109 protein-coding genes, 7 tRNA genes and 1 riboswitch (1 of these 117 running past the window's edge) are annotated in these 115,343 nt (G+C 38.3%); of the genes, 77 read left to right on the top strand and 39 right to left on the bottom strand.

Annotated features, from left to right (window positions below):
- Window positions 1–43, bottom strand: partial view of a hypothetical protein gene (locus KKC17_02100; GenBank protein MBU1039005.1) — the start only. 479 nt of this gene lie to the left of the window's left edge; the window shows 43 of its 522 coding nt (coding positions 1–43); the start codon lies at window positions 41–43; its stop codon lies off the left edge, out of view.
- A gap of 96 nt (window positions 44–139) precedes the next feature.
- Window positions 140–1,897, bottom strand: a complete 1,758-nt coding sequence (gene uvrC, locus KKC17_02095; GenBank protein MBU1039004.1) for an excinuclease ABC subunit UvrC — start codon at window positions 1,895–1,897, stop codon at window positions 140–142.
- Between the two features lie 167 nt (window positions 1,898–2,064).
- Between uvrC and uvrA the strand changes: the two genes are divergently transcribed.
- From uvrA to KKC17_02025, 14 genes are all read left to right on the top strand, one after another.
- Window positions 2,065–5,007 (top strand): excinuclease ABC subunit UvrA, encoded by a 2,943-nt coding sequence (uvrA, locus tag KKC17_02090; GenBank protein ID MBU1039003.1) that lies wholly within the window; start codon window positions 2,065–2,067, stop codon window positions 5,005–5,007.
- Between the two features lie 156 nt (window positions 5,008–5,163).
- Complete coding sequence (locus KKC17_02085; protein ID MBU1039002.1) at window positions 5,164–5,838, top strand: hypothetical protein; 675 nt, start codon at window positions 5,164–5,166, stop codon at window positions 5,836–5,838.
- 312 nt (window positions 5,839–6,150) lie between these two features.
- Window positions 6,151–7,479 carry an O-antigen ligase family protein gene (locus KKC17_02080; protein MBU1039001.1) on the top strand — a complete coding sequence of 443 codons (1,329 nt, stop codon included), beginning with the start codon at window positions 6,151–6,153 and terminating at the stop codon, window positions 7,477–7,479.
- A 120-nt stretch (window positions 7,480–7,599) separates the two neighbouring features.
- Entirely contained in the window at window positions 7,600–7,890 is a 291-nt protein-coding gene (locus tag KKC17_02075; protein MBU1039000.1) for a co-chaperone GroES, read from the top strand.
- A gap of 41 nt (window positions 7,891–7,931) precedes the next feature.
- Complete coding sequence (groL, locus tag KKC17_02070; protein MBU1038999.1) at window positions 7,932–9,560, top strand: chaperonin GroEL; 1,629 nt, start codon at window positions 7,932–7,934, stop codon at window positions 9,558–9,560.
- Window positions 9,561–9,683: 123 nt separating this feature from the next.
- Window positions 9,684–10,148, top strand: coding sequence for a hypothetical protein (locus tag KKC17_02065; GenBank protein ID MBU1038998.1), 465 nt, complete (start codon window positions 9,684–9,686; stop codon window positions 10,146–10,148).
- A gap of 20 nt (window positions 10,149–10,168) precedes the next feature.
- A complete protein-coding gene (ppsA, locus tag KKC17_02060; GenBank protein MBU1038997.1) occupies window positions 10,169–12,565 on the top strand; it encodes a phosphoenolpyruvate synthase in 2,397 nt (798 codons plus the stop codon).
- 391 nt (window positions 12,566–12,956) lie between these two features.
- Window positions 12,957–13,178, top strand: a complete 222-nt coding sequence (locus tag KKC17_02055; protein MBU1038996.1) for a hypothetical protein — start codon at window positions 12,957–12,959, stop codon at window positions 13,176–13,178.
- 217 nt (window positions 13,179–13,395) lie between these two features.
- A tRNA-Ser gene (locus tag KKC17_02050) sits at window positions 13,396–13,480 on the top strand.
- A gap of 37 nt (window positions 13,481–13,517) precedes the next feature.
- Complete coding sequence (locus KKC17_02045; GenBank protein ID MBU1038995.1) at window positions 13,518–13,757, top strand: GIY-YIG nuclease family protein; 240 nt, start codon at window positions 13,518–13,520, stop codon at window positions 13,755–13,757.
- A gap of 250 nt (window positions 13,758–14,007) precedes the next feature.
- Window positions 14,008–14,526: an asparaginase gene (locus KKC17_02040; GenBank protein MBU1038994.1), complete on the top strand. Its 519-nt coding sequence runs from the start codon at window positions 14,008–14,010 to the stop codon at window positions 14,524–14,526.
- Between the two features lie 26 nt (window positions 14,527–14,552).
- Window positions 14,553–16,373, top strand: coding sequence for a DNA primase (dnaG, locus tag KKC17_02035; GenBank protein ID MBU1038993.1), 1,821 nt, complete (start codon window positions 14,553–14,555; stop codon window positions 16,371–16,373).
- Window positions 16,374–16,378: 5 nt separating this feature from the next.
- Window positions 16,379–17,677 carry a sigma-70 family RNA polymerase sigma factor gene (locus KKC17_02030; GenBank protein ID MBU1038992.1) on the top strand — a complete coding sequence of 433 codons (1,299 nt, stop codon included), beginning with the start codon at window positions 16,379–16,381 and terminating at the stop codon, window positions 17,675–17,677.
- A gap of 31 nt (window positions 17,678–17,708) precedes the next feature.
- A complete protein-coding gene (locus tag KKC17_02025; protein ID MBU1038991.1) occupies window positions 17,709–18,743 on the top strand; it encodes a deoxyhypusine synthase in 1,035 nt (344 codons plus the stop codon).
- 45 nt (window positions 18,744–18,788) lie between these two features.
- Here the strand turns inward: KKC17_02025 and KKC17_02020 are convergent, their stop codons facing one another.
- Window positions 18,789–19,139: an S-adenosylmethionine decarboxylase gene (locus KKC17_02020; protein ID MBU1038990.1), complete on the bottom strand. Its 351-nt coding sequence runs from the start codon at window positions 19,137–19,139 to the stop codon at window positions 18,789–18,791.
- 146 nt (window positions 19,140–19,285) lie between these two features.
- Between KKC17_02020 and KKC17_02015 the strand changes: the two genes are divergently transcribed.
- Both KKC17_02015 and KKC17_02010 read left to right on the top strand, forming a co-directional pair.
- Window positions 19,286–20,125 (top strand): hypothetical protein, encoded by an 840-nt coding sequence (locus tag KKC17_02015; protein ID MBU1038989.1) that lies wholly within the window; start codon window positions 19,286–19,288, stop codon window positions 20,123–20,125.
- Between the two features lie 128 nt (window positions 20,126–20,253).
- Window positions 20,254–21,495 carry a DEAD/DEAH box helicase gene (locus tag KKC17_02010; protein ID MBU1038988.1) on the top strand — a complete coding sequence of 414 codons (1,242 nt, stop codon included), beginning with the start codon at window positions 20,254–20,256 and terminating at the stop codon, window positions 21,493–21,495.
- 79 nt (window positions 21,496–21,574) lie between these two features.
- Here KKC17_02010 and KKC17_02005 read toward each other — a convergent pair whose 3' ends face one another.
- Window positions 21,575–21,760, bottom strand: coding sequence for a hypothetical protein (locus tag KKC17_02005; protein MBU1038987.1), 186 nt, complete (start codon window positions 21,758–21,760; stop codon window positions 21,575–21,577).
- 103 nt (window positions 21,761–21,863) lie between these two features.
- On the opposite strand from KKC17_02005, the gene KKC17_02000 reads away from it, so the two are divergent.
- The gene (locus tag KKC17_02000; protein ID MBU1038986.1) at window positions 21,864–23,117 is read left to right on the top strand and encodes an NAD(P)/FAD-dependent oxidoreductase; all 1,254 of its coding nucleotides are present in this window, start codon (window positions 21,864–21,866) and stop codon (window positions 23,115–23,117) included.
- 6 nt (window positions 23,118–23,123) lie between these two features.
- Here KKC17_02000 and KKC17_01995 read toward each other — a convergent pair whose 3' ends face one another.
- From KKC17_01995 to KKC17_01940, 12 genes are all read right to left on the bottom strand, one after another.
- Complete coding sequence (locus KKC17_01995) at window positions 23,124–24,590, bottom strand: ATP-binding cassette domain-containing protein (GenBank protein ID MBU1038985.1); 1,467 nt, start codon at window positions 24,588–24,590, stop codon at window positions 23,124–23,126.
- A 196-nt stretch (window positions 24,591–24,786) separates the two neighbouring features.
- Entirely contained in the window at window positions 24,787–25,452 is a 666-nt protein-coding gene (locus KKC17_01990; protein ID MBU1038984.1) for an NAD(P)H-dependent oxidoreductase, read from the bottom strand.
- Between the two features lie 79 nt (window positions 25,453–25,531).
- Window positions 25,532–25,873, bottom strand: coding sequence for a hypothetical protein (locus KKC17_01985; GenBank protein MBU1038983.1), 342 nt, complete (start codon window positions 25,871–25,873; stop codon window positions 25,532–25,534).
- Window positions 25,874–26,212: 339 nt separating this feature from the next.
- Window positions 26,213–26,680 carry a hypothetical protein gene (locus tag KKC17_01980; GenBank protein ID MBU1038982.1) on the bottom strand — a complete coding sequence of 156 codons (468 nt, stop codon included), beginning with the start codon at window positions 26,678–26,680 and terminating at the stop codon, window positions 26,213–26,215.
- A 181-nt stretch (window positions 26,681–26,861) separates the two neighbouring features.
- Window positions 26,862–27,872 carry a tryptophan-rich sensory protein gene (locus KKC17_01975; GenBank protein ID MBU1038981.1) on the bottom strand — a complete coding sequence of 337 codons (1,011 nt, stop codon included), beginning with the start codon at window positions 27,870–27,872 and terminating at the stop codon, window positions 26,862–26,864.
- Window positions 27,873–27,874: 2 nt separating this feature from the next.
- Window positions 27,875–28,183, bottom strand: a complete 309-nt coding sequence (locus KKC17_01970; GenBank protein MBU1038980.1) for a hypothetical protein — start codon at window positions 28,181–28,183, stop codon at window positions 27,875–27,877.
- A gap of 37 nt (window positions 28,184–28,220) precedes the next feature.
- Complete coding sequence (locus tag KKC17_01965) at window positions 28,221–30,290, bottom strand: hypothetical protein (protein MBU1038979.1); 2,070 nt, start codon at window positions 30,288–30,290, stop codon at window positions 28,221–28,223.
- Between the two features lie 193 nt (window positions 30,291–30,483).
- Window positions 30,484–33,135 (bottom strand): DEAD/DEAH box helicase family protein, encoded by a 2,652-nt coding sequence (locus tag KKC17_01960; protein MBU1038978.1) that lies wholly within the window; start codon window positions 33,133–33,135, stop codon window positions 30,484–30,486.
- Between the two features lies 1 nt (window position 33,136).
- Complete coding sequence (locus KKC17_01955; protein MBU1038977.1) at window positions 33,137–34,723, bottom strand: site-specific DNA-methyltransferase; 1,587 nt, start codon at window positions 34,721–34,723, stop codon at window positions 33,137–33,139.
- Between the two features lies 1 nt (window position 34,724).
- Window positions 34,725–35,564, bottom strand: coding sequence for a hypothetical protein (locus KKC17_01950; GenBank protein MBU1038976.1), 840 nt, complete (start codon window positions 35,562–35,564; stop codon window positions 34,725–34,727).
- A gap of 58 nt (window positions 35,565–35,622) precedes the next feature.
- Window positions 35,623–38,571 (bottom strand): DEAD/DEAH box helicase, encoded by a 2,949-nt coding sequence (locus tag KKC17_01945; GenBank protein MBU1038975.1) that lies wholly within the window; start codon window positions 38,569–38,571, stop codon window positions 35,623–35,625.
- A 31-nt stretch (window positions 38,572–38,602) separates the two neighbouring features.
- A complete protein-coding gene (locus KKC17_01940) occupies window positions 38,603–39,199 on the bottom strand; it encodes a hypothetical protein (GenBank protein MBU1038974.1) in 597 nt (198 codons plus the stop codon).
- 192 nt (window positions 39,200–39,391) lie between these two features.
- Here KKC17_01940 and KKC17_01935 point away from each other — a divergent pair, with 192 nt between their 5' ends.
- From KKC17_01935 to KKC17_01910, 6 genes are all read left to right on the top strand, one after another.
- A complete protein-coding gene (locus KKC17_01935; protein MBU1038973.1) occupies window positions 39,392–40,066 on the top strand; it encodes a hypothetical protein in 675 nt (224 codons plus the stop codon).
- 163 nt (window positions 40,067–40,229) lie between these two features.
- Window positions 40,230–40,472: a hypothetical protein gene (locus KKC17_01930; GenBank protein MBU1038972.1), complete on the top strand. Its 243-nt coding sequence runs from the start codon at window positions 40,230–40,232 to the stop codon at window positions 40,470–40,472.
- 183 nt (window positions 40,473–40,655) lie between these two features.
- Window positions 40,656–41,243 carry a hypothetical protein gene (locus KKC17_01925; GenBank protein ID MBU1038971.1) on the top strand — a complete coding sequence of 196 codons (588 nt, stop codon included), beginning with the start codon at window positions 40,656–40,658 and terminating at the stop codon, window positions 41,241–41,243.
- 11 nt (window positions 41,244–41,254) lie between these two features.
- Window positions 41,255–41,446 carry a hypothetical protein gene (locus KKC17_01920; protein ID MBU1038970.1) on the top strand — a complete coding sequence of 64 codons (192 nt, stop codon included), beginning with the start codon at window positions 41,255–41,257 and terminating at the stop codon, window positions 41,444–41,446.
- Window positions 41,447–41,469: 23 nt separating this feature from the next.
- The gene (locus KKC17_01915) at window positions 41,470–42,006 is read left to right on the top strand and encodes a hypothetical protein (protein ID MBU1038969.1); all 537 of its coding nucleotides are present in this window, start codon (window positions 41,470–41,472) and stop codon (window positions 42,004–42,006) included.
- 496 nt (window positions 42,007–42,502) lie between these two features.
- Complete coding sequence (locus KKC17_01910) at window positions 42,503–43,747, top strand: recombinase family protein (GenBank protein MBU1038968.1); 1,245 nt, start codon at window positions 42,503–42,505, stop codon at window positions 43,745–43,747.
- Here the strand turns inward: KKC17_01910 and KKC17_01905 are convergent.
- Window positions 43,706–43,780: transfer RNA gene (locus tag KKC17_01905), tRNA-Asn, on the bottom strand. The two genes, KKC17_01910 and KKC17_01905, sit on opposite strands and share 42 nt — an antisense overlap.
- 200 nt (window positions 43,781–43,980) lie before the next feature.
- Between KKC17_01905 and KKC17_01900 the strand changes: the two genes are divergently transcribed.
- The 4 genes from KKC17_01900 to KKC17_01885 all read left to right on the top strand — a co-directional run bounded on the left by KKC17_01900 (window position 43,981) and on the right by KKC17_01885 (window position 45,924).
- Window positions 43,981–44,274 (top strand): DUF977 family protein, encoded by a 294-nt coding sequence (locus KKC17_01900; protein ID MBU1038967.1) that lies wholly within the window; start codon window positions 43,981–43,983, stop codon window positions 44,272–44,274.
- A gap of 110 nt (window positions 44,275–44,384) precedes the next feature.
- The gene (locus KKC17_01895; protein ID MBU1038966.1) at window positions 44,385–44,699 is read left to right on the top strand and encodes a metalloregulator ArsR/SmtB family transcription factor; all 315 of its coding nucleotides are present in this window, start codon (window positions 44,385–44,387) and stop codon (window positions 44,697–44,699) included.
- Complete coding sequence (locus KKC17_01890) at window positions 44,692–44,943, top strand: thioredoxin family protein (protein ID MBU1038965.1); 252 nt, start codon at window positions 44,692–44,694, stop codon at window positions 44,941–44,943. The genes KKC17_01895 and KKC17_01890 overlap by 8 nt, the downstream gene beginning before the upstream one ends.
- 3 nt (window positions 44,944–44,946) lie before the next feature.
- On the top strand, window positions 44,947–45,924 hold the full coding sequence (locus KKC17_01885; GenBank protein ID MBU1038964.1) for a permease: 978 nt from the start codon (window positions 44,947–44,949) through the stop codon (window positions 45,922–45,924).
- 117 nt (window positions 45,925–46,041) lie between these two features.
- Here the strand turns inward: KKC17_01885 and KKC17_01880 are convergent, their stop codons facing one another.
- Window positions 46,042–46,395 (bottom strand): hypothetical protein, encoded by a 354-nt coding sequence (locus KKC17_01880; GenBank protein ID MBU1038963.1) that lies wholly within the window; start codon window positions 46,393–46,395, stop codon window positions 46,042–46,044.
- A 161-nt stretch (window positions 46,396–46,556) separates the two neighbouring features.
- On the opposite strand from KKC17_01880, the gene KKC17_01875 reads away from it, so the two are divergent.
- Complete coding sequence (locus KKC17_01875) at window positions 46,557–47,321, top strand: inositol monophosphatase family protein (protein ID MBU1038962.1); 765 nt, start codon at window positions 46,557–46,559, stop codon at window positions 47,319–47,321.
- 2 nt (window positions 47,322–47,323) lie between these two features.
- Here KKC17_01875 and lexA read toward each other — a convergent pair whose 3' ends face one another.
- Complete coding sequence (lexA, locus tag KKC17_01870; GenBank protein MBU1038961.1) at window positions 47,324–47,899, bottom strand: transcriptional repressor LexA; 576 nt, start codon at window positions 47,897–47,899, stop codon at window positions 47,324–47,326.
- Window positions 47,900–48,263: 364 nt separating this feature from the next.
- On the opposite strand from lexA, the gene KKC17_01865 reads away from it, so the two are divergent.
- The 4 genes from KKC17_01865 (at window position 48,264) to KKC17_01850 (ending at window position 50,620) form a co-directional block, all read left to right on the top strand.
- Entirely contained in the window at window positions 48,264–48,443 is a 180-nt protein-coding gene (locus tag KKC17_01865; protein MBU1038960.1) for a hypothetical protein, read from the top strand.
- A 68-nt stretch (window positions 48,444–48,511) separates the two neighbouring features.
- Complete coding sequence (locus KKC17_01860; protein ID MBU1038959.1) at window positions 48,512–48,982, top strand: tryptophan-rich sensory protein; 471 nt, start codon at window positions 48,512–48,514, stop codon at window positions 48,980–48,982.
- 5 nt (window positions 48,983–48,987) lie between these two features.
- Window positions 48,988–50,100 carry a metallophosphoesterase gene (locus KKC17_01855; protein ID MBU1038958.1) on the top strand — a complete coding sequence of 371 codons (1,113 nt, stop codon included), beginning with the start codon at window positions 48,988–48,990 and terminating at the stop codon, window positions 50,098–50,100.
- A 1-nt stretch (window position 50,101) separates the two neighbouring features.
- Window positions 50,102–50,620: a hypothetical protein gene (locus tag KKC17_01850; protein ID MBU1038957.1), complete on the top strand. Its 519-nt coding sequence runs from the start codon at window positions 50,102–50,104 to the stop codon at window positions 50,618–50,620.
- Window positions 50,621–50,630: 10 nt separating this feature from the next.
- Here the strand turns inward: KKC17_01850 and KKC17_01845 are convergent, their stop codons facing one another.
- From KKC17_01845 to KKC17_01835, 3 genes are read right to left on the bottom strand one after another with little or no spacing between them, the layout of a single operon-like run.
- Window positions 50,631–51,176 carry an ATP-binding protein gene (locus tag KKC17_01845; protein MBU1038956.1) on the bottom strand — a complete coding sequence of 182 codons (546 nt, stop codon included), beginning with the start codon at window positions 51,174–51,176 and terminating at the stop codon, window positions 50,631–50,633.
- Window positions 51,169–51,852: an SdpI family protein gene (locus KKC17_01840; GenBank protein MBU1038955.1), complete on the bottom strand. Its 684-nt coding sequence runs from the start codon at window positions 51,850–51,852 to the stop codon at window positions 51,169–51,171. Before KKC17_01840 ends, KKC17_01845 begins: the two co-directional genes overlap by 8 nt.
- Before the next feature lie 12 nt (window positions 51,853–51,864).
- The gene (locus KKC17_01835; GenBank protein MBU1038954.1) at window positions 51,865–52,137 is read right to left on the bottom strand and encodes a metalloregulator ArsR/SmtB family transcription factor; all 273 of its coding nucleotides are present in this window, start codon (window positions 52,135–52,137) and stop codon (window positions 51,865–51,867) included.
- Window positions 52,138–52,251: 114 nt separating this feature from the next.
- On the opposite strand from KKC17_01835, the gene KKC17_01830 reads away from it, so the two are divergent.
- Together KKC17_01830 and KKC17_01825 are read left to right on the top strand one after the other, a co-directional pair.
- Window positions 52,252–52,716, top strand: coding sequence for an NUDIX domain-containing protein (locus tag KKC17_01830; protein ID MBU1038953.1), 465 nt, complete (start codon window positions 52,252–52,254; stop codon window positions 52,714–52,716).
- Entirely contained in the window at window positions 52,713–53,480 is a 768-nt protein-coding gene (locus KKC17_01825; GenBank protein MBU1038952.1) for a hypothetical protein, read from the top strand. The genes KKC17_01830 and KKC17_01825 overlap by 4 nt, the downstream gene beginning before the upstream one ends.
- Before the next feature lie 96 nt (window positions 53,481–53,576).
- Here the strand turns inward: KKC17_01825 and KKC17_01820 are convergent, their stop codons facing one another.
- Window positions 53,577–54,497 (bottom strand): serine hydrolase, encoded by a 921-nt coding sequence (locus KKC17_01820; protein MBU1038951.1) that lies wholly within the window; start codon window positions 54,495–54,497, stop codon window positions 53,577–53,579.
- 132 nt (window positions 54,498–54,629) lie between these two features.
- On the opposite strand from KKC17_01820, the gene KKC17_01815 reads away from it, so the two are divergent.
- Entirely contained in the window at window positions 54,630–56,534 is a 1,905-nt protein-coding gene (locus KKC17_01815) for a hypothetical protein (GenBank protein ID MBU1038950.1), read from the top strand.
- Window positions 56,535–56,928: 394 nt separating this feature from the next.
- Here KKC17_01815 and KKC17_01810 read toward each other — a convergent pair whose 3' ends face one another.
- On the bottom strand, window positions 56,929–57,816 hold the full coding sequence (locus KKC17_01810) for a hypothetical protein (protein ID MBU1038949.1): 888 nt from the start codon (window positions 57,814–57,816) through the stop codon (window positions 56,929–56,931).
- Window positions 57,817–57,900: 84 nt separating this feature from the next.
- On the opposite strand from KKC17_01810, the gene KKC17_01805 reads away from it, so the two are divergent.
- The gene (locus KKC17_01805; protein ID MBU1038948.1) at window positions 57,901–59,169 is read left to right on the top strand and encodes an NAD(P)/FAD-dependent oxidoreductase; all 1,269 of its coding nucleotides are present in this window, start codon (window positions 57,901–57,903) and stop codon (window positions 59,167–59,169) included.
- Between the two features lie 10 nt (window positions 59,170–59,179).
- Here the strand turns inward: KKC17_01805 and KKC17_01800 are convergent, their stop codons facing one another.
- From KKC17_01800 to KKC17_01780, 5 genes are all read right to left on the bottom strand, one after another.
- The gene (locus KKC17_01800) at window positions 59,180–59,641 is read right to left on the bottom strand and encodes a hypothetical protein (protein MBU1038947.1); all 462 of its coding nucleotides are present in this window, start codon (window positions 59,639–59,641) and stop codon (window positions 59,180–59,182) included.
- Window positions 59,642–59,783: 142 nt separating this feature from the next.
- Window positions 59,784–59,860, bottom strand: a tRNA-Met gene (locus tag KKC17_01795).
- A complete protein-coding gene (locus KKC17_01790; protein ID MBU1038946.1) occupies window positions 59,838–60,122 on the bottom strand; it encodes a GIY-YIG nuclease family protein in 285 nt (94 codons plus the stop codon). Before KKC17_01790 ends, KKC17_01795 begins: the two co-directional genes overlap by 23 nt.
- Window positions 60,123–60,256: 134 nt before the next feature.
- A tRNA-Met gene (locus KKC17_01785) sits at window positions 60,257–60,331 on the bottom strand.
- A gap of 97 nt (window positions 60,332–60,428) precedes the next feature.
- Window positions 60,429–60,513 (bottom strand) — tRNA-Leu (locus tag KKC17_01780).
- A 100-nt stretch (window positions 60,514–60,613) separates the two neighbouring features.
- On the opposite strand from KKC17_01780, the gene KKC17_01775 reads away from it, so the two are divergent.
- Both KKC17_01775 and KKC17_01770 read left to right on the top strand, forming a co-directional pair.
- The gene (locus KKC17_01775) at window positions 60,614–61,405 is read left to right on the top strand and encodes an AAA family ATPase (GenBank protein ID MBU1038945.1); all 792 of its coding nucleotides are present in this window, start codon (window positions 60,614–60,616) and stop codon (window positions 61,403–61,405) included.
- Complete coding sequence (locus tag KKC17_01770) at window positions 61,389–62,300, top strand: ParB/RepB/Spo0J family partition protein (GenBank protein MBU1038944.1); 912 nt, start codon at window positions 61,389–61,391, stop codon at window positions 62,298–62,300. The genes KKC17_01775 and KKC17_01770 overlap by 17 nt, the downstream gene beginning before the upstream one ends.
- A gap of 98 nt (window positions 62,301–62,398) precedes the next feature.
- Here the strand turns inward: KKC17_01770 and KKC17_01765 are convergent, their stop codons facing one another.
- The 9 genes from KKC17_01765 to KKC17_01725 all read right to left on the bottom strand — a co-directional run bounded on the left by KKC17_01765 (window position 62,399) and on the right by KKC17_01725 (window position 76,422).
- The gene (locus KKC17_01765) at window positions 62,399–63,874 is read right to left on the bottom strand and encodes a RelA/SpoT family protein (protein ID MBU1038943.1); all 1,476 of its coding nucleotides are present in this window, start codon (window positions 63,872–63,874) and stop codon (window positions 62,399–62,401) included.
- Window positions 63,875–64,080: 206 nt separating this feature from the next.
- Window positions 64,081–64,803: a hypothetical protein gene (locus KKC17_01760; protein ID MBU1038942.1), complete on the bottom strand. Its 723-nt coding sequence runs from the start codon at window positions 64,801–64,803 to the stop codon at window positions 64,081–64,083.
- A gap of 19 nt (window positions 64,804–64,822) precedes the next feature.
- Window positions 64,823–65,422: a hypothetical protein gene (locus KKC17_01755; GenBank protein MBU1038941.1), complete on the bottom strand. Its 600-nt coding sequence runs from the start codon at window positions 65,420–65,422 to the stop codon at window positions 64,823–64,825.
- 674 nt (window positions 65,423–66,096) lie between these two features.
- Window positions 66,097–68,649: a type I DNA topoisomerase gene (topA, locus tag KKC17_01750; GenBank protein MBU1038940.1), complete on the bottom strand. Its 2,553-nt coding sequence runs from the start codon at window positions 68,647–68,649 to the stop codon at window positions 66,097–66,099.
- 84 nt (window positions 68,650–68,733) lie between these two features.
- Entirely contained in the window at window positions 68,734–69,819 is a 1,086-nt protein-coding gene (gene dprA, locus KKC17_01745; protein ID MBU1038939.1) for a DNA-processing protein DprA, read from the bottom strand.
- A gap of 74 nt (window positions 69,820–69,893) precedes the next feature.
- Window positions 69,894–72,881 carry a DEAD/DEAH box helicase gene (locus tag KKC17_01740; protein ID MBU1038938.1) on the bottom strand — a complete coding sequence of 996 codons (2,988 nt, stop codon included), beginning with the start codon at window positions 72,879–72,881 and terminating at the stop codon, window positions 69,894–69,896.
- Between the two features lie 289 nt (window positions 72,882–73,170).
- A complete protein-coding gene (pth, locus tag KKC17_01735; GenBank protein ID MBU1038937.1) occupies window positions 73,171–73,761 on the bottom strand; it encodes an aminoacyl-tRNA hydrolase in 591 nt (196 codons plus the stop codon).
- Window positions 73,762–73,764: 3 nt separating this feature from the next.
- Window positions 73,765–75,060, bottom strand: coding sequence for a ribosome biogenesis GTPase Der (gene der / locus KKC17_01730; protein ID MBU1038936.1), 1,296 nt, complete (start codon window positions 75,058–75,060; stop codon window positions 73,765–73,767).
- A 6-nt stretch (window positions 75,061–75,066) separates the two neighbouring features.
- A complete protein-coding gene (locus KKC17_01725) occupies window positions 75,067–76,422 on the bottom strand; it encodes an LCP family protein (protein ID MBU1038935.1) in 1,356 nt (451 codons plus the stop codon).
- 87 nt (window positions 76,423–76,509) lie between these two features.
- On the opposite strand from KKC17_01725, the gene KKC17_01720 reads away from it, so the two are divergent.
- From KKC17_01720 to KKC17_01610, 23 genes are all read left to right on the top strand, one after another.
- Window positions 76,510–76,586 (top strand) — tRNA-Val (locus KKC17_01720).
- Window positions 76,587–76,676: 90 nt separating this feature from the next.
- On the top strand, window positions 76,677–77,237 hold the full coding sequence (gene lepB / locus KKC17_01715) for a signal peptidase I (protein MBU1038934.1): 561 nt from the start codon (window positions 76,677–76,679) through the stop codon (window positions 77,235–77,237).
- Between the two features lie 6 nt (window positions 77,238–77,243).
- The gene (hisS, locus tag KKC17_01710; GenBank protein ID MBU1038933.1) at window positions 77,244–78,650 is read left to right on the top strand and encodes a histidine--tRNA ligase; all 1,407 of its coding nucleotides are present in this window, start codon (window positions 77,244–77,246) and stop codon (window positions 78,648–78,650) included.
- A gap of 163 nt (window positions 78,651–78,813) precedes the next feature.
- On the top strand, window positions 78,814–79,080 hold the full coding sequence (locus KKC17_01705; protein ID MBU1038932.1) for a 30S ribosomal protein S21: 267 nt from the start codon (window positions 78,814–78,816) through the stop codon (window positions 79,078–79,080).
- A gap of 5 nt (window positions 79,081–79,085) precedes the next feature.
- Entirely contained in the window at window positions 79,086–79,547 is a 462-nt protein-coding gene (locus KKC17_01700; protein ID MBU1038931.1) for a GatB/YqeY domain-containing protein, read from the top strand.
- Window positions 79,548–79,627: 80 nt separating this feature from the next.
- Window positions 79,628–84,115 carry an Ig-like domain-containing protein gene (locus tag KKC17_01695; GenBank protein MBU1038930.1) on the top strand — a complete coding sequence of 1,496 codons (4,488 nt, stop codon included), beginning with the start codon at window positions 79,628–79,630 and terminating at the stop codon, window positions 84,113–84,115.
- 62 nt (window positions 84,116–84,177) lie between these two features.
- Complete coding sequence (locus KKC17_01690) at window positions 84,178–84,768, top strand: hypothetical protein (GenBank protein MBU1038929.1); 591 nt, start codon at window positions 84,178–84,180, stop codon at window positions 84,766–84,768.
- A gap of 18 nt (window positions 84,769–84,786) precedes the next feature.
- Window positions 84,787–86,100 (top strand): thrombospondin type 3 repeat-containing protein, encoded by a 1,314-nt coding sequence (locus KKC17_01685; protein MBU1038928.1) that lies wholly within the window; start codon window positions 84,787–84,789, stop codon window positions 86,098–86,100.
- Between the two features lie 10 nt (window positions 86,101–86,110).
- A complete protein-coding gene (gene ybeY / locus KKC17_01680; GenBank protein ID MBU1038927.1) occupies window positions 86,111–86,533 on the top strand; it encodes an rRNA maturation RNase YbeY in 423 nt (140 codons plus the stop codon).
- A 2-nt stretch (window positions 86,534–86,535) separates the two neighbouring features.
- The gene (locus KKC17_01675) at window positions 86,536–86,895 is read left to right on the top strand and encodes a diacylglycerol kinase (GenBank protein MBU1038926.1); all 360 of its coding nucleotides are present in this window, start codon (window positions 86,536–86,538) and stop codon (window positions 86,893–86,895) included.
- Window positions 86,896–86,991: 96 nt separating this feature from the next.
- Window positions 86,992–88,233: a cell division protein FtsA gene (gene ftsA, locus KKC17_01670; protein ID MBU1038925.1), complete on the top strand. Its 1,242-nt coding sequence runs from the start codon at window positions 86,992–86,994 to the stop codon at window positions 88,231–88,233.
- A 24-nt stretch (window positions 88,234–88,257) separates the two neighbouring features.
- On the top strand, window positions 88,258–89,445 hold the full coding sequence (gene ftsZ / locus KKC17_01665; GenBank protein ID MBU1038924.1) for a cell division protein FtsZ: 1,188 nt from the start codon (window positions 88,258–88,260) through the stop codon (window positions 89,443–89,445).
- A gap of 210 nt (window positions 89,446–89,655) precedes the next feature.
- The gene (gene nrdR, locus KKC17_01660) at window positions 89,656–90,138 is read left to right on the top strand and encodes a transcriptional regulator NrdR (GenBank protein ID MBU1038923.1); all 483 of its coding nucleotides are present in this window, start codon (window positions 89,656–89,658) and stop codon (window positions 90,136–90,138) included.
- A gap of 39 nt (window positions 90,139–90,177) precedes the next feature.
- Window positions 90,178–92,475, top strand: a complete 2,298-nt coding sequence (locus KKC17_01655; GenBank protein ID MBU1038922.1) for a ribonucleoside-triphosphate reductase — start codon at window positions 90,178–90,180, stop codon at window positions 92,473–92,475.
- A 14-nt stretch (window positions 92,476–92,489) separates the two neighbouring features.
- Window positions 92,490–93,041, top strand: coding sequence for a cob(I)yrinic acid a,c-diamide adenosyltransferase (locus tag KKC17_01650; GenBank protein ID MBU1038921.1), 552 nt, complete (start codon window positions 92,490–92,492; stop codon window positions 93,039–93,041).
- Window positions 93,042–93,052: 11 nt separating this feature from the next.
- Window positions 93,053–93,502: a DUF4430 domain-containing protein gene (locus tag KKC17_01645; GenBank protein MBU1038920.1), complete on the top strand. Its 450-nt coding sequence runs from the start codon at window positions 93,053–93,055 to the stop codon at window positions 93,500–93,502.
- 86 nt (window positions 93,503–93,588) lie between these two features.
- Complete coding sequence (locus KKC17_01640) at window positions 93,589–94,137, top strand: hypothetical protein (GenBank protein ID MBU1038919.1); 549 nt, start codon at window positions 93,589–93,591, stop codon at window positions 94,135–94,137.
- Window positions 94,106–94,244, top strand: a riboswitch (cobalamin riboswitch). (Overlaps the previous gene by 32 nt.)
- 221 nt (window positions 94,245–94,465) lie before the next feature.
- Window positions 94,466–94,816: a hypothetical protein gene (locus KKC17_01635; GenBank protein MBU1038918.1), complete on the top strand. Its 351-nt coding sequence runs from the start codon at window positions 94,466–94,468 to the stop codon at window positions 94,814–94,816.
- A gap of 88 nt (window positions 94,817–94,904) precedes the next feature.
- Window positions 94,905–97,013 (top strand): DUF4430 domain-containing protein, encoded by a 2,109-nt coding sequence (locus KKC17_01630; GenBank protein MBU1038917.1) that lies wholly within the window; start codon window positions 94,905–94,907, stop codon window positions 97,011–97,013.
- Window position 97,014: 1 nt separating this feature from the next.
- A complete protein-coding gene (locus KKC17_01625) occupies window positions 97,015–97,551 on the top strand; it encodes a hypothetical protein (protein ID MBU1038916.1) in 537 nt (178 codons plus the stop codon).
- A 53-nt stretch (window positions 97,552–97,604) separates the two neighbouring features.
- Window positions 97,605–97,961 (top strand): hypothetical protein, encoded by a 357-nt coding sequence (locus KKC17_01620; GenBank protein ID MBU1038915.1) that lies wholly within the window; start codon window positions 97,605–97,607, stop codon window positions 97,959–97,961.
- Between the two features lie 8 nt (window positions 97,962–97,969).
- Complete coding sequence (locus tag KKC17_01615) at window positions 97,970–99,304, top strand: trypsin-like peptidase domain-containing protein (GenBank protein MBU1038914.1); 1,335 nt, start codon at window positions 97,970–97,972, stop codon at window positions 99,302–99,304.
- Window positions 99,305–99,425: 121 nt separating this feature from the next.
- Window positions 99,426–99,794 carry a hypothetical protein gene (locus KKC17_01610; protein MBU1038913.1) on the top strand — a complete coding sequence of 123 codons (369 nt, stop codon included), beginning with the start codon at window positions 99,426–99,428 and terminating at the stop codon, window positions 99,792–99,794.
- Here the strand turns inward: KKC17_01610 and KKC17_01605 are convergent.
- The gene (locus KKC17_01605; GenBank protein ID MBU1038912.1) at window positions 99,750–100,496 is read right to left on the bottom strand and encodes a L,D-transpeptidase family protein; all 747 of its coding nucleotides are present in this window, start codon (window positions 100,494–100,496) and stop codon (window positions 99,750–99,752) included. The genes KKC17_01610 and KKC17_01605 overlap by 45 nt on opposite strands.
- A gap of 63 nt (window positions 100,497–100,559) precedes the next feature.
- On the opposite strand from KKC17_01605, the gene KKC17_01600 reads away from it, so the two are divergent.
- From KKC17_01600 to KKC17_01525, 16 genes are all read left to right on the top strand, one after another.
- Entirely contained in the window at window positions 100,560–101,156 is a 597-nt protein-coding gene (locus KKC17_01600) for a hypothetical protein (protein ID MBU1038911.1), read from the top strand.
- A 5-nt stretch (window positions 101,157–101,161) separates the two neighbouring features.
- Window positions 101,162–101,734, top strand: coding sequence for an MBL fold metallo-hydrolase (locus KKC17_01595; protein MBU1038910.1), 573 nt, complete (start codon window positions 101,162–101,164; stop codon window positions 101,732–101,734).
- Between the two features lie 2 nt (window positions 101,735–101,736).
- A complete protein-coding gene (locus tag KKC17_01590) occupies window positions 101,737–103,440 on the top strand; it encodes a tetratricopeptide repeat protein (GenBank protein ID MBU1038909.1) in 1,704 nt (567 codons plus the stop codon).
- Window positions 103,441–103,502: 62 nt separating this feature from the next.
- Entirely contained in the window at window positions 103,503–104,579 is a 1,077-nt protein-coding gene (prfB, locus tag KKC17_01585; GenBank protein MBU1038908.1) for a peptide chain release factor 2, read from the top strand.
- 12 nt (window positions 104,580–104,591) lie between these two features.
- Entirely contained in the window at window positions 104,592–106,034 is a 1,443-nt protein-coding gene (locus tag KKC17_01580; protein MBU1038907.1) for a ComEC family competence protein, read from the top strand.
- Window positions 106,031–106,861: an MBL fold metallo-hydrolase gene (locus tag KKC17_01575; GenBank protein ID MBU1038906.1), complete on the top strand. Its 831-nt coding sequence runs from the start codon at window positions 106,031–106,033 to the stop codon at window positions 106,859–106,861. The genes KKC17_01580 and KKC17_01575 overlap by 4 nt, the downstream gene beginning before the upstream one ends.
- A gap of 68 nt (window positions 106,862–106,929) precedes the next feature.
- On the top strand, window positions 106,930–107,523 hold the full coding sequence (locus KKC17_01570; GenBank protein ID MBU1038905.1) for a nucleoside-diphosphate kinase: 594 nt from the start codon (window positions 106,930–106,932) through the stop codon (window positions 107,521–107,523).
- 478 nt (window positions 107,524–108,001) lie between these two features.
- Complete coding sequence (locus tag KKC17_01565) at window positions 108,002–108,199, top strand: hypothetical protein (protein ID MBU1038904.1); 198 nt, start codon at window positions 108,002–108,004, stop codon at window positions 108,197–108,199.
- Between the two features lie 38 nt (window positions 108,200–108,237).
- Window positions 108,238–108,597, top strand: a complete 360-nt coding sequence (locus KKC17_01560) for a hypothetical protein (protein ID MBU1038903.1) — start codon at window positions 108,238–108,240, stop codon at window positions 108,595–108,597.
- Between the two features lie 432 nt (window positions 108,598–109,029).
- Window positions 109,030–109,560, top strand: coding sequence for a hypothetical protein (locus tag KKC17_01555; protein ID MBU1038902.1), 531 nt, complete (start codon window positions 109,030–109,032; stop codon window positions 109,558–109,560).
- 10 nt (window positions 109,561–109,570) lie between these two features.
- Window positions 109,571–109,759: a hypothetical protein gene (locus tag KKC17_01550; protein ID MBU1038901.1), complete on the top strand. Its 189-nt coding sequence runs from the start codon at window positions 109,571–109,573 to the stop codon at window positions 109,757–109,759.
- 496 nt (window positions 109,760–110,255) lie between these two features.
- A tRNA-Pro gene (locus KKC17_01545) sits at window positions 110,256–110,330 on the top strand.
- A 132-nt stretch (window positions 110,331–110,462) separates the two neighbouring features.
- Window positions 110,463–110,927, top strand: coding sequence for a hypothetical protein (locus tag KKC17_01540; protein ID MBU1038900.1), 465 nt, complete (start codon window positions 110,463–110,465; stop codon window positions 110,925–110,927).
- Window positions 110,928–111,183: 256 nt separating this feature from the next.
- Window positions 111,184–113,844, top strand: a complete 2,661-nt coding sequence (locus KKC17_01535) for a hypothetical protein (GenBank protein ID MBU1038899.1) — start codon at window positions 111,184–111,186, stop codon at window positions 113,842–113,844.
- Between the two features lie 5 nt (window positions 113,845–113,849).
- Window positions 113,850–114,395 (top strand): hypothetical protein, encoded by a 546-nt coding sequence (locus KKC17_01530; GenBank protein ID MBU1038898.1) that lies wholly within the window; start codon window positions 113,850–113,852, stop codon window positions 114,393–114,395.
- A gap of 3 nt (window positions 114,396–114,398) precedes the next feature.
- On the top strand, window positions 114,399–115,343 hold a 945-nt coding region (locus KKC17_01525; protein ID MBU1038897.1), incomplete at its 3' end, for a hypothetical protein.

Raw genomic sequence — 115,343 nt, 5'->3', positions numbered from 1 at the left:
AATGAGCTATCAACAAGGAACCTTTTAAAGTTCTTTTTTTCATTTTTGCCTCCAGGTTGATGGTTTTATTTGTTGCTACCTTAATATTTACCAAAAGTTTTGTCAATAAATTTATTTGGTTATTATCTCGCACTGTAAATTAATAATTATCTTCTAAATAGGTTTTTAGTTTTTTGGCCCTGTTTTGTCCAATAATTTTTATTAAGAGGCTTATATCAGATTGTTTAATTTCCATCACTGAAGCAAAAGATTGTTTTAATTTCTTTTTTAATTTAGGTCCAATATTAGGTAGTTCGTCCCATTGGGAAATTATTTGCGCTTTGGAGCGCTGTTGTCTGTGTAAATTTAAACCAAAACGATGAGCTTCGTCACGTAGATTAATTAATAATTTTAAACCAGGATTATCTAGGGGCAAGTTTAAGGGTTTTTTATGATTAGGTAGATACAGCTCTTCGTTTTGTTTGGCTAAAGCGATTAAGGGTATATTAATTTTTTGGGCTAATAGTATTTTTTTCACGGCCGATAATTGTCCGGCTCCACCATCTAGCATTATTAAATCCGGCCGGGGCCAATTTTTATTACGGCTTAGGCGCCTAGCTAAAACCTGGGCTAGCATGGCGTAGTCGTTTGGTCTGTTTATGTTTTCAATAGTGAATCTACGGTATAACTTAGGTTCGGGTAAGCCGTTTTGTAAAACAGTCATGGCGCCAACCGCTTGCTTGCCTTGTAGGTTAGAAATATCATAACCTTCAATCCTTAGGGGTATTTTTTTTAAATTAAGAATTCTTTGTAATTGTTGTAGACCTAGTTGGGCTTGTTCATTTTTTTTCTGCCAACTTACTAGATTTTGTTTAAGATAGTTTTCGGCTGTATCGGCCGCTTGTTTTAGTAATTGTTTTTTGTAACCTTTTTGTGGAACAATTAAACGGATTTCTGGATAATTATTTTCTAGCTGGACAGGTGTTATTATTTGTTTGGCAAAATCATTACCAGGTTTAAGGTATTGATTTAAAAATCCCTCTAGTAATTCGGCGCTAGTTAGTTGAGCTTGGCTGGAAATTAAAAAGTTTTTAGCATCTAGCAAAATACCTTGGCGAACAGGCAATAAACAAACAGCTATTTGGTTTTGGTTCTGGGCTAGGTTGATGATTTCTAAATTTTCTGGTCGCCCGGAAACAATATTTTGCTTTTGGCTTATTTTTTCTAAAGCGATAAGTTGATTTCTAAGCTTGCCGGCTTTTTCATATTGTTGCTGTTGGCCGGCTTTAAGCATATTTTGTTGGGTATTTTTTATTAAATTATTAGTCTGCCCTTTTAGGATTGCTTCTAGCTTTTTTAATTGTTCTAGATAGAATTTTTTTCCGCTTGGCGAATCATCATGCCCCAGACAACGGTTTAGTTTGGCAGCAAAACAGGGTTTATCTGGTGGATTAGTGCAAGTTTTAAGGCCAAGCATTTTTTTAAGCAGATTAAGAGTGTTTTTAATGGAACCAGCTGATGGATAAGGACCAAAATATTTTATGCCCGGCTGATTGGTTTGTCTGGTTAAGGATACAGTGGGTAATTTTTCTTTATAGTTTATGGCTAAGTAAAGCCAGCTTTTATCGTCTTTTAGAACTACATTATAAGCTGGTTGGTGTTGTTTAATAAGATTAGCTTCCAGCAGCAGGGCCTCTAGTTCATTTTTAACTGGAGAAATTCTTATTTTAATTATTTGTTCTACCATAATTTTTTTGGCTGGGCTTAGGTTTGTTTGTGATTGAAAATAGGAACGTACTCGAGTTTGTAAGTTTTTAGCTTTGCCAACATATAGGGGTTTATTTTGAGAACTATAAAAAATATAAACACCCGGTTTTTTTGGTAGAGTATTAATTTGTCTAAGTAAGCTTTGCTTCATGTTTTAAGTATAGTACGTACTGAGTTTTTTTAATATAAATTGGTTTTTTCTTATTTGTTAACAAAGATAAAAATAAAGAGTTAATTTAGAGTAAGTTAGTTGCTTTTATCTATTGACCTAACTTGTTAAAAATAGTACACTTATTCCTACTTTGTGAAAGATTTTTTATGTTAAAAAAAACTTCTAGCAACAAGAACAAGACAGCTAAAGTAAAAGGGCGGTCCAGTAGACAAAAAACAAATTTAGTTTCTTTGGTTAGACCGGCTGACAGTATAGTTATTCGCGGTGCTCGTGTTCACAATTTAAAGAACATTTCTTTGTCTATACCTCGGGACCGGTTAGTGGTTATAACCGGTTTATCTGGTTCTGGTAAATCTTCTTTGGCTTTTGATACTATTTACGCCGAGGGTCAACGACGTTACATTGAATCTTTGTCGGCTTATGCTAGGCAATTTTTGGGCATGATGGATAAACCCGATGTGGACCAGATAGAAGGTTTGTCGCCGGCTATTTCTATAGATCAAAAATCCACCTCTCATAATCCTCGCTCAACCGTTGGTACTGTTACCGAGGTTTATGATTATTTAAGATTGTTGTTCGCTCGAGTTGGTCAACCCCATTGTCCTAAATGCGGTCGGGAAGTTAGTAAGCAATCCATTGATCAAATTATTGGTCGTTTGAATAAATTATCCAACGGTACCCCAATTGCCTTATTGGCACCAGTTATTCGTGATCAAAAAGGTGAACATAAATCAATCGTTGCTAATTTAAAAAAATCCGGTTATGTTCGGCTTCGTTTTGATGGAGATATAATTTCTATAGAAGAAGCCGAGGATAAACAGGTGGAAAAGCAAAAAAAACATACCATTGAAGTGGTGATTGATCGATTATCTATTTCCAGTGATCCAGAAGATTTAAGTCGTTTGGCTGATTCTTTGGAAACCGCTTTAGATTTGGGGGATGGTGTTATTACGGTTTTAAATACGGAAACCAACGAAGAAATGTTGTTCAGTCAGCATTTTTCTTGTCCCAAGTGCCACGTTGATTTACCTAATATTGAACCAAGAAGTTTTTCTTTTAATTCACCCCATGGTGCTTGCCCCGATTGTACTGGTTTAGGTACGAAGTTAGAAATTGATCCGGATTTGGTTATACCCAACAGGCGTTTATCTTTAGCCCAAGGTGCTATTCGTCCCTGGTCTAGAACTTCGGCTAATCAAACTTGGTATTATCGAATTTTACAAGCAGTGGCTCGGGAGCATAAATTTTCTTTGGATGTACCCGTTAATAAATTAAACAAAGACCAATTAAAAATAGTTCTATACGGTACGGGTAGCCGAACTTATAATGTTAACGCTGAGGCTGGACAAACTGGTAAGGTTAGAGAATTTTATACCTCTTTTGAGGGTGTAATACCTAATTTGGAAAGACGCTATAAAGAAACTGAATCTGATTATATTCGTAGTGAAATTGAACGTTATATGCGAGTTTGGCCCTGCCCGACCTGTCAAAGCAAACGGTTAAAGCAGGAAATTTTGGCCGTGACGATTAACAAAAATAATATTTCAGATTTAACCTCCTTATCAATACTTAAAGTGAGTGAGTTTTTTGAGGACTTGGATAAGAGTAAAATTTTATCAGCTAGGGATTTAAAAATCGCTCATCAAATAATAAAAGAGATAAGGGCTCGTTTAGTTTTTTTAACCGATGTTGGTTTGGATTATTTAACATTGGATAGGCCGGCCGCGACTTTATCGGGTGGCGAGGCCCAACGTATTCGTTTGGCTACTCAAATTGGTTCTTCTTTGGTGGGAGTTATTTACATATTAGACGAGCCATCGATTGGTTTGCATCAACGCGATAATAGTAAGTTAATAGTTACTTTAAAAAGATTAAGGGATTTAGGTAATACCGTTATAGTGGTAGAACATGATTACGAAACAATGATGGCGGCCGATCAGCTTATTGATATTGGTCCAGGTGCTGGTAAGCATGGTGGGGAAGTAGTGGCTCAAGGTACACCAGAAGAAGTGGCCAAAGTAAAAAATTCTTTAACTGGTCGCTATTTAGCCGGTTCTTTAAGTATTCCTTTACCCACAAAATATCGTTCAGGTAATGGCAAAAAAATAACTGTTAAGGGGGCCACTGAATTTAATCTTAAAAATATCACAGTAGATATACCTTTAGCTAAATTAGTTTGTATTACAGGTGTTTCTGGTTCAGGTAAATCCACTTTAATGACTGATATTTTATCTAAAGCTTTGGCTCAACATTTTTATAATGCCAAAGATTTACCCGGCCGGCATAAAGTCATTACTGGTTTAGAAAACGTTGATAAGGTTATTACTATTGACCAATCACCCATTGGTCGTACACCCCGGTCTAATCCGGCTACTTATACTGGTATTTTTACTTATATTAGAGATTTATTTTCCCAATTACCCGAGGCCAAAATTCGCGGTTATAATCCCGGGCGTTTTTCTTTTAATGTTAAAGGTGGTCGCTGTGAAGCTTGCGAAGGGGATGGTTTGGTGCGTATAGAAATGCATTTTTTACCAGATGTTTATGTGGAGTGTGAAGAATGTCATGGCCAGCGTTATAACCAGCAGGCTTTGGAGGTTCATTATAAAGGCAAAAATATTGCCAATGTTTTAGCTATGACAGCTGAAGAGGCTATGAATTTTTTTAGCAATATTCCGACTATTTACGACAAGCTCAAAGTTTTGTGCGATGTTGGTTTGGGTTATATACATTTGGGCCAAAGCGCTACCACCTTGTCTGGTGGTGAGGCTCAGCGTATTAAATTATCTACCGAGTTATCCCGTCGTTCTACTGGTCGCACGCTTTATATTTTAGACGAGCCAACCACTGGACTTCATTTTGACGATGTTAAACGTTTGTTGCAGGTTTTGAACGAATTGGTGGATAGGGGTAATACAGTTTTGATTATAGAACATAATTTAGATATTATGAAATCAGCCGACTGGATTTTAGATTTAGGTCCAGAAGGTGGCGACCAAGGCGGTCAGTTAGTGGCCCAGGGTACACCTAAAGAAGTGGCTAAGGTTAAAAATAGTTATACTGGCCAGTGGCTTAAAAAAGTTTTATAAACTTTGATAGTTATTTTAATACCCTCCTTACCTTTTCGTGCGAAAAGGTAAGGAGGGTATTAAGGTTGACTTATGGGTGGTATTTTGTTAAGGTAGTTTGATTCAAAAATAATCAAAATAAAACAAAAAACATTCATTAAAAAAGTGGAGGTAAAGATGCTACAGTCATCTTATTACAGTCAGTCGGAATTTATTTTTTTGGCTGGCATAGTATTGCTGGTAATTTCTGTTTTATTCTATTTTCTTTTTAAATTTATATTTAAAAAGAAAATAAGTTCTAATGTGTTATTAAGTGTTTTGGCAACACTAAGTGCTGGGGTAATTCTTTCGGTTATTTACTCTCTTAATCATAGGAGTATTGATGCCTCTTCAAATAGCAAAGTATTGTTATATCATGATTCAACAGTAGTTTCCCTGGTGGATTACCCAGTAATAAGCGGTTTAAGTTCTTTAAGGTTTACCTATGGTCCGAAAGTTACTGAGTATGTCATTAATGTTCCCAAGGATTTTGGTAAGTATTTAAGTTATTCATCCGCTGTGGTGGAAGTTATATATGATTATAATAACGAAAATCTATTGATTAAAGAATGCCAAAGGATGCTAATTAACAATCCTGGTAAAGTTGGCGATTATAATTTGGATACTTTATTTACTAGGGTCATTTCTTCAGTGCGAGATTGGCAAACTTACGAGCAGCCAAAAATTTATTCAGTAGAATATTATTATAAAAATTATTTAAACAATTATTTGGCAAATATCGGCATAAAGGTTAAGGGTGTTAATGTGTTATATTTTGACCCTCCCTTAGCACGTGGACCACATCAAAATTAAACAAATAAAACAGCAGTCAAGACTTAATAATAAAAGTTTTGACTGCTTATTTTTTAGTAATATTTTTGGTTTATTCTCAGAGCTATTATGAAGGGCGAAGTTATTATAATTAAAACTATTGTAAAATTAATTGATATGATAGTTAGAAGAATAATTAACAGAATAAACCATAACGATTTAATAGAAGCATTTATAGCTTCTAAATAATTTTTTAATTTGTTCATTTTTCCTCCAGTTGGTTTATTTTATGTCCTGAACTTAATCCTGTGGGGTTAGTTTGTCAAGTAAATAAATATCAAGGATAATAAGTATATGGGATTAACTTTTATTAAAATAAAGGAATATTTGTTTTATAGTTTAGTTTTTTTACTGCCTTGGCAAACCAGATGGATTGTTCGGGACGCTTTTATTAAAGATGAGGTTTGGGAATACGGTCGATTAAGTCTTTATGCTTGGGATATTTTATTAGTATTTTTGTTTTTATTAGTTATTCCCGAAGCTGTAAAAATTATTAAAAATTTTTGGCATAATTTTAAATTTAAAAATACCCAATTACCACAACCAGCTACAGCAGTTAATTTTGTTAGTAAGTCTCGGGAGCTTATTTTTGTTAGTTATTTAAGTTTATTGTTACTATCTTTTTTTACTATTATTTGGGCGCCAGATAAATTATTAGCTGCGATTTGGTCAATTAGGTTTTTGGAAATAGGTTTATTATGGTTGCTTGTTTTAATTATTAAAACAAACTTAATAAAATTTGGCCTAAGTTTTATAGGGGCTGGTTTTATTCAAGCGCTGTGGGCGATTGGCCAGTTTGCCTGGCAGGGCACCTTTGCCAGTAAATGGTTAGGTGTGGCCGACCATCCTTTGTTTCAACCGGGCAGTTCAGTAATCTTGGCTACTAGCGGCCGGTGGCTTAGGGCTTATGCCGGGCAAGTGCATCCTAATGTTTTAGGTGGTTTGTTGGTAATAGGCCTATTGTTTACAGTTTATTTGTTAATTGATTGTTTTTATAAAAAAGAATACAGCCAGTGCCGGGTTTGGTTGTTAATGGTTTATGTTGTTCAGTTGGCCGGGTTATTTTTTACTTTTTCTCGGGGTGCTTGGTTGGCTTTGTTTATAACTTTGTTTGTTTGGTGGTGGTTTAAAAAAGATAATCGATTAAGCCTAACTAAATTTAGTGTAGTAGCTATTGTAAGTTTTATTATTTTAGGTTTGGCGGCTTGGCCGCCGGTTAGCGGACGCCTATTAGGTGGCAGCCGTTTGGAACAGCAATCAGTAGAAGAACGGGTTGGGAGTGTTGAGGAAAGCCGCACTATGTTGGTGGATTATTGGTGGCAAGGTGTTGGTTTGGGTAACTACACTAAAAAATTACAAATTTATCAACCAACTTTGAAAGCTTATAAATATCAACCGGTTCATAATTTATGGTTGTTAATTTTAACAGAAATAGGCACTGTTGGTTTGATATTATTTTTATTTATCTGGTATTTATTTTGGCGGTTTAGCTCATCATTTTTTAGTAAATTGTTATTTTTACCCATTATTATAACTGGTTTAGTCGACCATTATTGGTGGACTATACCATCCATGTTTTTATTAGGCTGGCTTATTATTAGTTTGAATTTTATAGAAGAGTAGTAACACAAAGTAATAAAAAAGAACTTGACACAGTTAAAAACCTTGCTAAAATGCTATTAGCACTCTATAATGTAGAGTGCTAATTAAGTCTAAAAAGTATTAATAATTAAAGAAAAATCTATGAAATTACAGCCTTTAGGCGACCATTTGGTCGTTAAAATTACCAAGGAGGACAAAACCACTAAATCGGGTATTATTTTGCCAGATACGGTTGATAAAGAAAAACAAGAAACCGGTGAGGTTATAGCTGTGGGGCCGGGTAAATTATTGGACAACGGTAGTCGTTCTCCTATGGAGGTTAAAGTCGGTGATAAAATTTTATTTAAAAAGTACGCCTTGGATGAATTTAAAATAGAGGAAGAAGAGTTTGGTACTTTGCAATTATCCGACGTAATTGCCATTGTTGAATAATTTTATTGATTTGTAATTCTTAATTCATAATTTTTTATTTTATGGCTAAACAAATTCTTTTTAACGAGCAAGCCCGCGCTGCTTTGAAGCGGGGTGTAGATAAATTAGCTAACGCTGTTAAAGTTTCTTTGGGTCCCAGAGGACGTAATGTTATTTTGGATAAAGGTTTTGGTTCACCAATTGTTACTAATGACGGTGTAACCATTGCTAAAGAGATTGAACTGGAAGATAAGTTTGAGAATATCGGTGCCCAATTATTACAAGAAGTGGCTTCTAAAACTAATGATGTGGCTGGCGATGGTACCACCACGGCTACGGTTTTAGCTCAGGCTTTAATTCACGAGGGTTTTAAAAATTTGGCCGCCGGCGCTAACCCGCAGGCTTTACGCCATGGTATAGAAAAAGGTGTTTTGGCTGTGGTAGCGGATTTAAAAAAGCAATCTAAACTAGTTAATAGTAAAGAAGAAATTGCCCAAGTGGCGGCTATTTCGGCTAACGATAAAGAAGTTGGTAAGGTAATTGCTGAAGCTATGGATCAGGTTGGTAAAGATGGTGTTATTACTGTGGAAGAATCCCAGGGCTTAACTATTGAAAAGGAAGTGGTGGAAGGTATGCAGTTGGATAAAGGTTACGTCTCGCCTTATATGGTTACCAATGCCGATCGTATGGAAGCGGTTTATGAAGATCCTTATATTCTAGTGACAGATAAAAAAATCGCTGCCGTGCAGGAAATTTTGCCATTGTTAGAAAAAATTGCTCAAACCGGTAAAAAAGAATTGGTAATTATTGCTGAAGAGGTAGAAGGCGAGGCTTTGGCTACTTTTGTAGTAAATAATTTGCGTAAGACTTTTAATACTTTAGCCATTAAAGCGCCAGGTTTTGGCGATAGGCGTAAAGAACAATTGCAGGATATAGCTGCTTTAACTGGCGCTACTTTAGTCAGTGAAGAAGTTGGTTTAAAGTTTGATGCGGTGGGTTTGGAAGTTTTGGGTGGCGCCCGTAAAGTTATTGCCACTAAAGAACATACGACGATTGTGGATGGCAAGGGCGACCAAGCCAAAATAAAAGACAGAATCAGCCAGATTAAAAAAGAAATTGAACTAAGCGATTCAGATTTTGATAAAGAAAAACTACAAGAAAGATTAGCCAAGTTATCCGGTGGTGTAGCGGTTATTAAAGTGGGGGCGGCTACAGAAACGGAAATGAAAGAAAGAAAGTATAAGGTAGAAGATGCTTTGAATGCTACCAAGGCGGCCGTAGAGGAAGGTATTGTAGTGGGCGGTGGTGTAGCTTTGTTACGAGCGGCTGAATCTTTGTTAAAGTTGGAAGTTTCGGTTGAAGAAAAAGTCGGGCTTAATATTTTACTTAAGGCCTTGGCTGAACCTTTAAAGCAGATTGCTGAAAATGCCGGTAAGGACGGCGCTGTGGTGGTAGATAATGTCCAAAAGAATAAAGGTAATTATGGTTATAATGGAGCAACTGATAGTTATGAAGATTTAGTTAAGGCTGGCGTGGTAGATCCAGCTAAGGTAACCAGATCGGCTGTTCAAAATGCCGCTTCTATAGCTATTATGTTCTTAACTACTGAAGCAGTTGTAACAGATTTGCCAGAAAAAAAGGATGATAAGGCCGGCTCTGGTATGCCGCCAGGTATGGATATGGGCTATTAAAAAATAACTTGTAAAGCATAGTTTATAGCCAACGGCTCAACAATTCTAAATTGTTGAGCCGTTTAGGTTTTAAGGGGCTTTTTAAGTAGTTTTTTGTTAAAAAATAGGCTATACTATAATAGTATGGCGCAAACTGGACTAAATATAGAACTGTTTCAAAAACCAATGCGCTGGTACTTAGATGTCGCTGAGTTGCCTTTTGTTTTTTTATCTTTAATAATTATTTTAACTTACACGGGAAGTTTTTGGTTGGATTGGTCTTATGTCCGAATGGTTTTTCCGTTAGTATTAATTTATCAGTTGGTGGCGGCGGTAGTTAATGCTTATTTAAGTTTAGTTCAGCCGGCTAACTTAAAACAAACAGCGGTTATTTGTTTATTAACGGCTGTAGGTGGGGCTTTGGTTTCAGCTGTTGCTGCTTTAATAAGGTTTTGGTACCCTTGGTTATTTTTTAATTTAATAGCTGAACCTATTTGGAGTGGTTTATTGGCCATAATAGTTGGTGTGTTAGCTTTTGGTTTTTTTCATTTGCCCAAGTTTGCTCGAACCAAAGAATTACCTGACAATGATGATCAATCACAAATTTAATAATTATTTATTTTTTTAACATGACAAATAGAACAAATCAATTCATTTTGCCTTTTTCGCAAATAACCATCAAGGATATACCTTTGGTGGGTGGTAAGAATGCTTCTTTGGGTGAAATGTACCAAAAGTTATTAAAACGAGGTGTTAGGGTACCAGATGGTTTTGCTGTAACAGCTTATGCTTACCGTTATTTTTTAAAGCAGGCCGGTTTGGATAAAAAAATAAGGACCCTTTTAAAGGGTTTGAATACTCATAATCTTAAAGATTTAGCCGCTCGTGGTAAGGCAGTGCGCCAAGTTATTTTACAGGCAGAATTTCCCGAGGATTTAAAAGAAGCTATTGCCAAAGCCTATCAAACTTTAAGTAAAGAATTTAAAACTGTTAATTTAGGTGTCGCCGTGCGCTCTTCAGCTACCGCGGAAGATTTACCCGACGCTTCTTTTGCTGGTCAACAAGAATCTTACCTTAACATAAAAGGGGTGGAGGCTTTACTTAAGGCTTCCAAAGAATGTGTGGCTTCGTTGTTTACTGATCGGGCGATTTCTTATCGGGTAGATAAAAAGTTTGATCATTTTGCTATTGCTTTGTCGATTGCTGTGCAAAAAATGGTTCGTTCCGATAAATCCGTATCCGGTGTTATGTTTAGTATTGATACGGAATCTGGTTTTCGTGAAACAGTTATTATTAACGCCACTTATGGTTTAGGCGAGTATATAGTTAAAGGTTATGTTAATCCCGACGAATATGTTGTTTTTAAACCGACTTTTAAAAAAGGTTATCCGGCAATTATTTCTAAAAAATTAGGTTCCAAAAAAGTTAAATTGGTTTATGGTCAGGGTAATAGGCCTACGGCTAAGAAAAATGTTACTTTAGCTGACCAGCAAAAATTTACTTTAACCGATAAAGAAATTTTGCAATTAGCTACTTGGGCTATTCAGGTGGAGGATCATTACAAAAAACCTATGGATATGGAATGGGCTAAAGATGGTTTAACTAATAAGTTGTATATGGTTCAAGCTCGTCCAGAAACAGTGGAGGCTAATAAATCTAGGCAAATGCTAGAAAAGTATCAACTTAATAAAAAAGGTAAAGTGTTAATAACTGGTACAGCTGTGGGAGCTAAAATTGGTCAAGGTAAGGTTAATATTATTAAACAGGTTGGCCAGATTAGCCATTTTAAGCCCGGGAGCGTGCTGGTAACCGAAATGACCGATCCGGATTGGGAACCGGTTATGAAGCAAGCCTCGGCCATTGTAACCAATTCTGGTGGCCGGACCTGCCATGCGGCTATAGTTTCCAGAGAGTTGGGTATTCCTTGTATAGTCGGTACTATTCACGGCACAACAACTCTTAAAGAGGGTAAGCCGATTACTGTTTCTTGCGCTGAAGGAGAAGTCGGTCAAGTTTATGAAGGTTTGTTGCCTTTTGAGATTAAGAAAACTGATTTAGGAAAACTACCCGAAACCAAAACAATGATTATGATGAATATAGGTGAACCACAGCAGGCTTTTGCTTTGTCTAGTTTGCCCAGCGACGGCGTAGGTTTAGCTCGTCAGGAATTGATTATTAATGATTTTATAAAAATTCATCCATTAGCTTTGTTGAATTATGGTAAGTTAAAGGATAAATCAGCTAAGAAAAAAATTGATCAGCTAACTTATGGTTATAAAAATAAAAGCCAATATTATATAGACAAATTAGCTGAAGGAGTGGCTGTCTTAGCAGCGGCTTTTTATCCCAAAGATGTTATTATTCGTTTGTCTGATTTTAGAAGTAATGAGTATGCCAATTTAATTGGTGGCAAAGCTTTTGAGCCCGAAGAAAGAAACCCAATGATTGGTTGGCGCGGAGCTTCTCGGTATTACGATCCAACTTATGAGCCGGCTTTTCGTTTGGAATGTAAGGCTTTAAAAAAAGTTAGACAAGAATTTGGTTTAACTAACCTTAAAATTATGGTGCCTTTTTGCCGCACTGTACTAGAGGGCCAAAAAGTTCTTAAGATTATGGCCGAGGAAGGGTTAAAACGCGGTCAGAATGGTTTGGAAGTTTATGTGATGTGTGAAATACCTTCCAATGTTATTTTGGCTCAGGAGTTTGCCAAGATTTTTGACGGCTTTTCTATTGGCTCCAATGATTTAACCCAGTTAACCTTAGGGGTGGATAGGGATTCGGCTTTAGTGGCCCATGTTTATGACGAACGTAATCAAGCAGTTAAGAGTTTAATTAGCCAGGTAATTAAAGCGGCTAAGGCTTCTAAAACTAAGATTGGTATTTGTGGGCAAGCGCCCTCGGACTTCCCGGATTTTGCTGAGTTTTTGGTAAGGGAGGGTATAGATTCTATTTCTTTAAATCCGGATACGGTTTTAGAAACTAAATTAAGAATCGCCAAATTAGAAAAGAAGTTAAAGCGTAAATAAGTGAAGTATTAGCACTTAAACACCCATTGTTACTTAATTAACAATGGGTGTTTTTAATCAAAGGTTAATAAGATTTTTTAGATTTTATCTAATTATTACCCTTGACGTTACTTTAATTTAATGCTATTTTAGTTTACTATTAAAATTATCAAAATAAAATTTATCAAAAAATATAGGAGGCCAATGGTTACATAAAAAATAAAAGCTCTTTAAAATTTTTCTCCACTTTTCCACTCGGACTCATCTGTCGAGTGAGAACTAATTGCTTGCTATAAATTAACAAGCAGGCAAAAAATAACTAATTTTAAAATAAAATTATGGAGTAAAAATGAGTAGCCAACCTTTTAATTCAGCAAACTGGCCGACGGTTTGTAAACAGATTAATTCGGATATGGAAATTTTGTTTGGCGGACATAATTATGTTTTTCGTCCCGATGGTGATGAAATAATATTTATGGCCTCAGAACAAAGATTGCCTCATACTGTTGTTGAAAAGATTAAGTTACCCGATAATGTTACTTTATTAAAAACTTCAACCGGTGCCACTAAGTTAAAATCTCAAAATCCGTTTGATATATTTACGGTTGTTGCGGCCAGCGTTCAGCTTATTTAGTTGGTTAGTCATGTTTTCCCCTTGGGTAAATTTTTAATAATAAGTCCTTTACCCAAGGGCTTTATTTTTTTAAAGAAAAGTGTTACAGTAGCAAAGCTAAAATAGGGTTTAGTCTTTTTGGCGGAGAGGTCGCATACCACCGCCAAGGGCGGGATATAATCCCGGTAACTTGGTATCTTAAAAAGTTTGTAAGTTTAAAATGTTTAATTTCCTGGGCGGAGAGGTCGCATAGTGGTCTAGTGCGCCTGCTTGGAGAGCAGGTATACCGCAAGGTATCGGGGGTTCGAATCCCCCTCTCTCCGCTTAGGAAATTAGATATATTCTTTGGGGGGAAAGAATATGTATTATGTTTATGTTTTAAAAAGTCAGAAGACGGACAGGTATTACATAGGATCAACTGGTAATCTGGAAGATAGATTGATTAGGCATAATTCTAGTAGAAGTAAATTAACTAAAAAAGAAGCGCCGTGGAAATTGGTATATAGTGAATTATATAGTAGTAGAAAAGAGGCGGTAAAAAGAGAAAAACAAATAAAAAGTTATCATGGTGGTAACGAATTTAAAAGATTGTTTAAATAGGTTATTATTTTAATAGTAGCTTAATGCGTCCCGCCAGGGCGGGATATACCGCAAGGTATCGGGTAGGGCAGTTTGCCCCGCTGTCGGCGGGGAATCCCCCCTCTCCGCCAAAAAGATTAATAAAATAGGCTAAATAGTTTTTTTTAAGGGTAATAAAATAAATAGCATTCTGGTGCCCTTTGGGGAGGACGGGGTATACTTTATAAGATGTAGGAAATTTATTTTTTAATAGTTAGTGTATAAATAGCCTATGTTAAAAAATCATATTCATATTCTAAAAATGGGTGGTACGGTGGAATTTAACGACCCGGCTTATGAAAATATCAACAAAGAATTAATGAAAATTGATTCTACTATTGATAGTTATTTTAAAAATCTTATCAAGCCGCATTTTACATTCAGCGTTGAAACCGTTTGTAATAAAGATAGTCGTAGTATAACAAGGGAAGATTTGGAAAAATTAGTTAAGGAAATAAAAATAACTAGCCACAGTAATATATTAATAACCCACGGTACTTTTACCATGAAGGACACAGCAAAATTTTTGGAAGAAAATTTAATAACTGATGGTCCAATAAATAAAAAAATTATTATTACCGGTTCTATGATTCCGATTATGGGTTTTGCTGTTTCCGACGCTGCTTTTAATTTAGGTTATAGTATAGCTTCTTTTAATAGCGTGGCTGAGGGTGTGTATTTGTGTATGAACGGTGGTTTATTTAAATATAGTGAAGTGGAAAAGAATATTAATTTACTGAGGTTTGAGTAGAATATTTAAAAGTTGTTTTTTATAACATGGCAACCAACAACGACAACGTACAACAAATAAAGTCGCGACTGGATGTAGTGGATGTGTTGTCCGAATACATGCAACTAAAACCGGCTGGTCAGAATTATAAAGGCTTGTGTCCGTTTCACAATGAAAAAAGCCCCTCTTTTATGGTGAGCAAAGAACGGCAGATGTGGCATTGTTTTGGTTGCAACCTTGGTGGCGATATTTTTGAGTTTGTCCAAAAAATGGAAGGTTTGGAATTTCCCGAAGCTTTGGAAATTTTAGCTCGTAAAGCCGGTGTTACCTTACAACAGTATCAGGCCAAGCCCGGGGAATATAATCAGCGTTTGCGGGTGTTTGCGGTTTTGGAAGCTACGCAAAAATTTTATACTGACTATTTGTTAGGTTCTTTTGGTGTGGTGCCTCGTCAATATTTAAATAAACGCCAAGTGAACCAGGATAGTTTAACAGTTTTTGGTTTAGGCTATGCTCCTAAAGATTGGGACAAGTTAAGTATTTATTTAACTAATCAAGGTTTTAGCTTATCGGAAATAGTGGCGGCTGGAGTAGGTGTTAAAAGTGATCGGGGCCCCGGACTTTATGACAGATTTCGTGACCGGTTAATGTTTCCGATAAATGATTTGCAGGGCCGTATAGTTGGTTTTGGTGGTCGGACCTTACAAGTTGAACCCAAAGAAGCTAAATATATAAATTCTCCGCAAGGTTTGGTTTATAATAAAAGTTTGTTGGTTTACAATTTAGATCGAGCCAAACAGTTTATTAGAGAGTTAGGTTATGCCGTTTTAGTGGAGGGTTATATGGATGTGTTGGCTTGTTGGCAAGTTGGTATAAAAAATGTGGTGGCTACTTCGGGTACGGCTTTAACCTTAGAACAGATCAAATTAATTAAACGTTATACTAGTGAAGTTAGATTAGCTTTTGATGCGGATTTAGCTGGTCAAAGCGCGGCCGAACGGGGTATTGATATAGCCTTGCAGGCTGGTTTAGAAGTTAGGGTTATAACTTTGCCTCAAGGCAAGGATCCAGATGATTGTGCTAGGCAGGACCAGGCAGGTTTGCTAAAAGCCGTGGAGCAAGCTTTGCCTATAGTGGATAGTGCCTTTCAGACAGTTTTAAAAAATATTGATATAACCAGTCGACAAGGCCAAAGTCAGGCGGCTGATAAATTATTAACAGTTATTGGTAAATTACCCGATCCAATTGAGCAAGATTTTTATCTTAAACAATTAAGCAGGGAACTTAAAGTTAACGAATCAGCTATTAGGCAAAAATTTTCTTTATTAATGACTAAACAAAAATCACCAGTTCTTAAATATTCTGTAGATAAGAAATCAGCCGAGGAGCCAGTTGTGGCGATTAATCCAGCTACTCGCCCGGAAGTATTATTTCAGCGTTTATTGGCTTTGATTATTAAGGAGCCTTCTTATTTTGCTAGAGTTATGGATAATTTTAAAACTGAAGTTGTACCGCCTGGTCTCTTGCAAGAACTTTACAATCAGCTGCGTCTTTACTATAATTTAGATCAGACTAACGAAATTAGCAGTCTTTTACAGGAGCTTTCAGCTGAAGCCTCATTGAGCCAGCTGATCGGTATACTCCAGCTCCAAGCTGAACATGATTTCGTTGACATGGAGTCTTTTGAACTGGAAGCGGAATTAGCTTCCTTACTTAAGCAACTCAATGTTTTATATTTAAGCGCTGAACTTAAACGTTTAAGCGTTTTAATTCGCCAAACTGAACAGTCCGGCGACCATAACGAGCTGGAAGAAGTCCTGGCCCGTTTTGCCGCTATTAGTCAAGAATTGGCTAGGGTTCAGCAATAATTAATATGACAAAAAAATCTACTCTTAAGTCAGCTGGCAAAAAAACCAGTCGGTCGGTTAAAAAATCAACCAAAGCTAAAGCCGTAAAAAAATCGGTTACAGCTAAGAAAAAGTTGGTTAAAAAATCAACCAAAGCTAAAGCCGTAAAAAAAACAGTTAAACGTTTAGCTGTTAAATCTGTTAAGAAATCAACTAAAGCTAAAAAGCTAGTTGTTTTAGAAATAAATCAGGATGATTTAGGAAAATTAATTCGCAAAGGACGCAGTCGCGGTTTTATCACCGAAGATGAGGCTTTGACTGTTTTTCCCGAGGTGGAAGAATATGCCCAGAAATATGATGATTTTTTGGATGATTTGGATAAGCAGGGCATTCAGGTTTTGGAAACCGATGGTGGCATTTTGGATATGGGTGAAAAACGAGAAGAAATTTTTAAAAAAGCCGGTTTGATTAATGAAAAAAAACCTTATGACCTTTCGGAAATTTCTACTGATTCTATCCAAATGTATTTAAGGGAAATTGGTAAGGTGCCTTTGTTAACTTCGGAAGAAGAAGTGGTGTTAGCCAAGCGCAAGGAACGAGGCGAACAAGAGGCTAAAAAAAGATTAATAGAAGCTAATTTGCGGTTGGTTGTATCGATTGCCAAAAAATTTACTGGTAAGTCTTTGTCACTGTTAGATTTAATTCAGGAAGGTAATATTGGTATGTTCCGGGCTGTAGAAAAATTTGATTATCGCAAGGGTTATAAATTTTCTACTTATGCCACCTGGTGGATTCGCCAAGCTATTACCCGAGCTTTAGCTGATCAGTCACGAACTATTCGTATACCGGTTCATATGGTCGAAACTATTAATCGTTTTCAGCAAGTGGAGCGCCAGTTAATTCAAGATTTAGGCCGGGAACCTTTGCCCGAAGAAATTGCTGCTGAAATGGGCGAGCCTTTGGAAAAGATTTTGCATATTATTAAAATTTCTCAGGAAACCATTAGTTTGGAAACTTCGGTCGGCGAAGATGATGAAGATTCTACTTTGGGTGATTTTATTGAAGATATAAAAACTGTTAGTCCGGATAGAGTGGCGGCTTTGCAACTTTTGCGTGATCATGTTAAAGAAATAGTGGGCGAGCTTACACCACGTGAACAAAAAATATTGGAAATGCGTTTTGGTTTGCAAGATGGTGTTTCTCATACTTTAGAAGAGGTTGGCCAGGAGTTTGGTGTGACTAGAGAGCGTATTCGTCAAATAGAAGCCAAGGCTTTGGAACGTATTCAGTTGCATGTAGATATGAGAAAGTTAAGAGATTATTAAATTTAAAATTAGAAATTAATAATTATTAATTATGTCTAAATTAAGTAAAGCGGATTTATTAAAAGAGACGATTGAGCATATTGATTTTACTAAGATTGATGCTTCGTATTTAGTGCCAGCTATGTCCAAAATGTCTTTTTCGTCGCGTGATTTAGCGCGGGCGGCTGACATTTACAAAATGATGCTAGCCAAAAAAGATTGCACGGTTATTTTAACTTTGGCTGGTTCCACCAGTGCTGGCGGTTGTATGCAGGTGTATGTTGATTTAATAAAAAATAATATGGTGGATGCTATTGTAGCCACCGGTGCTTCCATTGTCGACATGGATTTTTTTGAAGCTTTAGGTTATAAGCATTATAAAGGTACACCTTTTATAGACGATAACGAACTTAGAGATCTTTCTATTGACCGTATTTACGATACTTTTATTAATGAAGAAGAACTAAAAGATTGTGATGCTATTATTGGTAAAATTGCTGATTCTTTGGAAGCCAAGCCTTATTCTTCGCGGGAGTTTATTAAGGTCATGGGCCAGTTCTTAAAAGAGGGTGGCGCTAAAAAGCAGGATTCTTTAGTCCAAGTAGCTTACGAAAAAGGTGTGCCAATTTTTTGTCCGGCTTTTTCCGATTCTTCAGCCGGTTTTGGTTTGGTTTATCATCAATACCATAATCCGGAAAAACATTTATCAATTGATTCGGTAAAAGATTTTTTGGAGTTAACCAAAATTAAAATGGCCGCTCCGACCAGTGGTTTATTGATGATTGGCGGCGGTGTGCCTAAGAATTTTGCCCAAGACACGGTGGTAGCGGCTGAAGTATTGGGTAAGGAAGTTCCTATGCATCAGTACGCTATTCAATTAACTGTGGCCGATGTTAGGGATGGCGCTTGTTCCAGCTCTACCCTTAAAGAAGCCAGTTCTTGGGGCAAAGTAGAAACCAATTACGAGCAAATGGTTTATGCTGAAGCTACTTTAACCCTGCCGTTAATAGCGGCTTACGCTTATCAGAGTGGCGTTTGGAAAGACAGGGAAGTTAAGCGCTGGGCTGATTTTTTAGATAAGAAATAAATTAATTTTAAATAAAAAGGCGAATTAATCATTCGCCTTTTAGGTTTATATTTCCTGCCAAACAATTTTTAAGGTTTGGAAATATTTAGCTGTAAATTTTACAGCCTCGGCAACATCAAACGGCTTACAAGTGTAGCAATCCACTGTTACCAGAGGGGGAGAGCAAGGATAACTATAGATGGTTGCTCCTGAGGTACGCCAGTGTACCCAACCACCAAAGCCTAATTCGTGAGCGGAATAAGCTTGTGGTCCGTTGATTATTTCCATATTTACAACTTCAGCCAGTTTTTTAAAGTAGTCCACCATTTGTTCCGGAGTTACTAAATTTTCTGTAAGTGCTTCAATTATTAAACGTTGCCGTAGAATACTAGGCGCCAAGTTTTTAAATGGTGCCATTTGAACCTCCTTTGTTGGTTAGTGTTTTTTTGTTTTAACTAGCTAAGTTAGCAGATATGTTAGAGCTGTCCATAAAAGAAGGGTTTTATTATAAAAAGTAAACAAGTTATTTACTTTTTTATTAAATTGTATTAAGTTATAAGCATATGATGCGGAATAAAAAGTTGGCCGAATATATATTAGATATACTTAAATACGGTCCTAAAAATGTGGTGGAATTGATTGAACAAATTAAAAAAGAGCGCCCTGGTACCACCAAACAGGGGGTTTATGCTTCTTTACGCAAACTTAAGAAACAGGAAGAAGTGGTGATACACCACAAACAAACTTCTTTAAATTTGAAATGGTTGAATGAAATGTCTATCTATTTTTCTACAGCTCGTAGTAATTATATAAAGCAGGTTGATTTTGGGGACGCCACTTCTTTAGACCAGAAAGAAAAAATAGAATATTATTTTAGCAATCCGGCTGTAACAGATGCTTTTTGGGGCCATCTTCTTTATATGTTAATAGAGCGGCAAGACTTAAAGGGTCCAATATTTTTGTACAATCCACATTGTTGGTTTTTTGTGGTACGTAGTGATAGTGAAAAGGCTTTACGTGATTTTATGGTTGAACGAGGAGCTAAGTATTTTTTAACTGTTCATGGTAGAACTCCATTGGATCAATATATTACAAAAGAATTCAGAAACGATAATAGTCAATATCACATGAGCGATAAAGTTCCTTTTCCTCGCTTGAATTATTATCTTAATTTGGTGGGAGAGTTTATAATTGAAGTTTGGATAAATCCCAGGATAGCTAGAGATATTGAAAATTTGTATCATAATACCAAAGTAGTTGATCAAACAGCTATAAATAAGTTAAATTCATTGATAAATAGCCGGGGCCGCAGCCGTTTAGTTGTTTCCCGTAATAAGTTGAGGGCTGATAAATTAGCTAAAATGTTTAGTAAGAATTTTTATATACAGAAAAGTGATCGTTAAGAAGATGTCTATTTTTTATTTATCAACAAAATAGCAAATTAATTAATAAAAGTATAACCAAATAAAGTAATTAATTTTTTATGTAGTCTTTGACAGTTGGCTGATTTAATGCGATAATGCCTTGTTCTATGACAGAAGCTAAAAATATTATCCAAGGTTTTTTTGGTTTAGGCCTTGCGCCACGGCTGTTAGAAACTTTGGATCGACTTAAACTTGTTACTCCGACACCTATTCAACAGGCGGCTATTTTGCCAGCTATTGAAGGTAAAGATTTAATCGGCGTAGCGCAAACAGGTACAGGCAAAACCTTGGCTTTTGCTTTGCCAGCTATACAACGTTTAGCTGGTTCAAAAAACCAAGCTTTGGTTATTTTACCAACTCGGGAATTGGCCTTACAGGTAGATGAGGTTTTTCGTAAAATTGGTGGGTCTTTTGGTTTACGTACAGTTGTCTTGATTGGCGGGCAGGATATTAGAAAGCAATTAACAGCCCTGTCTAAGCGCCCGCATATTATTATTGCCACACCTGGTCGATTAATAGATCATTTGGAACAAAAAACTATTCAACTTAATCAGGTAAGTATTTTGGTTTTAGACGAGGCCGACCGTATGCTGGATATGGGTTTTTTGCCTCAAATAAACCGTATTTTAAAAGCTGTTCCCACCAATCGTCAAACTATGTTATTTTCGGCCACTATGCCCGAAGGTATTGTGCGGATTGCTGCTACTTATATGAAGTTACCCGTACGAGTGGAAATAGATCGGCCTGGCACAGCGGCTGATAAAGTTACTCAAGAATTATTTGTGGTCGCGCGAGAATCTAAAAGTTTATTGCTTAAAAAATTACTGGCTGATTATCGTGGTTCGACTTTAGTGTTTTGTCGTACTAAATTTAATGCTAAAAAAGTTACTCGAGCGGTGCAAGCTATGGGTCATCAGGCCGCCGAAATACATTCCAACCGTTCTTTAAACCAAAGGCGGGAAGCTTTGGATGGTTTTAAATCCGGACGTTACCGTGTTTTGGTAGCTACCGATATTGCTGCTCGCGGTATTGATGTTACAGGAATTGAATTGGTTATTAATTATGATTTGCCAGACAACCCTGGCGATTATGTGCATCGAATCGGCCGAACTGGCCGGGCTGGTCAAAGTGGTTTAGCAATTTCTTTTGCTACCCCGGATCAACGTAAAGAGGTACGGGAAATAGAAAAACTGGTACGTATTATGTTGTCGCCTTCTAAATTGCCAGTTTTGCCAACTTTAGATAAAACATCCGTTACTCCTAGGTCAACTAGGTCGTCTGGATCAGCTAAGTCTCGGCGGGGTTATGGCGGGGGCAAACAGTATCCAGCCCGTCGTCAATATAGATAACTAATTCTAATATTTTAAAACAGGACTAAAGAGTCCTGTTTTAAAATATTAGAATTAATAGTAATTAATCAAAGTTTTTTTATTTTTTAAACCAGGCTATTATTACGTACAGCCAAAATACAGCAAATAATAACCACACTAACCACAGCCAATTAACTAAAAAGGCGCCAAAATAAGTACCTAAGGCCAAGCCGAGCATTAGTCCGCCCCAGGCAATAAATTTTAGTTCCCACCATCGCCAAGTAGAATCTTTGAATAAATTCATACTTTTATTGTTAGTTGATTAAGTCTAAAGTAATTATACACCTCTTAGAGAAATTAGAGGAGTTAAAGAATATTTTTAACTAGCTAGAAATAGCCGGCTAGTTATGGTACAAGTACTGCATATGAAAATAGTTATTATTGGTGGTGGCGCCGCCGGCTTAATGGCCATGGCCACGATATTAGAACAAAACTCCGACGTTCAAGTAACTTTAGTGGAGCGCAATGATAGTTTGGGTAAAAAAGTTATTATTTCCGGTGGCGGTCGTTGTAATGTGACTACCGGTTTGGAAGATGTAAAAAGTTTGCTGACTAAATATCCTCGGGGTGGCAAGTTTTTATTGTCAGCTATGCATCAGTGGCCGCCTCAGGCTACTAAGGATTGGTTTATTAAGCGGGGTGTGCCTTTAAAAACAGAAGCAGATTTAAGAGTTTTCCCCGTATCCGATAACGGCCAAGATATAGTAAAAGTTTTTGAACAATTATTTACACAACGTCAGGCTACAGTACTGCTTAAAGCTAGTGTGATTAAAGTAGTTAAACAAGATAAACGATTTGCTGTTTATCTTAAAGGTCAAATTGAACCCTTGTTGGCTGATAAATTAATTATTACTACTGGTGGGCAGGCTTATCGCCAAACTGGTTCGACTGGTGATGGTTATGCTTTTGCTTTAGCTTTGGGGCATACCATTAGTCAATTAGCCCCCAGTTTAAACGCTTTTCAGACCCAGGAAACTTGGCCAGCTACTTTGGCTGGTTTATCTTTTAAATCAGTTAAACTAACAGTCCAGACAAAAAAGGTTTTAAGTTTTACCGGACCATTTTTATTTACCCATCAAGGTCTTAGCGGGCCGGCAGTTTTTGCCTTGTCCTCTTTGACTGCTTGGGAAAATTATAATGCGCAAGCGCCGCTTAATATTAAAATTGATTTTTTTCCCGAACAAACAAGAGAAGAGTTAATAAGCAAAATTAAAACCGCTAATTTAGCTGGCGCGAAAAAGAATTTTTATAATATTTTAAGTTTGTTGGTGTCAAAATCTTTAATTGAGGTTATGGCCAGTCAATTTAATTGGCCACCTAACAAACATGCTGGGGAAATAAGCAAAAAAGAATTAGTTGTAGTAGCCACTTGGTTAAAAGGTTTACCACTTAAAGTAATTCGGCGGGGCGCTGGGGACGAATTTGTAACAGCCGGCGGAGTTAACCTTAAAGAAGTTAATCCCAGCACTATGGAATCACGTTTATGTCCGGGGCTGTATTTTGCTGGGGAAATTTTGGATGTGGACGGGTTTACCGGCGGCTTTAACTTACAGGCTTCTTGGGCTACTGGGCGGCTGGCTGGTACAGCCAGCAGTGCCTAAAGTTAACTACAAACTACCCAAGTCTAAAGTTTCATCTATACGGATTTGGCTAACAAATTCCGGAATATGGCTTACTAAAATAAGAGCCCCTTGGTATTTATCCAAAGCTTGGGCAATAATTGGTAAATGTCTAAAATTTATGTGATTGGTTGGTTCGTCCAAAAGTAATAAGCCCGGCCTAATTAAAACTAATCTGGCTAAGGATAATAAACCTTTTTGACCTTCGGATAAATTTTTAATTTGATTATTTAATATTTTGCCATCTAATAAAAAACCGGCGGCGGTAGAACGTAAGGTATGTTCATCTGGTTTGGCCATAGCTGTTAGCAAGCTGTCGTAGGCAGTTTGTTCAAAATCAAGAGTAGAAAAATCTTGACGATAATAACCTAAACGAGTGTCTTTATTTAGGGTGGTACCCGGTGCCGTACCTAAGGCTAGTTTTTGTAAAAAAGAAGTTTTGCCAATACCATTGGGGCCGGCGATTAATAGGTGAGAATCACGTCTTAAAACTAAATTAGTTTCGTGGTGTTCGGTTTCTCCAGCTTTAATTAGGCTAATCTGGTTAAGTTCGAGAATTTTACCATTAAAATCCGAAGGAAAACTTTGTACTGGTATTATAAAAGGCCGGATGGTTTTATCTTCTTGACGTACTTCCACCATGTTTTCTTTGGCTTCGGCCGCGGCCAGACGCATTTTTTTAGCCACTAATCTTAGTTTGCCACCTTTGTGGGCAAAAACTTCAGCTTGGGCGACTTGTTTTTTTATTTCCGCTTCGGCCCGGGCATTTTGCCGGCGTTCACGTTCTAAACGTAGGCCAATTTCTTGCACTACATCTAGGTAAGTACCGGCGTATTGTTCTACTTTATGGGTGTTAACATCCAAATAAAGTACATTATCGGTAAAGGAGTTTAAAAAGTCGGCATCATGCGAAATTACTATAACAGTTTTTTGGTAAGTCATTAAAAAACCTGTCAGATGATCAATGCCCGCCTGATCTAAATTATTCGTTGGCTCATCCAACAGCAAAATATCTGGATCTTGCAGTAGGGAATAGGCTAATAATAATCTGGCTTGTTGGCCACCAGAATGGTGGCGTAATTTTTTTTCTAAATCAGTTTTAAGTTGTACGGCGTCCAAAACCTTAGCAATATGCTTGTTAAGGTTATAAGGTACGTCTACAAAAGTGGTGGCGTAATATTCTCGTACGGTTAAATCTAAAAGTTCGGGGGCGATTACTTGTTTGGCTATACCCACGGAAATATCTTTAGGTGTTAAAAAAATTCCACCGCTAGTAGGTTGGGCCTGTTTTAAAATAAGGTTAAATAAAGAGGTTTTACCCGCACCGTTTTGGCCCATTAGGGCGACTCTGGAGCCATTACGCACGGTAAAACTGGCCTCATTTAAAACGATTTTGGTTTCGTTATAAGCAAAGCTTACTTCGTCAAATCTAAGGATTACATTGTTATTGGACATAGTTGTCACAGTTTACACGACATTGTTGTTTCTGAAAAGGGTAGCGACTAGTTAAGAGGCCTTTAACCCTTTATTTGAGCAGTTTAATTTTTTGTCGGGTATTTTTTAAGTTCTTTATTTAAACAATAATAATAAATAAAACGCCTTAAATAAGGCGCTGGGTGTTTATTGAACAAGTTAAATGTTAAATTATTTTTTAATTAAACCAATCAGTAATTTTATCCAAAGATCGTCTGGTTCTTGGTTTTTTAGGTGGTTCGGCCCGGTAACCAAAAGCTACCAAGCAAGTCACGCCAAAATGTTGTTTGTCTAGTATTTTTTCATCAACCAGTATTTGTTCTAATTTCTCCCGATTAAAGCCTTCTATGGGACAGGAATCAATTTTTAGTAGGGCGGCCGCCGTCATCATATTGCTAAGCGCTATGTAAGCCTGTTTACTAGCCCAATCAAACAGAGAAGTTTCATTGTTCAAATTAAAATCTGTTTGTTGAAATTTTTTAAGTCGGTTAATTCTGGTCTCAATTATTTCGGGCGGACTTTTTTGCACTTCAGCCATAGTAGATTTTATATAATCAGAATCATAGGACATGTCGGCGCCGGTTCTGGCTAGAATTATAACAAAATGGCTGGCCGTAGGTAGCTGTTTTTGCGCGCCCCAGCAGACTGGCCTTATTTTTTCCCTTAAGTCTGGATTTTGCAGTATTAGGAATTTCCAAGGCTCAAAACCAAAAGAGCTGGGCGATAATCGGGCCGCTTCTAAAATAACATTAAAATCTGGCTTAGAAATTTTTTTATGGGGATTAAATTCCTTGCAGGCGTGCCGAAAATTAAAAGCTGATAGAATTTGTTCTGGAGTGTTCATATCTTAATTATAACACAGACTAATTATAAAACTCCTTAGCTAAACTAAGGAGTTTTATAAAGTAAGAAATTTTGATTGGTTATCTGGTAAGAGTGTTAAAGATCACCAGTAATAAACCAATAGCAAAAATAGTGCCAAAGATTATTTTATTATATTTAGCCATTATCAGCGGTAAGTAAATGTCAAAATTATCCTGTCTATCGGTGGTGTATTTCATAGCCACAGGCGTAAGCGGGCAGGTCCAGCGGTTAATTAATAAAACAATAGATTCCATAACTAAAAGTCCGATTGATATCCACAACCAGATATTAAAAGTTTTAGTCAGTCCGGCATATAAAATGTATATTGTTGCCACAGCCATAATCAGCCAGATAATAGTGTGCAGGGATTTTATAAAAGTTAAAGACTGTTCGGTTTTCATAATATTGATTAGGTTTAAATTAAACCCCTAAGAACATATCATATTTATAGACTAATAACAAAAAACACCACACAAGGTGATGTCTTTTGTTATGGCTCGCCCTGCTCAACGATTTTCGAACTTTTGACTGGGCGGAGGAGTACAAATATCCTACCGTGGTTTTAGACCAGATGAAAGGATTGCTGGCCAAGTACGAGAACCTGTAACCCCTGATTCCCCAGCTGGTTGCCCTTGTGGCGAGCTTTGTGACAAAGGTAAGAGCTTTGCACCAATTGCAACACTGACGAGCCGTAAGACGAAATTTGAGAGCGTAGGACGATTTGCTTAACTTTTCAAAAATTAAGCAAATATGACTCGCTTGATTGCGGTCTCAAGTTTTTCCGGTTCATCCGTTCCGATGCGATAGATTTTTCCGTTCTTCATTCGAATTTCAACTGCATCAAAACCGGAAACATTATAAATCCACATTTTCGGACAGAACCACAATCGGATACCCCAGCCGTAATACCAATGGTTTTTTACCTGCGAGACTGAAGCAATCTCACTTGCCGAGAATTTTTTGCGAAAAATGCCCCAGCCAAACTTGACCGCCACGCGCTGTTCGTCAACGCTCACGGTAAGCGAGCCGAAAGATGCAAGAATGAATAAGATCAGCACCATGATAGCGGTAATGGCAAAATTTGTACCGGAGTCGACTGAGGGAGGTTCAGCTCTGGCCGTAATCTGAAGCCAGGAGAAAAAAACCAGTACGACCAGCGTGACAACCAACATCAAGTAGCCAATTTGAGTGTGCTTGTATGTGTTCATTATTTTTTTGATTTCAAGTTTTTCTTTTAGAATCAGCCCAAAGTGATAATACGCCCAAGGCTAAAAATAAAATCACCTCTATCCAATTTTGTTTTTGGAATGCCTCGAAAAGTGCTGTTCCAAAAAAGATTATGAATACCGTTAGATTAACAAATTTATATTTTCCCATATTTATTCTATTTTATCGAAATTTTATGCTTCTCGCCATCCGATCAACAGTGCTATCCAAATCAAACGCTGATCGCTCATTTTCGCAGGCGGTCTTTTGCGGATCGTCGTAATTTGCACACTGCACGGCTCGCAAGCTGAATGTGAAAATGATTGTCTTGTCAGTGCTCGGAAAAGCATACGCGTAGTTAGTGTAAACACTGCCAGCCGCACCTTCGCTTTCTTTGGTCACGCAATATGTCCTGTCATCCACCATTCGCTTCATGGTCTGTCCTGCCCGAGCAGTTTCTTCTCCTGCTTCGGTGCAAGTAAACGGCTCATTCAAAACCTGAACCTGCGGAGGCCAGTCCTGCGTGTTGATGTATGTAGTGAGCAAAGTCTCCGGATACTGGAACGTTATGCCATTGCTAGTTGCAGTCTTCCAAAGATCATTATTTCCTCCCGGACACGCGGCGAATTCGCACTTGGGTCCGGTACGGCCGACATACGATCCATCCGGACAAAGCTTGGCCTCTTGAGTACATGCAACTTGTCCCGAATCTGCGGGAGAATTAAGTTGCCAGATTGAGAAATTAAGATATCCGGCGAAGCTTACCCAAAGAATGTAGGGCACAAGGAGCCATGCGGCCGGACGGGAGATTTTATAAAACGCAACGATCGTGGCGAGAATGGCGAGCCAGAGGAATACGATCTCGATAAGCGCACCACCGGGACTATGCAGACCGAAAAAGATAATTGACCAAATGGTATTGAGCACCAGCTGGCCGAGGAATATGCCAAGAGCGATTTTTACATCTCTGCGATCCAGCCCTTTCTTCCAGACGAGAAAGGCCGCGATGCCCATAAGCGCAAAGAGTGTCGTCCAGACCGGTCCGAACACCCACGCTGGAGGATTAAGAGCCGGTTTGACGATCCCAGCATACCAACCGGCAATGGATGGAGTGGTGAACACCGAGCCGATAATACCGGCGAGCTCGGATACGACAATGGCGATGATGAGTTTGAATGTGTTGTTGATTTTCATAATTATTTTTTAGTTTTATTGTGATGCTCTAATAATTTCTCGGTTGGGGAGATACCGCCGAGGACTTTGTGTGGAAAATAATTCCAAGCGTCGGTTACCAGCTCGAGCACATTTTCAAGTTCGGTGGCATCTCCGCCTCGATCAAACATAGCCACGACTTTCATCATGTCGTCGTTATCCTCCTCGTGAAAAATAGCGTCCCGGACATGATCCAAAGTAAAATCACTCTCGGTCTCCTTGAGCATCTCCACGAGATCCTGCTCGATCTCTTTCCGCCGTTCAAGAATTTGATGTTTTGATTCGATTTCCATATTTTATAATTAACTTTTAGTACATTGTCCACGCAAGTTAAAAACCACTTGTAGTGGTATATTTTATTCCTTCGCAATATTTAATCTGCGCAATGAAACGATCCCAAATATCTTTGGTTATTTCTTGCCTTAACAAGTGTTTGATACCCATTGCCATCCCACTGTTGTAGGAAAATAGATCGTTTTCTAGGTCGTGTATTTCTTTACATAGTTGGTACTCGTCGGGCCCCATCAAGTTTGGAGTCTTCGATTTTAAGTCGAAATATTCCTTATTTAATTCAAGATATTTTTTGTTCAGATCATCAATCAGTTTTACGAGTTCTGTAGTATCTAAATCGTATTTCGTTAGAATCAGCCCGAGATGAATGAATTTTTCAATGACTCGTGGATGATTGTATCCGTAGCCCACCGACACTTTCTCAAAGTGTTGTTGAACAAGCCGAATGTATAAATCAATAACCTGTGTGCTATCAATCTTTTCACTCAAATTACCGTTTATCTCATTGAGTAGAAGTTCATGCACCTGTTCAAGATTAAAAAGGAAACTCTCATCCACTTTATCTGTCTTATGAAAATACCAACTAAGCGTATTGAATTGGGTTCGGTACAGCTTGTCCAGTTTCAGTTCAAATTTTCCTTGTATGCCATAAATGATTCTTAGATTATTTTCTACAGACTGGATAACAGGTAATCCAATCTGCTTATTTTCTAAGCCAAAGTCGCGAGCAATATCTAGCAGAAAATCACTCCATCTTTCGAGTAAATCAATGTATGCATCTCGAAGTTTTACTTGCCCATCTTTGTCCTCTAATTTAAATATTGAGTTTATTACTTCTGCCAACCACGCCTGAAAATTTATATACAATTCACTTACTGACAAATTAATTCCAGGAGCCAGAGCAAGAGCCAAGGTGTTTTTCTTCAAGGTCTTGAATAGATCTTTCCAAAAGATTTCATTATTTTGGTATTTATTCCAACCAATTTTTATTTGATTGAAAGATACATTTACTACCTCTTTGAGAAAAGCTTCTTGACTTTCATTCGATGAAAGACAGCTTATAGTAATTTCATCCAAAGCTTGATTGATTTGATTATGGTTAAAGTGATTATATTCAGAACTTAAAAGACTGTTTGAGACTTTGGAGATTGATTTAATTGCCTCCCATATCCAATCTCTTTCTTTAGTTTGGACTAGCTTACTAATAAGTCCCAAGTAATAACCTAAAACTAGACTTAGGATCGGATTTTCACCTCGTGATCCTATATTGTTATCGGCATACTTAAAAACAAGGAGATTGGCTATGATATTCTCGTAAACATTCAGCAAGAAATATATATTTTCCTTCCGCTTATCTTGAATTATTCGGTTGCCTATAGACTCAAAATATTCAAGAATATTTGCAGTAAAACCCTCGTCTTCGAATGTATATGCCCCCCAGAAACTCGCCGGAACTCTAATGATATGACCATTTCGTAAACCGAGATGCTTTAGATAAACGTCATGAATGTACCTCAGTGTTAAATTGAAAGAGTTGATTTCATTTTTTGAGAGAAGCCTAAGACCTATTTCATATAGATATTTTACATTTTCAAGTGGCAAAACATTCCAGTTTGGATTTGATTTGTACTGAATTGCTAAGGAGAGATTTTTGCTTTCTTTTTCGTATTCGAATATTTTATCCTGAATATACGCATGCTTCTTGAGTTCCTTATTTACTTTACTTAAACGTTTTACCGCATCATTTCTGATCTTCGTTAGAGTTGCATCCGGGCTGATTCTTGTTCTTAATTCTTTATATAGAGAGTAGATCAAATAAAACGCAATAAATAAAATAGTGAGCAATATTTCAAGGACAGAAAATTTAAGAAATACTGGTGTTAAAAAAGATAATACTGTTAACGCTACCAATATCCAAAAGAAATACTTCTCCTTTTTATCTTGGATAAACTTATGTAAATATTGCGTAGAAAAAAGATCAGCTGTGCTTTGTAAAATAAATGTAGAAAAAGAAAATATAATTGCTATTGAAGCACCAATTATTCCAGCGATGGCAAAGCCGAGATTATGTAACTGATCTTCGGAAACGGTTACATTTAACCAGTTCAAACTTTTTTGGAGTGTGAATATAAAAATGCTATAGATTAGTAAGTAAAACAAAAAAGAGTCGACAAATTTGATCAGCCTCTCCTTTGTTATTAACCAGTCATTGTAAACATACTGCCTAGATTTATAGAAATACAAAAACGCCTTTTGTTTAACTGTAAACTTTTTATCCGATTTTGATATTTTACTGATCATATTACTTGCATAGCCCTTTCAAACTCATGTTCGGCGCGACAGCTGTATGCGGGATAAGAACATAAGTCCACTTTTTACCGCCATTAGCTAGGTTAAATGTGGTAGCGGCCTCGCAGTATTTCTTGCCAGCTTCGGCTTTCTCCTGAACTTCTGCGTCATCGATATCTCTTTCGGCTTTAATTTCAACCATAAAGATCGTATCTGCTGTCTCGACCACGAAGTCCGGATGATAGCGTTTTGAGTTGTACTTCCAATACAGCTCGAATTGGGAGTCGGCTGGTCGGAGCCATCTCAAAACATCGGTATCTTTCTCTAGGATCGTAGCAAAATCTTTCTCTGCTTTTGAATCAAACTTATATAGGTTATGACAAGCTTTTTTGAAGCCACCGAATACTTTTGAAGGAATAATATTTGTTGGCGTGATGGTCTCGGTGTAGTGATGCACGCTGTCCGCCGTATATTTGGAAAAGTTGTGGGGCTTTATCCGATCGAATGGATAGACCAGTGGCTCCTCAAAACCGGAACTCTCCAAATAGAAGCGTTGCTGTAATTGTGCATAAATATACTTACCGATTTCTCGTTTGTGGTAGAGGATGATGTTTTCCAAATCTTCAGCGTTTCGTCCATTACCAAGCTTGGCGATAGCCTGTCGAGCTAGTTTGTATAAGAGCTCGGACTCACGGTCATAATCTACTTCCGGATAGTTGATTAGCTCGTTTACTAAAATATTCTCCGGAATATCACGCGCCACTCCGGAACTGTCGCTTTGCAAGACTTCGCTCTCATTGGTGCGTAGTGTCCGGCGAATAATCTCTTCGGATACCGGTTGATAATTAAGACCAGCGACATCAAGATCAAAATCCTTAAAGCCGGATTTTACGTCATGTTTTTGTTGAATGAGGACACGTGGAATCGGAATGGTCTTTTCAATCAACTCAGAAACAATAGACTCATACTCCTGCTTCGCCGCTTCTACAATAGCCGTCTTAAACAAATTTTGCTGGGGGTTACTTTCAATACTCGTGATCATCTTCTCAAAGGCCAGTTTACGAATCTCATCGCTCTTTAAGTCATTGATATTTTTAATACTCGCGCCGAGGGTGCTGACTGCTTCAGTGATCAGTTGTTCGGCCTCTAAAACCAAGCCCGCTTTTTGGCGATCCGCCTCATTTACAATAGTCGCAATCTCCGTGCGTTTGAGAGCTAGTGCCTCTTCCATTACCGAGGAAGCAGTAATAACCTCCTGCGCCTCCGGCAACGCATCCGGATCAATCTCGATGATATTCTCCTGTCGGATTATAGAGTTTGGATCATTGGCCGCATCCACGATGGACTGAAAACGATCGTGAGCGATGATGGTGAGCTTGTCTACCTTTTCAACGCCGGTCCGTGCGCCATAAGGCAATCGCAAACCACGGCCGATGGTCTGCTCGGTAAGAATCTGGGAGTTGGCCGCACGCAAAGGAATAATGGTGTAGAGATTAGTAACGTCCCAACCCTCTTTGAGCATATTTACATGTACAACAATCTCAATCGGGTTTTCCGGCTTTTCCAGATCAATGAGCCTCTGTACATTTTCCTCTTTTTCTTCACCGCGCTGGTTTGAATGAATCTCCATCACCTTGCCGGTATACCGGCCTTCAAAGAACCGGTCCGACTCAATCAAGCCACGAATCTCTTTGGCGTGATCGGTATCTCGAGCGACAACTAACACGAACGGCCTAACCAAACGATTACCGCTATCTCGAGCGTAAATATCCAAAGCCACCTTGGTGTCTTCGTGAATACGCACTCCGTCCTCAAGCTTTATAAGATCAAGTTCTTTCGGATCGTTGCGATACTGGTCAGGGTTGAAATCGCGGCGTGTAGCGACTGCCGGTTCTTTTACGAAACCGTCTTGTAGTGCTCGAGCAAGCGGATAATCAAAAACAACATTCTTAAATTTAACGCCCTTAGTATCGATTGGCGTTGCGGTGAGTTCAAGACCCAAAATTGGCTTGAGCTCATTGATTGCTCGGAGTCCAGAATCAGCTCGATAGTGGTGCGACTCGTCCATCAAAAGTACGAGGTCTGGCAATTCGGAAAGATAATTGAAATATGACTCGCCAAGGTATTCCGAAAGACGTTTGATCCTCGGCTCCTTGCCTCCACGGACTTCAGAATTGATCTTCGAGATATTGAAAATGTTTATCTTTACTGACTCCTTAAACAAAGTGCTTTGGCGAGCTTCGGCATAGTTATCACCGGTAATGATTCGTGGTGCTGTTATGGCAAAATCACTTATGCCACGAAAAACATACTTAGGGCTTCGCGGATTTGAGAGATCATCGATGAGCTTGTTGTAAATGGTAAGGTTGGGAGCCAATACAAAATAATTCTTTACACCTTTGGCGGCATAGAGATAGGAAATAAATGCACCCATAAGCCGAGTCTTGCCGACACCTGTTGCCAAAGAAAAACAAACTGATGGAAAGTCTCGTTCAAAATCAGCGCATGTTGGATACAAGGCTCGCACTTTGGAAAGCTCGCTGACTACATCTGCGTCCTTTTTCAACTCCAAAACATCCGCTAGTTTTTCTAGAATTTCCAAACTATCCGCTTGTGGCTTGCGGAGGCTTAACCTATTTTTGATTGCTTGTGCTTTAGTATTCATATTAGGCTTCGTTAGATTCTTCCGCCTGCGCTTCCGTGGCTTTGATGATGTTCAAGTCGTAGTTATCCTTGGCGAATTCGCATTTGCCCAAGATCATCTGTGGAATTTTCTTGACCGTGATATTAGCAAAACGGTTTTCGCATTCGGGTGCGAATGATTTGGCACAAATAAGCAGACTCTCGCCAGCTTTCATTTCGCTATTTACCTTATCTAACTGCTCGGCAGTGATGAATCCGGTGGTTACGAAAATGAAGTCGGTCTCGGTGGACTTGCCATGCTTCCAGTAAAGAGCTTCGTCCGGATAGAATTTGAAACCCTCATGTTTGCACATGGCCGCGGCCAGCATATTAGCGTTATAGTTTTCATCGATCACGAAGTTGCCGAAAGAATCCTTGCGAAGCAGGCTCGGCGCAAGATTATAAAACTTAAATCCACCGCCACCTTTCCAATCAAGTTCTTCGGAGAGTTTAAGTCCATCAGTACCATCAACAACCTTTTTCAATCGAGGTAAGCAATGTGTATCGGCATGATCGCCGAATTCAATTCCGATATGCTTCCTTCCAGTTTTATGCCCCACGGCGGAAGTAGTACCGGAACCAAGGAAAGAATCTAAAACCCAATCTCCGTTATTAGAACCAAGATCAAGAATTCGTTTTATGAGACGTTCTGGCTTTGGTGTATCAAAGACATCATCGGTAAATAATTTCTTGATTTCTTTTTTTGCTTCTTGGTTATCTCCAACATCATCTCTTAACCAAAGAGTCATCGGTACAACCCCGTCTTTAACTTCGGATAAAAATCTCTTTACACGGGGGACATTGTCCCCGTTAGGTCCAAAATATATCCGATTATCCGCAACCATTTCTTTATATTTTTCCTCAGAGAATCTCCAACAAGCTTGTGGGGGCGGCACAATAACTCGTCCATTTGTAGTTTTTATCTCATAAACCCTAGACTCAACACGCGGTCCAACTTGTATGGGGCCTGATGCCCAAGGTCCTCTTGGATCATTATCAGGATTAGTAAAACTATCATTTAATTTTTCTGATCTTTCTAGTTTATTTAATTCAAAACCGGAACTGTTTTTTGCATAGACTAAAATAGCGTCGTGATTTCTAGAAAATGTTTTCTTTAAATTTATTGGTGCATATGATCGTTGCCAAATAACTTCATCTATAAAGTTAGACCTTCCAAAAATCTCATCACAAAGTACTTTCAGATAATGACTTTCGTCTGCATCAATTGAAATCCAAATACTACCCTTATCTTTATGCAAAAGGTTCTTTAAAATCTCTAGTCTTGGTCTCATTAAGCTGAGCCATGTGGAGTGCTCAAGATTATCGTCATAATGTTCAAACGCACTGCCTGTGTTATACGGAGGATCGATATAGATGCATTTAATACGTCCGGCGAAGTCCTGCTCGAGGGCTTTGAGCGCGAGGAGGTTATCGCCGTGGATGAGCATATTCTCGGCCGACTTGTCGCCGTAGGACTTGTCCGGGTCCTCAATCAAAATCCTCGGCTCAAGCTTGAGCTCTTCGTCTTTGCCGATCCACGTTAACTCCAGTTTTTGCTTTTTATTAGTCATATTATTTCAGCTTCTTTGGTTCTTTTTTTGTCGGCAAGAAATTTTCCGAGCTCACGACCTTTTTGCCAGTTTGTTCCTCCAGGGCTTTGCGTGCATTGCCGGAAATCTGTCCGCCTTTTCGCGCCACGACTTCGTTCTGTCCGTAACCCTCCGACTTTTCTTTTTCAGAAATCTGCCGTGTGGACAGTTCAGCCAATGAGGTAAAAATTATCTCGGCCTCACTCATGTGGTCACGTAAGTTCTGCGACTTCAAGTTCTTGAGATTTTTATGACTTTTTACGGAAAGACCGCTCCATTCTTGGTGGATTATATTTGTCAGCTTAGCGAACTCCTCGCCTTTTTTGATTCCATGATCCGACCAGTAATCAGTCAGTTTATTTCTAGTCTCTACGCTTAACATCCTTTGCTCAATCCATTTCTGGCTTCGTCCCATCGCCTGCCAATTTTTACGTCCGCGACTTACCGCCAATTCAGGGTCAACTGTTTCCTGCATGCGCTCATAACCGACCTTTGCGAGCCAAAGCTTAAAGGGCTCCGCTTTGGGAGAGGGCACCGATTGCACAAGGCGGAATATTGTCTCCACGTCTGCCGCATCGGTTTCGCGCATCTTGCCGTCTGGGGCTAGCATTTTCAACTGGTTACATTTTGTAACCACTTCACTTCCTTCCTTATTTAAACGGTTTTTTAGCACTTTCCAGTAGTTCCTTGGGTCAGCACTCTGACTCAAGATTCCGACTATGTCCACGACGCTAAAAAGCCACTTTTCCGCCTTTCCATCCCAAGTGCGGCGTACTGGCTGGTCTTCAAAGATTGCGATGAGTTTGTTGTTGTTTTCTGTCATAATTTTAAGTTAATTGTTAATAATTCTACCAGTTGTCCGGAAATTCCGGACAACTGAATTAAACGACTCTCCACCGGATGGTGAACAGCGACTCAAGTTTTGATTTTTGTTTCAATTGAGCCTCCACTTCTCCGATAAGTTTTTCTTTTCTGCCTTCCACATCGTCCTGAGCCTCATATAACTTTTTGCGCATCTCATTGCGCTTCTTCTCCATATCCTTAATACCTCGTTGGGCTTTCAATTTCTCATCGAGGTTTAAGATTTTCTTGGCGTTGGTCTTGGAAATTTTAATGTCAACATCCAGCTTCTTGAGATCAAGCTCAACAGCTTTTTTCATATCCTCCGCCCACTTATCGAGCTTGTCTACCTCATTGTCAAAAAACTCGCTGTTGCGCTCGGCAATTCGAGTAGAAACAATCCCAACAGTCTGGTCTTCGAGTTCGCCGAGCTTTGTTTTCTCTTCCGGAGAAAGTGTGGCGGTCTTCACAGTTTGAGCTGCGATAGAAAAAAGTTTCTTAGCTATTTCTCCATCTACCGGATTTCCTGATTCATCAATAGCCGATACAACCACCGCATCCTCGGCCTCAAAGGCCTCAACGGTATAATTGGACACTTTCAAAATACCACTCTTGCCGACAAGAGGTTCTAGAATAGAAATAATCGTGGAGTTGCTTGAGTAGTCAAAAGTGATTTCAGCATCGTCAAATACCTTGGCTTTAATCTCGCCAAGAATCTTTTGTGCTAGAGGATGTCCAGGACGATAAATATGTGCGTCGTCTATATTTTTACCAATCTTATAAGGTCCCGGGTCGATCTGCTCATTAGGGAAGGGATTATTTTTAAGCGTGAATGAATATTCGTGCTCCGCAAACTCCGCGTTATCGCCAAGATAATATTTTGTGGCGTCCCAAAGCCAGCTCGTATAAGTATCCAGATAAGCCTTGCTTTCTTTAAGGTTAACTTTGAGTTTTTCATGTACTTCCGCATCGAAGTTTTCCAGCAATTTCTGACGAGTATCACGGAGGTTATTTTGAATGCTCTCGTCCATCTGTTTTTGCAGGGTATCAAACGCACCAGTGATTTCTTCTTCGGTTCGGCACGACTGATAAATGGCCGCGATACGCTTCTCAAAATCAACTCCGGACTCGATGCCACCAAGCACTTCATCGCTTGCTCCGAATACGCCCTTGAACAGGCTGAACTTCTGATCGAGCAGGTCGTAGACACGCTGATCGGCCGCATTTTTACGGTTCACGAAGTTAATAACCACAACGTCATGCTTCTGGCCGTAACGGTGGCATCGGCCGATACGCTGTTCAATACGCTGAGGGTTCCAAGGGAGGTCGTAGTTGATCAGCAGTGAACAGAACTGGAGGTTCACGCCCTCGGCCGCCGCTTCGGTCGCAATCATTATTTCCGCCTCATCACGGAAGTAGTCAACGAGCGCGGCGCGCATGTCCGAGGTTTTTGAGCCGGTTATTTTATCCGTGTCTTTATTAACCCTGATCCAGTCGGCATAAATCTGCTTTGATTTATCGTCGTTGTTCGATCCGTTAAAGAGAACTATTTTGCCGTCATACCCACCCTTTGAAAGGAGATCGGAATACAAGTAATTCTGAGTAATGGTCGACTCGGTAAATATGATAGCTTTCTTTTTTGCTCCCAACTTATTTGTCATCTCAAAACCTTTTTCGAGGGCAATAAGTAAAGCCTCTCCTTTAGAGTTCTTGAGAATCTTCTTGGCCATATCTCGGAATTTTTCCAGATCAGCTTTTTCCGTCCTCATCAGCGCGATATCCTCGTCGGTGTATTTTATTTTCGGCGCATCTTTTTCGGACTCCTCATCACTCTCTTCATCGTCAACCCACTCGTCCGATATTTCCTCAAGGTTCTCAAAGTTGTCTTCGAGTCCGGCGATACCGGTTTCCTTAACTGTTTTTGCTTTCTCGGCCTCCTCAATCAGCGCAGAAAGTTTAAATACCAAACTGTTGAGAGTGCTGGCAATAGCAAAGGACGATGAGGCGAGAAGCTTACGTAGGATAAGCGTGATCAGCTGTCGTTGACTGGAAGGCAATGCGAAAAGCTTGGGTCTTTGCAGATATTCGGACATGCCATCATAAAGCCGGATCTCATCTTCGGTCGGAATATAGTCCTGAGTGAGTGGGATACGCTTGGTATATTTTATATACTCCAAAACCTGCCTACGAAGTGTTCGGGTACATACCTGCTTGAGCCGGTTGCGTAAATCCATGAACATCTCCTGTCGTGGTTCAACAAATCCAGCTTCGCCGTCATACACGTCCTGCTCACGTGAAAGACGGGCATAGTTCACTTTAAAACTCGTAAGGTCTCCGAACACATGATCATCAATGATGCTCACTAATCCGTAGAGCTCAAGCAGTGAATTTTGAAGTGGTGTTGCTGTAAGAAGAATTTTCGGAACTTCGGAGAGTGCATTCTTAATTTCCCGAGCGATTTTATTGTTGGTTTTATACACATTACGAAGTCGGTGTGCTTCATCAATAACTGCCAGGTCCCATTTAATTTTTTTAATATAGGCCGCCTTTGATCGAGCGAAGTGATACGAGCAAATAACGATCACATCTTCCTGCTCGAATGGATTGAGGTTACCGCCGTTAATATACTGATTAAATGATTTTGCTTCTAAAATAATCGATGGCAAAAAGAATTTCTCTTGCAATTCAGCGTTCCATTGCTTACGTAAACTCGAGGGCAAGATAAGCAGTATCTTTCGTTTTCTTTCAGCCCATTTTTGCGAGAGCACGAGTCCTGCCTCAATTGTTTTTCCAAGACCAACCTCATCAGCAAGGATAGCTCCTTTAGAGAGTGGCGATCGAAATGCAAACAGCGCCGCCTCTATCTGATGAGGATTAAGATCAACTTGTGCGTTGGAAAGCGTAGACGACAATTTCTCCAAGCTGTCCGATGGACATCGCTTGGTGAGTTCGTAGGCAAAGTATTTTGCGTGATGGTCAGTGATTTTCATACATTTTCATTTTCATACTCATGATTCAGGCTTAACTATGCTTGAACAGCTCGTAATATGCCTTGACCCGTTTTTCCATCTCGACATTTTCAAAAATTGGGAGAATCTCAAATACCTTCTCCCAGTTTAAAGCGGACAAATTGTCGAAGTGATAATCTTTGGAAAGATAAACCACGTCTAAAAATGCCCGTTCAGGAGTAGCAATGGAATAAGTGCCTTTATGTTCGATGCCTATAGGCAGTTGAGTTCTCATTAGGATGTCGTCCTTAATTTTTCTGTAAGAATATATCTGGTCATCAATTTTCAGTTCGCGTGTAAGATAAGATGCAATAAATATTTGCCCGTATGATTGAAAAATAACACCTGCTCGACTGAGAACAGTCTCAAAGCTTATATACGAGGGGGTATAAATTCGATTTGCCAATTCGAATTTGTCATATTTTTTATCTTTGGCATAAATGCCGCGTCGAAGCGGATGCAGTTGATCTTTTTGAATGTAATAGCTCACCCGGCGTCGCAATAGAGCTGGGCTGATTTCACCTCCAGCAAGCAAGTTTACTTCCTTGAACGTAAATACTGACTGCTTGGATCGGAGGAGTGTATTCATGATGTCTATTCGCTGGGTCATAGGTTATAATCTAAAAGGTTACGCAAAATGTTACTTATGGATTACATTATATGCTATACTTAGGATTAAAGCAATGGGTATGGGCAAATAAGCAAAATTGCTTAGTAGTGAATGAAGAGTAGAAAACGGGTTCTATTCACTAAACTTTAACTGGAAGTTACGCTAAAGCTACGTTCCAGTACAAAAATGAGTATGAAAATGAAAAAGGCCTCTTTGGCCACTAGGCACAAATTCAATATCAGAAAACCGGTGACGATGGCGCAAACCTATCGTCTCTCAATCGTTACCACCGAGAAAATACTCCGATCGTCGATGAAAACGGCTGGTATAGCCGATGGGGATAAGATCATCCAGAACAACAAATCAGCCGTCGGTGATCTAACCAGAGAAATAATCGAAACAAAGCTCGAGGTCAAAAGTATCCGGTCCCTCTTGGAACACCGGACGAGCAAGTTTGAGGGACTGACCGAGTATGATCAGCATTTTATAAAAACATTCGCACGTGAAGCGGCTATCTCTTTTGCCGAATACTTTGCGCAAGGAAAAGCAAAACCTGATCTTAAACAGACCATTCTCCACTTGTCGGCCGATGCCGACCTGTACCGTGATCCGAAAAGCAAATACTGCTACCACATGGGTAAAGAGTTGCTCCGGTATCGGATACTGAAATACCTGATCGGCAAAACCTACCAGACCACGCCAGATATCCGCATGGCTACTGAAGCCGGAAGCGATTATTCGGTACGCTCGGCAATTATGAAAATAAACGCCAAAGCTAAAAATGATTTGAAAATCGGCAAACTGATTGAGGGTCGTCGCACCGACGGCTACCGGATCAATCCGGAATATAGAATTTTCCTGCGGTGACACTCGTATTCCTCAAGTAGTGTTAATAACTTAAGCGGCACGCCCGAAAAATGGGCGTTTTTTGTTTGCGCAAATTTCTTTGCGGAGTATGTAAGGCATAGCGACTCGTTTGCCAAAATAAAAGCGTGTGAGAGGAAGTTAATGACGATGAAAATGCCAACATATGGAAAACAATTACTACAAAACCGCCGACCTGGCATTGGTCGCGGTGCTTTTATTATTTATTCCTGATTCTCTTGAGGTCGTGGATCGGGGAAATCCGCACAAGGTGCTCTTCTGCTTCGGCAAGAGCCCGGACTTGGATTCTCTGGTGAAGCGATATTGGAGCCGCGAGCTTCAAGTCGAGCCTCAAGCGTTCTTCAACGAGGTCAAACAGGTCAAGGTACGGATTTACGCCGAGAACTAAGACCTGTGAAAATAAAACCGGAAACGCTGGAGAAGCTCCGCGTGATTCTCAAAAGAGACTTCGGGCAGGAAGTGAATGACCAAGACCTGCACGACATCGCATTCAATCTCGTAAGTTATTACGATGCTTTGTCGCGATTCTACATCGAGGACATCACCAGTGGTCGAACGCTCATAGAGCCATATGACAATGTACCAAAGCGACAAGAAGTATAAGGTCCGAGATTACCGCGAAGCCCCGTTTGCCTATCAAGACAAACCGGCTTTGCGGTTTATGCGTCAGCAGTGGCTCGATAAGCATGTAAGCGACGATGCATATCGCAATCTGCGTAATGTCTACTGTGCTTTGACCGAGATCGCTTCAAACAAAGCGAGCCAGACCATAGAAGCATCCAACAAGACGCTTCGGCTTTACTCTGGCCTGAAAGATTGGCGAACGATTAAGAAGTGTTTGGACAAGCTCGAAGAGTGGGCTTTTGTCGCGATCACAAAAATCCGAGGCGATGATGCCAAATTCAAACCCCGAAGCATCACTTTGCTATCCATCCTACATCTGAAGCAGGACGGTGGCCGATCAGCACGAAATGCCGAACGGCATGACACGCACACTGCGTCCGACGGCGATGATATAGAAGCTAAGGGATTAAAAGAAATTAAAGAAAATTATAAAGAAGTTAACGGCCAAAACCAGATCAAGAAAATAAACCAGATGAAAGCCGACCTTGTCGCCAGGATGTCGTTCTCGTCGAACCGACATAAACGTAACTACTAACCAACACACCTATGAGCAAGCATAAAAAGAAAACGGAAGTCGAAATCTCAGACGAGATACTCAAAAAGAATCTGCCAAAAGCGGCGAAAGTTCTGATCTCGCTTCTGGAATCCAAAGATGTTGAGGTGCGAGCACATGCGGCCGCTTACATCATCGAACGGGTAACCGGCAGAGCACTCCTCATCATCACGATCAAGGAATAAGGACTCCACTAAACCCCACTTTTATGGCCAAGTTGAAAACCATAACAAAATATCACGAACGCGCGCTTGAGCTGAAATATAAAGGCTATTCCTACCAAAACATTGCCGAGGATATCAATCACCGGTTTGAAAAAAGTAGAAAAGCCAAATTCACTGAGCAAACGGTCAAAGACTGGTTCAGACAATCGGGAACACTACGAGAAACCTATGAGTTGTATGAACAGGAAATGGATGCGATCCATCAGGAAACTGTGGACATAGTCCGGAAAGCCGGTGTGCGTATTCGTGAGCAAAACTTTCGTCTGGCCAACGAGATGCTGGTTGCGCTTATGGGAAGCCAAAACGATAACGTAAAACTGGCGGCCATCAAAGAACTACTTGATCGTGTGGAGGGCCATCCAAAAGAAACTCTTCAACTAAACAAGATCAACTTCAGCGAGATGACTCCAAGTGATCGCTGGGAATTTATCCCTTATGAAATGCAACTAGCACTCGCACGCAATCAGTATCCCGATGCGAAAGCGGAAATAATAAAAAAGTGGGTCGACACCGGAGAATAACTGCTGTGGGCAACTCGAGCTTAGCTTGTCCAAAAAATTAGTATAGGGTGTGTCGTGGTACGAAAAGTCGCATTCGAACCAACAAATTATTAACTAAATGATTATGACAATGAATCAAGAAAATCAATCGATGCAAGCCGTAGGCTACGCCCGGGTGTCTTCCAAAGATCAGGAGGACACCGGCTATTCGCTTCCGGCTCAAGAGAAACTTTTGCGAGACTACGCCGACCGCAACGGCTACGAGCTCGTAAAGGTTTTTGCCATTCAGGAGTCGGCCGCTGGAAAAATCCAGCGCAAAATATTTCACGAAATGTTGGAATACGTGACCAAGTCCAAGATCAATACAGTCTTCGTGGAGACAACCGATCGCCTGACCCGTAATTTTGCCGATGTGCCGGTAATTGACGAATGGATACTAGCGGACGAAAAGCATACGATCCACTTGGTCAAAGAAGGATGTACGCTTCACAAAGACTCCAAGTCGCATGAATGGTTTATGTGGCGAGTGAAAGTGGCCACGGCCGAATATTACATCCGCCTTTTGTCCGAAAACGTAAAGAAAGGCCAGAAAGAAAAACTCGCTCAAGGATGGTTGCCGAGCAAACCACCACTCGGATATAAAACGATTGGTGAGAAAGGACATAAAATCCATGTGATAGATGAGGACAAAGCACCGATGGTTAAGAAAATGTTTGACCTCTATGCCACCAACGTAAGCTCGACCAAGAAACTTGCCGATGAAATGTACAGGCTCGGTATGCGATCTCGAGGAGGCAACAAAGTGAGTCACTCGCGAGTCCACCAGCTTCTCGGTGATCCATTCTATTACGGAATGAATCGTTGGAACGGCAAAGTTGGCAAAGGTGAACACGAGCCACTGATCACCAAAGAATTATTCATGCGGTGCCAAGATATCATGCATAGCAACGGGACGCCAAAATATAACAAGCACAACCCACTGTTCAAAAACATCTTCCACTGTGACGAATGCAAGGGTCGGATAACTTGGGAGATACAGAAAGGTCATTGGTACGGTCACTGCAACCATTACAAAAATTGCAAACAAAGAGAATGGGTGAAGCAAGAAAATATCGATATACAAGTAACGGAGAATATCGAGCTCTTGAGCTCTAATCACGATGAAGCCATAGAGAATATGCTCACTTGGGTCCAAGAGGCTCTCAAGGAAAGCCACGGTGAGGAGATAGAATTCAGGGAAAAGGCTACCGGCGAACTCGAGCGACGCTACCAGGTAGCCACGCAGAGACTAGATAAAATATATGACGACAAGATCGACGGCAAAATCAGCGAGGACTTCTATCAGAAAAAGTACCAGCAATACAAGATTGAGCAGGAGGAAGTGATGGACAGCCTCAACAAGCATAAAAATGCCAACCTTAAGTATTACGATATGGGATCGACATTTCTCCAAATGGCCAAGGATGCAAGAAAGATTTACATAAACCGAAGCACCTTCGACATGGTCGACGACAAAAAAGTATTATTGTCCCTTTTATTTTCGAACCCGACCATAAATGGCAAGAAAATCGAGATTTCATACCAGAAAGCCTTCAAAATCATCTCTAACCGAGTAATCGAGATGTTGGGAGAAAAAATAGACGAAAAAAAGACTTTCGAACCGCCAAAAGAGCCCGTCAATAAAGGAAAAACACCAGCTTTCGCTGATGTTAATCCTATCTGGCTCCGGGGGTGGGACTCGAACCCACGACCAATTGGTTAACAGCCAACTGCTCTACCACTGAGCTACCCCGGAATATAAGTTAACAATTTTTGTTTTTAAAATGCCCTATAGGGCACGACATATATCCTACCTAAAACACTATAGCTTGGCAAGGGTTTTAAGTAGACTGTTAATTTAGGTAAAATTTAGGTAAAATTAGCTTAGCTACTGAACGCCTCAATACCTTATTTTTTTGAGCCGTTCAGCTAAAATAGCTAATAAATTAAGCATTTATGACTTTAATTTTATCTTTAGCTCTTGGTGTGGTAGTGGGTTTGGTGTTGGCTTTGATTTTGGTAAAAGTAGAATCAAAAAAGTCGCCGGAGGCGATTAATCAAAAAGAGCAGAATTTGCAAAAAGTTTGGGCTATGTTTGCTGACCAGGAACAGGTAACTAATAATAACGTGGAGGAATTGCTGGGCGTTAGCGATGCCACGGCCGAGCGTTATTTAAACGAACTGGAACAGCAGGGCAAAATTAAACAAATCGGCCAAGCCGGTCAAGGTGTTTATTATAAGAAACTTTGAACTTAACATTTAGGCCTTCTTGTGGCGTTGGCATGGTTTTAAAGGTTTATGTTAAGGTTATTGACTGGGAATATTGAGTTTGTTACTATATCAATATAAATTGATATAGTATGAAGTCCAAGTGTTGTTTAAATAAAAAAATTCTTACCCAAATTAGCCAGACAGCTAATTTTTTAAAAATCATAGCCGAAAAAAATCGTCTTAAGATTTTATGTAGTCTACAAAAAGGGGAACGGTGTGTTTGTGATATTCGACAAGATTTGGCGATTCCTCAGAATTTGGTTTCCCACCATTTAAAGGTTCTTAAGCAAGCAGGCTTAATTAATTCCCAAAAAAAGGGTTTGAATATGATTTATTCAATAAACAAAAAGCAGCTAAGAGAATTTAATTTATTGTTAAAGCATTTTTTACAAAAGTATGAATAATTTAAAAAATATTCAGGTTTTAGGTTCTGGTTGCCCAGCTTGTCAAAAATTATATAAATTAACGCAGCAGGTTGTTAAGGACTTAGGTTTAAGTGTAACGGTTGAATATATTAAGGATCTTCAAAGAATATTGGATTTTGGGTTAATGCAAAGTCCGGTTTTAGTGGTGAACGGCCAAGCTGTTTTAGTTGGTTTTACTTCGGATATTAAAAAAATTAAAAAATTAATTCAAGACAATTTTTAGTTTATGGATATTTTTTATCCCATAAAATTATTGGCTGATTGGGTAACTTTTAAGGTATTAAATTTGGCTGGCGATATGGTGGTGGCCCAAGCAGTCAATTTTTTTATTTATGATTTTATTAAGATATTGGTATTGTTAGTTTTTATAATTTTTATAGTTTCTTTGGTTCGTTCTTTTTGGCCGCCAGCTAGAATACGTTTAATCTTGCTAAATAGAAACAAATTAATTGGCCATACTATGGCCGCTATTTTGGGAATTATTACCCCTTTTTGTTCTTGCAGTGCTGTACCGCTTTTTTTAGGTTTTGTAGAAGCTGGTGTGCCTTTAGGAGTTACTTTTTCTTTTTTAGTGGCTTCACCTATGATTAATGAAGTGGCTTTAATTTTACTGGTTGGTTTATTTGGTTGGAAAATAGCTTTATTTTATATTGTTAGTGGTTTAATTATCGCAATTTTAACTGGTTTGATAATAGGAAAATTAAATCCGGAAAGTTTAGTGGCTGATTTTATTTTTAAACCTCAAGCATCTTTGGTTTATGAAAATAGGTCCATAGGTTGGTCGGGTAGATTCCTTTATGCTAAAGAATATACTAAGGATATTGTAAAAAAGGTGTGGCCTTATGTGGCTGTTGGTATTGGTTTAGGTGCTTTGATTCATGGTTATGTGCCTATGGATTTTTTGGCCAGCTATGTCGGGGCCGATAAATGGTATGCTGTACCCTTGGCGGTTTTGATTGGTATTCCGCTTTATACTAATGCTGCCGGGGTTATTCCCTTGGTAGCTGTTTTAATGGAAAAAGGGGTAGCTTTGGGCACAGCCTTGGCTTTTATGATGGCTGTTACTGCCTTATCATTACCGGAATTTATGATTTTAAAAAAAGTAATGAAGGTTAAGTTGATTTTAATTTTTGCTGGGGTGATTGGCCTGGGAATTATCTTTACTGGTTATTTGTTTAATTTGACGGGTTTGGTTAATTTATAATATTTAGATATATTTTAAATTTATAGCTATTAGACTTTGGTTAAAAAATTTATTAAATAAAATAACGGCGGACTTTGTTAAGTCGCGCCGTAGTAATGAAAATATTTTTAATTTTAGTTAATTAAGGAGTTTGGCAAATTCTTTTACCAGCGTCTTTTTTAGACATATACCTACTTTATCGCCTGGTTTGCCTGCGTAGATTTCGTTTTTATTTTTTTCCAAGCGAACCATACTGTCAAAAATTTTTTTGCCATTAGCAAATATTTCTATTTCTTTGCTAGTTAAATTGACAGTTCCTTTGGTAATGTCAACCAATAGGATTGTCCCGTTAGTTCTACTTGTTGTTAATCTGTTGGCTTTGCTGGAATAAATAATTTTTTCTATTATTCCTTGCCAACTAGCTCCTTCAACTGTAAAGTTTTCAGGATTTAAAATTTGACATTTGGTCGGGTCGTAGGCTGCAACTTCCATAACTAACTCCTATGTTAAAGTTATTTGATTTTTTTTATTTTTACCATAACTAACAAAGTTAAGGTAAATGATAAATTATTATAAATTGGCTGAGTTGTCAAGTTTTTAACTAAGGTAAAATATTTTTGTTATTTAGTTAATTTGGGTTATGATTAGCTAGTATGGATTATTCTAAAAAAGTTCTGCCAATTTTGCGCCAGACTAAGGATTTATTACTACCTGGTTTTGGCCAGTCGGCTATTATAAAGCAAAAAGATGATTCAGCTGTTAATGTTGTAACAAAGCTGGATTTACAAGTAGAAGAATTTGTTTCGGCGGAACTTAAAAAAATATATCCAACTATAGATTTTGTGGGAGAGGAATTTGGTGGCAACCGAAAGGCAGATAGATTTTGGTTAATGGATCCAATAGATGCTACTGGTCATTTTGTCAGGGGGTTACCTTTTTGTACTTGTATGATTGCTTTAGTGGAGGAGGGGCAAGTAGTTTTTAGCGCAATTTATGATTTTGTAAATGATCTAATGTATTGGGCCAAAAAAAATGGTGGGGCTTATTGTGAGCAGACTAGGTTAAGTGTTAGCAGTCGTAATTTAAGCCAGGCTTATGTTTCTTACGAAAGCCGGTTGGACAATGAAACAGACAGACAAATTTTTGAACGTCTAAAAAAACAGACTGTTTTATTAAAAACTATCAGCGCCGGCTGGGAATTCGCCATGGTAGCAACTGGTAAATTAGATGCCCGATTATGCTTTAATCCTTATGGTAAAGATTATGATTTTGCTACCGGGTCATTGTTGGTTAGAGAAGCTGGTGGGGTAGTAAATAATTTAGGTAGCAAAAATTATGATTATCGCAATACCAACTTTATTGCCTCTAATCAGGAAATTTATAAGCAATTAACCCAAGGTCCCAATAAAATTTGGTAATTTTAATATTTTCTAACTACAGCCGTGACGATGCCGCCGATTTTTAATTCTTGGCGGGGTATGATAGGTTTATAGTTTTTATTGGCCGGTATTAGCCTGGTTTGATTATTTCGTTTTTCAAAATATTTAAGAGTCCATTCGTTATCTACCTCAGCTACGACGATGTCACCGTTTTTAGGAGCGCGTCCCCGCTCCACAATAACTTGATCGTCCGGCTGAATACCAGCCTCTATCATAGAATCGCCGGTAACTTTTAGCATAAAATTATCAGACTTTTTATTTATCAGCCAGTCGTCCAAAGAAATACTGTCCAAATCCTGTTCTTCGGCCGGAGTAGGCAAACCGGCCTGAATAGTACCCAGGAGTTTTAAAGGCATAAACAATTTACCCGGAGTTATTTTGCCTTTGTAATCGCGGTTAACAATGCCAACTTTAAGCCATTTTTTTACCAGATATTGAGCTGAATATTTGGATTTAAAATTTAAAATATCGGCTAATTCGCCGTAACTGGGCATACGGTGATTTTCCCAGTAAAATTGTTTAACTTTGAAAATCTGCTGTTGGTGTTCTGGAGGCATAAGTTTTTGTTTAAGATTTAGATTTTATTTTATATTATAAGTATATTGTACGAACGTACAATATGTCAATAGCCTACCCTTGTGGATAACATAGGCTTATTCGTACGAATAAGCCTAGGGAGGAAAAAATGGCTAAGTATAAAGATTTTTTTGACAAAGTTAAGTTAGTAATTTATACTTAATTTTACATTATGAATTTTTTAAACAGCCAATTTGTGTTAATAGTACCGCCGGCCCCTTAGGGACAAGCTTGGATTGTTTAGAATTTTTTAATTAAACCAAACTTAGCCCGTATCTTAAATAAAGATGCGGGTTTTTTGTTTTATAAAAATAAAAACAATTTTCTAAAAAACAGGAGGACAAAATGTCTAAAACAAAAATAATTTTTAAAATATTAAGTGGCTTATTATATTTAATAGCCTTAATAGTTTTATTCACGGTTTTTGGTGTGTATAGTTTAATACTTTATGGTCTTAAGTTTATAGTGCCACCACTTAAAAGAAAGTTGGCGCAAATCGAATTAGCTTCGGCGCCTAAATGGTAATTAAAAACCTCCTGTATAATTTAACAGGAGGTTTTGCTTTTAGTAGTAAAATAAGACATTATGTATATATGAAGTTAAAAATTAATTATTTTGTTATACCGATGTTGGTTTGGTTAGTAGCTTGGTGGGGCGGCCAGTTTACCAGTCCCGACACGGTTTGGTACCAAAATTTACTTAAGCCCGATTTTACTCCGCCGGGTTGGTTTATTGGCTTAGCCTGGACAGTTTTGTTTATTTTGATAGCCGGGGCTGTTTTAATTTTTTATAATCAATCGATTAGATATAAAAATTTTCGTTTGACTTTGGTTATGCTAGTACTTAACGGATTTTTAAACGTTGGTTGGAGTTGGTTATTTTTTGGGCAACAAATGATAGGGCTGGCGGCCATAGAAATTTGGTTGTTATTTTTTTCCATTATTTATTTGATAATTTTAATTGGTCGCACTTCTCGTTTGGCTGCTGTTTTATTGGCACCTTATGCTGTTTGGGTAATGTTTGCGGCTTATTTGAATTTTACTATTTGGCAACTTAATTTTTAGACATTATGAGGCTTTGGCAAGTTTTAATTTTTTTATCCGTTATTCAAGTGATTCTTTGGTTAGGCCATTTTTTAGTTTATAAAACCTTGGTTAATTTTTGGGGTAGTTTAAGTGATGGTGGAATTGTTCGTTTGAAAATTGTTTTTTTTATTTTATCAATAAGTTTTTTAGTAGCTTCACTTTTAGCTAATCGTTTTATAAACCCACTAATTGATTGGTTTTATACTGGAGCGGCTGTTTGGTTGGGCACTTTGCATTTTTTGGTGCTGGCCAGTTTGGCTTATGGGTTGGTAAAAATAATAAGTTTTTGGTGGCCGGTTAATTTTAACTGGGGCATAACTGGGGCGTCTTTTTTTATAGTGGCTGTTATATTAAGTGTTTATAGTGTTTATAATTCTCAGGCTATAAAAATAAAACAGTACGATATAGCGGGGATTAATTGGCCAGCCGCCTGGCAAGGACAAAAGGCTATATTATTGTCCGATAGTCATTTAGGTAATATTTATGGGGTTGGCAGGTCGGCTAAAATAGTTAAACTAGTAAACAACCTTAAACCAGCAGCGGTTTTTATACCAGGAGATTTTTATGATGGACCGCCAGCTGATTATATTAAATTGGCTGAACCTTGGAAAAATTTGCAAACGCCCTTAGGAATTTATTTTAGCAATGGTAACCATGAAGAATTCGGCGATAGTTCGCCTTATACCAAAGCTTTGGCCGGAGCTGGTATTACCATACTTAATAATAAATCAGTGGAAGTTAAGGGTTTACAAATAGCTGGCGTAACTTTTAAAGATTCTAATAGTTCAGACGGTCTAGCAGACTTAATGTCGAATTTAAATTTAGATAAAGCTAAGCCCACTGTTTTATTAAAGCACGTGCCTTTTGTGGTTGATACGGCAACTGAGGCTGGTGTTGATTTGGTTTTATCGGGCCATACCCATGTTGGCCAGATGTGGCCATTTAATTACCTAGCCCGAGCAGTATACAAAGGCCTGGATTACGGCTGGCATAAGGTAGGCGAGGGGCAGTTAATAACTACTAGTGGTGTAGGTACTTGGGGGCCACCACAACGTTTGGGTAGTAGTAGTGAAATAGTAGTGATTAATTTTAATTAATATGCCTCGGCGGGTAAAAAAATTAGTGGTTGTAAATGATAAAATGCAGCAAGGTTATCGCTATTATTTAATTGAACCGGCTGGTAAAAACTTTTTAACTGATTTCAAACCGCAACTAACACCTCGGCAGATGCTTAAACTGGGGGTGTTTGGTGGTAAGTATTTAACAGATTGCCGTAAAGAATTTCCTAAAAGTTGGTTTACTGGGGCTAGGTTATCGCCTGGCAGGAAAAATTATAAGTTAAATTATTTTGGTGTAGATGCCAGTTTGCCTTTGGAAAGTTGGCAACAAAAAGGTTGGATAAATCCAGTGGATCCCAGAGGTTGGTTTCAGTGGTATTGTCGTTATTATTTGGGGAGGCGTTTACCTAAAGAAGACATAAGGCAAATAAAACGTTGGCGAGCCATTAGCCGCCATGCCGGTGCTATAAAAAAATATTGCCATCCTAAAGATTTAAATTGTCGTCGCAAACAACGTCAAGCTTTATTACATTGGGCTTATGATAGCCGTAATATATAGTAATGGTTTGCTAGTCAGCCAAGAATTTAATAACTTTATTTAAAGAATCTTTAGTAGAATCAAAGAGCAAATGTTTAAAAGGTATGGGTATTAAATGCCCGGCGCCAACATATCTTTTGAATTGATCTTTTCTTTCCTGGTCGCGTTCATGGTTTCTTTTAAGAATTCTGTGTTGGCGTGTTTTATTATCAGCTGTACACCAGATTAATTTAATAGTGGCTTTATGTTTTTTGGCTATATTTTTGATTAATTTAAGCCAGGTTGGATTGTTTAAATATTTTTCGGCTTTAGTATAAGGCGCGTCGATAATCACTGAAGTATTATCGGACAAATTACTTTCGGCCAGATTGTACATTATTTTATGGATGTAGGGTCGGGCAGCTGATTGGTAAAGATTACTAAGCCGGCTGGTGGTAAAAGAATCATCTATAATATCTTTGTCGATCCTTAGGCAATTTATTTTTTTAGCTAGTTTTTTAGCTAAATGGGTTTTGCCACTACCTACATGACCGGCGATTAGTATTAAATGAAGTTTTTTTAAAGTAATTTTAGGCATGGTCGTTAGTGGGGTTATTCTTTTTTTCTTGCCGCCAGGCAAAGTAGGAATAGGCAAAAGTACCTAAAGTAGTTAGCAGGGCACCACTGATAAACACATACAAAGCCAAATTAGCTGGTAAATTGGGAGCGAGTATTATAACTAAACCGAAAATTATAAACATCCAGCCACCAACTCGATGGGTTTTATTCCAAACATTTTCATTGGATAAGGTCCAAGGTGTGCGAATACCGACAAACCAATTCTTTTTTATTTTGCCCATGTAGTTACCTATAATTATCATTAGCAAACCAATAGTTGAGGCTATTATTAAACCGATGTTTAGGTCATAGCCGACATTATATAAAGTAGTGGCTAAATAAACTATTAAAAAAGTTGTTATTATTAAGGATTTAAAAATATGATAAACCTTGGCAAATTCTTGGTAACGTTCTTTTTTAGGATCAAAGTACGGCAGGATTAAAAATAAAATATATATTCCGGCCATTATTCCTGGTAACAGCAAGCTATGGATTTGTTTACTAGTCCAGCCGTCCACTTGGCCGCGGAAATCCCAATGACTGGCCACAGTTTCAGGTAAACTGGGATAAAAATAATAACTTATACCTATAGTGATAGCAATCATTAAGAGTGGCCAAATTTCGCTTTTAACAGATAGTTTAAGAGGGGAATTCATAAAATAAACAGGTTATTTTTTAGAAGTATTTAAAAATTTAGAAAATTTTTCCACCAATTCTTCCAGTACGCTTAAGTTAAGAGAATAAAAAATTTGTTGACCTTGCCTACGAGCGCTTATTAAATCAGCCCGTTTTAAAATATCCAAATGATGCGATAGGGTTGGTGGGGTAATATTAAGGTAGTGGCCTAAATCGGCTACAGCTCGTTCACCTTTTTTTAGTAGGTCAATTATTTTTTGCCGATTAGGGTCGGCTAGAGCGGCTAGGGTTTGGCTTAAAGGCATGGAATATTTAGATAATTAGATATATATCTAATTATAGAGCAATTAATTATTTTTGTCAATAGTTTTTCTTTGGTATTTATTTTTCTTTGATTATCTGCTAGTATTTTTACTATTATGGCAGCAACTTTAATACGTACTAAGGCTTATTGTTTTATAGTTAAAGGTGAGGCGGTTTTACTAACCGAAGATGAGCGTTCCCCAGGTTGGAAACTGCCAGGCGGCGGTTTAAAAAAAGGTGAAACAATTTGCCAAGGTTTATTAAGAGAAGTAGTCGAAGAGGTGAATTTTGTTGTTCAGCCGACTGGTTTGGTACAAATTCAAGAATATAAGAATAAAAAAGATAAACCTACCTTGCGTTTTTATTTTGTGGGCCAGTGGCAAAGTGGTGATTTAAAATTAGCTATTGGTGAGGTTAAAAAAGCCAAATGGTTTAGCCGTTTAGAGTTAGCTTCTTTAAAACAAGAGGATTTTTGGTATGAGCCTTATTACCAAGCAGTTCAAGCTTATTTGCAAGGCGTTTATTATCCTTTAGATTTATTAAAAGAATTAAATATTAACAAAGAAGAGGACGAAATATGAAAATTGGTATAGTTGGTTATGGTTTTGTAGGTAAAGCGATTAAAAAGTTATTTAGCGAGGCTTTAATATACGATCCGGCTTTGCCCGAAGAATCATCTAGTCAGGCGGAAATAAATTCTTGTCAGGTGGTTTTTGTTTGTGTGCCAACCAATTCTTTGGCCGACGGTGGTTGTGATACTTCCATAGTGGAAGAAACAATCGCTTGGCTAGAGAGCGATTTAATAATAATTCGCTCCACAGTTAAACCAGGAACCACTCAAAAATTGATTGATAAATATCCTAATAAAAAAATTATTTTCCAACCAGAATATATTGGTGAAACCGTGGCGCATCCTTTAGCCGATGAAAGTAAAAAAACTTTTTTAATATTAGGCGGGGCCAAGGATAATTGTGCTAAAGCAGTGGAACTTTACCAATCGGTTTATAACTCTGGTGTAAAAATAATGTTTTTAAGCGCGACCGAAGCGGAAATTGCCAAATATATGACTAACACAGCAGTAGCTAATATGGTTACTTTGGTTAATGAATATTATAATATTTGTCAGGTTTTTGGCGCGGATTGGCATATGGTTAGGGAAGCTTGGTTAATGGATCCTAGGATGAGCCGTTACCATACTTTTGTTTATCCAGATAAGCCCGGTTTTAGTGGTAAATGTCTGCCTAAAGATTTAGAAGCTATAGCTAAAGCGGCTAAGGATTTAGGCTATCAAGCTGGGTTTGTGGAAGATATTTTAAAAAATAATGACAGATTAAAAAAGGGTTAGTAGAATGTAAAGATTAGAAAATTCATTTAAAAAAATCCACCGGATAGGTGGATTTTTTGATTAGTATATTGTAAATTGTTTTTTAATTTTGAGTTTTTACCATTGATACATTTTATCCGCCCATTGTCGTAAAGCTTCGCCGGTTTGTTCGGACAGGGCGCGACTGGGCGAGGTTAAAACAGTTAAGCACAGTTTACGACCCTGAGGCGTTATAACACCGGCGGCTAAATGATATTGTGTTTCTCTTAAGTAACCGGTTTTAGCTCCCCAGTATTTTTGAGAATAATTTCTAACATCATGCACCGTGTGACTAATGATTTTGTGGGTTTTAATATCGGTATCGTAAGTTAGGTAAGGTTGGCTACCATAATAGCTGGTCATAAAATTACCAAAAGCCTGGCAGGTGCCTAGGGCTAAATCTTTGGCTGAAGAAACATTGTTTAAAGATAAACCACTGGGTTCATCCACAATTGTTTGGTTCATACCCCAATTTAGGGCAGTTTGTTGCATGCGGTTGATAAAATCAGTCCGGCTGATACCCAAATAACGAGGCAAAGCTACAGCAATGTTGTTGGCTGAACCCATGAGCATAGTGGCAAAAGCTTGTTCTAAGCTTATTTTTTCTCCAGCTTTTAATCGTAGCAAGGCAAAATTATCTTTAGGTTCCACATAAGGCCGTAAAAGAGTTTCGTTTTCTTGTTCAGTTAAATCCACCAATTTAAACCAATCTGGTGAGCCATAGCTTAAAAAGGCGCCCGCCGCCAGCATTTTCATTAAGCTGGCTGTGGGCATGGTCGTGCTTTCTTGGTAATAGTATAGTGGTTGCAAGGTTTGGGCATCTATTAGAGCTACGGCCCGAAAAGGCAAGGCTTTAAGCTTATAATTTTTTTGATACCAAGCGCCAAAATCTTGATAAGAAGAATTTTTATTAATAGTGGATTGAGCCACTACGTGAATAGGCGCTAAGTTAAGACCAATTAGCAATAAAACAAGAAAAAATTTATTTTTTAATAGCATAGTTTGGCTATTATAGCACATTTATTTTTTTAGTTTAAAAATTTGACATTTAAGAATATTTGTGATACATTATTACAACATTATTAGTTAAAAATAATAAAATTTATGTTTAATTTTAAAAAGTCGGTTTCGGTGTTATTTATAATTTTTGGGGTTTGCGGTTTCTTTTTTGCTACAAAAACTCAAGCCGAAACAGGCAACCCGGATTTAACGGTTACTGGTATTACTTTTTCTGGCTCCCAACAGGGAGAAACCGGAAAATTAGCAGTTACTATAAAAAATTTAGGTGGTGATTTAAACAACACTGCAGGCCTACTTAACACTTACAATAATTTTAGTTTTCAAAATTTTGTCTTTGATAGCTCAACTCCTTCAGCTACTCAATTTAAAACTGATAGAGCTCTGCCGGATCTTTCAACCAATAATCCATTAAAAACTAATGAGTCAATCACTTTTTCTTGGGTAGGAAAATTTAATACTTCTGGTAATTTATATTTACAATATACAGTCGATAATGCTAATGAGTTGGTGGAGACCAACGAGAATAACAATAGTTTAAGCGTCAGTATTTCGATCGGTGCGATTATTTCTAAACCAGATTTAACTGTAACAAATATAAACTTCAGTTCATCTGTAAAAAATGAAAACGGAACACTATCCGTAACGGTTAAAAATTTAGGCGGGGATCTAACTAGCGGCCAAGGATTATTTAATTGGTATAATAATCTATCGGCACAAAACTTTATTTTTAGTAGTGAAACACCCTCGATTCTTGCTTACCGTGCTAATCGTCCAGATCCAACCATTTCGAACCCTTTAAAAAAGGAGGAGTCAATCACTTTTTCTTGGGTAGGAAAATTTAATACTTCTGGTAATTTATATCTTCAGTTTACAATTGATAACGCTAACGAATTAGATGAATCAAATGAAAATAACAACACTCTTTCAAAATCAATTGTTATTAATGATTCGATTAATAATGTTGATAAAAAACCAGATTTAACAGTTACTGGTATTACTTTTTCTACAAATTATGCTAACCAAGTTGGAACAATCTCAGTTACTATTAAAAATAATGGCACGGCACTACTAACTAGTTCTAAGGGTCTATTAAATACATACTTCAATTTATCTAATCAAAACTTTTTATTTAACTCTGAAACCCCAATAGTTAGTTTGAAGACTAATAGACCATTGCCGACAACGGACTATCCTTTAATGCCCGGCGAGTCAATTTCTCGCCTTTGGTTGGGTAAATTTACTAAAATTAATAATTATTATCTCGAATATACTGTAGATAATGGAAATGAGTTAGATGAATTAAATGAATCCAATAATAATTATTCAGGTATAATAACAATTGATAAAAACTATCCTGGGACAGATAGTCCGGTTTTAGCCCCTGATACTGCTAACGAAATAATAAAACCGACTATTAAAATAACCGAAGCGGCTGTTAGTGCTAATAGACTGTATGATGATAAATTAAGCGAGGTATTAGCGGAACTTAAACAGTTAAGAGATATTGTTAAAGAGCAGGCAACTAAAATTAAGTATTTTGAAAACTTAACTAATAATGTTGAAAAGTTATCAGCTAAAATGGAAACGGCCATAAATAGTTTTATTACTTATGGGGCAGATACAAACACTCAAAAATTAGGAGCCGGCGAAAGAGCAGCAGTTATGTATTCTTATAAGAACGCTTTTAATAAATTGCCAGAGACAGAAGAGGAATTAACTGACGCCATTAAAATCGCTAACGGTCGTTGGCCAAGTATTACTAATCAAGGGGCTGAGAACAAAGCTAAAGAACAATTTCAAAAGATCTACAAAAGAGTAGCTGATATGAGCAATGCCAATGATAACGCAGCTGTGACTGTTATGGCTTATGGTCTTAGACAAAAAGCTGAGAATAGGAATTTGAATAGTGAAACTAACGGCATCAAGATCTTTAAAGCTATTTACGGGCATACACCAAGTTCTACTGAAGATTGGAATATAATGCAAGCGATTACTTATTCGGGAGCGAGTAGATAAATATAAAATTTAAACTAAATTATAAAAACAACTCAATGATTGAGTTGTTTTTATAAAGTAGTCTTAAAGTCTGATGTTTCCGAAAATTTGAAGGATATTATTGGAGAGATTAAGAAGTGGTCGGAAATTTTAAAATAACATTTTAAGCGCCAACCTGCCAATCCAAATAATTATTAACATTAGTAAGTTAAGAACGGCAAAGGCTATATAAAACCTAAAAAACTAATGAGGGAATCACTTTTTATTAGTATGACAGTTTTAATACTTCTGGTAATTTATATTTGCAATATCAAAATCTTTTTTAATAACATAGTTTGGCTATTATAGCACATTTATTTTTTTAATTTAAAAACTCCGCCCTGGTAACAGGACGGAGTTGGTAAGGAGTAAGAAATTATTTAATAATTTGTTCTAAATTAACTGAAGTGGTTGTTTCGTTAATTTGGCCGCCTAATGGTAGAGCTTTAAGTTCTTGGGCCGTTACTTCGGTAATATTTTTAAAATTAAGTTTAAATTTCTGAGCGGCTTTTTCATTGGTTACTAAATGTTTATTGCCTTGGCCGTCCATTACATAGACTTTGTTATCACCGATAGCTTTTATTAAACGGGTTTTTACTTGAGTCTTGCCTTTTAGTTCCAGTCTTTTTTGTAAGGTTTCTTTTTCTAAACGTTGGTTGGTGGAACTAACAATTATTTCTTCGTCAAATAAAGTATTGTCGGTAATGGTGGTGCCGGTCGGCAGGGCAGCCACAGCTTCTTTGGTTAATTCTTCTACGTCTCTGAATTCCCAACCGAAACGGTGGAAAACTCCTTCAGCTAAGATTGGTTTTTTAGTTCCGTCGGGGGCTAACAAATAAACAGCCGGGTCGCCCTGGGCCTTAATTAAGCGCCAGTGCCAGCCAGCTTTAATAAAATCTTCGGGATTTAAAATTGTTTCCGAGTTAATTGGTTCGGCTGTGGCGTAAGCAGTTAGGCGATCTTTAGCTACTACTTTTAGATGATAATTAGCATTATAGGCGGTAAAAAAATCTAAAGTTTTAATAGCTCGTTTAGTTTTATTTTTGGTTAAGGCATAAATATCCTGACTGCCTACTTCACGATAAATAACCCAGGCTTGCTTTAATTTAGCTTGCCTAACTAAGGGGGCATCTTGTTCGGAAATAATAACATTTTCCGCTTCGGTGGTTACAGCTTCTTCACTGGCTTGGCTGAAAAAAGGTACTAGAAAACCAGTTGTTAATAAAACCAAGGCTGCCAGCCAGAGATTTTTTTTACTTAACATATTTTTTAACATAGGCTTAGTTTGGTTAAAACTTAGTAGATTTATTATAGCACGATAAGGGGCTTATAGTTTATAATGGGGACTATGATTAATCCAGGTAGATTAACTAAACCTCGGTTGTTAATAATTGGTAGTGGTTTTGCTGGTTTATATAGTCTATGGTATTTAAAAAAACAAGGTGGCTGGCCAGATTTTGATATAAGTTTAATAACGTCGGTTAATTATTTTTTGTTTACGCCATTGCTTCATGAAGTGGCCGCTGGTAGTTTGTCGGCTGGTAATGTGGTAGAGCCGTTAAGAAATAAATTTCCGGCTAACATAAAAATAATTTTAGACGAAGTTAAAACTGTAAATTTAGACAGTCGCCAAGTAGTTACTAAAGCCGGCCGGTCCTTGGTTTATGATTATTTAGTAGTGGCGCCCGGTACTAGGACTAATTGGTTTAAAGTGTCGGGTGCTTTAGAAAATAGTTGGCCTTTAAAAACTTTGGCTGAGGCTTTAGCTATAAAAAATCAGCTGATAGCTAATTTGGAGCAGGCTACTAATTTATGGGAGGATAGCCAGCAACAATTAAAGCTGGAAAAACTTTTGACTTGGGTTATAGTGGGCGGCGGACCGACCGGCGTGGAAATGGCGGCGGAATTAAGCCATTTGGTAAAAGGCACAGTAGTTAAACTGTATCCGGCTTTAGCCGCTAAGATAAAAATAATTTTAGTGCAACGCGGCTCGGAATTGTTAAAAGAGTTTAGCCCTAGGTTTGGTCAGCAGGCCAGGCAGAAACTAACTGCCCAAGGAGTTAGTATAAAATTTAATTCCGAAGTTACTTTGGTTAACCAGGTTGGCTTACAATTAAAGTCTGGTGAATTTATAAACAGTCAGTTGGTTATTTGGTTAGCCGGGGTAAAACCAGTAGCCATTGCTTGGCAAGGTGATTTAGATATGGTTAATAACGGCCGAATAAAAATACAATCTAATTTGCAATTGTTTAATTATTCCAATGTTTATGTGTTGGGTGATAGCGCGGCTTTGCTGGACAAGGAGACTAATAAGTTATTGCCACAGCTGGCTCAGGTGGCGGTTGGGCAGGCTAAAATTACCGCCCATAATTTATGGGCGGAGCGTAAAAATAAGCCGCTTAAGGAATTTGTTTATAAATCCAAAGGCAATTTAGTTTCCCTGGGCCAGTGGCTAGCCTTGGCCGAAATAGGCAATTGGTTTTTTGAAGGGCCAGTAGCCTGGTGGTTGTGGCGGACAGTTTATTTAAGCAAATTATTATCTGGGCGCAAAAAAATTCAGGTGGCTTGGGAGTGGACCTGGAACATATTTTTTCCGCGCAATTTGTATAAACCCTAGCTTTTGATTTTTAAATGGCTAAAAGCCATAGAGCAGTTAAAGTCATTACTTGGACTAGCAGGCCGACTTGCCAGCTTAAATTAAGTTTGGGCAAGTTGTTAATTTTTTCAGCATGGAAAGCATGATATTTTTTAAGCCACTTACGGCGCGATAAAAAGTGCAGGCCTTGTACAATGTCGGGGAGCAAAGCGCCAAACACGGCGGCTAAGACGGTATTATTGTTGGCTATGGGAAAATTGGACAAATAAAGTAGAACAAAGCCTAGCATGGTTACGCTGTCTAAAATGGCGGCGCCTAAAAACCTGCGGCGCCTGAGCCAGGCGACTAAACTGCTATCGTTTAAATATTCATCGCCGTGCGGTATGGCATCTAAAATAAGGTGGGACAGTACCCCAGCGATAAAAGCTATAAAAGGATTGGGAATGTATTTGGCTAGAGTAAGTCCAGCAGCGGCGTGAATTGTTAGGTACATAAGGTTTAGAATTAATACTCTGTCGCCTTTATGTTAGCAAATAAAAAATGTTTTGGGCAACTGGTGGTCAACGCCACGAGTTCGCTTTCCTCCCCAAATGAAAAAAGACCTGTAAAAACAGGCTCTTTTCATCAAATTCCTATGGTAGCAGGGGTGGGGATCGAACCCACGGCCTAGGGCTTATGAGTCCCTCGCTCTAACCAACTGAGCTACCCTGCCTTAACAAATATTCTTTTAACATTAATCGTAAAGTTATTTTACCTTTGCTGGTTTTAAAATATCTTTCCCGACGCAGGGCATCGATTTTATCTAAAAAGGATTCATAGAATATTAATTGGAAAGGTAAACGCCCTGCCGTTGATATATTTCTGCCCTTATTATGGTCAGTAAATCTTTTCTTTAAATTACTGGTTAAACCAATATAAAACCTTCTATCTTTAAGGCTTAGTAATACGTAAACGTAATAAAAAGACTTTGTCATTGTATTTGATAACAGTGAACCACTATGGGTTCACTGCAAGCATCACTCTCCCTTATAAACACTTATGGCAGGCCTTATCATTAATGATTTGGCTTGCCAAGCATCCGAAGCTCTTAGAAAGAGCGAGTGGTGCTTGGTTGCGGGGGCGGGACTTGAACCCGCGATCTCCTGGTTATGAGCCAGGCGAGATGCCACTTCTCCACCCCGCGATATTAAACTAACTGCTTAAAGATAGCTTATTTGAATTTGTCTGACAAGCCATTAGCCATTGGCCACTAACTATTGACTATAAATTAGAAACTATTTTGGTGGGCATGGTGGGAGTCGAACCCACATGGATTTCTCCGTACGATTTTGAGTCGTATGCGTATACCAGTTCCGCCACATGCCCTAAAAACTAAAAGAACTGTATCTTTTTAAGCATACCTTATAATAATAAGACTTGATTGAATTGTCAAAGAGGCTGTGGGACATTATACTAATAAGGTGTTATGTCAAAAATTATTGCTTTAGTAAATCAAAAAGGTGGCGTAGGTAAAACAACAACAGCAGTTAACCTGGCGGCTTATTTTGCCCGGGCTGGCCGAAGAATTTTGTTAGTGGATATAGATCCGCAGGGTAATGCCTCGGCCGGCGTAGGCGCTAATAACGAAACGGAACAGCCCCATGTTTATCATGTTTTGCTAGAACCTAACAGTATTAAAGAAGTTATTCAAAAAACCAGTTATGAAAATTTATCTATTTTACCGGCTCAGGCCGATTTAGCTGGCGCGGCTGTAGAATTGGTTGGCGCCGAGAACAGGGAATACAAACTTAAAGAGGCTTTAGAAAAAGTGAGTGCTGATTATGATTATATTTTAATTGATTGCCCGCCTTCTTTGGGTTTATTAACAGTTAATGGTTTAACAGCTGCTCAGCAAGTTTTAATACCCATTCAGGCTGAATATTATGCTTTGGAAGGCTTGGGTCAGTTAATGAATACAATTAATTTGATTCAGGAACATTTAAACAACAGTTTGGATATTTTGGGCGCTTTGGTAACCATGTACGATTCTAGGAATCGTTTGGCTAATGCGGTGGTGCAGGAGTTAAAAAATCATTTTCCTAATAAATTATTTATGACTATGATACCGCGCAATGTGCGCCTGGCCGAAGCCCCTAGCTATGGCCAGCCTGTTATGGTGTACGACGCGGCTTCACGGGGCGCCGAAGCTTATCGGTTGCTAGCCGAGGAAGTTTTAAAAATATTAGAATCACAAACAACTTATGGCCAAACCATTTAAATTGGGTAAGGGATTAAATTCCTTAATACCGCAAAAAAAATCCGGTAGTACGAATTATTGGGGTAACGAAGCTACCCCTCAACCGCCAGAGGTGGCTGCCAGCGGTGGCGGTGGGGAGCGGGTACATTATTTAAATCCTAAAGAGATTGCGGCTAATTCACGCCAGCCTAGGCAAAATTTTAATGCCGAGGATTTGGCTGATTTAGTAGCTTCGGTAAAGACTCACGGTATTTTGCAGCCTTTGACAGTTAGTCAGTTGCCGAGCGGTAAATACGAGCTAATTGCTGGGGAGCGGCGTTTACGCGCCGCTGTAACAGCCGGTTTAAAACAAGTGCCAGCCATTTTAAGGCAGGTTAAAGATCAGGAAAGATTGGAGTTGGCTTTGGTGGAAAATATTCAACGCCAGAATTTAAATCCTTTGGAAGAAGCCGTGGCTTATAAACAATTGCAAGAAGAGTTCAGTTTAACGCAGGAACAAATTGCCCAGCGAGTTGGTAAATCGCGTCCGCAAATTGCCAATACTTTGCGTTTGTTAGATTTACCCGATAGCATCAAGCAGGCTTTAAGTGAGGGTAAAATAACTTTTGGTCACGCTAAAGTAATAATGAGTTTGGACACGCCCTTTGAACAGGAAAAGTTTTTTAGGTTAATAACTTTGGAAGGTTTGCCGGTTCGTTTGGCCGAAGCTAAGGTTCATAGTTTAAAAGCTAACAAAACAGCGGTTGTACCAACCACCTCGGTTCAATTAAAAGCTTGGCAACAACAATTGCAAAATATTTTAGGCACCAAGGTAAAAATTAGCGGTAGTTTAAACAAGGGTAAAATAATTTTGGAATTTTATTCCAGTGAGGATTTAATGGGTTTGGTGGAAAAAATTAAGAAAGCAGGGGAATAAAATCCTAAATCCTAAAATCTAAATCTTAAATAATTCCCAAAATTGAGTATTGGGGATTATTTAGAAATTAGGATTTAAAATTTGTGATTTATTAGGGCTTATTCTTTAGTTCGGGAAAAAATATTTAGGAAGTTGCGGCGTTTTTTCTTATAATAACTTTTAATATGATTTTTGGCCTGATTGGTTTTTATAAACTTTAGCCAATCTTCGCTGGGGCCACCACGATTTTTATCAACAATTATTTCTACCAAATCGCCACTTAATAATTTAGTTTCTAGAGGGGCAATTTTTTCGTTGATTCGGGCACCGGAGCAATGGTTACCAATATCGGAATGAATATGATAGGCAAAATCCACTGGCGTGGCTTCTTCGGGCAAATCTATAACATCGCCTTTGGGTGTAAAAACAAAAATACGGTTTTGAAAAATATCAATAGTTAAAGCTTTTAAGTATTGATCATTGTCGGTGATTTCTTTTTGCCAATCTAGTAGTTCTTTAATCCATTTTAATTGTTCGGGCGGAATGCTTAATTGGGCCTTGCTGGAATCTTTGAATTTCCAGTGGGCGGCAATACCATATTCAGCATTATCGTGCATTTGTTGATCGCGAATTTGAAATTCTACAATACGTCCTTGGTCGCAAAATACTGTGGTGTGCAAAGAACGGTAACCATTGGGTTTGGGTTGAGCAATATAATCTTTAATGCGACCGGTCATTGGTTTCCAGCGGCTGTGGACAGCCCCTAAGGCTTGGTAGCAAGCGGCTACATCAGGCACAATTACTCTTAGGGCTACTAGGTCGTAAACTTTGCTAATATCCATGTCTTTGCGCAGCAGTTTTTTATATAAACTGTAGTGATGTTTAACCCGGCCGTGTACGGAATTATAGGCAATGTTATTTTTTTCTAATAATTTAATAACTTCTTTAATTAAATCTTGGCTGTAGGAGATTTGGTCTTCCATTCTACTGGTAGAGGTTTTAACCACCCAGGCATATTCTTCTGGATAAACATATTTAAAAGCTAAGTCTTCTAATTGACCTTTTAGTTCACCAATACCCAAGCGATTGGCTATGGGAGCATAAATTTCTAAAGTTTCCCGAGCAATACGCTGTTGTTTTACTGGTGGCAGGGCCGAGAGAGTGGACAAATTATGCAGTCGGTCAGCCAGCTTAATAAGCACCACCCGCACGTCTTCGGCCATAGCTACGAACATTTTTCTTAAATTTTCCGCATAACGTTCCAACCCACGATATTTAAGTTTGCTTAATTTAGTAATACCTTTAACCAGTTTACCGACTTCGGGACCAAATTCTTTGGCAACTTCTTCCAAAGTTATGGGTGTATCTTCGGGCACGTCATGTAGCAGGCCGGCAATAACCGTGGATAAATCCAGGTTCATGTGAGCTAAAGTATAAGCTGTTTCTAAGGAGTGTTGGATGTAATCAGTACCATCTAACCTTTTTTGGCCGGCATGGGCCTTAACAGCGAAGTCATACGCCAATTCCAGCATAGTGGTATCGGCGTTAGGATTGTTTTTTAGGACTAATTGTTTAATATCTGAGAAAGTAGTCATAACATTTATGATAACACAGTACTATAACACTAACTAAGTTAAAAAGCAAGAGGTTGAATAATGGAAGATAGAAGGTAAAATTAGGAGTTAAAAAGTGTTTGTGGGGATTTATGTCCACCTGGACATAAATCCCCGCAGGGAAAATGGGAAATAAAAAACAGCGGCTATAAGTTTTAAGCCGCTGAGATAAAATATGTTAGTTAATTTTATTTTTTAGCTGAGCGATAGGTCATGGTGTTTAAGTTAAAATAATCGCCAGTATATACCAAGACAGTTAATTGAATTTCATTGGTGTTTAACAATCTAGCCTGTATCGGGGAGATTAACCTTTTTTTGTTAATGCCTTTGCCTTTATAAAGGTTAAGGCCGAAGTGTTCTGCCAGATTGATGGCTGTTTCATTGGTACCGACGTAGTAGGCAATACCTTTGGTTTTTTCAATGGTAAATTCGAAATTGGTATCGGTTTTTACGTATTCAAGATCTTCGGGTAGGCTGAACATACCGTTAGTACATCGCACCAATATAGTTAAAGGTTTTTTAGAATTTTTAACGTAAACATAGGCTACCAGTTGGTTGTCGAAATACCCCTGATGAATTGTTCCCGAACCGTCTTCGGCTTTAATTTCTTTGGCGCTGCCGTATTTATAGACGATTGAATCAATAGCGGCAGTGGATGGTATTTTGTTGCGGTTTTTCAAGAATAAAACCAGGTCGGTGCTTAATGATGGCCAATTTGCCTGCAGATAATTTTGTCTGTTGGTAACTGGTACGTTTTTTAAACTGTCTAGCACCGCTAATTTAGCCGGCGACCAGTTATTAACTGGTGTGATGTCATTAACGACATCAACTCCGTCATCATTACTACAACCAGAAAAGGAAATTATTGCGATTACTGTTAACAGATAAAAGAATAAATTTACCTTTTTCACTTTTTTCTCCTTGCCCGATTTAGTCCTCGGCGCCGGGGAATGTTGTGTTATTGATTTTTAAGTGTTTTAAACTTATTTGAATAGTAACCCCAAGGATGAATAATGACAGTATCCATTCCAGAATTTTTATCAGTAAACCCATTTGGTCTAGGCTGTTTATTAAAGGAAATTTAACAACGCCGTAAGTACCAATTAGGGTAAGGAATAAACTGCATGAGTAGAATAATATTCTGGCTGGTCCGGAAATTTTTGTTTTACGGTAGTATAAAAACAAAGTACTAAAAATTAAATACAAAGCTCCACCGCCGATGGAAACAAATTTGTTTTCATTGGCTAAGTGAGGACTTGTTATGGCCAAGATTAGACCTATGATTATTACCAAGAAAAAGAAAAATATTTCATAATTTTTCTTTTTAAGTTTTTTAGAATTTTCTATAACGACCATAAATGGAATGCCAGCATTGGTTAATTTAACTAAGTCTTCGGCTGAGCCATTAATAATAGAAATTTCCAGATCGCCGTTTTCTCGAGGATTACCGTGGCAGATTTTACCTACCGTTGCTGTAATTTCTGAACGGCGTTTAATTCCGCCGTCTTGTTTTTTAATTAATATTTTCATTTTGTCCTTCCTGTGTTTTTGTGATTTATAATTTATCTTGATTAGTTTATTAGGGGAAGCCATTAAACTTTGTTTTAAAAAACTGTTTAATTAAATAAATAGCCCAGCTGAGTCAAACTAGTTATAACCGGTTTGGTCAGTTAGCTATTCTTTTCCCCTTAATAAATCAACCAAGATAAATGTTTGTTAAAAAACTGGCTATTTATTACGACTTGGGCATAATAAATAACTATATATAATACACCTAAATGGGGGATTTGTCAATGGTTAGTTGAATAAACTTAGAATTTAAAAGATGAAATAAAACTATAAATCATTATGTCACTGCGAGCGAATCTGCCAAAGGCGGGTGAAACATGGCAGTCTAGATTGCCACGTCAGTCGTCCCCCGCGTACGCGCGAGACCTCTTCCTCGTAGTGACATATTCTTTTTGTCATCGCGAAAGACCCCGCGGCCGCGGGGGACTGAGGCGATCTGGATTGCTTCCTCCTTCGCAAGGCTGACAGGTTTGATTAAGTAAGTTGTTCATAAGATTTAGATTGCTTCGTCATTACATTCCTCGCAATGACAAGCGGACAAGTCATTTACGCTTGCAATGACATAGTTGATAAAGGCAGAAATAAAAAACCAACCCTTTGCTAGGCAAGGGGTTGGTTAAATAAAATTTGATTAATTATTCAGATTTCTTACTACGGCGTCTTTTTTTAGGCTTGCCTTGTTTTTCTTGTATCAGTTCCAAAGCCTTAGCTAAAGTAATTGTTTCAGCGGATTCGTTTTTGGGCAGGGTGGCATTGGTTTTGCCATCTGACACATAAGGGCCGTAGCGGCCGTTCATTACTTTAATGGTTTTACCGTCTTCGCTCTGGCCTAGTTCTTTAAGAGTTTCGGCGGTGCGACGGCTGGTTTTTTTATCTTGAGCCAAAAGTTCTAAAGCTTGTTCTAAAGTAACATTAAGAGGTGTTAAGCCATTGTTTAAACTTCTGGTGTCTATTCCGCATTTAATATAAGGACCGAATCGTCCGTTGGCGGCCCAAATGATTTCGTTATTTTTAGGATTAAGACCGATTTCTTTGGGTAAGCTTAATAATTCTAAAGCTTGTTCTAAAGTAACCGTGTCCGGCGACATATCTTTAAGCAAAGAAGCCATTTTGGGTTTAGGTAATAATTTGTCTTTGGCTTTATCGCCAGTTTTGGTCGGTGTTTCGCCCAATTGAACATAGGGGCCGAACCTGCCCACTTTAACATAAATAGTTTGTCCGTTATCAGGATGGGTGCCTAATTCTTTAGGGCCGTTGCCACCGGTTTGTAATAATTCTAAGGCTTTGTCCACTGTTAATTCGTCGGGCGTAATATCTATAGGCAGGCTAACGGTTTTATCTTGCCAGCGGATAAAGGGGCCATAACGGCCAATGCGCACTTCAATCGGTTGGTCGTCTTTTTGGCCAATGGTTACGCCGCTGGTTAAGCGGGGATCTATTTGATCTTTAACATGTTCTAAAATCGGTTGTAGTCCGGTTTGATTATTGCCAAAGTAAAAGTCGCGTAAGTAATCTTTATGGTCGCCTTGACCTAAAGCAATATTGTCCAATTTATCTTCCATCTGCGCGGTAAAATTGTAATCAATAAATTGGCTTAAATATTGATCTAATAAATTAGTAACAGCAAAGGCGGTAAAGGTCGGTACTAAGGCTGTGCCTTTTTTATTTACATATTCACGGCGCAGGATTGTTTCAATAATGGCGGCGTAAGTAGATGGTCGGCCAATACCGCGAGTTTCCATTTCTTTTACCAAAGCCGCTTCAGTTAAACGGTTGGGCGGTTGGGTAAGATGTTCTTTGGCTTGCATGGCCAAGGCTTTAACTGATTCGTTTTTGGTTAAGGGTGGCAGAACGGTTTCCAGTTCGGTTAAATCGGTTTCTGGGTCATCGGAACCTTCTATATAGGCTCGGCGGTAGCCATCAAAACTAAAAGTTTTTCCTTTGGCTGTAAAAATCGCCTGACTAACAGTTACTTTAACGGTTAAGCGTACACCTTGACTGGAAGCCATTTGCGAAGCCACAGTTCTTTTCCAAATTAGTTCGTAAAGTTTAAAAGCGTCTTCGTCGACTTGTTGTTTAACTAGAGTTAAAGGTTGGAAAGTTGAACCAGCTGGTCGAATGGCTTCGTGAGCTTCTTGAGCGTTTTTGCTAGTGGTTTGGTATTGTCTGACTTGCGGGCTTAAATATTTATCGCCGTATTGTTCTTTAATCCATTGCCGGGCGGCGGTTAAAGCTTGTTGAGACAGCAAGGTGGAATCGGTACGCATGTAGGTAATGTAACCTTGTTCATATAAACTTTGGGCTAATTGCATGGTGCGCCTGGCCGAGTATCTTAATTTGCGGTTTGCTTCTTGTTGTAAGGTACTGGTGGTAAAAGGTGGCCAAGGGTTTTCGTTAAACGGTTTACTGTCGACTTGGCTAATAGTACCGGTTTGGTTTTGTAAATCTTGAATTAATTTTTCCGTTTCAGTTTGTTTTAACCAAACAGCTAGCTTATTTTTAAGTTGTCCAGTGTCGGCGTTAAAATCTTTGCCGCTGGCTACTGGTTGGTTATTAAATTCGGTTAGTTGGGCTTGGAATTGTCCGCCTTTAGCCATAAAGTCAGCCGCAATATCCCAAAATTGACTGGATTTAAATTTAAGGCGTAATTTTTCTCGTTCCACAATAAGTTTAACCGCTACACTTTGCACTCGGCCGGCTGATAAACCGGGTTTTATTTTGCGCCACAGAATCGGCGAGACACTATAGCCATATAATCTGTCCAGCAAACGCCTAGCTTCTTGGGCTTTGACTAAATTATCATTAATTTGCCGAGGTTTTTGTAAAGCGGCAGTAATAGCTTCTTGAGTGATTTCGTGAAAAACAATTCTTTTGGTTTGCTTAGGTTTTAAAGCCAAAACTTCAGCTAAATGCCAGGCAATGGCTTCACCTTCGCGGTCTTCGTCTGTTGCCAAATAAACTATATCGATTTTTTTGATTTGACTTTTTAAGGCCGTGACATTTTTTTTGGCTCCTGGTGAAATAATATAATCGGGTGAGAAGTTGTTTTCCAAATCAATACCCAATTTGGATTTAGGTAAATCACGAATATGCCCGTAGGACGACACCACTTGGTAAGAGGAATCTAAAAATTTGCCAATGGTTCTGGCTTTGGTAGGAGATTCAACGATAACTAAGTTATTAGCCACAAAAATATAAATAAATTATCAAACCTAATCATTTCTAACAGATACTACAGCTTTATCCACTTGTCAAACTGGTTCATTAAGATTTTAGTATAAACGCGAGAAATTTTCGCCGTCCAAGGATTTAATATAACCTTTTATTTCCAAGACGGATAAGTTGGCTAAAACTTGACTGGCTGATTGGCCGGTTAGTTCCATAATTTGTTTTAAAGGCAGACTTTGCAAAGGTAAATCTTTTAAAAATTTTTCTTCGTCTAAAGTTAGAGATTCGGTTGGTTGATGGTCACTGGCCACCAAATTAAAAATTTCCAGAAGGTCTTTGGTTGAACAAATAGTTTTAGCACCTTGTTTAATAAGCTCCAAGCAGCCTTGGGATAAGGCAGAATAAATACTACCGGGTACGGCGGCGATTTCCCGATTGTAATCCAGCCCCAAACGAGCAGTAATTAAAGAACCAGAATTGGCCGCGGCTTCAGTTATTAAAATGGCTTGGCTAAGTCCGGCAATCAGACGGTTACGCAAAGGGAAATGTTGTTTTAGCGAAGGTGTGCCCGGTGGATATTCGCTAAGCAGTAGTCCACTGCAGTCTATTATTTTTTGGGCCAGGTGATAATTGATTTTGGGATAAATATCATCCAAGCCACCGGCCAGTACAGCAGCTGCTGAGCCGTTTTGTTTTAGACAAGCTAAGTGGGCAATGGCATCAATACCATAAGCCAAACCAGAAACAATGGTTAAACCGGCTCGAGCCGCAGCTGAAGCTAATTCTTCGGTTAATCTTTGTCCGTAAGCGGTGGGGCGCCGGCTGCCAACAATTGCCAAACAACGTTTACTTAAAATGGTAATATCGCCTTGGTAGTAAATAACAGTCGGCGGGGAACAAATTTGTTTAAGTAAGTCGGGGTAAGCTTTATCTAGCGGCGTGCAAAAATCTATATTAAGTTGTTGCAATTTAGCTTTAAGGGCACTAGGTTCGGTTGATTGGCGATAAGTTAAAAAGTCGGCTATTAATTTTTCTTCCCAGCCTAATTTATTAAAAGCGCTGGTTGAGCCGTGCCAGGCTTTGGTTAAACTGCCGAATTTTTTTGTTAGCTGGTTTATTTTAGTTGGTCCAACTTTATAAAACCAAGACCAGGCCAGATAGTACAAGCGCTCTTCTGTTAAATTAGTCATAAATTCCTCCTAAATTTAGACTGCTTATATTAGTGATTATAAATAAATAACTGGTTTATGGGCAAGTTATTTATTTAGTTAAGCCAGGTTGATTTTTTAATTTGTCGCAGACTTTCTTTAAGCCAGGGAAGCCAAGCGCCGGCGGCTAAAGGATGATGAGCTTGCCAACCAGTTTCTGTTTGGCGCCAGCTGGGGTCGAAATTTTTTAATCGTTGGTTAATTTCTGGCGAGGGTTTTTCTAACCAACGCAAAATAAATTGACCAAAGTGGGAACCGCTTTGACAAGAGACTTCTCGCAGTCTGGCTTGTTCGGCTAAAAGTTTTATTTCTAGCAGGGTTAGTAAATTTTTAAGTAATTGATCTGGTTGGTCGTTATTTAAAGGTCGACCTAATAAAGTAGTTGCTTCGTTTAGTAATTCGTTTGGTTGGCGAACAGCGGCTAATTTTTGATACAGGTTTAGCCTGGCACTTTGGCTTAGGTTTAATTGTGGGCTAAGTCTGGCCTCCAAAGGTAAACGCAACATAACTTCGGGTATAGTGGGAGAAGGTTGGTTATTTTTTATTTCAGCCACCGCTTGTTGGAGAAGCTGGCCGTAAAGATGCAGGCCAACCGCCGATACATTGCCATGTTGTTCTTTGCCTAAAATAGCACCAGCGCCTCGCAATTCAATATCTTTTAAAGCCAAGCTTAAGCCACTACCTAAACTTTCTGCTTCTAGTAAACTGTTTAGCCGGTTGGTGGCCTGGCTGGTTGGTTTGGGGCCAATTAAAAAATAAGCATAGGCTTGGGTGGAACTGCGGCCAACGCGACCACGCAATTGGTATAAATCAGCCAAACCAAACCGGTCAGCTTTTTCTACCAGTAAAGTATTAACGTTAGGAAAATCCAATCCGTGTTCTATCATGGCTGTGGCCAAGAGTAAGCTTAATTGTCCTTGGTCAAACCGGTGCATGGTGTCAGCGACATTTTTAGGTGACATTTGGCCGTGGATGACCCCTAGGGTTAAATGAGGTAGTAGTTTTTTTAATTTATTTTGGACGGCTGGCAAATCCTTAATGCGGTTGACTAAATAAAAAACTTGTCCCCCACGATTAATTTCTAAAGTAATAGCTTGTTTAATAAGTTGGTTACTTTCAGGTTGGACCAAAGTTTTTATGGATAAGCGGTTGCTAGGTGGAGTATTAATAAGGGATAAATCTCGAATGTTAGCTAAGGCTAAATTTAAAGTTCTGGGTATAGGTGTGGCGGACAAGGAGATAACATGTAAGTCGGGCCGGATTTTTTTAAGCTGGTCTTTTTGTTTAACGCCGAATCGTTGCTCTTCATCAATTACTAATAAGCCTAATTTTTTAAAGATTACATCATTGGATAATAAAGCGTGCGTACCTATAGCAATGTCAATTTTTTGATTGGTTAAATTTTGTTTAATCTGTTTAATAGTTGCTGAGCCTTGAGCTCTGGTCAGTAGGCCTAAAGTTATAGGAAATTTTTTTAACCTTTGACTAAAAGTGTCAAAATGTTGTTGAGCTAGAATAGTCGTCGGGGCCAGTAGGGCCACTTGGTAACCGTTCAGAATTGCTTTTAAACTGGCTCGGACAGCTAGTTCAGTTTTACCAAAACCAACGTCGCCACAAATTAGCCGATCCATGGGTTTATTTTGTTCTAAATCAGCTGTAATATCCTGCCAGGTTTTTAATTGGTCGGCGGTCAGCGGCCAGGGGAAAGAAGCAGCTAGTACTTCTTCTTCGGGAAATTGTTGCCAAGCTTTAGTTTGACTTTGTTGGCGCTGGGCATAGAGTTGTAAAAGTTCACTAGCTAAAGCCATAGCTTCAGCTTTTACTTTTTTGGTTATTTGCCACCAACTGGCGCTACTAAGACGTTGTAGTTTAGGGTGGGGATTGCCCAAATAACGCGATAAACGGTCGGTATGTTCAATGGGTACATAAAGTTTATCATCATCGGCATAGCTTAAGGCAAAGTATTCTCGGGTTAGGCCGTCAACTGTTTGTTCATTTAATCCCTCAAAGCGTCCAATGCCATGGTCAATATGAACGAGATAATCACCAGCGGAAATTTTTTCATAAGATTTAAGGCCGGTTGTTTTTTGTCTTTGACTTAGGCCGATGATTTCTCGGTCGGTTAAAAAAATAGTTTGTTTAATCAAATCTTTAAAACCAGTTAGCTCATTTATTAAATCAGCTGGTGCTTCGATTAATTCAACTTTGTTTAAATAGTCTTGGAGGTGGTATTTTAGGTCGATTGGTTCGGCAGTTATTATTTTTATAGTTTGGCCTTGAGCCAATTGATTTTGCAAATAAGAGTAAAATAAATCCCATTGTTTGCCAAAACGAGGCAAGTTGGTAAAGCTGGGAGAAGGTTGTAGGGGATCACAGTTAAGACGTTTAATTCTAGACCAGTCTAAATTTATTGGCGCCGCTATTAGTTGGCTGGTTGGTTTAAGAAAGTTTTTTATTGTGCAGTTAGGATCGGCAGTCAGTCTTAGGGGCGCTAGAGTAATAGCGCTTATTTGTTTAAGAGGGCTTTCGGTTTCCAAATTAAATTGTTGAATGTTTTCGATGGTATTGTTGTTCCAAGATATAAGCCAACTAGTTGCTTGATCAGTTATCTGCAACAGACCGCCTTTTTTTACAAACCAACCGCCTTGGTCCACTAAGGGTCCAGGTTGATAACCGACCGATTGCAAATGATTTAGGACAGCTAGGGGTTTTATAATTTGGCCTACTTTCAGAATAATTTGGCCTTTAGATAAACTAGTAGCATTAGGTAAACTTAAGTTTAGGTATTCAGCTGGCAGAGTTAAAATATTAGCTTGTGGGTGTTGGTTGGTTGCCAGCCAATCAATAAAGTTTTCTGGCCAATTAAATAGTTTGATTGGCTGTTGATTAAGTTTGATAAAAAATTTTAATAAGGCTTGGGCGACTGGTTGTAATTTGGCGTTGGTTAAGTACCACAAAACACCGTTATTAAGAGCGGTGGGGGGGAGATTGGCGATAAAATAAGCCTGGGCCGACAGGTTGTTAGGCAGGTTATTTTTAAGCATGAATAATAGGTTTTTGTTTGACTAATTTGTTTGTTATACTGTTGACAGTAGCTTAATCTTGTGATAAGATTTTGCCTACTAATATATTTTGTGTGTTTTGGTCTACTTGTCAGTGATGCCTCTTGTGACCCCTCCTTAATGAGAGACATCTGCAAAGTTAGGCTGAACCAGTTTTCTGGATCGTTTAACGCTGATAAGTAGACTTAAGCACAAAAATTATAAACCAGTTTATAAGCCAACCTTTTTATAGGGTTGGTATTTTTAATTTTTTTAAAGAAGGATAGTAAAATTATTTGTTGATTGTTCTAGTTTGTGAAGTTGGTTGGCTGGTGGCCAAACTTTGTTCCAAAAGAGCCACAGCTAGAGTAATCGTTTTTTTTACTATTTTTTGTTCGGTTGTTGAAAATTTTTGTAAAACAAAAGATTCAGTAGGTATATTTTGATCTGATCGGCCTAAACCTAAACGGAACCGCCAATCAATTATTTTATCTAAAGCCTTAAAGATGCTTTGGACGCCATTGTGTCCGGCGGCACTGGCTTGATAGGATAACCGAATACTACCTAAGGGTAAGTCTAAATCATCATGTAATAACCAGATATTATTTTTTTTGATTTTAAAATAATCTGTTACCAGTTTAACGCTTAAACCAGATTGATTCATAAACGTTAGAGGTTTAAGTAGACGAATGGTTTGGCTAGCCAGTTTAAAAGAGGCTAATTCTCCAGAAAATTTATTTTGTTTAAGCCAGGTAGCTTGTTGTTTTTTAGCTAAGGCGTCCAAGACTAACCACCCGAAATTATGTCTAGTTAATTTATAAGCTGAGCCGGGATTGCCTAGGCCGACCAGTAGTAGCGAATTGTCTGGTGTGGGACGACTCATAAATTAAGTATTAGTTTGGCGTACACCCTGCAAGCGAACTTTAATAGGCGTGCCAGTAAAATCAAACAGACGCCTAAGTTTACTTTCCACCCAGTTGCCCAAAGCTTGAGGCAGTCGTTCTCTGGTTTTTACTGCTAAAACAAAACGTGGTGGTACCGTACTGGTTTGGGTGAAACTTTTTAGAGTTAAGTTACGAGTTGGTTCAGTTTTTTTCAAAAAAGCAAAAAACTTTTTTAATTCCGTTTCGGTCAACTGTCTTTCGGCGTTTTGTCTGACTTGGAGTAGTGTGGGAATGACGTTTTTTAGTCCTTGGTGGCTGTGCGCCGACACCCACAGTAGTGGACTGAAGGAAATAAAGGGAAAATAGTGACTTAAGTTTTTACTTACTAATTTTCTATCTTCTTGGTCCTTGATTAAATCGGATTTATTTAATAGTACAACAATCGGTAAGCCGCTATTTTTTATTTCGCCAGCTAATCTTTGATCTTGCCAGGTGGCTGGCTCGTTTCCATCTAGAACTAGCAGTAAGCCATCACTATCAGTGAAGCTGTGTTTAGTTTGTTTGACACTTTGTTTTTCTAAATGGGGAGCCGCTTGAAGCTGACGCCTAACACCGGCAGTATCTCTTAATTCTAAAAGTTTGCCTTGCCAATTAAACCAATCAGTTTGTCGATCTCGCGTGGTATGGGGTGTTTCCAACACTAAACTTCTTTCTTGTCTAAGAAGCTTATTAAATAAGGAGGATTTACCGACATTAGTTTTACCAATTAAAGTAAAACAATAACTGGCTTTGGGCAGATGGCTTTCTTTTAAGTGTTTGTAGATTAAATCCAATAAATCACCCAGGCCGACGCCGGTTTTAGCTGAGACCATTATTTTTTCTTTAAAACCTAGATGAATATTGGCCGCTTGATTACGCCAAGCCTGACCATCTATTTTATTAATCGCCAGGATGACTGGTTTTTTTAAACGATAAAGCCATTTGGCTAGGTTTATTTCTAAGTCACTTAATCCAGTTTGTCCATCAATAACCATTACCACCACATCAACTTCTTTAATTAGTTTATGAGTTGGTGAATCCTTTGTTTGTTTGATAAAATTCGCTGAGCAGCCAGCGCTGTCAGCAATAAAAAAACTTTTATCTCGCCAATTAGCCAAACCCAAATTATTGTCTCGGGTGGTATCTTTTTCAGCTGAGACCAGAGATTGTCCTTGGCTAGATAGACGATTCAATAAAGTGGATTTACCGACATTAGTTCGGCCGATTAATAATACTTGTGGTCTGACTGGTCTAGACATAAAATTTTAGTTAGGTGCTCGATCACGTCCTAAAATAAGACGAAAATCCGCCTGTTCGGAATTAGTAGTTACTGGTTCTAAAGTTACGGCGTTTAGACCGAAAAATGATTCCAGTAGTTGGCGACTGTCTGGTTTTTGTCCACCACTGTAATCATACAATATCGTGCGGGGGAAATCACGGCGATTAGCATTGCCAAAGATTATATTGGTTAGGCCTTTATTTTTTAAGGTTTGGGTAACTGATTCAGCTAGACCAGGTATGGTGGTGCCATTTTCAATGATTAAGTAGGGGTTTTCGGCCAATGGGCCGGAATTAGCCAGTAAATCAGCGGCTAATTTTTTAATATCAGAATAGTCAGCTGTTTTAGGTAGGAGTAAATAAGCTCCGTCACCGCCGGTAGCTTCTTTAAGCAGGCCGCCGGGTGAAGTGTCGATTATTCGATGTCGGATATTTTGGGTTTTTAGGCCGCTTAATAAATTAGCTAGCCGAACTGTTTCTTGGGCGGTAATATCGGTTAGTAGTCCTTGGGAAATATCTTGATAAAGATGGAGAATTTTACGCGGATTAAATAATGTTTTAGCAGATAATAATTGATCTTTTAGAGCTAGTAGAACTTGTTGTTGACGTTTAGCTCGTGAAAAATCAGAGCCTTGTTGATTACTACCATGCCTAGAGCGAACATATTGTAAAGTTTTTTCGCCAGATAAAGTTTGTTGACCGGTTTCAAAATTAACAACAGTAAAACTATAGTTTGGCCCTGGATACTGACTATCGGTGAAGCTTTGTTCTATATTAATTGGCAAACCACCTAAATCATCCACCAAAGAAACGAAACTAGAAAAATCTAAGCGGACATAATAATGAATTGGTTGGTCTAAAAGTTGGCTAATAGTTTCTTTAGCTAATAAGGGGCCCAAACCATTGCCTTTTAATTCACCAAAAGCGTTGGCATTGTTTATTTTACGGGCACCAAAACCGGGTATATTAACTACTAAGTCTCGTGGCAAAGACAACAAACCAACATTTTTATGCTTGGTGTCTAAGCTGGCTAGCATAATTGTATCGGTTAAATACGGTCCGTCATGTCCTGGACCACCTTGGCCGAGCAGCAAAAAATTTATCCGGCCGTCGTTTTCACCGAGCAAGGCTTTGTCTTCACTACTAGTTAAACGTTTAACGTTTTCCCATAATGAATAATTATTCCAATCAATAAAAGTTGCTTGAACATGAGGTTGTCTGGCTAGCCAAATTACCGTTAGACTTAGCAGAATAAAAACCCCATACAAAAAAAATTTCCCCCGAGCGGCTGGTGGTTCATGATAACTGATTGAGTTAGTTGGTAAGTCTTTAAATTCCGCCATAAGTATCTTTACAGTTAGTAAAAAAAATGGTAGCATTAGCTATGTTTCTGTGTCAATTATAATAGTGGTCGTAAAGTGAAGAGTTAAGGACGCATAGCTCAGTTGGTTAGAGCGTTGCATTCACATTGCAAAGGTCCCTGGTTCGAATCCAGGTGCGTCCACCATAATTTAGAATTAAGAATAGAGAATTAAGAATTTAGTGTTTATAAGTTTAGTCTTGATTCATTATTCGTAATTCGTAATTCTATTAAACTATGTCTAATTATTGGAAAGAGACTGGACAATTTTTAAGCGAAGTAATTAAAGTCGGTTTGATATCATTGGCGATTATTTTGCCAGTTCGTTATTTTTTAGTGCAACCTTTTTATGTTAAAGGTGAATCAATGGAGCCGACTTATTTGAATAGTGATTATTTATTGATTGATGAAATAAGTTTTCGCTTTAGAGAAGTGAAACGCGGTGAAGTAGTAGTATTGAGATATCCTAGAAATGAAAGGGAATTTTTTATAAAAAGAATAATTGGTTTGCCTCATGACCGGGTGGTTATTAAAGAAGGGGCTGTTTGGTTGGCAATAAATGGACAGTCATTGGAAAAAATAACGGAAGATTATTTGCCAACGGGTGTAATTACTCAAGGTGATCAGGATATTACTTTGCAAATTGATCAGTATTATGTTTTGGGGGATAACCGAGGTGCTAGTTTGGACTCCCGGAGTTTTGGGCCGATTATTAAAAGGGAGATAGTTGGCCGTAGTTGGCTAAGAGCTTGGCCATTTGATCGGTTAGCTATTTTTAATCTATCGGTAATCAATTAAGAGCCTATGATGTTTAACAATAAAAATTCTAATAAAAAAACTAGTCGTTCAGAAAAGGAGGCTTTGGCTTTGGCGGCTAAGTCTGGTGTGAAGCAGAAAAGAATTTCTACTCCTCAGTTAGTTAGAGGGATGCATGATATTATGCCAACTGATTGGTTGTGGTGGAATTATATTAATGAGCAGATAGTTAAGCAGGCTGATATTTATGGTTATAGTCGTTTGGAAACGCCAATTTTAGAAAAGACTTCTTTGTTTACTCGAGCAATTGGTACGGCCACGGATATTGTCGAGAAAGAAATGTATTCTTTTGTAGACCAGTCAGGTGATCATTTAACCTTACGGCCGGAATACACGGCAGGTTTAGCTAGGGCTTATATAGAGCATGGTATGTTAGCTTGGCCTCAGCCAGTTAAAGTATATTCTTTAGGGCCAATTTTTAGGCATGAACGTCCGCAAGCTGGTCGGTATAGAAGCTTTTGGCAGATTGACTATGAAATATTAGGTGACCCTTCGGCCATGGCCGACAGTCAGATAATTTTAACAGCTTTGTCTTTGTGTCAAAGCTTGAGTTTGCCGGTAACGGTTCAAATAAATAGTGTTGGTTGTCCGGATTGTCGAGTGGATTATCGCCAGGCTTTGCAGGATTATTATCGAACTAAAAAATCAGATTTATGCGAGGATTGTAAAAAAAGATTGCAACGTAATCCTTTACGTTTGTTGGATTGTAAAGAACCAGCTTGTCGAGATTTGACCAAAAACGCTCCTCAGTTGGTAGATTCGTTATGTCAAAATTGCCGCCAGCATTTTGTGACTGTTTTGGAATACTTGGATGGCGTGGAATTGACTTATCAATTGAATCCTTATTTGGTGCGAGGTTTGGATTATTATACTAGAACGGTTTTTGAAATTTGGAGTCAAGATGATGAAGGAGGTCAAACCGCTTTGGCGGCGGGTGGTCGTTATGATAATTTAATAGCTGAATTAGGTGGGCAAGAAACAGCAGCCGTCGGTTTTGCTGCAGGTGTGGATCGTTTAGTTAATGAAATGAAACAACGTCAAGTAGACTTACCAGCTCCTAATAATCCGGATGTGTTTTTGGCTTGTTTAGGTAATGAAGCTAAAAAATTAGCTTTGAAACTATTTGAAGATTTAAAAAATCAGGGTGTGAGGGTTGGAGAAAATTTTGCTAAGGATGGTTTAAAGGCTCAATTGGAGAGTGCTAATCGTTTAGGTGTTAAGTATACTTTGGTTTTAGGTCAAAAAGAAATGATGGATGGTACGGTAATTGTGAGAGATATGGAAAACGGAATTCAGGAAACGGTTGATCTTAAAAAAATAGTCAATGAAGTAAAGAAGCGTTTAGTGGCTTATCGGACTGAAGTTTCTTTGGCTCAAGATGTTTTGGGTAAATAAAATAAATAATTGATAAATCATTTAGTTCTTTTGGATTAGGTTTTGGGAGAGTTTTTTGCCTTGACTTAGGGCAAAAAAATCGGTACAATTAGGGTGCTTTCAAATTGAAAGCTTTAAAGATTAGTACCTTATTTTAAAAAGGAGGTGACGCAAAGTGATAGAAGTGAAAAGAAAAGATGGAGAATCGGTCGAAGGACTGATTCGTCGTTTTTCTAAAAAAGTCCAGCAATCAGGCATTATACTGCGTACTAAAAAGCGCCAACGTTTTGAGCCGACGAAAAGTAAAGGGGAGCAAAGGGTGGATGCTGTTCGTCGTCAGAAAATTAGGGGACGTAAGGAGTATTTGCGCAAAACTGGTCAATTAACGGAAGAAGATTTGCGCAGTCGTAACCCTAAGATTAAAGCTCTTATTAAAAGAACCTTACGTTAATTAATATGTCTAATCAGACAATTAGTGAGCGCTTAGTCGAAGATATAAAAAAAGCGGCCCGGGGGCATTCGGAAGACCTTCAAGTCTTGCGAATGCTTAAGGCCGCTTTGGCTAATGAAGTAATTTCTTTAAGAGCACAAAATAAGGAGTTAACTGAAGCTAATAGTATGCAAATTATTCGGCGGGAAAGTAAAAGACGTAAAGAAGCGGCCCAGCTTTACAAGGAGGCTGGTCGAGTTGATTTAGCCAATAAAGAATTAGCCGAAGATAAAGTTCTGGTTACTTACTTGCCGCCGGCCCCGGCCTTGGAGGATATTAAAAAACAAATTATTAAATTGAAAAATGAGTTAGCTTTGTCTCAAGATAAGGATCGCGGTAAATTAACCAAAGCTGTTTTGGATTATTATCAAGGTTCGGTGGATGGTGGAACTGTCAGCGCTTTAGTGGTTGAAAGTTTAAAGAATTAAATTTTTATAAAATTATTAGCCATTATTAAAAAATGACGTTTTACAAACCAAATTTTTTTATTATTTCAGTCAAAAAAATTTTGACTAAATCAACCGGTTGGTTGGTTGGTTTGTCTGCTTTTATTTTTAGTTATTATGTCGTTTACGCCCAAGAGTTCGGTTTAGATAATTTAGAGCAAGGTAATGTTAATTTAGGTAATCAGCCGTTAATTGAAACGGTGGCTAATATTATAAATATATTTTTAGGTGTTTTGGGTATTATAGCCGTTGTTTTAATTATTTATGCCGGCTATATTTGGTTGACTTCGCAAGGTAATGAAGAAAAAATTACTCAAGCAAAAAAAATATTATCTTCAGCTGTTATTGGTTTGGTAATTATTTTGGCTTCTTTTGGTATAGCGACTTTTATTTTTAATCGTTTAACAGGTGCGATAAATAATAATGGTGATGGTGGTCCAGGTGACAGTAGTTTGTGTCCTGATGGTAGCCTACCCCCTTGTTTACCAACAGCTGGGGCACAGTACTTGCAAACAAAAAGAACTTACCCTGGGGGTACTGGTGTAAGTTTGTGTAGCAATGTTCAGGTGGAGTTTAATCAATCAGTTAAACGTGATCAGGTAAATGTTAATAGTTTTAAAATAGTTAAAATATCGGACGGGGAGGCTTTTAGTGGTGGCCAATTTTTTCCAAGCAGTGACGCGGCAATTATTTCTTATCGTCATTTAGGTCAAGATTTTTCACCCAATACACAATATGAGGTTAGTTTGCAGGGTGGTAGCGCTGGTATAGTAAGCGTTAATAGCTTACGGTTTAAACTTGATCCGGGTAAAACTTGGCAATTTACTACTGGTACACAGTCTGACAGCCAATTGCCTAAAGTGGTTACTACCGAACCTGCTGAAAATAAGACTGAAGTTTGTCGGGAAACACCTATTCAAATTGCGTTTAATGAACCAATGGACGCTGCTAGTTTTTACGGCAATGTTATATTAAGAGAAAAAGACAATCCAACTTCAGTTATGCAATTAAGTCAGCCCTCTTTTGGTAATAATTTCCAGATTGTTACTTTTTATGCTCAGACTAGTGGTGGACAGAGATTAAGTTTATCGGCCAGTACTCAGTATGAGGTAATTCTGAAAAGCGGACCAGAAGGGATAACAGATACTTGTGGTAATCCTTTAGATGGTAATAGTAACGGCCAAGCAGATGGCAGTGGTGATGATTATATTTGGCAGTTTACTACAGGTTTAACTTTACAGTGTAGTCCGATATTAAGTTCGGTTGAGCCGTCAGCGACTAATTACGGACAAACTGTGACTCTGGCTGGTGAGAATTTATTTTTAGATGGGGAAGTCGACTTTAATGGTTTGCTGTCAGGTAATAATAGTTTTGATAATTTAGAGAATATTTTATGTTGGAATGGACAATCTCATTATCCAGTAGGCCATAGTTTACGGGTTGCTTGTGTTGACGGACAGGTTAAGGTGCGTTTGCCTGTGGGTACAGATACTGGTCCGGCTTATGATCAGGACGGTTTAACAGCTAAAGGTGGTCGAGTTAGTCTAAGGGTTGGCTTCAGCAAATCTAATGAATTATCTTTTAAATCTTTAAGTCCTTATTTAGATAAGGTGTCGCCTAATCAGGGGGCGTCTGATCAATTTATTAGTTTGCAAGGATATAATTTTGGTGATCAACCAGGTGTAGTTAAATTTTGGTCGGGCAGTAATTCTTGGATAGCTGAGGCGCCCGGTCAGTGTAGTAATTGGTGGCAAGAGACGGATATTACCGTAAAAGTTCCTCAAGGTTTGCCACTGGGTGATTACATGTTGCAATTAACAACTGCCTCAACTGGTACTAATAGTTCTAATAAGCCTAGCAACTTAGAAAATTTTACAGTTAATAATAATCCGGTTGGACCAGGTATTTGTTCTTTAGCTCCTAATCAAGTTGCGATAGAGGAGTTGCCGCTGGCGGTTAAGGTGACAGGTGAACGTTTTGGTAATCAGTCCATAGGTAATAAATTATCATTTAGTGATTTTTTGGCGAATAAGTTTAGTCCAGAATTTTATTGGCAAGATGATGAAATTTATACTCAGACGCCAGTTTTAGGAGCTCTTAATGCTTTAGCAGCTGGTCGTCATCAGGTTTGTGTTACTTCTAACGGATTAAAATCAAATTGTAAGATTTTGCAGGTTTCGGGTGCCGGACAAACAGTGGTTAAACAACCTAAAGTTGTGGAATATACTGCCTGTTTATCTGGTACGCAGAGTCCTAGTCCGGCTTTGAATGATTTAAGCTGCAACAATACTTTGGTGTCGGTTCGTTTTACCGAAAGTATGTTAGCAAGTAGTCTGACGGTCGCTAATATAAAATTACGAGTCTGTGGCCAGGCTGATATATTTAATCAATCAGATTGTCAAACGGAAATTAATTGGGAAACTATTGAAATACTGCCTAGTAGTCAAAGCGGTGCTGAGGGTTTTACAGCCAAATCGGTAGCTAATTTACAGCCTGGTTATTGGTATCAGGCAACTATTAAGCAGTCGGTAGTCAGCTTAGTTGGATTAAATTTGGCTGAGGATTATGTATGGCAATGGCGGGTTAAACCAACTGGCAGTTGTAGTTTAGATAAAGTTTTGGTGTCACCCAGCCAGGCTAAAATTTCTAGTTTGACGACTCCTAATAATACCAAAGATTTTATTGGTCAGGCAGTGGCAAGTAACTGTAATATTTTGTCGCCTAGTGGTTATAGTTGGCAATGGTCTAGCGATAATACTACTAAAGCTACAGTAACTCCCTTATCTAATAGTTTTAAATCTCGAGCGACGGCTAAAGATTGGACGGCGGTTGATCAGCCAGTTATGATTAAGGCTAAAATTTCTAGCGAGAATAAGGAAAACCAAAGTAGATTATATATAACAGATAAAGATATAGACGTAGGAAGCGATCCAGATAGTACGGTTTTACGTTTAATAAAAGTGGAGCCCTTAGGTTCGGCGCAAAATGTTTGTCGTAATGCTGTGGTGGTGGCGACTTTTAACCGTCCACCTTTAGCCAATGAAGTTAAGGCTAGTGATTTAGTATTAAAAACGGGTTGTAATGAAGATGCTTGTCCGGAGATTATAGAAACTATACTAGGTACTACTAGTTTACGAGGTAGTCGTTTGATTTTTACGCCTAAAAACAATTTATTGCCACCCAATAGCAGTCATAGTAGTTATCAAGTCTTTTTGCCGTCTGGTCGGTTTGATTGTGGCACAGTTAATAATTGTCAGTGGAATTTTAGAGTTGGGCAGGAAGTTTGTCAGGTTGATAAAGTTTTTATTGATCCAGCAGATCATGTTTATAATAAACCTGGTCAGGGTCAAGAATTTTATGCCCAAGCCCGGGATAAAGAGGATGTAGCCGTTAATGCTTCTTACAAATGGACCAAGAGTGATGCGGCTGGGGTGGTTAGCTTATCAGGTTTAGTATCTGAGCAATCTGTAGTGGCTGTATCTGGTAATAAAAATGGTCGGGCGGCCTTACAAGTAATTGCTGATGCTTCAAATCAATTAGCTGGTCAGGCCAGCACTTCAGCTTTGTTGGAGGTTTATTTATGTGAAGTACCTTGGCAATCTGATGATAATAAGTATAATTTTCGTTTGCGCTATTGTCGATCCGTGACAGTGAACGATTCTAGTGCTGGTTTACCAGAGTTAATCAAAGCCGGTCCCTTGCCGGGTCAAGGCGATTTATTAAATGAATATTTATTGCGGATAGATGGTAGTGAGGATGTTATTGGTTTAAGAGTTTATAGCAATAATAATCAGTTAAATCCGATGGATTGGTATAATAACCGTTCAGATATTATTAAAGCCAACCCTAAATTAATTGGTAATTTGGATGATTATTCGGCTATTCAGGATGGTAATAGCGTTTACGTTGGAGCGGTTAATTTAACTGCTGGGAAAGCCTATTCTAATATTTATGTGTTGTCTTATAATAAATCAGCTGGACAATCAATGACTCAAATATTCAATGAGTTAATAAATAATTGGCAATTTAATATTAATTTATCTTCAACTGATTCAATAAGTAAATTGAAGCGTGATTATCAAAGGTTAACCGATTTAAGAACTATAAGAACCGCTTTGGAAGATTATTATCAAGCCAAAGGTTCGTATCCAGTTTTATCAGCGGGAACTTATTTAACTGGGCGGACAGTCAGTGCGTGGCCGTCTTGGCAATCGGAGTTAGGCAATGTTTTAGGTGCTGGTTTGCCAGTGGACCCAAAAAATAAATTAGTTGATTGTGGTAGTGGTTATAATGCTAATACTTGTTGGAATGAAGTAATTAAGAATTTTAAGTGTTCTTTGGGTTCACATGTTTATCAATATATCTATAATGGCCAGGGTGGTTTGACTGGCTATAGTTTATTAGCTAATTTTGAATATAAAAACATTATTTGGTCCTTATCAAGTGGCGAAGTAACAATTTCTAACAATGATAATTGTGATAGTTATAAGTACAATTCAACTAGTCAAAATATAAAAATTGACCCCAAGCAATTAGAGGCGGTTGAATAATTAAAGACTTGGTTGGATTTTTTTGCTATTATACAAATTAGTTATTATTAGTCTTTTAAATTATGTTTGAAGAAACTAAACCTGGCGCCGATCAAGCTCCAGTAGAAGATATTTTTAAAGATACTGATTCTGGTCATAGTCCGGCTACTAATCAACCCTCAGTTTCTTTGGATCCGGCTACGGCAATTGTTCCGCCAGTTCGGACAATCAATCTGGAGGAGACAAAATTAGCTAGCCAACGTTGGTTGTGGTTTGTGGTGGCTGTCGTCGTCGTCGGTGTAATTATCGGTTTAATTTATTGGTTATCCGCTTCTAGTAATGGTAGCCAGGCTAATTTAAACTCAATTTCTGAATCTGTCACTAATGAGCCAGTGGTAGATAATACAAATAATCAGCCAGTTGATATTAGGCCGGATACTCCCTTACCAGATCAGGATGGTGATGGTTTAACCGATAGTGAAGAAGGGGTTTTAGGTACTAATGCTTTTTTGTCGGATACGGATGGCGATGGTTTGTATGACCGAGAAGAAGTTAAAGTCTATAAAACAGATCCTTTGTTGTCGGATACGGATGGCGATGGTTTTTCTGATGGGCAAGAAGTAACTAATGGTTATAATCCTTTGGGTGACGGAAAGTTATTAGAATTACCTTAAATTATTTTTAAAAAAATTGTGTTTAATATAAAAAATCAAACTACTGATAATATAGACAAGGAAGAAATTAACCCGCTTGAGAATACTAAGGAATCAGTTTGGGGGCAAATTTATACTATGCCTGTGACTTATCAAGCTCCTTTACCTAAAGATAATATTTTTTTGAAATATTGGTGGTTAGGGGCGATTGGAGCAGTAGTTTTGGCGGCTACTTTTGGTATATATTTTTTATTGCGTAATTCTCAATCAGTTGCACCTAATAATTTACCAGTTGCCGTTAATCAACCTATTCAAAATATATCGGACCCCTCGGAGTCTGAGACTTTAGAAGAACCAGCACCAGCTACCCCAGCTGAACGAGATCGTTTGCGTTACAAAGATATTCGTAATATTCAAGCAGCTTTGGAAATTTATAAAGCTGAACAAAAACGTTATCCTTTAGCAGTTCAGCCGATAATTTTAGGTAGCCAACCTTATCAGGTTTTAGCAGCCATTGGTTTTACGGCCGTAGCTCAGCCACCTTTGTATATGGACAAAGTGCCAACTAATCCAGAACCAGGCGGTTTACCTTATTTGTATGAAAGCCCTGACGGTTTAGTTTATACTATAAAATTTTCTTTAGAAGAAGGGGTGGCTGGTTTGTTAACAGGTGAACAATTGGCTGGACCTTTGGGTATAAATGTTCAATTAGAAGAAACCATAACAGAAGTTCGGTCAGTCGTACCGCCTAGTTTAACTAGTGATCAGGATGCAGATGGTTTAACGGATATGGAGGAGGCAATTTTTGGTACCGATGTTAATAAGCCGGACAGTGACAGTGACGGTTATTTGGATGGAAGTGAAGTTAATCAGGGTTATGATCCAATTAAAGCCGATGGTGCCAAATTAATAGACTCGGAAAAATTTTCCTGGTATAAGAATGAGAAATTTAATTATGATATTTTATACCCCTTAGCTTGGTTAGCTAAAGCTACAGACCAAGAGACCACGGAAGTAATTTTTTCTGGAGCAGAAGGTGAATTTATTGAAGTTTTAGTAGTGGATAATCCAGGGAAGTTAACAGCAGTTGATTGGTATGCTAAACAGGTGCCAAATTTAAAACCTGCCGAGGTTCCGATTGTGACTATTGGTGATTTAACCTGGGCTAGAAGTTTGGATGGGCTTAATTTGTATACGACTTTGAATAATAGTTTGGTGACTTTAAGTTATAATATCGGAACGCGTACGCAAGCTTCCTATTATCATTTGTTTCAGGCTATGGTTAAGTCTTTTCAGGTAGTTAAGAATGTTGTTAATTTGCCACCAGGTGGTAATAATCCACCAGCTTTATAATTTTAAATAAATGCTCGGAGTTGGTTTTGTTTTTGAGTATAATAATTTAGCCGGCGGTGTAATACCGTTCGCTTTTCTAAAGCAAACCAAAAAAATTATAAAAAAATTTCATCTGGTAACCGGATTTAGTTTGCAGGAATTGTCTTTAGTTTTTGTTAGTCGGCCAGTGATGCGTCAATTAAATACTCGGCACCGTCATCAAAATAAAGTAACAGATATTTTATCTTTTACTTATCAAGTTGAGCCAATTGTAGGGGAGCTTATTGTTTGTTTAGATCAAGCTATTATTCAAGCTAAACGGCGCCAACATTCTCTAGCTAAAGAACTTAGCATTCTTTTTGGTCATGGTTTACTTCATTTGGCCGGTTATGATCATCTAGTGGTTAGTGAAAGAAAAATAATGAGAGATTTAGAAAAAAGAATTTTATTTTAATTATGTTTATATTTAGAATAGCAAAACAATGGTTAAGGCGTTTTAGTTATGCTGGTCGGGGCTTGGTTTATTTGTGGCGTCGGGAGGTTAGTTTTCGTTGGGAAATTTTAGCGGCTATTTTAGTTGTAGGCTACGCTTGGTGGAATAACTGGGATTTATTAGCTTGGTTATTATTATTATTGATTTGTTTTTTTGTTTTATCTGGTGAAATATTAAATACTATTTTGGAAAGATTAATGGATCTTTTGGAGCCCAAGTTTTCCGAGGCAGTAGGTCGATTAAAGGACATGTTGGCAGCTTTGGTACTTTTGGCCGCTGGCTTAGCCGTCGTGGTTGGGCTTTTTTTAATATTCAATAACTAGACCTGAACAATTTAATTGTTCATGGGTTTAGTTGGCAGATTGGTTTAATAAGTTGTATACTAAAAAAGTATATAGATTTATTTTTTAATTGTTCTCATGGCCAAACTAAGTATTATTGCCGGATTAGATATAGGTTCAACCGATGTTCGTTTGGCGGTTGCTCAAGTTTCTTCGACTGATCAGTTACAGATTATTGGTTTAGCCGAGGTTCCTTCGGATGGAATAAATCGTGGTGTGGTAACCAGTATAGAAGACGCCGTTACTTCTATTTCCAGTTGTTTAGAAAAAACCGAAAGAATGCTTGGCGCCCCAGTCGAGCATGTTTTAGTTAGCATTAATGGTAATCATATTGTTTCTCAATCTAGTCGCGGAGTAATTGCTGTTTCTAAACCAAACGGAGAAATCGGCGAAGATGATGTTGTACGTGTAGTGGAAGCGGCTCAGGCTGTAGCAGTGCCACCTAATTATGAAATATTACATGTCTTACCCCGTAGTTATAGTGTGGACAGTCAGCCGGGTATAAAAGATCCAGTCGGTATGACTGGTGTTCGTTTGGAGGTGGAGGCGCAGATTATTCAAGGTCAATCTGCTCAGATAAAAAATTTAACAAAGTGTGTTTATCGTACTGGTGTAGATATTGATGATTTGGTTTTAGGTATTTTAGCTAACGCCGAGGCAGTTGTTAGTAAAAGACAAAAAGAATTGGGTGTGGCAGTTGTTAATATCGGTGGTTCTACCACTAGTTTGTTGGTTTTAGAAGAAGGAGATCCTTTGCATGCTGTTGTCTTGCCAGTAGGTTCTGGCCACATTACCAATGATATAGCAATTTGTTTACGAACTTCTATTGATGTCGCAGAAAGATTAAAAATGGATTATGGTCAGGCCATGCCGGATGAAGTTGGTAAAAGAGAGGAAATTGATTTATCTGAATTTTCTAATGAAGAAGGTCGGGTGAATCGTCGGCAGGTGGCGGAAATTATTGAAGCCAGGTTAGAAGATATTTTTGAAATGATTGATAAAGAACTTATTAAATTGGATCGTTCAGGTAAATTACCTGCTGGAATAGTTTTAACTGGTGGTGGGGCAAAATTGCCAGGATTATTAGATTTAGCTAAGAAGAAATTTCGTTTACCCGCCAGTTTAGGTTATGCTTTGGACGTAACTAGTCCTTTAGAAAGAATTAATGATATTTCTTTTACTACGGCTATCGGTTTATTACGTTGGGGAATTAATCAGCAGACGGATAGTGGTAGTAGTGGATTTAAATGGCCTAGATTTTCACAAATAAAACAAGTAAGTGGAGTTTTTAAAAAAATTTTTAAATCAGTTATTCCTTAATTTTATTTTATTAACCAAGTTTTTATGGAAGTTAAACCAGAAATTGAAACATTGGCCAAAATAAAAGTCGTTGGCGTGGGGGGGTCGGGCGGCTCGGCTGTTAATCGCATGATTTCCGGAAAAATAAGAGGCGTTGAGTTTTTGGCTATTAATACTGATGCTCAAGCTTTACATTATTCCAGAGCTTCAACCAAAATCCATATTGGTTCGGCTATCACCCGTGGTTTGGGAGCGGGTATGGATCCAGAATTGGGGCGTAAAGCCGCTGAAGAAAGTCGGGACGAGATAAAAGAGGCTTTAAAGGGTGCCGATATGGTATTTTTGACTTGTGGTTTGGGTGGGGGTACTGGTACAGGTGCTTCACCTTTAATAGCTGAACTGGCTAAGGAAGCCGGCGCTTTAACTATTGCTGTTGTAACTAAGCCTTTTAGTTTTGAAGGTGCTCAGCGACGAGGAGTGGCTGAACAAGGTTATGATGAACTAATGGATAAGGTGGATACTATTATTACCATACCTAATGATCGCTTGCTGCAATTAATAGATAAAAAGACTTCTTTGTTGGATTCTTTTAGTATTGTTGATGAAGTTCTGCGGCAAGGTGTTCAGGGTATTTCTGAATTGGTTACTATACCAGGATTAATTAACGTGGATTTTGCTGATGTTAAAGCTATTATGAGCGGAACAGGTTCAGCTTTAATGGGTATTGGTCAGGCCAGCGGTGAGGATCGGGCGGTGGAAGCAGCCAAGGCAGCTATTGATTCTCCTTTGTTGGAAATTGGTATTGATGGTGCTAAGGGCATATTATTTACTATTACTGGCGGACCTAGCTTGACTATGTATGAAGTTAATGAAGCTGCTCGGGTGATAACTAGTTCAGCTGATTCCAATGCTAAAATTATTTTTGGTGCGGTTATTGATGAGAGTATGAAGGATCAGCTTAAGGTAACTGTTATAGCGACTGGTTTTGCTGAACAATCCAAAACGAAGAAAAATATTAATCCTTTGCCGAATAATTCTTATACGCCTTCGTCTTTGGCTCGCGGTGAAGTTAAATCAACTGTTAAAACTGAAGAAATTCCTTTTGAAAAACCAGCTTCACCTCTGGTTAGCCGGCCGATGGTTAGCAATCCCACTGTTAAGGACAAACCGGCCAGTAAAGTGGAAGATGATTATGAAATTCCGCCTTTTATTAGGAGAAAATTAGGTAAGTAAAAGTTTTAAATATTTTACGACTCTAGAATTGACAGCCCGCCCTCTTTTATGAGGACGGGTTTTAGGTTTATCCACAATTTTGAATGTACTGGCTGCTTATTTTATAAAAAACCAACAAAAATAAAGGTTTTGACGATTTTTGACGTACCACTACATATAGGGGTAGAATAGTTATTGGTGCTACTATATATTGTAGTAGGAATAATAAATATGCATTGTCCTTCTTGTAATTATTACGACACTAAAGTAACTGATTCACGCGTTGTAGCGGATGGTTTGAATATTAGACGTCGTCGGGAGTGTACTAAATGTAATTTTCGTTTTTCAACCGTGGAAGAGAGTGAAATATTGGATTTGGCGGTTATTAAAAGGGATGGTAGTCATGAGCCATATAATAAAGAAAAGTTATCAGTTGGTTTAAGGCATTCTTTGGAAAAAAGGCCCTATACGGCTGATCGTTTTAAGGGGTTAGTGCAAAAAATTGAACGTGATATTCAACGACGACGTAAACCAGAAATAACTTCGCGCGATATTGGTGAAATAGTTATGAAGAGGCTTAAAAATTTTGATCAAGTGGCTTATATAAGATTTGCTTCGGTTTATCGTTCGTTTCAAGATGTAGACAGTTTTACTAAAGAATTGAAAGGTTTGAATGTTCGTTCCGCTAAGCGTCGTTTAACGGATAAAAAATAAACTTAATTTAAATTTTCATTATTATTTTTAAAAATCACTATGCCTAACACCTCTTCGTCTGTTAAATCAACCGCCACTACTACAACTAATAACAAGTTGAAACTTAGTCGTATAATAAAACGTGACGGTCGGACGGTGGAGTTTGATCCTACTAAAATAGTGGAGGCTATTTTTAAATCAGGTAAAGAAACAGGAGAATTCGGCCGGCCCGAAGCAGCTAGGTTGGCTTTTAGAGTGGCGGAGGAGTTGGAACAAATTTATGACGGTCACACTACACCGACAGTCGAGCAGGTTCAGGATATAGTGGAATTGGTATTAATGCGTTCCAAGTGGCTTAAAACAGCTCGGGCTTATATTGTTTACCGGGAAGAGCATGCGCATTTAAGACGTCATCGTCCAGAAGTACCTCAAGAAGTTAAAGATTTGGCTCAGACTAGTAAAAAATATTTTCGTAATCAACTTTCGGAATATGTTTTTTACAGTACTTATTCCAGGTGGTTGCCAGAGAAAGCTCGACGCGAAACTTGGATGGAAACAGTTGATCGTTATGTTGGGTTTATGCGGGAAAATTTGGGAGATAAGTTAAGTACAGTTGAGTACGATGAGATTAGAGAGGGTATTCGTAATATGGAAGCTTTGGGTTCAATGCGTCTTTTGTGGGGAGCTGGTGAAGCGGCCCGAGCTACTAATGTTTGCGCTTATAATTGTTCTTTTATCGCTCCCAAGGCTTGGCAGGATTTTGCTGAGATAATGTATGTATTGATGTGTGGTACTGGTGTAGGTTTTTCGGTGGAAAGGCAGACGGTGGAGCAATTACCCATTATTCAGAGGCAAGGTGGCCAAAAATTACCCAAGTATTTAGTGGAAGACAGTAAAGAAGGTTGGAGTAACGCTTTGGCCTTAGGTTTGGTTACTTGGTCTAAAGGTCAAGATATTGAGTTTGATTATTCTGCTATTAGGCCACAAGGTGCTAGGCTTAAAACAATGGGCGGACGAGCTTCTGGCCCCGGACCTTTAATTTCTTTAATGAAGTTTGTGCGCGCTAGAATGATGGAACGCCAAGGTAGAAGATTAACCACTTTAGATGCTCACGATATAATTTGTAAAATTGGTGAGGTAGTGGTAATGGGTGGGGTTAGGCGTTCGGCTTTGATTTCTTTGTCCGATTTGGATGATTTAGAAATGCGTCACGCCAAAGACGGTCAATTTTATTTAAAACATCCGGAAAGAGCTATGGCCAACAACTCAGCGACTTATAACACTAAGCCGGAGTTAAGCCAATTTTTGGAAGAGTGGATAAATATTATGAAGTCTGGCTCGGGCGAGCGGGGTATATTTAATCGAGGTAGTTTGGAAAAACAGTTGCCCAAAAGACGTTGGCCGATTTTTGCTCCGGATATGCACACTTCCGGTACCAATCCTTGTGGCGAAATTATTTTAAAATCTAAGCAGTTTTGTAATTTATCTGAAGTAGTGGCCCGGATCGAGGATACCGAGGAAACTTTATTAAGAAAAGTTCGCCTGGCTACTATTTTGGGAACTTATCAAGCCAGTTTGATGAATTTTCCTTATTTATCCAAGGACTGGTTAAAAAATTGCCAGGACGAGGCTTTGTTAGGAGTTTCTATTACTGGTCAGTGGGATTGTCCGGCGGTACGACAAGAAGAGGTTTTAAAAAAATTACGCGAGGAGGCTGTAAAAGTAAATCAAGAATATGCTAAAAAATTCGGTATTAATCCTTCGGCGGCCGTAACTTGTGTTAAGCCGTCGGGTAATGGTTCACAATTGTTTGATTCTTCGTCTGGTATGCATCCCAGGCACGCGCCTTATTATATTAGGCGAGTTAGAGTGGAACGACATAACCCTTTATTTTTGATGCTTAAGGATATGGGTGTGCCTTATCAACCCGAAGTCGGTCAGTCACCCGATACAGCCAGTACTTATGTTTTGGAATTTCCCATTAAAGCGCCCGAGGGGGCCATAGTCAGGCGTGATATTTCCGCTATGAAATTGTTGGGTCATTGGAAAAATTTAAAAATTAATTATACTGAACATAACCCGTCAGTTACCATATCGGTCGGCGGCGATGATTGGCTTAAGGTAGGCAACTGGGTTTATGAGAATTGGGAAATGGTGGGCGGTTTGTCTTTTTTGCCTCGAGACGAGCATGTTTATCAGTTGGCGCCTTATGAGGAAATAACCAAAGAAGCTTATGAAGAATTGGTTAAGAATTTTCCTGACATTGATTTTGCTAAAATAGTAACTTACGAATATGATGACGAAACCCAGGGTTCCAAAGAATTAGCCTGCATTAGCGGTGCTTGTGAATTAAAATAATTTAATTATTTTTAATGTCTAAGATTTATACTAAAACCGGTGATCGGGGCGAAACCAGTCTTTATGGCGGTTTAAGAGTGCCCAAAGGTAATTTAAGATTGGAAGCTTACGGCACAGTGGATGAAACTAATGCTGCTTTGGGCGTGGTATTAGCTGAAGATGGGGCAAATGATTATCAGGCAGTTTTGCTAAATATACAAAAAGATTTATTTACGCTGGCTTCAGAATTGGCTACACCACCAGATAAGACTATAGAAGGTTTAGTTTTAGTAAATGAAGATAAGATTCTTTATTTGGAAGAACAAATAGACAAAATGGAAAAAGAATTACCCACTTTACAGCAATTTATTTTTCCAGGCGGTAGTAAAGTGGCGGCTAGTTTGCATTTGGCTCGCACGGTTTGCCGTCGGGCTGAGCGTCAAGTAGTAAGACTTAGGGAAATGGAAGAAGTCAGAGAGGAAGTCGTTAAATATTTAAATCGTTTGTCTGATTTTTTATTCGTCTTGGCCAGGTTAGCTAATAAACAAGCTGGTCAAACAGATAAAGTCTGGCAGGGTCGAAGTTAATTAATAATTTTATGAAGCAAAGAATTATTTATAGTTTAGTGGCTTTATTGGCCGGGGTAGGTTTATTTTTAGTGGGTTTTAGTTTTGGTCAAAAAAGTCAGAGCGTTTATTTACGGCCGGACAACCAGGCCGAACAAGCTTTAAGCAAAGTAGCTGTACTGGTAGACACGGGTGATAACTTAATAAGTTATGGTGGTATAGAAATAACTCCCGGACAAAGCATTTTGGATGTTTTGGTAATGCTTAATCAGGAAAAAGCTTTGGCTTTAGATTATGACGGGCCGGATAAATCAGTTTATGGTGCTTTTATAAAAAAGATCGGAAATAAAGCTAACGGTAGTGACGGGCAAAAATATTGGCAGTATTGGGTAAATGGCTTACAGCCTCAGGTGGCGGCTGATAAATATCAACTGCAAGGCGGAGAAACTATTTTGTGGACATTCAGAAAGTCGGAGTTTTAAGAATAGAATTAAGAAGTATAAATTGTGAATTAGGAAAAACTCTTTGATACTGGGAAGTATGGAAGAATTTGTCAAAAAGTATAATTATGAAAAATAAAATAATCATTAGTTTAATTTTAGTAGGTTTGATAGTAGTTAGTCGTTTAATGCCTCATATTTGGAACGTGGCACCAGTAGCGGCCGCGGCGCTTTTGGCTGGTGCTTTATTGCCTAGAAAATGGGCCTTGGCCGTGCCACTGACAGGTATGTTATTAGCGGATATAGTAATTGGCTTTTATCACTGGCCAGTAATGCTGGCTGTTTATGGGAGTTTTACTTTTATTGGTTTGATGGGTGCTTATTTAAAAAAGTTTTCAGCTGGAAAATTAGTAGCTTTTTCTTTAGCCTCATCTACTTTATTTTTTATAGTAACTAATTTGGCAGTCTGGGCAACAGCTAGTTGGTATCCTAAAACTTTAGAAGGATTGATAATGGCTTACACTTTAGCCATTCCCTTTTTCCGTAACACTATGATAGGAGATTTAATGTTTACCGGAGTTTTATTCGGGGTTTATAGTTTGGTTTTATATTTAGTAAAATTAAAAAATTATCATTTATCTTTGTTTAAAGTGTTATCTAATAGTTCTTTGAAATAATTAATCATTCAGGGAAGCTGGTGAGAATCCAGCACAGTCCCGCTACGGTATGTCTTTAAGTAAGCTTAAGACAAGTCCGATTACTGAATGATTGATACATAGATATACACTCTTCCTTCGCGAGAAAGGAGAGGGTTGGAATCCGCTACAATTAAGACTTGTCGTGTCATCTAATCTTCCCCGTTCTTGCTAAGAACGGGTTTTTTAGTAAGAAGTGAATTTAAAATAAAACACTAAAATAAAAATACAAACAATCCTACGGAGGTAGAAAGTGGACAGACGGAGATTTTTTAAAACAAGTTCTTTAATTGGATTAGGAATTATAACTTTGGGCGGTTTTAGCGCCTGCGGTCAAATAGTAGAGCCAGAAGAAGCCAGTCAAGATATGTTGGTTAAAGATTATTTAGCCAGTAATTTTGGCAATAAAATTACTTTTACTTTTAATAGCTCTTTTAATAGTTATCAGCTGACAGTTTTTGATGGTACATTAGCCAGTTATCTTTATTACTTAAAGGGCAATGACGGCAAATGGTACTATCAGTCAATTGGTATGGATATGGTTAAAATAGGTTCTGGGCTTTTGCTGTTTAAGGGTTTTTTATCAGCCAACACCGTAAATCCTTTACCTAATGATTTTTCGGACAATCGGGTAGTTAAAGTTTATCAAGTTAATTTTTAAGCCAATTTTAACTGGGCGGGAATAAATAATTTATATTTCCGCCCAACCTAATTTACTTTTATTTTTTAAATTATTAATTAGAAATTTTATGAATAAGAAAAAAATAATTGCCTTTTTACTGTTGTTGTTTTTAGTGGCGCCACCAATGGTGGTACAGGGTGGCGTACCCGAAGCAGTTAATTATTTAAAGCAGCAGCCGGCTGATGATTGGTTAACTATGGCTCTTGTAGCTGGCGGGCAAAGCCAGGTGGCCACAGATCATTTAAAAACTTTTAGTGGCACGGCCGCCACGGATTATGCTAAAAGAATTTTAGCTATTAAGGCGGTGGGGCAAAACCCAGCCAGCTTTGCTGGAGTGGATTTGGTAACCGGCTTAAAAGGTTTGTTTAATAACAATCAATTAGGTGATAAAGATTTGTTAAATGATGATGCTTGGGGTTTAATGGCTTTGCTTAAGGCTGGGGTTAGTTTAAGTGATACTTCTGTCAGCGGTGCTAAAGCTTATTTGCTTAGCAATCAAAACAGCGACGGCGGTTGGAGTTATGCTAAGGCCGGTGAATCCGATACTAATGATACGGCGGCCGTAGTAATGTCTTTAAAGTACGCTGGTTTGTCGGCTAGCGATAGTGCCTTGCAATCAGCTATTAATTATTTAAAGCAAGCTCAAAACAACGATGGCGGTTGGCCTTATGCGCCGGGCGGTGAATCCGATGCCGGTTCAACTTCCTGGGTGGTCTCGGCTTTAACGGCCGTGGGTGAAGCTGGTTTAACTATTTCTAAAAATAATAAAACAGCCATTACTTTTTTACAAAGCTTGCAATTAAGCAACGGCGCTTACAAATGGCGTTCGCAAGATAGTGTTGGCTCGCCAATTATGACCGCTTTTGTCGTAGTAGCTTTAAGCAATAAATATTATCCGGTGGCAGCCCTTAGTTCCAACCAACCTAATCAGGCGCCACAAGTGGCCCATTTATCCGGACCTTTAACCGTAACTTGCGGACAAAGTAATACTTTTGTGGCTGGCGCGCAAGATAACGAAGCAGGAACTTTAAGTTTAAAGATTGATTGGGGTGACGGTTCAGCCGTCAGCCAGGTTACTAGGCAAGTTAGCGCCAATCAAATTACCAGTTTGGATTTTAGCCATAGTTATACTAGTAATGGACAAAAAAATATCAACCTTACTGTAACCGATGGAGCAGGTTTAACTGATCAGGCATTTTTTCAGGTTACAGTCAGTGGTTGTGGTGGCGGTTCTGATAAAATAATTTTTTATCGAATTGAAGGCGCGGTCAATAATTATTGTTCAGGTCAGATTAGTGCTACCAACCCTTTGCAATTAATGGAGCAGGTGGCTACAACCTGTGGTTTGCAATTGGATATTCAAACTACGGCTTTGGGCCGGTATTTAAAAGGTGTTAATAGTGATACTGCCCAAGGCATCAAAGGTTGGTTGTATTTAGTTAATTTACAGCAGCCAGCTGTGGCGGCCGCAGATTATCAATTGCAAAACGGCGATGATTTAATTTGGTTTTACGGAAATTTTACTGACAAGCCTTTACGGTTGGTAGTAGACCAAACAAGTATTTCTTTAGGTCAAAGTTTTACTATTAAGGCCGAAGCTCAGCAAAATTCAGCTTGGCAAAGCCAAGCTAATATTAATATAAAAGATGGTGGCCAAATCGTTACGACCAATAATCAAGGGCAGGCTATTATTACGCCTAGCACACCGGGTGTTTTAGAAATATACGGTGAGGCCACTGGATTTATTCGATCAGCTAAAGTTAATCTAACAGTTAATAGCGGTAGTGTACCCAGCCAGGCAGTTAGTTTGGAAGTGGATATTAAAACGCTCGTACCAGTTACAGCTCCGCCGCCTGTAGCGCCAACTTTGAGCTTTGTGGTCTCTTCATCAGCTTTGCCGTTAGGTGAGCTGTCACCTGGCCAGTCAGTACAAAAACAAATTATTGTTACTAACACCAGTTCTACTGTTATGCATTTGGAAGCTAATGTAACTGGCGATCAGGTGTTTAAGGATAATTTATTTTTAGGCAATAGTTTGTGGGACATTTGGCAAGCCGAAGTGCCGGTTAATTCGGCTTTAGGAGTGGTGGCTAAGTTAGTTTTGCCCGGTAATTACCAAGGTGGGCCAGGTAAAAAACAAGGGCAATTGATTTTTTGGGCCATAGCCTCAAATTAGTATGATTAGAAAATATTTTAATTTATTTTTTATCAGTCTAGTTTTGTTTGGTTTAGCGCCGGAGGTTTTGGCGATGGGTCTAGGCGTTAGTCCGACCAGTTTGACTATAGCCACCAACCATCAAGGCTTGGCCAAAACAGAATTGGTTATAAGCAATCCCTCCGCCGAAGTTGGACTTTTTACTATAGCGGCTGATGAGTATGCTGATTGGTTTGTTTTTCAGCCAGCTGAATTAAGGTTGGATCCTAAAAGTCAGCAAAGGGTTAATTTAATTATTAAGCCTAATAAAGTCGGTCGTTATGCCAGCAACTTATCAATTTTAGCTTATCCTTTAGATAATCGTTCTTTTAACGCCGCTTCCGGCATTAAAGTACCGTTTAATTTAACTGTTGTTAATTTGCCAACTAGTCAGTGGCAGTATTATTTAGGTTGGGGTTTATTGTTGTTGGCCCTAGCTGGCGCTGTAGGGCTTATTTACTATTATCAGAAAAAAACCGCTTGGTGGCAAAAATTGTTAAAAAGATTAGGATTGATTTAATTGTTTAAAAATAATACAATAAATAATAGCCTAATTATTTACAGTATTTTGTTATGAGATTAGATTTAGACCAACCCAATCAAAGTGAATTAAAAGAATTATTAGAAGATAATTTAAGATACGCTAAAGATATTTATCGCGATACTGAAAGAATAAAGCGGTATATTTTTTGGGGCCAGGTGTTCAGTTTTATAAAAATTTTAATAGTGGTGATACCGTTGGTTTGGGGGTTTTTATATATTCAACCTTATTTAAAAGGAGCTTTTGATACTTATGGTTCGTTATTTAATTTAACAGCCAACAGTGGACAAACAACAGATGAAGCTAATGTTAATCCGGAACTTTATAAGCAATACCAGCAACTGCAAAACTCCGGGCAATTGGAGGAATTTATAAAATTATTAAAATAAATTAAGTTATGTTTTTAAATGACTTTACTAAACATTCGGATAATCATAAAAAAACTTACCAATCAGGTTTGTGTGGTTTTAAGTTAAAAGGTTTAGTCGGTTTGTTGGCTTGGTTGTTAGTGGCTGTGTTGGGCGGGGCGGTCGGCGGAGCAGCTGTTACTATTTGGGGTGGCCGGGTGATTAATAATTTGGATTTATCCTTATTAGCGTCTAATCCAAATAATTTAAATAATCCAGCCGTTGGCAACCAAACGATAATTCAGGAAGAGTCAGCGACCACTGAAGCGGTAAAAAAAGTGGCTCCAGCCGTGGTTAGTATTATTGTTAGTAAGGATTTAAGTAAAATATATAATTTAACCGGACCCAATCCTTTTCCTTTTGATAATTTTTTTAATTTTGGTTTTCCTTTTGATTTTTTCTTTAACCAACAACCGCAACAACAGCAACCCTTACAGCCTAAAGACCAAGGCAAACAAGAAATTGGCGGGGGAACCGGTTTTATAATCGACAGTGCTAAGGGGCTTATTTTAACCAATCGGCACGTGGTGGATGATTTAGAAGCTGAATATGCTGTTTTAACTAATGATGGTAAAAAACTTTTAGCTAAAGTAGTGGCTCGTGACACAGTAAACGATATGGCTTTGGTTCAGGTGGAGGAAAAAAACTTACCCGAGGTCGCTTTGGGTGATTCGGATAAGGTGCAAATTGGCGAAACCGTTATTGCTATTGGTAATGCCTTGGGTGAATATCGTAATACTGTTACTAAGGGAGTTATTTCCGGTTTGGGGCGTAATGTCATAGCTGGTGATAATCGGGGTTCTTCGGAACAATTGGAAGGCGTTTTTCAAACCGATGCGGCCATTAATCCGGGCAATTCTGGCGGTCCGTTGGTTAATTTATTAGGGCAGATAATTGGTATGAATACGGCGGTTAGTCGAGAAGGCCAATTAATTGGTTTTGCTATACCCATTAATGAAGCTAAAAGAATGATTGATAGTTTTGTAAAATACGGCAGAATCGTTCGGCCTTATTTGGGTATTAGGTATACCATAGTGACTTCCGAGTTAGCTAAGGCTAACAAATTGCCGGTGGATTATGGCGCTTTAATAGTGCGTGGTCAAAAACCAACCGATTTGGCCGTAGTGCCAGGGGGTCCGGGCGATAAAGCTGGGTTAGTAGAGAATGATATAATTTTGGAAATTGAGGGGCAAAAAATTAATCAGGATAACTCTTTGGTTAAAGGTTTGTCTAAATTTAAACCAGGTGACACAATTAAGCTTAAGGTTTATAAAAAGGGCGAGATTAAGGATATAGATGTAAAGTTGGAGGAGTTTAAAGAATAAATAGAATAAATATTTGTTCTAAAAAACCTTTAAGTAAAACTTAAAGGTTTTTAGGTTGACTTTAAAAAATTAATTTGCTAAGGTTGGGCCAAACAAACTCTAAAATAGGAGAGAAACAAAAATGAAAGTAGAAATTCATGAATTAAAAATTGGTCAAAAAATAGTATTGATTGACTTGGAGGGTAAAAACGAAAATGTTAATTTAAAATTAAAAGAAGGAGATTTTTATCAAGTAGATATGACGGGAGTAAGGGAGTATAATGACCCATCTTTGATTGTGGTGGAAGCCTGTATTGATATTAATCAATATATAGAAGTTGATTTAAAAACATTGGTATTGGCTACTATTGTTACTCCAAACGGGGTTACTACAGCAATGGTTGATTTTAGAGCATTAGATGGGCATTTGCCGGTTTTATTTTTATATTTTAAAAATTTGACAAGATTAGTCAATCAAAACTGTAGTGCCGGTTTGCGTCCAATTATATAAGCGTTCCATGTTATCGTAGTTAACATTTATACAGCCGTGGCTTTTGGGCTTACCAAAATCATTATGCCAATAAGCGCCGTGAATATAATAACGGTAGGCGCCGGTATAAAAATGCAGATTCCATTTGGTGTTAGGGTAATCATAATCGGCGCCTTTATAGTGCTTAGTCGGGTATTTGTTTTGAATAGTAAAGTTACCGGTTGGAGTGGGCAATCGAGCAATACCGCTAGAGATTAAAAAACTTTCCAATTGTTTGTCGCCAAAAAAATAAACTAAAGATTGGCTTTTTAAATTTACCTTGATGGTTTTTGTTTTTTTGGCTGTGGCTGAAGCATTTAGCGGATCATAACCAGCGGCTATTTCTGTGCCGTCTAAATATTTATCACCATCACTATCAGGATTAGTTAAGTTTGTGCCCAAGGCTATTTCCCAAGCGTCTGGTAAATAATCTTTGTCCGTGTCTACTTCTATTAATTTTTTATCTTTATGTAAAGGAGAATAGCCGTTGGCTATTTCTTGGCCGTCCAGGTAGCCATCGCCATCGGTGTCAGCTAAATTGGGATTGGTGTGGTAAATGTCGGTTTCCTGCTGGTCGGACAGGCCGTCGTTATCTGTATCAATTTTTTCAGCTAATAAAGCAGTTGGAAAAATTGATAATAGACTAAAGACGATTAATAATTTTTTTATTGTTTGTTTAATCATAATATTTCTTAGATATTGTACTATAGTTAGTCTAATTAGTTCAAAAAATGTTAAGCTGTAATTATGGATTTATATCAAGGTTTAAGACAAATTGAAGATTTGGGCCTGCCCCACCCGATTTGGCGTTTTGTGTCGGTTAAGGAAGATTTACGAGATTTGTCTAAAATAAGTGCTTATGCTGGTTGGACTATTAGAACTATTAAAGTATCTAAGGGGGTTTATAAAAATTATTATGCGAATTGGTTGAATATTATTTCTTTAAATAAATCGTTGGTGGCTTTTCAAAGAAAATTAAAAGGCCAAGGTTTGTTTATTATTTATCCATCTTGGCGTTGGCGTAAAGGGGGTACTTTATTGGTAGATGAACAAGGGGCAACAGTGGAGGCGGTTAAAGGTGAAATTGTTGCCCTGGCTAGGCAAGGGCAGGTGATGGCGCGTTATTATTGTAAAAAGAATAAAAAATTAAAATTAGTTTATGGTAAAAATATCCTTAATTCCCAAGAAAAGAAATATTTAAATAAAGCTATTGCTTCTGTTGAATTATTACCGAATCAAGGTTATTATGGTGAATGGGCCGTATCAACCAAAGGTAAGTTTATGTTTTACAGATTAAATGATTTAGTTAGTGAAGGCCAATATCTTTTAAAAAAGTACGGTTAATTATTATGGAAAAAATCCAAGTTAAAATTTTACGCCATGGTGAATTTAAATGGCTTAAAAAAAATCATTGCCGGGCTTGGTGTACCACCACTTTAATTATTGCTAATCGGGTTAAGATTATAGTGGATCCGGGTAATTTTTCTGATGCTGTAAAAATTAAAAAACTTTTGGCTAAAAATAAATTGACGCCAGCCGACATAAACTATGTGGTTAATAGTCATGCGCATGCCGATCACATAGGGGCTAATTTTTTGTTTACTAAGGCGGTTATAGTGACCAGTGATGCATTGCAAAAAAAAGATGAGTTTGTGTTTTACGATAATACCAAACCCTATACTTTGGTACCGGGCGTTAAGATTATTGCTACACCGGGCCATAGCGCTGAATGTTGTACAGTTTTAGCCGAGACGGAAAAAGGAATAGTAGCGGTAGCTGGCGATTTGTTTTGGTTGGATGAAGAAGCAGAATACCGCTGGGCGGAATATCCCAATAAATTAAAAGCCAACCGCCAATTGGTTTTAAAAATGGCTAATTATATAATTCCTGGGCACGGTCGTTTGCTTCACGTTAAAAAATAATTATGGTTGATTTAAATAAAGCACTGATTGATTGGTCTGGTCGCCTTAAAACAGTAGTCAGCCAGCGCCCTTGGCTGCCTTTTTTATTTTTGTTTATTTTAGGTTTGTTGGTTTACTTAAACGCCTTACCCAACCAGCTTTTTTGGGATGATTATGATAGTTTGTTGAATAATTATTATATAAAAGATTGGTCTTATTTTGGTCGTTATTTTACGGAAAATTTAATCGCCGGCGCCGGGTTAATGAGTAATTATTGGCGGCCTTTGTTATTGGTAATTTATTCAATAGAGTGGCACATTTGGGGCGATTGGGCGACTGGTTATCACTTGGTAAGCATCCTGATTCACTTAGCCGCCGGATTAGTGCTCTATGATTTATTAAAAAAAATAACCGACCGGCCAATAATAGCTTGGCTGGCTAGTTTAATTTTTTTGATTCATCCCTTGCAAACCGAGGCGGTAACTTACGTAGCCGGCCGAGGTGATCCTTTGTCGGTTTTATTTTTATCTTTGAGTTTATTATGGTATTGGCGCAGTCGGTTTAAGGAAACAATCAGTTATAAAAAAAGACACTGGTTTATTGGGAGTATTATAGCTTTAGTGGCGGCAATTTTAACTAAAGACAAGTCGATTATTATGCCAGCTTTGCTTTTATTAATGGAATTTTATGTTTGGCAGCAGAATAAAACCGTGGGTTTTAAAGATTGGTTAAAACAAGTGCTTAAAAATACTTGGCTTTATTGGTTAATAATAGTTTTTTATTTGTATTTGCGAGCCACAGTATTAAATTTTCAAGACACTTTTAATATTTATGGGCAAGCTTCTGTTTACACTGAAAGTTTGGCTATAAGATTATGGACTTGGTTGAGTGTTTGGCCGCAATATTTAAAATTATTTTTTGTTCCAGTGGGTTTACATATGGAAAGATTGGTGGATATAAAAATAAGTTGGTTAGCTGGGGATGTTTTGCTGGGTATTGGTTTGGTTATTTTATTGGCGGTGATTATGGTAGTAAGTTGGCGCCGGAAGTTTATTAGTGCTTTTGGTTTATTATGGTTAGGTATAGCTTTGGCCCCGGCCAGTGGAGTGGTTATACCAGTTAGTGGTTTAATGTATGAGCATTATATGTATTTACCCCTTTTAGGTTTAGCCATCTTTTTAATGTTTTGGGGTGATGTTTTAATTAAAAAATTTCCGTTATTTTTAAAAATTAGCTGTTTTGGTTTGTTAATGATTTGGTTGGTTTGGTTAGGGGTTAGAACAATTGAGCGGAACGCTGATTGGCGCACACCAATTGTTTTTTACGAAGATGTTTTGCGTTATAACCAACAGAGCTTAAGAATTTGGAATAATTATGGCATGGCTTTGTCGGATGTGGAGAGCTACCAAGCAGCAGCGCAGGCTTATCAGCGGGCGATTAATTTAAATAAAGATAACCAGTCAGCTCCGCCTTATCATAATTTAGGTAATGCTTTAATAAAATTAAATAAACCAGCTGAAGCTATAAAAAATTATCAGCAAGCCATTTTAATAGATGACCAGTTTTATTATTCTTATAATTCTTTAGCGGCTTTATATTTAACAACCAAGGATTATCAATCGGCCAGACAGATTCTGGAACAGGGTTTAAAAGCTATGCCGGGTAATTCTTTATTGGCTTACAATTTACAAATTGTTGAACAGTTGGAATTGGCAGAGAATAAATAATTTTATTTTTTGTTTATATTTGTTAAACTAATAACCTATGGTCGAAAGTGAATTAATTCGTAATATTAAAGCTTTACAGCAACGCGTTCAGGCGGCTGGGAGGTGGCTTTGACTTAGCCAAGACCAGGCAGAGAATAGTGGTTTTGGAAAAACAAATGCAGCAGCCGGATTTTTGGCTGGACACTAAACAGGCTAAAGAAATTAGTCAGCTTTATGGTGATGCTAAATTATTGGTTGAAGATTGGCAGTCCATAACTGATCAGGCGGAAGTTTTATTTCAGTTGGCTAAAGAAGAAGGTTCGGACGGGCAAGGGGATTGGTTAGAGACTATAAATAAATCTTACCAAGAATTGTTAACTAAGTTTGATAAGCTGGAAGTTAGGCGTTTATTATCGGCGCCTTATGATGATAGTAATGTTCTTTTATCTATTCATGCCGGCGCTGGCGGAACTGATGCTCAGGATTGGGCGCAAATGTTGCAAAGAATGTATTTGCGTTTTAGTGAAGACCAAAATTGGTCGGCCGTGATTCTTGATAAATCAGCTGGTCAAGAAGCTGGTTTAAAAAGTTGTCTTATAAAAATCAGCGGTCGTTTTGCTTATGGTTATTTAAAGTGTGAGGCTGGTGTGCATCGATTGGTTAGAATTTCTCCTTTTGATGGGGAAAAAATGCGTCATACTTCTTTTGCTTTAGTTGAAGTTTTGCCGGAATTACCCGAGTTAACCGATATAAAAATAAAGGACAGCGATTTACGGGTGGATACTTTTATGTCTTCTGGCGCGGGCGGCCAAAGCGTTAATACGACTTATTCGGCTGTCCGGCTGGTCCATTTGCCAACTAATATAACAGTAACTTGTCAGAATGAAAGATCGCAATTACAAAATAAAGAAACGGCTCTTAAATATTTAACAGCCAAATTATGGCAGGTGGAGCAAGCTAAGCAGCAAGCGACTAAACAGGAGTTACGGGGTGAATTTAAATCAGTAGCTTGGGGCAATCAAGTGCGTTCTTATGTTTTGCATCCTTATAAAATGGTTAAGGATCACCGAACTGAACTTGTTAATAATGATCCGGATAAAGTATTAGATGGTTATTTAGATGATTTTATTTCCGCCAGATTAAAGCAACTGGCCAGATAATTTTTTAACGGTATGGAGGGTACCGTCAATCACTATCAGTTAGGGCAGACGATTTTAACTAAACCTTTTTTGCCACCTTATTTATTAAGTCGGTTTGTTTTGTTGGGTGTTTTGTTAGGTTTTATTTTGGCCCCCTATTTTACAATTAATTGGTTTAGTTGGACGATTTTATTGGTAATTTGGTTGGTTAGTTTGCTGAATAAAAAATTTAATAGAAAATATAGCTGGCTTATTTTAGGCTTACTATTGGCTTTTGGTCGGGGATTGGCAGTTAAACCAATTAATCCATTAATAATAACGTCCGGCCCTAGTGAGTTTGCGGCGACAGTTGTTCGGTCGCCCAAGTTAAAAGATCGAACAACTACTTATTTTTTAAAAAACAATCAGAATATCACCGTCATAGTTACCACCCGGCCTTATCCGGAATACTATTATGGGGATCGGTTGTGGGTTAAGTGTTTTAGTTTATCGGTTATTGAATCGTCTTATAAAAATCAACCCGCTCGTTGGGCCTGTCCTTGGCCGGTTTTAAACTTAATAGCCAGACCAACTGATGGTTGGCGTCTTAAAATTGCCAGTTGGCGAACTGGTTTGTCCGAGAGGCTGACTGGGGGGTTAGCTGAACCTTATGCTTCTTTAGCTAGTGGTATGTTATGGGGCGATGATAGCGCTTTACCCCAAGCAATTACAGAATCTTTTAAAAAAACCGGTACAACTCATTTATTGGCTGTGTCCGGTTATAATGTAATGGTTTTAACCAGTATATTATTTTGGGTTTTAATAAGTTTAGGTTGGCGTGTTTTTGGCGCTAGCTGGTTAGTGGCCGGCGCAGTGGTAGTTTTTGTGGTTTTTACCGGCGCCGAAGCCGCTACTGTTAGAGCCGGTATTATGGCTTTAATGGTTATGTTGGCTTATTGTTTAAAGCAAAAAGTAAACAAATTTAATTTACTTTTATTAGCGGCTTGTTTAATGCTTTTTTATCAGCCACTTTATTTGTTTGATTTGGGTTGGCAACTTTCTTTCGCCGCCATGGTTGGCTTGTTGTGGTTAGCGCCTTTATTAAGAAGACGGTTAATTTTTATTACCAATAAATTTGGTTTGCGGGCCGCAGCCGTTGATACCTTGTCAGCCAGTTTAATTACTTTGCCTTTAATATTGTGGCAACTTAAACAATTATCCGTTGTAAGCCCGCTAGCTAATTTATTGATTGGCCCTTTGGTAGTTTTGGTATTTATTTTTGGTTTACCTATTTTAATTATACCGCCGGCTTTAGAATTTTTAATTGGGATTTTTGCTTGGTCATTGCAATTTATTTTAAGTTATATGATTAAAGTTGTTACTTTATTAGCCAGCTGGCCCAGTAGTTGGCTGGAATCGTCCCGATTGGTTTGGTTGATGGTTCTAATTGTTTATTTTTTATTATTTAGGGTTTTATTTTATCAACCAAAAAAATGAAAAAGATTTTTATTATTTTGTTTTTATTTTTAGTAGGTATTTTTATTTGGTTAATGTTTTTTAAACCTAAACTTTTACAAGTGGTTTTTTTTGATGTTGGTCAGGGCGACGCTTGTTTAATAACCACACCTAGCGGTCAAACCATATTAATTGATGGCGGTCCCGGTCGTTCTTTATTAACTAAGTTGGGCCAACAAATGCCCTGGCATAAACGAACCATTGATGTGGTAATTTTGACTCATCCCCATGCCGACCATTTGGCTGGTTTATTGGAAGTGTTAAAACGTTATAAGGTTAGACTTGTGTTGTGGACTGGTGTGCTGCATACTTCGCCGGAATATTTAACTTGGCTTAAAATAATTAAAGAAAAAAATATTTCAGCCAGAACAATTGAGGCTGGACAAAAAATAATTTTAGAATCGGTCATTTTGGAAACAATTTGGCCAGAAGGTAGTTTAGCTGGTCAAACTGTAGTGGATTTAAATGCCAGTTCTTTGGTTATTCGGTTGGTTTATTTAAAGACAGCTCTTTTATTGACTGGCGATATTAATCAAACAGAGGAAGAATTAATTTTGGCGGCTGGTCGGTTGATTGAAGCGCAAATAATTAAAATAGCTCATCAGGGGAGTTCCACTTCAAGTAGTTTGGAATTTTTGCGGGCCGTTAAGCCTGTTTGGGCGGTTATTTCGGTAGGCGATAATAATTATGGGCATCCTCATAAAATTATTATGGATCGTTTAAAAAAATTATTTATTAAAATATTACGAACCGACAAGCTGGGGGATATTGAATTTAGAAGCGACGGAAAAATTTGGCAACCCCTTTGATCGCCTTGGCCCTTTTTGGCCAATGTGCTACCATAGCTGGTGCTTGAACTTTAATCAGATAGCTTTTTATGTCTAAACATCCCAGAGAAGAAAGAACGTTTGTTATGGTTAAACCGGACGGCGTTAAGCGCGGTTTGACTGGTGAAATAATAAAACGCATTGAACAGCGCGGTCTTAAGGTAATTGCCTTAGAAATGTTTCAGCCGTCTTTAGAACAAATAGATAATCATTATCCTAAAGAAGAATCTTGGGTAGCCCGTTTAGGAGAAAAAACTCTTAATACTTACGCTAAGTATGGTTATGATGCTATGGAAGAGTTGGGTACGGATGATAAATTAGCCATTGGCCAAATGGTGCGTAAATGGTTGGTGGAGTACATGACTTCGGCGCCATTAGTTAAAATGGTTGTGGAAGGTGTTCATGTGGTAGATATGGTTAGGAAATTAGCCGGTAACACCATGCCGTATATTGCCGAAATGGGAACCTTACGTGGTGATTTTTCCGTAGATTCAGCGGCTGCGGCTAATAAAGATAAACGAGCGGTTCATAATATAGTTCATGCTTCAGAAACAGCCGAGGAAGCTAGCCATGAGATTTCCCATTGGTTTTCTCCGGAGCAAATACATGCTTATAAAAGGGTGGAAGATGATCTGATGTTATAGAGTATTTTTTAATACATTTTACTTAAGACAACCTTTTTACTAAAGTAAAAAGGTTGTTTTTTTGTTTACTAGTAGTTAAATTTGACATATTTAACAATTATGTTATTATCAAACTAATATATGAAACTTACGCAATTATTCGCCATTTTGCCGATCAATTTGAAGGCCATTATCATTGGTTTGATTTTGGTTATTTTGCCGCCGGCGGTTGGCTATGCTAAGTCATAATATATAAATTAGAAATTTAGCTAAAAAACCAACCGCCTACTTAAAACAGGGCGGTTGGTTTTTTATATACCCTCCTTCGCTGACACTGCTAGTGGATTGTGATTAGAAATAATAAATTATAGGGTATTTCATTGCTGATAAAAGCTACGGAGGATGAATACAGAGTTAATTTAAATAAGTGATTCAAAAAAGTTTTTTAACAATTTAATATAAAAACAAATCACAATACTAACAATAATGGGAATTTAAGATGGAAAAGCAAGTCGATCAGAAAAGTTCAGTGGATGCTGTCGTTTCTTTAACAAGAATAGGCAACAATAATCAGATTAAAGAGGGGGTTACTAGCAGTAAAGACAATCCTTTTAACAAAGTTGATTCAAATTTTGACTGTCAGAATAACGAAGATGGTTGTGAGGTATTCTCGCAGTATTGCAGGATTCGCGGTTAAATTAATTAAATAAAAATAAATAAATTTGGAGAAATAAAATGAAATCAAATACTGACTTAGTTGATCTAAGTTTAATCAATGATCTGATTCATTATAAAAATGAGTTAGAAAAGCTTAATAAGGCTTTATATTTCCAAAATATTTTATTTAAGGAGTTTAATCTTAACGGCGATTTACCTACTCAGCAACAAATAGTTAGTCGAAAAAAAACAAAAGCAGAATACAATGAAATACAAGATGTTTATAAAAGTATTTGTCTTAAAATACCTAATTATAAGGGTATTCTTAAGGAAATTAGGTTGGCAGAGGCTGGTATTTTAAATAAAAATAAAATTAGGCTAAATTTTTCAAACACCTTAGCCGATCCGCCTAATTTGATTTTAGGTTTATCACAATAAAAATAAATTTTAAAGTTTTCTCACAAAGAAAACGTAACACACCCGATTCAGCGCACAATAATAGCTGAATCGGGTTTTATTTTATATTTGGTAAATAAGATAATAATTTGACAATAATTTGGGGTTTGTTATACTTATTTTAATTATGAATCTATACAGTATTGCTTATCGTTCTTGGTTCTGGTTTAAACTCTCTCAGCAGGTGAGCGGTGTTTCTGTATGGTCATAATATACTTTTAGAAACAAAACCGAACGCCTTCTGGGAATTATTTGCCAGAAGGCGTTTTTAGTTATTTAATAAATATTTGTCATTTGTAATTTGTTTCGGAGATAAGCGTTTAGGTTACTTGTATTAGCCGAAATGGATTAAGAATGATAAATCATCATCAAAAATAAATAAAATATTAACACCAACCAATCAAGGAGGAAGTTATGTCTAGTTCTAAATCAGGTAAAAACGGTAAATTTGTAAAAAATTTATCCTTAGAAGAAAAACAAATGTATGCTGTTTTTCTTTATCAGCGATTTGTTTTTTTGGAAGATAGTATATACGAACATTATTTAAAAAATCGGGTTAGTTTTACAGCTAATCATTATCGAGTTTATTTGAAAATTTTTTATCTCCTAAAGAAAGCCTATTACCGAGCTAAAAATTTTGGAATTGATATGGATTGGCCAGGCGAACCCCGTTTATTACCTAATGGAACTAACGGATATTATAGTTCTCAAAAAACAGTTAAAATTTTATTAGGTTCATTTATGTTTTTGCTTAGGGAGATAAACGGGGCTGGTTATCAAAAAATTCCAGCCGTAGTCGCCGGTATTAAAAAAATAAAATATTTTCATAATAAAGCGCTGGTTGATTATAAAAAAACTTCCAGCCCAAAAATTCTTAAAAAGGAAGAATATAAAATTAATAGTAAGGATGGGGGATCTTTTGTTCCCAGTGGTCTTTATTGTTAGGAGGATGGTTGTGAAAGTACAAAATAAAAATAAAACTAGTTTAATTGAACTGGGGCAAGCTGCTAATAAAGTGGCTTATGCCAAAAATAATCCTAAAGGCGATGTGAACGGCGCTATGATGCGTTTACTGGAAACAATTGAAAAGGCCGATCCTGCTGACTGGGAAAAATTTAAAAAAATTAGCCAAAAAAACAATTAAAAATATTTATAGAGACGTTTAAAACCGTCTCTATTTTTTTGGCTAATGAAAGCTAATGTGGATAATTTTTTGGCTAATCTTAGGTAAAAAACTATAAATTTCCAATTGACAAAGTTGATTATTTGCGCTATTATTAAATTAGCCCTATTACAACTGGCTTAATGTGTTATCGAGCTCTACAAACCTTTTGTTTTGGAGGCGTCTAGTAGTTTAATGATTAAAATTGTTAACTCTGGCGCATATCCAACAGCCTGGAGCTTTAATTAATAAAAGGTCAAGGTTGGTGTTTATTATTAGCCAATCTAAACCTATTAATGAAAAGCTGGCTTACCTGAATTATTCAGGAACTCGATTGGCATTAAGCCACAGGTTAGGGCTTTTATTTTACCAAAAAAATTGTTATATTTGATGCTACTTAATAAGTTGGGCAAATATTTGATTAAGTAGAATAAGCTAAGGATTAGCGGATAGTAAAAATTATCTACGAGGTAGTGGCCGGGGTGTGGTGTACCGGTAACATGCACCCTTGGGGTGGGTGTGACAGCGGGTTCGACTCCCGCCACCCCGACCATTATTCCGTAGTTATTAATTAGTAATCTAAAATCAGGGTAAAGTTTTTAGCGATTAACTTTTAAGGTAAGTTAATTTTTGTGGTATACTGAAAAGGTTAATGTTAGTGTTTTTTTATTAGTCACTAACGCCTATGATAAAAGATCTTTTGTTCAAACCAAGCGGATTTAGCCGTTGGCTCAATCTGATTATTATTGGTTTGTTTTTATTATTGAGTGCCTTTTTTGTTTGGCAGTTTTTACGGCCAGCGGACAATCAGTCTTGGTCGCCCGATTCTTATGTTAGTTTAGCCGATAGTCCGGTTGTGGAAAAAGTTATTGGGCCAATAGTTTTATCAGAGTCTTGTTTGGTAAAAAATCCTTGCCCCATTAAGATTAAAGCTATTGATCCGGAGGGGGATAAATTGGTTTATCATTTTTATTCCTTACCTAATGATGATTTGATGATTAAACCAGTGGAAGCTGATTCAGGAGAAACTATAGCGCCGGCTTTGATTTTTAATAAACCAGGTGAAATTATTTTTAAAGTTTTAGTACAAGATGAGGCTGGCCATGCTGCCCCGGAACAGTCTTTGGTGGCTCTGGTTAAAGAAAATTAGCCTATTGGTTAGTGGGCTCTAGTTAAAAGATTAATTGCTTAATAAAGCACTAGGTTAGTATTGCCTAATTTAATGATTAATGACGTTAAGGTTAAGTTGATTTTAGTATTGACAAAAGTTAAATATTATATTGTTTTAGAAGGTGGTTTTTTAGTTTGACGAAAATCAAAAAGTATGGTATACTAACAATAGTAATAATACTTAAATATAGGTATTATTTAGTTAAAGTTGTCTAAACCGCTAAAACAAACATTTTATGGATAATAAGACATATTTAAGCACTCGTTTTAACTTTAGAGTTGGACGGGTTTTTTTGTTGGCCACTTGGTTATTATTTTTTGGTTGGTATTTTTCTAATACAGCCAAGGCCGTAAGTTGTCTTCAAGGTTCTTCTTGTGTGGTTAGCGCTACAGTAACAGATCCAGAAAATGATCCAATTAGCAATGTTACTTTTAGCAGTAGTGTGAATGCTTCCAGTTGTACGATTGGCGGTGTTAGTGGAACAGTCAGTGGTGCTACCTGTTTTAGGAATGCTACTATGGCTCCTTCTGTTTCGGCTAATGCGACTTATATTTTTTCCTCCACGGGTAGTTTTTCGGTTAGTGTTAGCGCCACGGATAATGCCGGGCATATTTCTAATACTTCTATTCCAGTAACTGTTACCACGCCAGTGCCGGGCAAATTAACTTTTACGCAAAAACCTGCTGTTTGGACTAACAGCACTACGGCCGCTTTTGGCTGGTCAGCTGTAACATACGCCACTTCTTATTTAGTTTATTTGGATAATATTTTAGAAGTTGATCAGACTGGAACATCTTGGGTTAAAACGGGTTTATCAGCCGGTTCTCATACCGTGATTGCTTATCCTTTAAATTCTAGTGGTACAGGCACGTCAGATAGTTGGACTTGGGGGATTGATACAGTCAAACCAACTTGTGGTACTTTTTCACCCAATCCGTCGCCTTGGAAAACTAGTGGCACGCAAGCTTTTACTATATTAAGCAGGAGCGATACGGGCGGTTCAGGTATAAACGTTGATTTATCCAGCAATAATTGTACCACCGGGTCAACTAATGGCAGTACTTGTGTAGTAAATATCCAAGACAATGCTGGTAATACTGGCGATCCTAGTACCTGTACCAGTCCACCTAACCGCGTAGATGCTACAGCCCCTAGTCAGGTTAGCTTGTCGGTTTCACCTAGTTCTACTAATGGTTCATTTACAATAAGTTGGACTGCAGCTACTGATAACGAAAGCGGTTTAAGTAATTATGAATTATGGCGGGCAGCCGATAATGCTGGCTCACCTGGTACTTGGGGATTGGTTAAAAGTACTGGCACTTCTACTACTACCACTGATAGTCCAGCAACTGATGGCAAATGGTGGTATGGCGTTCACGCTGTTAACAACGCTGGTGGTTATTCCACCGAAACCTCTGCTCAGTTTGGTATTAAGGATACGGTGGCGCCCACCTGTGGCACCTGGTCACCCACATCTTCACCTTGGAAAACTAGCGGTACACAAGCCTTTACTTTATCCGGTTCCACTGATTCAGGCTCAGGTATAAATACTTCAAGCGGGCCTTGTACTACCGGTCCTAACAATGGCAATACTTGTACTGTTGGTATTACAGATTTAGCAGGTAATCCTAGTACTTGTACTAGTCCACCTAACAGAGTAGATGCTACAGTTCCCAGTCAGGTAACAGGTTTGTCAGTTTCACCTAGCGCTACTACAGGTACCTTTACTATTAGTTGGTCAGCTGCTAGCGATGCCGAAAGTGGTCTTAGTAATTATGAATTATGGCGAGCAGCTGATAACGGTGGTTCACCAGGTTCTTGGAGTTTAGTTAAAAGTACTGGTACATCTACTACTACCACTGATAGTCCAGCAACTGATGGCAAATGGTGGTATGGCGTTCACGCTGTTAACAACGCTGGTGGTTATTCCACCGAAACCTCTGCTCAGTTTGGTATTAAGGATACGGTGGCGCCCACACCTAATCCCACAACTGGTTATACTTCTGGTGTTTCGCAAACCAGCATAACTTGGCATATAAATACGCCAGTAGATAATAGTGGCGGTGCCGGTTTATCAGCCACGCCTTACAGTTTTGACGGGGGCAGTACTTGGCAAGCGACCAGCTTTTTAACAGAGTCTAGTCTTACTTGTAGTACATCTTATGGTAAATCTATCAGAACTCGTGATTCTTTAGGTAATGCTACAACAGCTGGCACTTTGTCGGCTTCAACTAGTTCTTGTGATGTACGATCAGCCGGTTTATCGGGTAACCCCAGTGTTAGCGGTTGGGTACAAACTAGTACTTTTACTTATAGTCCGTCTTGTACTGCTCAAAGTGGTTATAGTTTAACTTCTTGCTTTACTCAAGTATCTACTAGTCAAGGAAGTTCTTGGTCACAAATTAGTTCTAGCCAGACAGTTGGACAAACTTATACCTTAGTCACCGGTAATACTTATCGGTTTAGAGTAGTAGCTACTGATACTGGCGGTACTGTAACATCGGCTGTTATTCCAGCAACCGGCGATATACAATTGGACGATGGTGATATAACTTTGTTAAATAAATTACCAGCCGCTGGTACTACTACTAACAAATTGCGTCCGACAATCGGCGTTAATCTTAATAGTGTCACAGCTTTAAGTGGTTGCGCTATTTATATAAAAAGGCCGAATGAAATAGATAGTACTTATTTAGAAAGTATAGTGACTAATTCTTTTCAAAGAGATTTAAATACTTTTGCCGTGCCGGCTTTAGGGTATAATAAAATTTCACCTTTGCAAAACGGTGAGAATAGAGTTAGGTTAATTTGTTCCAACAGTTTGGTTAGTAATCGCGAAGTAAGCTGGACTTTTAATGTTCAAAATGAGGCACCGGCTAAACCGGTTACGCAGTAGCTAGGATGAAATTATTTTATTTTAAAAAACCAAACAGCAAAATAAAAATAAAACTGCCTGGTCGGGTTAGCTTTTATTGGTTGTTAGCTTTTGTTTTATTGGTTATTTTATGGTCTAGTGCAAGTCAGGCACCTAGTTTTATTAAGAGGTTTCCTGTGAATGATCAGAAGATTGTTAAAGAAGAAATAAAAGATAATTTTTCCGGCGGGCCATTAATTAGGTTGCAAGGGACTTATTTAAGGACTGGTTTGGTAATAACTAAAACCCCAGAAAGACTGACTATAGAATCACCTAAGTTAACTGGTTCAGGAATGGATATTTTAAAAATTAATGTTAACAAACAAATGACAGTAATAGAAGTTAGAATTCCACAAATTTTAGAGAGCGAACCGACAGGCGATAAACGTCCCGAGACTATAGAGCGCCGGGTAGTAAGTTTAGAAGATGTGCAGGTTGGCCAAGTAGTTTCGGTTTTAGCTAGCGAAGATATTGCTGATAAATTAGAATTTTTTGCCAGCCGTATAGAATACAGTAAGATAATAACTTTTTAAACAATGAAACGTAGTCAGTTTTTATTATTAGCAGTAGTTATAGCTGTCGTTTGGTGGTTAGGCCAACCTCAATTAGTTAGGGCGGCTGATTCTTGTGTTAATTTTAACGGAGCGGTTGGTTCAACTTGTACTTTGGGGGCGCAAGCCAATGACCCAGAAGGCGATAGGATTTATTACGAATTTCAATGGGGCGATTCAACTAGTACTAGAGTGCCACAAGCCGATGGTAGTTTATTACCAGGTACTTCTTGTGGCGGCGCCGATACTACTGGTGGTACAGTAGCTTCGGGTACGATTTGTACGGCCGATCATACTTGGAACAGTGGTGGGCAATTTACTATTTATGTAGTAGCTAGAGATGAGGCCCGTCATGAATCATCAGCTTCTGATCCAGTGGTTGTGAATATTGATGGTACACCACCAGGTCTTAGTTTTGTGCCAACTAGCCGAGCTTGGAGCACTAATTCAATTTCAGTTAATGTTAGCGCCAGCGATACAGCGGGTGTAAGTTATGTTCGTTATTGTTGGACTACTGGTGCTAGTTGTGATCCCGGTACGACTGATGCTAATATTTCGCCGTTTATTTGTTCGGGTAGTACACCTTGTAGCGCCGACGTAGCACAAGGAACTAATGGCAGTTGGAATTTATGTGTGCGGGCTCGTGATGTAGGTGGTAATTGGAATAGTAGCCCAGTGTGTTCAGGTCTTTATCGCTATGATTCTATTTCTCCCACCCAACCGGGTGCTCCTTCAGCCACTCCTAATCCTAATAACACGGGCAGTTTCACATTGTCTTGGTCAGGTTCTACTGATACAGGTTCAGGTGTGGCTGGTTATTATGTTTATCAATCTTTGAATGGTGGCGCTTTTAACTTAGCTTCACCAGTGAGTTCTGCTTCTAATTCCTGGTCACCTGCACCAGTGCTGGCTAGCGGTTCTTATGTTTAT

Source organism: Patescibacteria group bacterium (assembly GCA_018817715.1).
GTDB lineage: Bacteria > Patescibacteriota > Patescibacteriia > Veblenbacterales > UBA10138 > JAHITT01.
This window is presented reverse-complemented; position numbering and strand designations above follow the sequence as displayed.

What these genes read in the sequence shown, in the direction of transcription:
- KKC17_01700 (MBU1038931.1), top strand. Translation starts at nt 79,086, where the DNA reads ATGTCTAATCAGACAATTAGTGAGCGCTTAGTCGAAGATATAAAAAAA.
- KKC17_01645 (MBU1038920.1), top strand. Translation starts at nt 93,053, where the DNA reads ATGAAGCAAAGAATTATTTATAGTTTAGTGGCTTTATTGGCCGGGGTA.
- KKC17_02005 (MBU1038987.1), bottom strand. Translation starts at nt 21,760, where the DNA reads ATGAATTTATTCAAAGATTCTACTTGGCGATGGTGGGAACTAAAATTT.
- KKC17_02085 (MBU1039002.1), top strand. Translation starts at nt 5,164, where the DNA reads ATGCTACAGTCATCTTATTACAGTCAGTCGGAATTTATTTTTTTGGCT.
- KKC17_01640 (MBU1038919.1), top strand. Translation starts at nt 93,589, where the DNA reads ATGAAAAATAAAATAATCATTAGTTTAATTTTAGTAGGTTTGATAGTA.
- KKC17_01880 (MBU1038963.1), bottom strand. Translation starts at nt 46,395, where the DNA reads ATGGAAGTTGCAGCCTACGACCCGACCAAATGTCAAATTTTAAATCCT.
- KKC17_02065 (MBU1038998.1), top strand. Translation starts at nt 9,684, where the DNA reads ATGGCGCAAACTGGACTAAATATAGAACTGTTTCAAAAACCAATGCGC.
- KKC17_01840 (MBU1038955.1), bottom strand. Translation starts at nt 51,852, where the DNA reads ATGAATTCCCCTCTTAAACTATCTGTTAAAAGCGAAATTTGGCCACTC.
- ftsA (MBU1038925.1), top strand. Translation starts at nt 86,992, where the DNA reads ATGGCCAAACTAAGTATTATTGCCGGATTAGATATAGGTTCAACCGAT.
- KKC17_01625 (MBU1038916.1), top strand. Translation starts at nt 97,015, where the DNA reads ATGATTAGAAAATATTTTAATTTATTTTTTATCAGTCTAGTTTTGTTT.
- KKC17_02030 (MBU1038992.1), top strand. Translation starts at nt 16,379, where the DNA reads ATGACAAAAAAATCTACTCTTAAGTCAGCTGGCAAAAAAACCAGTCGG.
- KKC17_01990 (MBU1038984.1), bottom strand. Translation starts at nt 25,452, where the DNA reads ATGAACACTCCAGAACAAATTCTATCAGCTTTTAATTTTCGGCACGCC.
- dprA (MBU1038939.1), bottom strand. Translation starts at nt 69,819, where the DNA reads ATGACTAATTTAACAGAAGAGCGCTTGTACTATCTGGCCTGGTCTTGG.
- KKC17_01530 (MBU1038898.1), top strand. Translation starts at nt 113,850, where the DNA reads ATGAAATTATTTTATTTTAAAAAACCAAACAGCAAAATAAAAATAAAA.
- KKC17_01790 (MBU1038946.1), bottom strand. Translation starts at nt 60,122, where the DNA reads ATGACAAAGTCTTTTTATTACGTTTACGTATTACTAAGCCTTAAAGAT.
- KKC17_01900 (MBU1038967.1), top strand. Translation starts at nt 43,981, where the DNA reads ATGACTTTAATTTTATCTTTAGCTCTTGGTGTGGTAGTGGGTTTGGTG.
- der (MBU1038936.1), bottom strand. Translation starts at nt 75,060, where the DNA reads ATGTCTAGACCAGTCAGACCACAAGTATTATTAATCGGCCGAACTAAT.
- KKC17_01945 (MBU1038975.1), bottom strand. Translation starts at nt 38,571, where the DNA reads ATGAAAATCACTGACCATCACGCAAAATACTTTGCCTACGAACTCACC.
- KKC17_01575 (MBU1038906.1), top strand. Translation starts at nt 106,031, where the DNA reads ATGAAAAAGATTTTTATTATTTTGTTTTTATTTTTAGTAGGTATTTTT.
- KKC17_02025 (MBU1038991.1), top strand. Translation starts at nt 17,709, where the DNA reads ATGTCTAAATTAAGTAAAGCGGATTTATTAAAAGAGACGATTGAGCAT.
- KKC17_01830 (MBU1038953.1), top strand. Translation starts at nt 52,252, where the DNA reads ATGGCAGCAACTTTAATACGTACTAAGGCTTATTGTTTTATAGTTAAA.
- KKC17_01690 (MBU1038929.1), top strand. Translation starts at nt 84,178, where the DNA reads ATGTTTGAAGAAACTAAACCTGGCGCCGATCAAGCTCCAGTAGAAGAT.
- KKC17_01885 (MBU1038964.1), top strand. Translation starts at nt 44,947, where the DNA reads ATGGATATTTTTTATCCCATAAAATTATTGGCTGATTGGGTAACTTTT.
- KKC17_01910 (MBU1038968.1), top strand. Translation starts at nt 42,503, where the DNA reads ATGTGGCGAGTGAAAGTGGCCACGGCCGAATATTACATCCGCCTTTTG.
- KKC17_01805 (MBU1038948.1), top strand. Translation starts at nt 57,901, where the DNA reads ATGATTAATCCAGGTAGATTAACTAAACCTCGGTTGTTAATAATTGGT.
- KKC17_01940 (MBU1038974.1), bottom strand. Translation starts at nt 39,199, where the DNA reads ATGACCCAGCGAATAGACATCATGAATACACTCCTCCGATCCAAGCAG.
- KKC17_01600 (MBU1038911.1), top strand. Translation starts at nt 100,560, where the DNA reads ATGGATTTATATCAAGGTTTAAGACAAATTGAAGATTTGGGCCTGCCC.
- KKC17_02055 (MBU1038996.1), top strand. Translation starts at nt 12,957, where the DNA reads ATGGAAATTTTGTTTGGCGGACATAATTATGTTTTTCGTCCCGATGGT.
- KKC17_01740 (MBU1038938.1), bottom strand. Translation starts at nt 72,881, where the DNA reads ATGCTTAAAAATAACCTGCCTAACAACCTGTCGGCCCAGGCTTATTTT.
- KKC17_01615 (MBU1038914.1), top strand. Translation starts at nt 97,970, where the DNA reads ATGTTTTTAAATGACTTTACTAAACATTCGGATAATCATAAAAAAACT.
- KKC17_01895 (MBU1038966.1), top strand. Translation starts at nt 44,385, where the DNA reads ATGAAGTCCAAGTGTTGTTTAAATAAAAAAATTCTTACCCAAATTAGC.
- KKC17_01570 (MBU1038905.1), top strand. Translation starts at nt 106,930, where the DNA reads ATGTCTAAACATCCCAGAGAAGAAAGAACGTTTGTTATGGTTAAACCG.
- KKC17_01810 (MBU1038949.1), bottom strand. Translation starts at nt 57,816, where the DNA reads ATGTTAAGTAAAAAAAATCTCTGGCTGGCAGCCTTGGTTTTATTAACA.
- KKC17_02080 (MBU1039001.1), top strand. Translation starts at nt 6,151, where the DNA reads ATGGGATTAACTTTTATTAAAATAAAGGAATATTTGTTTTATAGTTTA.
- KKC17_01970 (MBU1038980.1), bottom strand. Translation starts at nt 28,183, where the DNA reads ATGGAAATCGAATCAAAACATCAAATTCTTGAACGGCGGAAAGAGATC.
- lepB (MBU1038934.1), top strand. Translation starts at nt 76,677, where the DNA reads ATGTCTAATTATTGGAAAGAGACTGGACAATTTTTAAGCGAAGTAATT.
- KKC17_01890 (MBU1038965.1), top strand. Translation starts at nt 44,692, where the DNA reads ATGAATAATTTAAAAAATATTCAGGTTTTAGGTTCTGGTTGCCCAGCT.
- lexA (MBU1038961.1), bottom strand. Translation starts at nt 47,899, where the DNA reads ATGCCTCCAGAACACCAACAGCAGATTTTCAAAGTTAAACAATTTTAC.
- KKC17_01770 (MBU1038944.1), top strand. Translation starts at nt 61,389, where the DNA reads ATGGCCAAACCATTTAAATTGGGTAAGGGATTAAATTCCTTAATACCG.
- KKC17_02000 (MBU1038986.1), top strand. Translation starts at nt 21,864, where the DNA reads ATGGTACAAGTACTGCATATGAAAATAGTTATTATTGGTGGTGGCGCC.
- KKC17_01915 (MBU1038969.1), top strand. Translation starts at nt 41,470, where the DNA reads ATGGCCAAGTTGAAAACCATAACAAAATATCACGAACGCGCGCTTGAG.
- KKC17_02075 (MBU1039000.1), top strand. Translation starts at nt 7,600, where the DNA reads ATGAAATTACAGCCTTTAGGCGACCATTTGGTCGTTAAAATTACCAAG.
- KKC17_01980 (MBU1038982.1), bottom strand. Translation starts at nt 26,680, where the DNA reads ATGAACACATACAAGCACACTCAAATTGGCTACTTGATGTTGGTTGTC.
- KKC17_01560 (MBU1038903.1), top strand. Translation starts at nt 108,238, where the DNA reads ATGAAATCAAATACTGACTTAGTTGATCTAAGTTTAATCAATGATCTG.
- KKC17_01630 (MBU1038917.1), top strand. Translation starts at nt 94,905, where the DNA reads ATGAATAAGAAAAAAATAATTGCCTTTTTACTGTTGTTGTTTTTAGTG.
- pth (MBU1038937.1), bottom strand. Translation starts at nt 73,761, where the DNA reads ATGAGTCGTCCCACACCAGACAATTCGCTACTACTGGTCGGCCTAGGC.
- KKC17_01825 (MBU1038952.1), top strand. Translation starts at nt 52,713, where the DNA reads ATGAAAATTGGTATAGTTGGTTATGGTTTTGTAGGTAAAGCGATTAAA.
- KKC17_01540 (MBU1038900.1), top strand. Translation starts at nt 110,463, where the DNA reads ATGATAAAAGATCTTTTGTTCAAACCAAGCGGATTTAGCCGTTGGCTC.
- KKC17_01655 (MBU1038922.1), top strand. Translation starts at nt 90,178, where the DNA reads ATGCCTAACACCTCTTCGTCTGTTAAATCAACCGCCACTACTACAACT.
- KKC17_01995 (MBU1038985.1), bottom strand. Translation starts at nt 24,590, where the DNA reads ATGTCCAATAACAATGTAATCCTTAGATTTGACGAAGTAAGCTTTGCT.
- KKC17_01725 (MBU1038935.1), bottom strand. Translation starts at nt 76,422, where the DNA reads ATGGCGGAATTTAAAGACTTACCAACTAACTCAATCAGTTATCATGAA.
- KKC17_01765 (MBU1038943.1), bottom strand. Translation starts at nt 63,874, where the DNA reads ATGACTACTTTCTCAGATATTAAACAATTAGTCCTAAAAAACAATCCT.
- uvrC (MBU1039004.1), bottom strand. Translation starts at nt 1,897, where the DNA reads ATGAAGCAAAGCTTACTTAGACAAATTAATACTCTACCAAAAAAACCG.
- KKC17_01835 (MBU1038954.1), bottom strand. Translation starts at nt 52,137, where the DNA reads ATGCCTTTAAGCCAAACCCTAGCCGCTCTAGCCGACCCTAATCGGCAA.
- KKC17_02020 (MBU1038990.1), bottom strand. Translation starts at nt 19,139, where the DNA reads ATGGCACCATTTAAAAACTTGGCGCCTAGTATTCTACGGCAACGTTTA.
- KKC17_01975 (MBU1038981.1), bottom strand. Translation starts at nt 27,872, where the DNA reads ATGAAAATCAACAACACATTCAAACTCATCATCGCCATTGTCGTATCC.
- KKC17_01605 (MBU1038912.1), bottom strand. Translation starts at nt 100,496, where the DNA reads ATGATTAAACAAACAATAAAAAAATTATTAATCGTCTTTAGTCTATTA.
- nrdR (MBU1038923.1), top strand. Translation starts at nt 89,656, where the DNA reads ATGCATTGTCCTTCTTGTAATTATTACGACACTAAAGTAACTGATTCA.
- KKC17_01775 (MBU1038945.1), top strand. Translation starts at nt 60,614, where the DNA reads ATGTCAAAAATTATTGCTTTAGTAAATCAAAAAGGTGGCGTAGGTAAA.
- KKC17_01860 (MBU1038959.1), top strand. Translation starts at nt 48,512, where the DNA reads ATGAAGTTAAAAATTAATTATTTTGTTATACCGATGTTGGTTTGGTTA.
- KKC17_01845 (MBU1038956.1), bottom strand. Translation starts at nt 51,176, where the DNA reads ATGCCTAAAATTACTTTAAAAAAACTTCATTTAATACTAATCGCCGGT.
- ftsZ (MBU1038924.1), top strand. Translation starts at nt 88,258, where the DNA reads ATGGAAGTTAAACCAGAAATTGAAACATTGGCCAAAATAAAAGTCGTT.
- KKC17_01955 (MBU1038977.1), bottom strand. Translation starts at nt 34,723, where the DNA reads ATGACTAATAAAAAGCAAAAACTGGAGTTAACGTGGATCGGCAAAGAC.
- KKC17_01675 (MBU1038926.1), top strand. Translation starts at nt 86,536, where the DNA reads ATGTTTATATTTAGAATAGCAAAACAATGGTTAAGGCGTTTTAGTTAT.
- KKC17_01855 (MBU1038958.1), top strand. Translation starts at nt 48,988, where the DNA reads ATGAGGCTTTGGCAAGTTTTAATTTTTTTATCCGTTATTCAAGTGATT.
- KKC17_01865 (MBU1038960.1), top strand. Translation starts at nt 48,264, where the DNA reads ATGTCTAAAACAAAAATAATTTTTAAAATATTAAGTGGCTTATTATAT.
- KKC17_01650 (MBU1038921.1), top strand. Translation starts at nt 92,490, where the DNA reads ATGTCTAAGATTTATACTAAAACCGGTGATCGGGGCGAAACCAGTCTT.
- KKC17_01590 (MBU1038909.1), top strand. Translation starts at nt 101,737, where the DNA reads ATGGTTGATTTAAATAAAGCACTGATTGATTGGTCTGGTCGCCTTAAA.
- KKC17_01850 (MBU1038957.1), top strand. Translation starts at nt 50,102, where the DNA reads ATGCCTCGGCGGGTAAAAAAATTAGTGGTTGTAAATGATAAAATGCAG.
- KKC17_01985 (MBU1038983.1), bottom strand. Translation starts at nt 25,873, where the DNA reads ATGAAAACCGAACAGTCTTTAACTTTTATAAAATCCCTGCACACTATT.
- KKC17_01610 (MBU1038913.1), top strand. Translation starts at nt 99,426, where the DNA reads ATGAAAGTAGAAATTCATGAATTAAAAATTGGTCAAAAAATAGTATTG.
- KKC17_02010 (MBU1038988.1), top strand. Translation starts at nt 20,254, where the DNA reads ATGACAGAAGCTAAAAATATTATCCAAGGTTTTTTTGGTTTAGGCCTT.
- ppsA (MBU1038997.1), top strand. Translation starts at nt 10,169, where the DNA reads ATGACAAATAGAACAAATCAATTCATTTTGCCTTTTTCGCAAATAACC.
- KKC17_01755 (MBU1038941.1), bottom strand. Translation starts at nt 65,422, where the DNA reads ATGAAAATATTAATTAAAAAACAAGACGGCGGAATTAAACGCCGTTCA.
- ybeY (MBU1038927.1), top strand. Translation starts at nt 86,111, where the DNA reads ATGCTCGGAGTTGGTTTTGTTTTTGAGTATAATAATTTAGCCGGCGGT.
- KKC17_01555 (MBU1038902.1), top strand. Translation starts at nt 109,030, where the DNA reads ATGTCTAGTTCTAAATCAGGTAAAAACGGTAAATTTGTAAAAAATTTA.
- KKC17_01820 (MBU1038951.1), bottom strand. Translation starts at nt 54,497, where the DNA reads ATGCTATTAAAAAATAAATTTTTTCTTGTTTTATTGCTAATTGGTCTT.
- hisS (MBU1038933.1), top strand. Translation starts at nt 77,244, where the DNA reads ATGATGTTTAACAATAAAAATTCTAATAAAAAAACTAGTCGTTCAGAA.
- KKC17_01595 (MBU1038910.1), top strand. Translation starts at nt 101,162, where the DNA reads ATGGAAAAAATCCAAGTTAAAATTTTACGCCATGGTGAATTTAAATGG.
- KKC17_01565 (MBU1038904.1), top strand. Translation starts at nt 108,002, where the DNA reads ATGGAAAAGCAAGTCGATCAGAAAAGTTCAGTGGATGCTGTCGTTTCT.
- KKC17_01960 (MBU1038978.1), bottom strand. Translation starts at nt 33,135, where the DNA reads ATGAATACTAAAGCACAAGCAATCAAAAATAGGTTAAGCCTCCGCAAG.
- KKC17_01925 (MBU1038971.1), top strand. Translation starts at nt 40,656, where the DNA reads ATGACAATGTACCAAAGCGACAAGAAGTATAAGGTCCGAGATTACCGC.
- KKC17_02040 (MBU1038994.1), top strand. Translation starts at nt 14,008, where the DNA reads ATGTTAAAAAATCATATTCATATTCTAAAAATGGGTGGTACGGTGGAA.
- KKC17_01800 (MBU1038947.1), bottom strand. Translation starts at nt 59,641, where the DNA reads ATGTACCTAACAATTCACGCCGCTGCTGGACTTACTCTAGCCAAATAC.
- KKC17_01950 (MBU1038976.1), bottom strand. Translation starts at nt 35,564, where the DNA reads ATGACAGAAAACAACAACAAACTCATCGCAATCTTTGAAGACCAGCCA.
- dnaG (MBU1038993.1), top strand. Translation starts at nt 14,553, where the DNA reads ATGGCAACCAACAACGACAACGTACAACAAATAAAGTCGCGACTGGAT.
- groL (MBU1038999.1), top strand. Translation starts at nt 7,932, where the DNA reads ATGGCTAAACAAATTCTTTTTAACGAGCAAGCCCGCGCTGCTTTGAAG.
- KKC17_01935 (MBU1038973.1), top strand. Translation starts at nt 39,392, where the DNA reads ATGAAAATGAAAAAGGCCTCTTTGGCCACTAGGCACAAATTCAATATC.
- KKC17_01620 (MBU1038915.1), top strand. Translation starts at nt 97,605, where the DNA reads ATGAGATTAGATTTAGACCAACCCAATCAAAGTGAATTAAAAGAATTA.
- KKC17_01875 (MBU1038962.1), top strand. Translation starts at nt 46,557, where the DNA reads ATGGATTATTCTAAAAAAGTTCTGCCAATTTTGCGCCAGACTAAGGAT.
- KKC17_01920 (MBU1038970.1), top strand. Translation starts at nt 41,255, where the DNA reads ATGAGCAAGCATAAAAAGAAAACGGAAGTCGAAATCTCAGACGAGATA.
- KKC17_02045 (MBU1038995.1), top strand. Translation starts at nt 13,518, where the DNA reads ATGTATTATGTTTATGTTTTAAAAAGTCAGAAGACGGACAGGTATTAC.
- KKC17_01580 (MBU1038907.1), top strand. Translation starts at nt 104,592, where the DNA reads ATGGAGGGTACCGTCAATCACTATCAGTTAGGGCAGACGATTTTAACT.
- uvrA (MBU1039003.1), top strand. Translation starts at nt 2,065, where the DNA reads ATGTTAAAAAAAACTTCTAGCAACAAGAACAAGACAGCTAAAGTAAAA.
- KKC17_01535 (MBU1038899.1), top strand. Translation starts at nt 111,184, where the DNA reads ATGGATAATAAGACATATTTAAGCACTCGTTTTAACTTTAGAGTTGGA.
- KKC17_01930 (MBU1038972.1), top strand. Translation starts at nt 40,230, where the DNA reads ATGGAAAACAATTACTACAAAACCGCCGACCTGGCATTGGTCGCGGTG.
- KKC17_02015 (MBU1038989.1), top strand. Translation starts at nt 19,286, where the DNA reads ATGATGCGGAATAAAAAGTTGGCCGAATATATATTAGATATACTTAAA.